General features: G+C 65.7%; 96 protein-coding genes, 2 tRNA genes and 3 pseudogenes (2 of these 101 running past the window's edge). 55 read left to right on the top strand and 46 right to left on the bottom strand.

Annotated elements, in window-relative coordinates:
- Positions 1–560, bottom strand: partial view of a TackOD1 domain-containing metal-binding protein gene (locus AC0ZJQ_RS01285; protein ID WP_476477792.1) — the 5' portion only. Its footprint begins 823 nt before the window's first position; 560 of the gene's 1,383 nt are visible here — the first part of the coding sequence; it begins with the start codon at positions 558–560; its stop codon lies beyond the left edge, outside the window.
- Positions 561–694: 134 nt separating this feature from the next.
- The gene (locus AC0ZJQ_RS01280) at positions 695–1,363 is read right to left on the bottom strand and encodes a TetR/AcrR family transcriptional regulator (protein ID WP_476477237.1); all 669 of its coding nucleotides are present in this window, start codon (positions 1,361–1,363) and stop codon (positions 695–697) included.
- 128 nt (positions 1,364–1,491) lie between these two features.
- Between AC0ZJQ_RS01280 and AC0ZJQ_RS01275 the strand changes: the two genes are divergently transcribed.
- The 6 genes from AC0ZJQ_RS01275 to ggt all read left to right on the top strand — a co-directional run bounded on the left by AC0ZJQ_RS01275 (position 1,492) and on the right by ggt (position 7,718).
- On the top strand, positions 1,492–2,919 hold the full coding sequence (locus AC0ZJQ_RS01275; RefSeq protein ID WP_167136609.1) for a coniferyl aldehyde dehydrogenase: 1,428 nt from the start codon (positions 1,492–1,494) through the stop codon (positions 2,917–2,919).
- On the top strand, positions 2,919–3,449 hold the full coding sequence (locus AC0ZJQ_RS01270; RefSeq protein WP_077682794.1) for a twin-arginine translocation pathway signal protein: 531 nt from the start codon (positions 2,919–2,921) through the stop codon (positions 3,447–3,449). Before AC0ZJQ_RS01275 ends, AC0ZJQ_RS01270 begins: the two co-directional genes overlap by 1 nt.
- A 16-nt stretch (positions 3,450–3,465) precedes the next feature.
- On the top strand, positions 3,466–5,061 hold the full coding sequence (locus tag AC0ZJQ_RS01265; protein ID WP_102829119.1) for a GMC family oxidoreductase: 1,596 nt from the start codon (positions 3,466–3,468) through the stop codon (positions 5,059–5,061).
- Positions 5,062–5,167: 106 nt separating this feature from the next.
- A complete protein-coding gene (gene coaD / locus AC0ZJQ_RS01260) occupies positions 5,168–5,650 on the top strand; it encodes a pantetheine-phosphate adenylyltransferase (RefSeq protein ID WP_008568546.1) in 483 nt (160 codons plus the stop codon).
- Positions 5,651–5,745: 95 nt separating this feature from the next.
- A complete protein-coding gene (locus AC0ZJQ_RS01255; protein ID WP_008568547.1) occupies positions 5,746–5,997 on the top strand; it encodes a YfhL family 4Fe-4S dicluster ferredoxin in 252 nt (83 codons plus the stop codon).
- Positions 5,997–7,718, top strand: a complete 1,722-nt coding sequence (ggt, locus tag AC0ZJQ_RS01250) for a gamma-glutamyltransferase (RefSeq protein WP_476477236.1) — start codon at positions 5,997–5,999, stop codon at positions 7,716–7,718. Before AC0ZJQ_RS01255 ends, ggt begins: the two co-directional genes overlap by 1 nt.
- Here the strand turns inward: ggt and AC0ZJQ_RS01245 are convergent.
- From AC0ZJQ_RS01245 to mutM, 3 genes are all read right to left on the bottom strand, one after another.
- Positions 7,702–9,552 carry a Na/Pi cotransporter family protein gene (locus AC0ZJQ_RS01245; protein ID WP_476477235.1) on the bottom strand — a complete coding sequence of 617 codons (1,851 nt, stop codon included), beginning with the start codon at positions 9,550–9,552 and terminating at the stop codon, positions 7,702–7,704. The two genes, ggt and AC0ZJQ_RS01245, sit on opposite strands and share 17 nt — an antisense overlap.
- A 257-nt stretch (positions 9,553–9,809) precedes the next feature.
- On the bottom strand, positions 9,810–10,145 hold the full coding sequence (locus AC0ZJQ_RS01240) for a multidrug transporter (protein WP_102829192.1): 336 nt from the start codon (positions 10,143–10,145) through the stop codon (positions 9,810–9,812).
- Positions 10,146–10,254: 109 nt separating this feature from the next.
- On the bottom strand, positions 10,255–11,067 hold the full coding sequence (mutM, locus tag AC0ZJQ_RS01235) for a bifunctional DNA-formamidopyrimidine glycosylase/DNA-(apurinic or apyrimidinic site) lyase (protein WP_476477234.1): 813 nt from the start codon (positions 11,065–11,067) through the stop codon (positions 10,255–10,257).
- A 145-nt stretch (positions 11,068–11,212) separates the two neighbouring features.
- On the opposite strand from mutM, the gene AC0ZJQ_RS01230 reads away from it, so the two are divergent.
- From AC0ZJQ_RS01230 to ilvD, 3 genes are all read left to right on the top strand, one after another.
- Positions 11,213–11,755, top strand: a complete 543-nt coding sequence (locus tag AC0ZJQ_RS01230) for a type 1 glutamine amidotransferase domain-containing protein (RefSeq protein WP_476477233.1) — start codon at positions 11,213–11,215, stop codon at positions 11,753–11,755.
- A 79-nt stretch (positions 11,756–11,834) separates the two neighbouring features.
- Complete coding sequence (locus tag AC0ZJQ_RS01225) at positions 11,835–13,031, top strand: class I SAM-dependent rRNA methyltransferase (RefSeq protein ID WP_476477232.1); 1,197 nt, start codon at positions 11,835–11,837, stop codon at positions 13,029–13,031.
- A 318-nt stretch (positions 13,032–13,349) separates the two neighbouring features.
- Positions 13,350–15,188: a dihydroxy-acid dehydratase gene (gene ilvD / locus AC0ZJQ_RS01220; RefSeq protein WP_167136593.1), complete on the top strand. Its 1,839-nt coding sequence runs from the start codon at positions 13,350–13,352 to the stop codon at positions 15,186–15,188.
- A 75-nt stretch (positions 15,189–15,263) separates the two neighbouring features.
- Here the strand turns inward: ilvD and AC0ZJQ_RS01215 are convergent, their stop codons facing one another.
- Positions 15,264–15,974, bottom strand: a complete 711-nt coding sequence (locus AC0ZJQ_RS01215; RefSeq protein ID WP_043299466.1) for a murein L,D-transpeptidase catalytic domain family protein — start codon at positions 15,972–15,974, stop codon at positions 15,264–15,266.
- 215 nt (positions 15,975–16,189) lie between these two features.
- On the opposite strand from AC0ZJQ_RS01215, the gene AC0ZJQ_RS01210 reads away from it, so the two are divergent.
- From AC0ZJQ_RS01210 to AC0ZJQ_RS01195, 4 genes are all read left to right on the top strand, one after another.
- Positions 16,190–17,788 (top strand): L,D-transpeptidase family protein, encoded by a 1,599-nt coding sequence (locus AC0ZJQ_RS01210; protein ID WP_476477231.1) that lies wholly within the window; start codon positions 16,190–16,192, stop codon positions 17,786–17,788.
- Positions 17,789–17,952: 164 nt separating this feature from the next.
- The gene (locus tag AC0ZJQ_RS01205; protein WP_476477230.1) at positions 17,953–22,656 is read left to right on the top strand and encodes a PAS domain S-box protein; all 4,704 of its coding nucleotides are present in this window, start codon (positions 17,953–17,955) and stop codon (positions 22,654–22,656) included.
- A 68-nt stretch (positions 22,657–22,724) separates the two neighbouring features.
- Positions 22,725–23,033, top strand: a complete 309-nt coding sequence (locus AC0ZJQ_RS01200; protein ID WP_008567572.1) for a DUF2388 domain-containing protein — start codon at positions 22,725–22,727, stop codon at positions 23,031–23,033.
- Between the two features lie 69 nt (positions 23,034–23,102).
- The gene (locus tag AC0ZJQ_RS01195) at positions 23,103–23,528 is read left to right on the top strand and encodes an OsmC family protein (protein WP_008567573.1); all 426 of its coding nucleotides are present in this window, start codon (positions 23,103–23,105) and stop codon (positions 23,526–23,528) included.
- A 72-nt stretch (positions 23,529–23,600) separates the two neighbouring features.
- On the opposite strand, the gene AC0ZJQ_RS01190 is transcribed toward AC0ZJQ_RS01195, so the two are convergent.
- Entirely contained in the window at positions 23,601–24,704 is a 1,104-nt protein-coding gene (locus AC0ZJQ_RS01190) for a TRAP transporter substrate-binding protein (protein ID WP_476477229.1), read from the bottom strand.
- Between the two features lie 253 nt (positions 24,705–24,957).
- On the opposite strand from AC0ZJQ_RS01190, the gene AC0ZJQ_RS01185 reads away from it, so the two are divergent.
- The 4 genes from AC0ZJQ_RS01185 to AC0ZJQ_RS01170 all read left to right on the top strand — a co-directional run bounded on the left by AC0ZJQ_RS01185 (position 24,958) and on the right by AC0ZJQ_RS01170 (position 28,421).
- Positions 24,958–25,506 (top strand): TRAP transporter small permease subunit, encoded by a 549-nt coding sequence (locus tag AC0ZJQ_RS01185; RefSeq protein WP_043299455.1) that lies wholly within the window; start codon positions 24,958–24,960, stop codon positions 25,504–25,506.
- Positions 25,499–26,875, top strand: coding sequence for a TRAP transporter large permease (locus AC0ZJQ_RS01180; protein ID WP_476477228.1), 1,377 nt, complete (start codon positions 25,499–25,501; stop codon positions 26,873–26,875). The genes AC0ZJQ_RS01185 and AC0ZJQ_RS01180 overlap by 8 nt, the downstream gene beginning before the upstream one ends.
- A gap of 192 nt (positions 26,876–27,067) precedes the next feature.
- Complete coding sequence (locus AC0ZJQ_RS01175) at positions 27,068–28,270, top strand: methyltransferase (protein ID WP_476477227.1); 1,203 nt, start codon at positions 27,068–27,070, stop codon at positions 28,268–28,270.
- A gap of 75 nt (positions 28,271–28,345) precedes the next feature.
- Positions 28,346–28,421, top strand: a tRNA-Thr gene (locus AC0ZJQ_RS01170).
- A 711-nt stretch (positions 28,422–29,132) separates the two neighbouring features.
- Here AC0ZJQ_RS01170 and AC0ZJQ_RS01165 read toward each other — a convergent pair.
- Positions 29,133–29,309: pseudogene (locus tag AC0ZJQ_RS01165) on the bottom strand (phage portal protein); the annotation flags it as partial.
- Positions 29,310–29,329: 20 nt separating this feature from the next.
- On the opposite strand from AC0ZJQ_RS01165, the gene AC0ZJQ_RS01160 reads away from it, so the two are divergent.
- Both AC0ZJQ_RS01160 and AC0ZJQ_RS01155 read left to right on the top strand, forming a co-directional pair.
- A complete protein-coding gene (locus tag AC0ZJQ_RS01160; RefSeq protein WP_476477226.1) occupies positions 29,330–29,506 on the top strand; it encodes a hypothetical protein in 177 nt (58 codons plus the stop codon).
- 81 nt (positions 29,507–29,587) lie between these two features.
- A complete protein-coding gene (locus tag AC0ZJQ_RS01155) occupies positions 29,588–31,465 on the top strand; it encodes an acyltransferase family protein (protein WP_476477225.1) in 1,878 nt (625 codons plus the stop codon).
- Positions 31,466–31,693: 228 nt separating this feature from the next.
- Here the strand turns inward: AC0ZJQ_RS01155 and AC0ZJQ_RS01150 are convergent.
- Positions 31,694–32,236 (bottom strand): annotated as a pseudogene (locus AC0ZJQ_RS01150) (phage portal protein); the annotation flags it as partial.
- 56 nt (positions 32,237–32,292) lie between these two features.
- On the opposite strand from AC0ZJQ_RS01150, the gene AC0ZJQ_RS01145 reads away from it, so the two are divergent.
- The 3 genes and pseudogenes from AC0ZJQ_RS01145 (at position 32,293) to AC0ZJQ_RS01135 (ending at position 35,211) form a co-directional block, all read left to right on the top strand.
- A protein-coding gene (locus tag AC0ZJQ_RS01145) for an IS3 family transposase (RefSeq protein ID WP_253165161.1) occupies positions 32,293–33,446 on the top strand; the annotation gives its coding sequence in 2 pieces (ribosomal slippage) (positions 32,293–32,539 and positions 32,539–33,446; 1,155 coding nt in all).
- Between the two features lie 373 nt (positions 33,447–33,819).
- Positions 33,820–34,608, top strand: a pseudogene (locus tag AC0ZJQ_RS01140) (PAS domain-containing protein); the annotation flags it as partial.
- A gap of 84 nt (positions 34,609–34,692) precedes the next feature.
- Entirely contained in the window at positions 34,693–35,211 is a 519-nt protein-coding gene (locus AC0ZJQ_RS01135; RefSeq protein ID WP_237264004.1) for a methyl-accepting chemotaxis protein, read from the top strand.
- Positions 35,212–35,278: 67 nt separating this feature from the next.
- On the opposite strand, the gene AC0ZJQ_RS01130 is transcribed toward AC0ZJQ_RS01135, so the two are convergent.
- Together AC0ZJQ_RS01130 and AC0ZJQ_RS01125 are read right to left on the bottom strand one after the other, a co-directional pair.
- Positions 35,279–37,048, bottom strand: coding sequence for an acyl-CoA dehydrogenase C-terminal domain-containing protein (locus AC0ZJQ_RS01130; RefSeq protein ID WP_008567580.1), 1,770 nt, complete (start codon positions 37,046–37,048; stop codon positions 35,279–35,281).
- Positions 37,020–37,646: a TetR/AcrR family transcriptional regulator gene (locus tag AC0ZJQ_RS01125; protein WP_102829139.1), complete on the bottom strand. Its 627-nt coding sequence runs from the start codon at positions 37,644–37,646 to the stop codon at positions 37,020–37,022. Before AC0ZJQ_RS01125 ends, AC0ZJQ_RS01130 begins: the two co-directional genes overlap by 29 nt.
- A 168-nt stretch (positions 37,647–37,814) precedes the next feature.
- Between AC0ZJQ_RS01125 and AC0ZJQ_RS01120 the strand changes: the two genes are divergently transcribed.
- Both AC0ZJQ_RS01120 and AC0ZJQ_RS01115 read left to right on the top strand, forming a co-directional pair.
- Positions 37,815–38,834, top strand: a complete 1,020-nt coding sequence (locus AC0ZJQ_RS01120) for a helix-turn-helix domain-containing protein (protein ID WP_008568567.1) — start codon at positions 37,815–37,817, stop codon at positions 38,832–38,834.
- Positions 38,835–38,936: 102 nt separating this feature from the next.
- The gene (locus tag AC0ZJQ_RS01115; protein ID WP_177313807.1) at positions 38,937–40,874 is read left to right on the top strand and encodes a DNA topoisomerase III; all 1,938 of its coding nucleotides are present in this window, start codon (positions 38,937–38,939) and stop codon (positions 40,872–40,874) included.
- Positions 40,875–40,883: 9 nt separating this feature from the next.
- Here AC0ZJQ_RS01115 and AC0ZJQ_RS01110 read toward each other — a convergent pair whose 3' ends face one another.
- A complete protein-coding gene (locus AC0ZJQ_RS01110; protein WP_213662376.1) occupies positions 40,884–41,240 on the bottom strand; it encodes a diacylglycerol kinase in 357 nt (118 codons plus the stop codon).
- A 222-nt stretch (positions 41,241–41,462) separates the two neighbouring features.
- On the opposite strand from AC0ZJQ_RS01110, the gene AC0ZJQ_RS01105 reads away from it, so the two are divergent.
- From AC0ZJQ_RS01105 to AC0ZJQ_RS01095, 3 genes are read left to right on the top strand one after another with little or no spacing between them, the layout of a single operon-like run.
- Entirely contained in the window at positions 41,463–41,729 is a 267-nt protein-coding gene (locus tag AC0ZJQ_RS01105) for a PepSY domain-containing protein (protein WP_008568573.1), read from the top strand.
- Position 41,730: 1 nt separating this feature from the next.
- Positions 41,731–42,258: a cytochrome b/b6 domain-containing protein gene (locus AC0ZJQ_RS01100; protein WP_008568574.1), complete on the top strand. Its 528-nt coding sequence runs from the start codon at positions 41,731–41,733 to the stop codon at positions 42,256–42,258.
- A 29-nt stretch (positions 42,259–42,287) separates the two neighbouring features.
- Positions 42,288–43,295 (top strand): zinc-dependent alcohol dehydrogenase family protein, encoded by a 1,008-nt coding sequence (locus tag AC0ZJQ_RS01095; RefSeq protein ID WP_008568575.1) that lies wholly within the window; start codon positions 42,288–42,290, stop codon positions 43,293–43,295.
- Positions 43,296–43,451: 156 nt separating this feature from the next.
- Here the strand turns inward: AC0ZJQ_RS01095 and AC0ZJQ_RS01090 are convergent, their stop codons facing one another.
- The 5 genes from AC0ZJQ_RS01090 to purE all read right to left on the bottom strand — a co-directional run bounded on the left by AC0ZJQ_RS01090 (position 43,452) and on the right by purE (position 46,678).
- Positions 43,452–44,129 (bottom strand): uracil-DNA glycosylase family protein, encoded by a 678-nt coding sequence (locus AC0ZJQ_RS01090; protein ID WP_476477224.1) that lies wholly within the window; start codon positions 44,127–44,129, stop codon positions 43,452–43,454.
- Positions 44,130–44,660: a DUF3299 domain-containing protein gene (locus AC0ZJQ_RS01085; RefSeq protein WP_476477223.1), complete on the bottom strand. Its 531-nt coding sequence runs from the start codon at positions 44,658–44,660 to the stop codon at positions 44,130–44,132.
- 49 nt (positions 44,661–44,709) lie between these two features.
- Entirely contained in the window at positions 44,710–44,961 is a 252-nt protein-coding gene (locus tag AC0ZJQ_RS01080) for a GlsB/YeaQ/YmgE family stress response membrane protein (RefSeq protein WP_102829148.1), read from the bottom strand.
- 82 nt (positions 44,962–45,043) lie between these two features.
- Positions 45,044–46,129: a 5-(carboxyamino)imidazole ribonucleotide synthase gene (locus tag AC0ZJQ_RS01075; RefSeq protein ID WP_476477222.1), complete on the bottom strand. Its 1,086-nt coding sequence runs from the start codon at positions 46,127–46,129 to the stop codon at positions 45,044–45,046.
- A gap of 60 nt (positions 46,130–46,189) precedes the next feature.
- Positions 46,190–46,678 carry a 5-(carboxyamino)imidazole ribonucleotide mutase gene (gene purE / locus AC0ZJQ_RS01070; RefSeq protein ID WP_102829150.1) on the bottom strand — a complete coding sequence of 163 codons (489 nt, stop codon included), beginning with the start codon at positions 46,676–46,678 and terminating at the stop codon, positions 46,190–46,192.
- A gap of 253 nt (positions 46,679–46,931) precedes the next feature.
- Here purE and AC0ZJQ_RS01065 point away from each other — a divergent pair, with 253 nt between their 5' ends.
- Positions 46,932–48,317 carry a hypothetical protein gene (locus AC0ZJQ_RS01065; protein WP_476477221.1) on the top strand — a complete coding sequence of 462 codons (1,386 nt, stop codon included), beginning with the start codon at positions 46,932–46,934 and terminating at the stop codon, positions 48,315–48,317.
- 29 nt (positions 48,318–48,346) lie between these two features.
- Here AC0ZJQ_RS01065 and AC0ZJQ_RS01060 read toward each other — a convergent pair whose 3' ends face one another.
- Positions 48,347–49,270 (bottom strand): LysR substrate-binding domain-containing protein, encoded by a 924-nt coding sequence (locus AC0ZJQ_RS01060; RefSeq protein WP_476477220.1) that lies wholly within the window; start codon positions 49,268–49,270, stop codon positions 48,347–48,349.
- 179 nt (positions 49,271–49,449) lie between these two features.
- Between AC0ZJQ_RS01060 and AC0ZJQ_RS01055 the strand changes: the two genes are divergently transcribed.
- A complete protein-coding gene (locus AC0ZJQ_RS01055; protein WP_476477219.1) occupies positions 49,450–50,874 on the top strand; it encodes an aspartate ammonia-lyase in 1,425 nt (474 codons plus the stop codon).
- A gap of 90 nt (positions 50,875–50,964) precedes the next feature.
- Positions 50,965–52,224 (top strand): dicarboxylate/amino acid:cation symporter, encoded by a 1,260-nt coding sequence (locus AC0ZJQ_RS01050; RefSeq protein WP_237263714.1) that lies wholly within the window; start codon positions 50,965–50,967, stop codon positions 52,222–52,224.
- 153 nt (positions 52,225–52,377) lie between these two features.
- Here AC0ZJQ_RS01050 and AC0ZJQ_RS01045 read toward each other — a convergent pair whose 3' ends face one another.
- Complete coding sequence (locus AC0ZJQ_RS01045) at positions 52,378–53,199, bottom strand: helix-turn-helix domain-containing protein (RefSeq protein ID WP_008568586.1); 822 nt, start codon at positions 53,197–53,199, stop codon at positions 52,378–52,380.
- Between the two features lie 150 nt (positions 53,200–53,349).
- Between AC0ZJQ_RS01045 and AC0ZJQ_RS01040 the strand changes: the two genes are divergently transcribed.
- Positions 53,350–54,783 carry an alanine/glycine:cation symporter family protein gene (locus AC0ZJQ_RS01040; RefSeq protein WP_237263712.1) on the top strand — a complete coding sequence of 478 codons (1,434 nt, stop codon included), beginning with the start codon at positions 53,350–53,352 and terminating at the stop codon, positions 54,781–54,783.
- Positions 54,784–55,046: 263 nt separating this feature from the next.
- A complete protein-coding gene (locus AC0ZJQ_RS01035; protein ID WP_476477218.1) occupies positions 55,047–56,039 on the top strand; it encodes an asparaginase in 993 nt (330 codons plus the stop codon).
- A gap of 13 nt (positions 56,040–56,052) precedes the next feature.
- Here AC0ZJQ_RS01035 and AC0ZJQ_RS01030 read toward each other — a convergent pair whose 3' ends face one another.
- The 8 genes from AC0ZJQ_RS01030 to AC0ZJQ_RS00995 form a co-directional block, all read right to left on the bottom strand.
- A complete protein-coding gene (locus AC0ZJQ_RS01030; RefSeq protein WP_476477217.1) occupies positions 56,053–58,545 on the bottom strand; it encodes a sensor histidine kinase in 2,493 nt (830 codons plus the stop codon).
- Positions 58,546–58,672: 127 nt separating this feature from the next.
- Positions 58,673–60,580: a bifunctional sugar phosphate isomerase/epimerase/4-hydroxyphenylpyruvate dioxygenase family protein gene (locus AC0ZJQ_RS01025; protein WP_476477791.1), complete on the bottom strand. Its 1,908-nt coding sequence runs from the start codon at positions 60,578–60,580 to the stop codon at positions 58,673–58,675.
- Positions 60,581–60,662: 82 nt separating this feature from the next.
- Positions 60,663–63,362 carry an AMP-binding protein gene (locus AC0ZJQ_RS01020; protein WP_476477216.1) on the bottom strand — a complete coding sequence of 900 codons (2,700 nt, stop codon included), beginning with the start codon at positions 63,360–63,362 and terminating at the stop codon, positions 60,663–60,665.
- A gap of 165 nt (positions 63,363–63,527) precedes the next feature.
- Entirely contained in the window at positions 63,528–64,226 is a 699-nt protein-coding gene (locus AC0ZJQ_RS01015; RefSeq protein WP_213662362.1) for a carbonic anhydrase, read from the bottom strand.
- A gap of 31 nt (positions 64,227–64,257) precedes the next feature.
- A complete protein-coding gene (locus tag AC0ZJQ_RS01010; protein WP_213662361.1) occupies positions 64,258–64,560 on the bottom strand; it encodes a P-II family nitrogen regulator in 303 nt (100 codons plus the stop codon).
- Between the two features lies 1 nt (position 64,561).
- Positions 64,562–65,503 (bottom strand): sodium-dependent bicarbonate transport family permease, encoded by a 942-nt coding sequence (locus tag AC0ZJQ_RS01005; protein WP_008568595.1) that lies wholly within the window; start codon positions 65,501–65,503, stop codon positions 64,562–64,564.
- A gap of 107 nt (positions 65,504–65,610) precedes the next feature.
- Positions 65,611–67,422 (bottom strand): sodium-extruding oxaloacetate decarboxylase subunit alpha, encoded by a 1,812-nt coding sequence (oadA, locus tag AC0ZJQ_RS01000; RefSeq protein ID WP_102829159.1) that lies wholly within the window; start codon positions 67,420–67,422, stop codon positions 65,611–65,613.
- A gap of 10 nt (positions 67,423–67,432) precedes the next feature.
- The gene (locus tag AC0ZJQ_RS00995) at positions 67,433–68,848 is read right to left on the bottom strand and encodes an acetyl-CoA carboxylase biotin carboxylase subunit (RefSeq protein ID WP_008568597.1); all 1,416 of its coding nucleotides are present in this window, start codon (positions 68,846–68,848) and stop codon (positions 67,433–67,435) included.
- A 248-nt stretch (positions 68,849–69,096) separates the two neighbouring features.
- On the opposite strand from AC0ZJQ_RS00995, the gene AC0ZJQ_RS00990 reads away from it, so the two are divergent.
- Positions 69,097–70,056 (top strand): LysR family transcriptional regulator, encoded by a 960-nt coding sequence (locus AC0ZJQ_RS00990; RefSeq protein WP_314019990.1) that lies wholly within the window; start codon positions 69,097–69,099, stop codon positions 70,054–70,056.
- On the opposite strand, the gene AC0ZJQ_RS00985 is transcribed toward AC0ZJQ_RS00990, so the two are convergent.
- On the bottom strand, positions 70,001–70,210 hold the full coding sequence (locus tag AC0ZJQ_RS00985; RefSeq protein ID WP_008568599.1) for a PA3496 family putative envelope integrity protein: 210 nt from the start codon (positions 70,208–70,210) through the stop codon (positions 70,001–70,003). The two genes, AC0ZJQ_RS00990 and AC0ZJQ_RS00985, sit on opposite strands and share 56 nt — an antisense overlap.
- A gap of 96 nt (positions 70,211–70,306) precedes the next feature.
- Entirely contained in the window at positions 70,307–71,170 is an 864-nt protein-coding gene (gene hexR, locus AC0ZJQ_RS00980) for a transcriptional regulator HexR (RefSeq protein ID WP_008568600.1), read from the bottom strand.
- Between the two features lie 138 nt (positions 71,171–71,308).
- On the opposite strand from hexR, the gene zwf reads away from it, so the two are divergent.
- From zwf to trhP, 8 genes are all read left to right on the top strand, one after another.
- Entirely contained in the window at positions 71,309–72,751 is a 1,443-nt protein-coding gene (gene zwf / locus AC0ZJQ_RS00975) for a glucose-6-phosphate dehydrogenase (protein ID WP_476477215.1), read from the top strand.
- 591 nt (positions 72,752–73,342) lie between these two features.
- The gene (ectA, locus tag AC0ZJQ_RS00970; protein WP_273527265.1) at positions 73,343–73,858 is read left to right on the top strand and encodes a diaminobutyrate acetyltransferase; all 516 of its coding nucleotides are present in this window, start codon (positions 73,343–73,345) and stop codon (positions 73,856–73,858) included.
- On the top strand, positions 73,855–75,132 hold the full coding sequence (gene ectB / locus AC0ZJQ_RS00965) for a diaminobutyrate--2-oxoglutarate transaminase (RefSeq protein ID WP_476477214.1): 1,278 nt from the start codon (positions 73,855–73,857) through the stop codon (positions 75,130–75,132). The genes ectA and ectB overlap by 4 nt, the downstream gene beginning before the upstream one ends.
- 11 nt (positions 75,133–75,143) lie before the next feature.
- Entirely contained in the window at positions 75,144–75,545 is a 402-nt protein-coding gene (locus tag AC0ZJQ_RS00960; RefSeq protein WP_165594123.1) for an ectoine synthase, read from the top strand.
- Between the two features lie 61 nt (positions 75,546–75,606).
- A complete protein-coding gene (gene thpD, locus AC0ZJQ_RS00955) occupies positions 75,607–76,515 on the top strand; it encodes an ectoine hydroxylase (protein WP_008568605.1) in 909 nt (302 codons plus the stop codon).
- Positions 76,516–76,655: 140 nt separating this feature from the next.
- On the top strand, positions 76,656–78,086 hold the full coding sequence (locus AC0ZJQ_RS00950; RefSeq protein ID WP_314019989.1) for an aspartate kinase: 1,431 nt from the start codon (positions 76,656–76,658) through the stop codon (positions 78,084–78,086).
- A gap of 201 nt (positions 78,087–78,287) precedes the next feature.
- Positions 78,288–78,506 (top strand): HP1242/YdcH family protein, encoded by a 219-nt coding sequence (locus AC0ZJQ_RS00945; protein ID WP_008568607.1) that lies wholly within the window; start codon positions 78,288–78,290, stop codon positions 78,504–78,506.
- Positions 78,507–78,629: 123 nt separating this feature from the next.
- On the top strand, positions 78,630–80,000 hold the full coding sequence (gene trhP, locus AC0ZJQ_RS00940; RefSeq protein WP_037020100.1) for a prephenate-dependent tRNA uridine(34) hydroxylase TrhP: 1,371 nt from the start codon (positions 78,630–78,632) through the stop codon (positions 79,998–80,000).
- Between the two features lie 105 nt (positions 80,001–80,105).
- Here trhP and AC0ZJQ_RS00935 read toward each other — a convergent pair whose 3' ends face one another.
- The 5 genes from AC0ZJQ_RS00935 to AC0ZJQ_RS00915 form a co-directional block, all read right to left on the bottom strand.
- Positions 80,106–82,250, bottom strand: a complete 2,145-nt coding sequence (locus tag AC0ZJQ_RS00935; RefSeq protein WP_476477213.1) for a lipase family protein — start codon at positions 82,248–82,250, stop codon at positions 80,106–80,108.
- Between the two features lie 6 nt (positions 82,251–82,256).
- Entirely contained in the window at positions 82,257–83,000 is a 744-nt protein-coding gene (locus AC0ZJQ_RS00930; RefSeq protein WP_476477212.1) for a hypothetical protein, read from the bottom strand.
- On the bottom strand, positions 82,997–83,851 hold the full coding sequence (locus AC0ZJQ_RS00925) for a DUF4123 domain-containing protein (protein WP_476477211.1): 855 nt from the start codon (positions 83,849–83,851) through the stop codon (positions 82,997–82,999). Before AC0ZJQ_RS00925 ends, AC0ZJQ_RS00930 begins: the two co-directional genes overlap by 4 nt.
- On the bottom strand, positions 83,848–85,923 hold the full coding sequence (locus tag AC0ZJQ_RS00920) for a type VI secretion system Vgr family protein (RefSeq protein ID WP_476477210.1): 2,076 nt from the start codon (positions 85,921–85,923) through the stop codon (positions 83,848–83,850). Before AC0ZJQ_RS00920 ends, AC0ZJQ_RS00925 begins: the two co-directional genes overlap by 4 nt.
- Before the next feature lie 137 nt (positions 85,924–86,060).
- Entirely contained in the window at positions 86,061–88,922 is a 2,862-nt protein-coding gene (locus AC0ZJQ_RS00915) for a putative bifunctional diguanylate cyclase/phosphodiesterase (RefSeq protein WP_008567282.1), read from the bottom strand.
- A 242-nt stretch (positions 88,923–89,164) separates the two neighbouring features.
- On the opposite strand from AC0ZJQ_RS00915, the gene uvrD reads away from it, so the two are divergent.
- The 3 genes from uvrD (at position 89,165) to AC0ZJQ_RS00900 (ending at position 93,481) form a co-directional block, all read left to right on the top strand.
- The gene (uvrD, locus tag AC0ZJQ_RS00910; RefSeq protein WP_155551251.1) at positions 89,165–91,354 is read left to right on the top strand and encodes a DNA helicase II; all 2,190 of its coding nucleotides are present in this window, start codon (positions 89,165–89,167) and stop codon (positions 91,352–91,354) included.
- 37 nt (positions 91,355–91,391) lie between these two features.
- Positions 91,392–92,486 (top strand): TRAP transporter substrate-binding protein, encoded by a 1,095-nt coding sequence (locus tag AC0ZJQ_RS00905; RefSeq protein ID WP_476477209.1) that lies wholly within the window; start codon positions 91,392–91,394, stop codon positions 92,484–92,486.
- Between the two features lie 155 nt (positions 92,487–92,641).
- Positions 92,642–93,481 (top strand): Tim44 domain-containing protein, encoded by an 840-nt coding sequence (locus AC0ZJQ_RS00900; RefSeq protein WP_008567278.1) that lies wholly within the window; start codon positions 92,642–92,644, stop codon positions 93,479–93,481.
- Positions 93,482–93,650: 169 nt separating this feature from the next.
- On the opposite strand, the gene AC0ZJQ_RS00895 is transcribed toward AC0ZJQ_RS00900, so the two are convergent.
- Both AC0ZJQ_RS00895 and AC0ZJQ_RS00890 read right to left on the bottom strand, forming a co-directional pair.
- The gene (locus tag AC0ZJQ_RS00895; RefSeq protein ID WP_476477208.1) at positions 93,651–94,601 is read right to left on the bottom strand and encodes an alpha/beta fold hydrolase; all 951 of its coding nucleotides are present in this window, start codon (positions 94,599–94,601) and stop codon (positions 93,651–93,653) included.
- A 38-nt stretch (positions 94,602–94,639) separates the two neighbouring features.
- Entirely contained in the window at positions 94,640–95,068 is a 429-nt protein-coding gene (locus tag AC0ZJQ_RS00890) for an organic hydroperoxide resistance protein (RefSeq protein WP_476477207.1), read from the bottom strand.
- 118 nt (positions 95,069–95,186) lie between these two features.
- Between AC0ZJQ_RS00890 and AC0ZJQ_RS00885 the strand changes: the two genes are divergently transcribed.
- The 9 genes from AC0ZJQ_RS00885 (at position 95,187) to AC0ZJQ_RS00845 (ending at position 105,702) form a co-directional block, all read left to right on the top strand.
- Positions 95,187–96,023: an AraC family transcriptional regulator gene (locus AC0ZJQ_RS00885; protein ID WP_008567274.1), complete on the top strand. Its 837-nt coding sequence runs from the start codon at positions 95,187–95,189 to the stop codon at positions 96,021–96,023.
- Between the two features lie 177 nt (positions 96,024–96,200).
- Entirely contained in the window at positions 96,201–99,275 is a 3,075-nt protein-coding gene (fdnG, locus tag AC0ZJQ_RS00880; RefSeq protein ID WP_165594134.1) for a formate dehydrogenase-N subunit alpha, read from the top strand.
- Positions 99,275–100,210 carry a formate dehydrogenase subunit beta gene (gene fdxH, locus AC0ZJQ_RS00875; RefSeq protein WP_476477790.1) on the top strand — a complete coding sequence of 312 codons (936 nt, stop codon included), beginning with the start codon at positions 99,275–99,277 and terminating at the stop codon, positions 100,208–100,210. The genes fdnG and fdxH overlap by 1 nt, the downstream gene beginning before the upstream one ends.
- 63 nt (positions 100,211–100,273) lie before the next feature.
- On the top strand, positions 100,274–100,894 hold the full coding sequence (locus AC0ZJQ_RS00870; protein ID WP_008567270.1) for a formate dehydrogenase subunit gamma: 621 nt from the start codon (positions 100,274–100,276) through the stop codon (positions 100,892–100,894).
- Between the two features lie 122 nt (positions 100,895–101,016).
- Positions 101,017–101,934, top strand: a complete 918-nt coding sequence (fdhE, locus tag AC0ZJQ_RS00865) for a formate dehydrogenase accessory protein FdhE (protein ID WP_043298743.1) — start codon at positions 101,017–101,019, stop codon at positions 101,932–101,934.
- Positions 101,931–103,340 carry an L-seryl-tRNA(Sec) selenium transferase gene (gene selA, locus AC0ZJQ_RS00860; RefSeq protein WP_476477206.1) on the top strand — a complete coding sequence of 470 codons (1,410 nt, stop codon included), beginning with the start codon at positions 101,931–101,933 and terminating at the stop codon, positions 103,338–103,340. Before fdhE ends, selA begins: the two co-directional genes overlap by 4 nt.
- The gene (gene selB, locus AC0ZJQ_RS00855) at positions 103,337–105,253 is read left to right on the top strand and encodes a selenocysteine-specific translation elongation factor (protein ID WP_314019979.1); all 1,917 of its coding nucleotides are present in this window, start codon (positions 103,337–103,339) and stop codon (positions 105,251–105,253) included. The genes selA and selB overlap by 4 nt, the downstream gene beginning before the upstream one ends.
- A gap of 44 nt (positions 105,254–105,297) precedes the next feature.
- Positions 105,298–105,393 (top strand) — tRNA-Sec (locus tag AC0ZJQ_RS00850).
- Positions 105,394–105,567: 174 nt separating this feature from the next.
- Complete coding sequence (locus tag AC0ZJQ_RS00845) at positions 105,568–105,702, top strand: YHYH domain-containing protein (RefSeq protein ID WP_102829181.1); 135 nt, start codon at positions 105,568–105,570, stop codon at positions 105,700–105,702.
- Positions 105,703–105,735: 33 nt separating this feature from the next.
- Here AC0ZJQ_RS00845 and AC0ZJQ_RS00840 read toward each other — a convergent pair whose 3' ends face one another.
- The 8 genes from AC0ZJQ_RS00840 to AC0ZJQ_RS00805 form a co-directional block, all read right to left on the bottom strand.
- A complete protein-coding gene (locus AC0ZJQ_RS00840; protein WP_476477205.1) occupies positions 105,736–106,758 on the bottom strand; it encodes a phage integrase in 1,023 nt (340 codons plus the stop codon).
- Entirely contained in the window at positions 106,758–108,038 is a 1,281-nt protein-coding gene (locus AC0ZJQ_RS00835; protein WP_476477204.1) for a hypothetical protein, read from the bottom strand. Before AC0ZJQ_RS00835 ends, AC0ZJQ_RS00840 begins: the two co-directional genes overlap by 1 nt.
- 68 nt (positions 108,039–108,106) lie before the next feature.
- The gene (locus tag AC0ZJQ_RS00830) at positions 108,107–108,385 is read right to left on the bottom strand and encodes a hypothetical protein (protein ID WP_476477789.1); all 279 of its coding nucleotides are present in this window, start codon (positions 108,383–108,385) and stop codon (positions 108,107–108,109) included.
- 108 nt (positions 108,386–108,493) lie between these two features.
- Positions 108,494–108,883, bottom strand: coding sequence for a hypothetical protein (locus tag AC0ZJQ_RS00825; protein ID WP_332822382.1), 390 nt, complete (start codon positions 108,881–108,883; stop codon positions 108,494–108,496).
- A complete protein-coding gene (locus tag AC0ZJQ_RS00820) occupies positions 108,876–109,091 on the bottom strand; it encodes a hypothetical protein (RefSeq protein ID WP_045666264.1) in 216 nt (71 codons plus the stop codon). Before AC0ZJQ_RS00820 ends, AC0ZJQ_RS00825 begins: the two co-directional genes overlap by 8 nt.
- Positions 109,088–109,306, bottom strand: a complete 219-nt coding sequence (locus tag AC0ZJQ_RS00815; protein WP_014852368.1) for a hypothetical protein — start codon at positions 109,304–109,306, stop codon at positions 109,088–109,090. The genes AC0ZJQ_RS00820 and AC0ZJQ_RS00815 overlap by 4 nt, the downstream gene beginning before the upstream one ends.
- A gap of 505 nt (positions 109,307–109,811) precedes the next feature.
- Positions 109,812–110,558, bottom strand: coding sequence for a hypothetical protein (locus tag AC0ZJQ_RS00810; RefSeq protein ID WP_476477203.1), 747 nt, complete (start codon positions 110,556–110,558; stop codon positions 109,812–109,814).
- Positions 110,559–110,639: 81 nt separating this feature from the next.
- On the bottom strand, positions 110,640–111,311 hold the full coding sequence (locus AC0ZJQ_RS00805; RefSeq protein WP_476477202.1) for a HEPN domain-containing protein: 672 nt from the start codon (positions 111,309–111,311) through the stop codon (positions 110,640–110,642).
- Between the two features lie 410 nt (positions 111,312–111,721).
- Between AC0ZJQ_RS00805 and AC0ZJQ_RS00800 the strand changes: the two genes are divergently transcribed.
- A complete protein-coding gene (locus AC0ZJQ_RS00800; RefSeq protein WP_167133609.1) occupies positions 111,722–112,039 on the top strand; it encodes a hypothetical protein in 318 nt (105 codons plus the stop codon).
- Between the two features lie 27 nt (positions 112,040–112,066).
- Here the strand turns inward: AC0ZJQ_RS00800 and AC0ZJQ_RS00795 are convergent, their stop codons facing one another.
- Both AC0ZJQ_RS00795 and AC0ZJQ_RS00790 read right to left on the bottom strand, forming a co-directional pair.
- On the bottom strand, positions 112,067–112,531 hold the full coding sequence (locus AC0ZJQ_RS00795; RefSeq protein ID WP_008567251.1) for a glycine cleavage system protein H: 465 nt from the start codon (positions 112,529–112,531) through the stop codon (positions 112,067–112,069).
- Positions 112,528–112,902: a DsrE family protein gene (locus AC0ZJQ_RS00790; RefSeq protein ID WP_167133611.1), complete on the bottom strand. Its 375-nt coding sequence runs from the start codon at positions 112,900–112,902 to the stop codon at positions 112,528–112,530. The genes AC0ZJQ_RS00795 and AC0ZJQ_RS00790 overlap by 4 nt, the downstream gene beginning before the upstream one ends.
- A gap of 130 nt (positions 112,903–113,032) precedes the next feature.
- Here AC0ZJQ_RS00790 and cfaB point away from each other — a divergent pair, with 130 nt between their 5' ends.
- Positions 113,033–113,685 carry the 5' portion of a C17 cyclopropane fatty acid synthase CfaB gene (gene cfaB / locus AC0ZJQ_RS00785; RefSeq protein WP_301619552.1) on the top strand. It continues 529 nt past the right edge of the window, so only the first 653 of its 1,182 coding nucleotides appear in the window; the start codon lies at positions 113,033–113,035; its stop codon lies off the right edge, out of view.

Here is a 113,685-nt window from a genome sequence, read left to right as displayed (position 1 = left end):
CCGGAGCCACAACCGACGCACAGGCGCACCCGATCGACCAGCTCACCCTCTTCCAGCCAGCCTTGCTGGGTCATCAGCTGCAGCCAGGCGAAGGCGTTCGGCGTTTCGTCGTCTTCCAGCGCCTCCAGCAGCGGGTAGTGATAGTGCTGCGCCACACCGGCATCGCGCACCGCATGGATGGCACCGTGCGGCCGCAACCACAGCCAGGCAAGCACGCGCGACTCGAAACGCTCCGGCGCCACCCCACGATTGAATAGCGCGAAGCGCTCCTGCCACAGCCGCCAGAGCGGCACCAGCGCACTCAGATCAGCCGGCGGCGCACCGTCGCCCAGCGCCTTGCAGGACGCATCCTGCTCCTGGCAGCAGTAGATCAGGCTGAAGCGATAACGCTTGTCCATACGCAGGCTGCGCAAGGCTTCGCCGGCGCGCACCGCCGGCAGATCGAGCAGAACGATGTCATACGCCGGCAGCGCCGCGAGCGCGGACCACTCGGGGTGCCGCTCGTATTCGATACCGACAATAGGGGAAGAAGACGCACCAAGGACGGCGACGCGTGGCATGGGGGACATGGGAAGGAAAACCGGATAATGGCGATGTGATACTTGATCGCCATCATTCTACGGGTTCTTCTAGGGTTATTCGCCAGCTATTCGTCGCCTCGACGCATGAATACTGATCAGGCTCAGCGTGAGCGTCATAAATCCGACGAAATACCTCGACAGCCATCCGACAGATACTTGCGCAGCAACTCGGAAACCTCCGCTGAAGCGCCCGGCGACACGAAGCCCACCTCCAATGCCAGCAGCTGATAGATACCGCAGCGCAACTGCTCCGGACCGAGCTGCACGGACGGTTCACCGACGGTGCCGAGAAAGCGCACCCAGGAGGTGAGGATGATCCAGGCATTGAGCGCCAGCGCTTCGACCTCGGCGGGGCCCATCTGGAGGATGCCGGCGTCGACGAATCCCTGATAGATCGCCCTGGCGTTGTCCAGGCAACGCGCCGCAAAGGCGCGGTAGCGCTGCGCCAGCGCTTCATCGGCAGCGAGCAGCGCTTCCAGGTCGCGGTGCAGAAAACGGAAGTCCCACATCGCCGCCAGCAACGCCTCGAGATAGACGACCTTGTCCGCCACCGTCAGCGCGCGTTGCGGCGGGCGCAGGAAGTCGTCGATGCGGGCCTCGTAACGCCTGAACAGCTCGGCAACGATCGCCTGCTTGTTGGCGAAGTGGTAGTACAGGTTGCCCGGCGATATGCCCAGGTGCGCAGCGATGTGATTGGTACTGACGCCGCGCTCACCCTGGGCATTGAACAGCTCGAGGCTGGCATCGAGGATGCGGTCGCGGGTCTTTGCTCGGGGCGCCATGGGCGGGTCGGTCTCGTGGGGTCTGCAAGGGTGCAACGGTACAGCCCCGCACCGGCGCAGGCGAGTCGCATTGACACTTTAGAGCAATTACTCTAGAAAACACTCTCTCGCCGCCCTCAGGAGCCGCCATGCCTGTCGAAACGCCCGCCGCGCACGTGCCGCTCACCGCTGAGCACTTGCAGCAGATCCTCGCCGCGCAACGCAGCGCCTGCGCCACCGCACCGCTGCCCGATGCGCAGACCCGGCGGCAATGGCTGGACGCGCTACGCGACGTGCTGACGGGCAACCAGCAGGCGCTGATCGAGGCCATCTCGGCGGACTTCGGCAACCGCTCGGCCGACGAGACGCTACTGGCCGAAATCATGCCGAGCCTGCATGGCATCCGGTACGCTCGCCGCCATCTGCGTGGCTGGATGAAACCGTCGCGGCGCCGCGTCGGGATGGCGTTCCAGCCGGCCAGCGCGCGGGTGATCTACCAGCCGCTGGGCGTGGTCGGGATCATCGTGCCGTGGAACTACCCGCTGTATCTGGCCATCGGCCCGCTGGTCGGCGCACTGGCCGCCGGCAACCGGGTAATGCTGAAGATGAGCGAATCGACCCCGGCCACCGGCGCGCTGCTCCAGCGGCTGCTGGCGCAGGTCTTCCCGGAGAATCAGGTGGCCGTGGTGCTCGGCGATGTCGAGGTCGGCAAGGCCTTCGCGCGGCTGCCGTTCGATCACCTGCTGTTCACCGGATCGACGCAGATCGGCCGCGACGTGATGCGCGCCGCTGCGGACAATCTGACGCCGGTGACGCTGGAGCTGGGCGGCAAATCGCCGGCCATCGTCTCGCCCACGGTGCCGCTGGCCGACGCCGCCGAGCGCATCGCCTTCGGCAAGACGCTCAACGCCGGGCAGACCTGCGTCGCACCCGACTACGTGCTGGTGCCGCGCGCACGTCTGGACGCCTTCGCCGAGGCCTACCGCGCGGCGGTGCGCCGCCTGCTGCCGAAGCTGGCGGACAATCCGGACTACACCACGATCATCAACGCCCGCCAGCTCGCCCGCCTGCAGGACTATCTGGACGATGCACGCAGCAAGGGCGCCCGCGTGCTGCCGCTGTTCGACGACAGCGCGCCGGGCCGCCTCGCGCACCACCTGCTGCTCGACGTCAACGAGCACATGCGCGTGATGCACGAGGAAATCTTCGGCCCGTTGCTGCCGCTGGTGCCCTACGACGATCTCGACGCGGCCATCGCCTACGTCAACGCACGGCCGCGACCGCTGGCGCTGTACTTCTTCGGCTACGACCGCGCCGAGCAGCAGCGCGTGCTGCAGGGCACGCTGTCCGGTGGCGTATGCCTGAACGACACCCTGCTGCACGTCGCTCAGGACGACCTGCCGTTCGGCGGCGTCGGCGCCTCGGGCATGGGCCATTACCACGGGCACGAGGGCTTCCTGACCTTCAGCAAGGCGCGCGGGGTGTTCAGCAAGCCGCGCCTGAACGCGGCACGCCTGATCTATCCGCCCTACGGCAAGTGGTGGCAGAAGCTGCTCTACCGCCTGCTGGTACGCTGATGAGCGGCCTGCCGCTGAATCGCCGCGGGCTGCTGCGCATCGGCTTGCTCGGCGGCGCGCTGCTGGCCACCTCGGGCCTGGCCGCCAGCCTGAGCGGCTGCAGTCGCGAGCTGGCGGCGGCGAACTTCAGCCTGTTGCGGCCCAGTGACCTGCCGCTGCTGCGGCGGCTGATTCCCGTGCTGCTGACCGGTGCGGTGGCAGCGCCGGACGCGCCGGCGGTGGTCGAGGGCACGCTGAGCAGCCTCGACCGCAACCTGCAACAGCTGTCGCCGGCGCTGGCCGCACAGGTGCTGCAGCTGTTCGACCTGCTCAGCCTGCCATTGACCCGCGGCCCGCTGACCGGCATCTGGGGCAGCTGGGAAGCGGCGAGCGATCAGGCCATGCAGGATTTCCTGCAGCGCTGGCAGAACGCTCCGCTGGCGCTGCTGCGCCAGGGTCACGCCGTCCTGCTGCAGCTGGTGCTGATGGCCTGGTACGGCCGGCCCGAAGCCTGGGCGCATTGCGGCTACCCCGGCCCGCCCACGGTCTGACCCTCTGGAGCTAACGATGCCCGTCCCCGACATCTTCGCTGCCGGCCTCGCCCGTGGCTGGCAGACCCACGATGGCTCGCGCCTCGCCGGCGATCTCACGCTGGAGGCAGATACCGCCATCATCGGCAGCGGCGCCGGCGGCGCCACCAGCGCGGAAATCCTCAGCGCGGCCGGCTTCAAGGTGCTGCTGATCGAAGAAGGCCCGCTGCGCACCAGCAGCGACTTCGATCTGCAGGAACCGCGCGCCTATCGGTCGCTGTACCAGGAAGGCGTCGGACGAATGAGCAAGGACGGCGCCATCACCATCCTGCAGGGCCGCGCGGTGGGTGGCACCACGCTGGTGAACTGGACCTCGAGCTTCCGCACTCCGCCGCAGACACTCGAGCACTGGGCGCGCGAGCACGCCGTCAGCGGCCTCTCCACGGAGCAGCTGGCGCCCTGGTTCGCGCGCATGGAAGAGCGCCTGGGCATCGCGCCGTGGGCCATGCCGCCGAATGCCAACAACGCGGTGCTGCAACGCGGCTGCGAGCGCCTCGGCTATCGCTGGGCGGTGATTCCGCGCAACGTGCGCGGCTGCTGGAATCTCGGCTACTGCGGCATGGGCTGCCCGACCAACGCCAAGCAGTCGATGCTGGTCACCAGCATTCCGGCACTGCTCGATCACGGTGGCGAACTGCTCTACCTGGCGCGCGCGGAGCGCCTGCAGATCCGCGCCGGGCGCATCGAAGGGCTCGACTGCGTCGGCATGGATGCGCGCGGCGTGGCGCCCAGCGGCCGGCGGATTCACGTCAGGGCGCGGCACTACGTGCTGGCCGGCGGCGGCATCAACAGCCCGGCGCTGCTGCTGCGCTCCGCCGCGCCGGACCCGCACGGGCGCGTCGGCAAACGCACCTTCCTGCACCTCACCAACTTCTGCGCGGCGCAGTTCGACGAAGTCATCAACCCGTTCTACGGTGCGCCGCAGTCGATCTATTCGGATCACTTCCAGTGGCGCGACGGCGCGCGTGGTCGCATGTCCTACAAGCTCGAAGTGCCGCCGCTGCATCCGGCACTGGCCGCGACCCTGTTCGGTCGCTTCGGCGTCGACAACGCCCTGCGCATGGCGCAGCTGCCGCACACCCACGCGATGATCGCGCTGCAGCGCGACGGCTTTCACCCGGACAGCGCCGAAGGCCAAGTCGAACTGCGCAGCGATGGCACGCCGGTGCTCGACTACCACATGACCGCCTACAGCTGGGACGGCATCCGCCGCGCCTTCCACAGCATGGCCGAGATCCAGTTCGCCGCCGGCGCGCGCGCCGTGCTGCCGCTGCATGCCGATGCGGACTATGTGCACACGCCGCGCGCGGCGCGCGAACTGATCGATCGACTCGATCTCGCGCTCTACCGCACGCGGCTCGGCAGCGCGCACGTGATGGGCGGCTGCGCGATGGGTGACGATCCGCGCCAGGCGGTGGTCGACAGCCGCGGACGCCATCATCAGCTGGAGAACCTGTCGGTTCACGACGGCTCGCTGTTCCCCACCAGCATCGGTGCCAACCCGCAGCTGTCGATCTACGCGCTGTGCGCGAAATTCGCCAGCCAGCTCGGCGAAGACTTGCAGAACGCCTGAGATCGGCAGGTTATCCGCGCAGATCGCCACACGACCATTGAGACTTTACGCTGCCGACATGCAGCCGCTACCATCCACACCCCCACGCCTGCGTCAGGACGCCGCGATGAATCGAGTGTTGTATCCGGGAACCTTCGATCCCATCACCATGGGCCACGCCGATCTGGTGGAGCGCGCTTCCCGGCTGTTCGATCATGTGATCATCGCCGTGGCAGCCAACCCGAAGAAGAACCCGCTGTTCCCGCTGGAACAACGCGTCGAGCTGGCCCGCGAAGTCACCAAGCACCTGCCGAACGTCGAGGTCATGGGCTTCTCCACGTTGCTGGCGCATTTCGTCCGCGAGCAGAACGCCAACGTGCTGCTGCGCGGCCTGCGCGCGGTATCCGACTTCGAGTACGAGTTCCAGCTGGCCAACATGAACCGCCAGCTGGCGCCGGAGGTCGAGAGCCTGTTCCTCACGCCGTCGGAGAAGTACTCCTATATTTCCTCCACACTGGTGCGCGAGATCGCCTCGCTCGAGGGCGACGTCTCCAAGTTCGTCCATCCGGCGGTGATGGACGCGCTCAAGGCGCGCTTCGGCCAGCGCTGAGGGATCCGCCGGTGGGCAGCAGGCCCACCGATGCGGCACAATTGCGCGTCGTTATCTGCTGTGCCGCGGCCTGAGCCGCGGCAGGAGTTCGCTGGATGTCCCTGAAAATCACCGATGACTGCATCAACTGCGACGTGTGCGAGCCCGAGTGCCCGAACGGCGCGATTTCCCAGGGCGAGGAAATCTACGTCATCGATCCCAACCTCTGCACCGAATGCGTCGGTCACTATGACGAGCCGCAGTGCCAGCAGGTCTGCCCGGTCGACTGCATCCCGCTCGACGAAAACAACGTCGAGAGCAAGGACGAGCTGATGCAGAAGTACCTGATCATCACCGGCAAGGCCTGATGCCCGCGGTGCGGCCGGCTCGCCGACGCGCACTGCGCGAGGGCGAGCGGGCCTATCTCGCCGCCTTCCTGCTGTTCTCCTTCTGCGCCCAGGCGCAACCGCCGGCTCAGGGCGCCGTTGCCACCGCGCACCCGCTCGCCAGCGCAGTCGGCCGGGAAATTCTCCAGGCCGGCGGTAATGCCTTCGATGCCGCCGTGGCGGTCAGTGCCGCGCTGGCGGTGGTCGAGCCCTATGGCTCGGGCCTCGGCGGCGGTGGTTTTTTCCTCCTGCGCGAAGCCGGCGAACCGGCTCGTTTCAGCTTCCTCGACGCCCGCGAGCGCGCACCGCTGGCGGCCACTCCCGATCTGTATCTGCGCGACGGCGAGGTGCAGCGCAAGCTGTCGCTGGATGGTGCGCTGGCGGCGGCGATTCCCGGCACCCCGGCGGCGCTGACGGAACTGTCGCAGCAGCGCGGCCGGCTACCGCTGGCGCAAACCCTGGCGCCGGCCATCGCCTTGGCGCGCGACGGCTTCAGCGTCGATGCGGTCTACCGCCAGCGCGCCAGCTGGCGTCTCGATGCGCTACGCGCCGATGCCGAAAGCGCACGGCTGTTCCTCCGCGACGGCGGGTTGCCGGCCGAAGGCCAGCGCCTGCGTCAGCCGGAGCTGGCCGCCAGCCTCGAACGCCTGGCACGCGAAGGTCGTGACGGCTTCTATCGCGGCGAGCTGGCCGAGCGTCTGGTGCAGGGCGTGCGCGCCGCCGGCGGCATCTGGACGCTGCGGGATCTAGCCGAATACCAGACTGTCGAGCGCGCGCCACTGCGTTTCCCGCTGGCCGAAGGCCGCGAGCTGATCGGCGCACCGCCGCCCTCGGCCGGCGGCGTGATCCTCGCGCAGAGCCTGGGCATGCTCGAACGCCTGTCCTGGCGCGAAGCTGCGCCGGTGCAGCGCAGCCATCTGGTGGTCGAAGCGCTGCGCCGCGCCTATCGCGACCGCAGCCTGCTGGGCGATCCCGACTTCGTCCGCGCGCCTCTGCAGCGGCTGCTGTCGGCGGACTACCTGCAGACGCTGGCGGCCGGCATCGATCCGGCGCGCGCCACGCCGAGCAGCGCCCTGCCGCCGGCGCCACGCTGGCGCGAGGGCGAGCACACCACCCACTTCGCGGTGATCGATACCGAAGGCAACGCGGTGGCGGCCACCCTCTCGCTGAACATGATGTTCGGCGCCGCGTTCACCGTGCCCGGCACCGGCGTGCTGCTCAACGACGAAATGGACGACTTCGCCGCCGACATCGCCGGCAGCAATGCCTATCAGCTCAAGGGCAGCAGCGCCAACGCGATTTCCGGCGGCAAGCGCCCGCTGTCGAGCATGAGCCCGACCTTCATCGAGAGCGCCAGCGAGTTCACCAGCTTCGGCACGCCCGGCGGCAGCCGCATCCCGAGCATGGTGCTGCTGTCGGTGCTGGCCTACCTGGACGGCGAGCCGGTATCCGCCTGGCCGGCAGCACCGCGTTATCACCATCAGTACCTGCCCGACGTGCTGCAGTACGAGGCCGCCACCTTCAGCCCAGCACAGCTGCAGGCGCTGCGCGCGCTCGGCCACCAGCCGCAGCTGATCGAGCGCGATTACGGTAACCAGCAGGTGCTCTATTGGAACAAACACAGCGGCGCAATCGACGCCGCCAGCGATCCGCGCGGCATCGGCCGGGCGCTCCTGGTGTCGCCGCTCAGGGCCGCTGAATGATCGGACCGTCGTCGTCGGTCGACAGCTGGCGCAGCTGGCGGATTGGCTCCTGCCCGTCGGCCAGCAACAGCGCGTTGCGCAGGCTCTGGATGATGCGACTGGCGTAGCCCAGGTCGTTCATCAGCGAGCTGGTCTGCAGACCGTCCAGGTCGTGATTGCGCACGGCGACGAACAGGCGCTTGCGAAACGCACCGTCGAATTCGGCGGCCCGCTCGTCGAGCCACTGCAGCCGCTCGCGCCAGCGCTCCTCCGGCAGCTCCGAATGGGTCAGCGCACGAATCTCGCGCAGTGCCTCAAGCAGATGCCGGCGCAGCTCGACGTACGAGCGGCGCACCGTCGAGGCCTCCTGGCGCAGGTAGTGACCGAGGTTTTTCTGCAGGTGCTTGGCGTCCTTGACCGCATCCACCAGCTGCAGCGCGGCGATCTGGCCGCTCAGCCAGAACGTCTGGTGCTGCTCGTCCAGCGGCACCTCGAGGCGGCCCATGAAGCTCAGCAGGTCGGCGTACACACCCTTGATGTGGCGCTGGTAGAGCTGCTCGGCATCCAGCGCACCGGGCTCCGGCGGCGCGGCCATCAGGGCGTCATCGATGCGTCCCTGGCGCATCAGCTGGTCCACCGGCAGGAACAGCGCATGGCAGATCACTTCCAGGCTCAGCCGGGTCATGTGCTGCAGCTCCTGCGCCACCGCACAGGTGGCGGCATCCGCCGAATCCAGCGCGCGGGCGTTGAGGTAACGCGCGCGGGTGCGCTGCTGCGGTTCGTCCGGCTGCGCCAGCTCGGTAATCAGCACCGTCGGCTCGACCCGATCGGGCAAGAGGCGAATCAGCAGCGCTGCCAGGCGCGCCTGCCACGGCCAGAACAGCAGCACGCCCAACCCGTTGAACAGCGAGTGGAACAGCGCCAGCTGCAGCAGCACGTTGTCGCCCAGGCCCACCGCCTCCACCAGCCAGCGCACCAGCGCGGTCAATGGCAGCAGCAGGACCAGCGCCACCAGCGCCGTGAGCGCATTGAACAGCACGTGCGCCAGCGCCAGACGCTGCCCGCTGCGGTTGCCGCCGAGCGAACCGACGAAGGCGGTGGTGACGCTGCTGCCGACGTTGGCGCCGATGGCGATGGCCAGTGCCGGGCCGAGCGTCAGCTGGCCGGCACCAAGCGCGGCGAGCGTCAGCATCAGCGTTGCGTGACTGGACTGCAGCACCACCGTGGCCGCCAGGCCGATGCCGACGAACAGCAGCTGGCCGATCAGCCCCTCGGCCTGGTAGGCCGACATGTCCACGTCGCTGCCGAAGCTGGAGAAGCCGTCCTTGATCTGATCGATGCCGAGGAAGACGAAGGCGATCCCCAACACGATGCGCCCGGCCGCCTTGCCCTTGTCACCGAGGAAACTCGCCAGCACGCCGAACACCAGCAGCGGCAGCGCCAGCGGCGCCAGACTGAGATTGTGCCCGGCCAGCGCCAGCAGCCAGATGCCGCTGGTGGCGCCGAGATTGGCGCCGAACAGGATTGGGATGCCGCCGGCCAGCTTGATCAGTCCGGTACTGATGAAGGCGATGGTCAGCAGCGACACCAGCGTGCTCGACTGCAGCAGCATGGTGCCGCCGACGCCGAACAGCAGCCCCTTGAACGGCGTCGCGGTGGTCCGCGCCAGCAGCTGTTCGAGCTTGCCACCGGCCAGCTGGCGCAGACCTTCCTCCAGGCACTGCATGCCGAACAGGAACAGCGCCAGACCGGCGCACAGCTCCAGCCAGGGCTGGCTGCTCCAGAACGCTGCTCCGAGCAGAAGGCTCCCCGCCACGATCAGGAATGTCCTGACGTGCTTCTTGAACGTGCCCATGTGTACTTTTCGTTACCTGCCGCGTGCCATAAGGAAAGAACCGGCTGAGCCGGTCACATAGCGAGGGTCGCCGCTGCAGCACTGGCGCACGACCGCCGGGCATTCTAGGGGATTCGCCATGCGGCGACGATGCCTCGCCGAGGTGGCAGGCCGGACGTGGACAATTGAGGAGGGGTATTTAGGAGAATGCAGCCTGCGGGGCAGGCTGCGCGATGCGGATTCGGATTACGCGGAGCGAGCGCCCCGCGCCACCGGCATCAGTAAGGTTTTTGCGAAGTGGTGCAACCCAGGCAGCGCACGAAGGCCTCACGCGCCGGATCGCCGACCAGTGCCTGGCCGGCTTCCTTGACGTTGCCGCCGAGCGCGGTGAACGGCAGGCTGACGACGAACGCGACGGCGCCGACCAGCGTCGCGCCGATCAGCAGCGGACGAGCGACGACCAGGTCGCCGATCATGGCGAACGCCGGCGGTGCCTCGACCGTGTAGGTCGGATCGCCACTGGCATTCTGCGTGACTGTTTCCGCCTGTGCCGGCATTGCCAGCAGGCCGGTGGTCAGAGCCAAGACAACAGCGGTGGAGCGGAACAGATTCATGGTGTGGTCCTTCAGCTGTGCGAAACGCGGCATTTTCAAGTTGTGCCGGCCACTATAGCAGTGGCCGCTACCTCGCGAGCGTGAACGCCGTCAACGCGCCGCGCAGCGATCAGCGCTGGCAACGACTGCAATAGACGCTGGCGCGCTGGCCGAGGCGAACCTCGCGCAGCGTCGTGCCGCAGTGCTTGCAGAACTCGCCGCCGCGCCCGTAGACGAACAGCTCCTGCTGGAAGTAACCCGGCTTGCCGTCGCCGCCGACGAAATCGCGCAGCGTGGTGCCACCGCGCTCGATGGCCAGCGCCAGGATGCGCTTGATCTCGTCCGCCAGCTTCAGATAGCGCGCCCGTGAGATGCCGCCGGCCGGGCGGCGCGGATCGATGCCGGCGGCGAACAGCGCCTCGCTCGCATAGATGTTGCCGACGCCGACCACTACCGCGTTGTCCATGATGAACGGCTTGACCGCCATGCTGCGCCCACGCGACAGCTGGAACAGCCGTTCGCCGTCGAACGCCTCGCTCAGCGGTTCCGGGCCGAGGCTGGCGAGCAATACGTGGTTGAGCGGATCGTCGCTCCACAGCAGCGCGCCGAAGCGCCGCGGATCGGTATAGCGCAGCGCCTGGCCGGATTCGAGTAGCAGATCGACATGCTCGTGCTTGGCCGGCGGCAACGCGCCCTCGACCAGCCGCAGGCTGCCGGACATTCCCAGGTGCGCGATCAGCGTGCCGGCCTCGAAGCGGATCAGCAGGTACTTGGCGCGGCGTTCGACCGCCTCGATGCGCTGCCCCGAAAGGCGCACATCCAGGTCCTCAGGAATCGGCCAGCGCAGCCGCCGCTCGCGCACGATCACCCGACTGACGCGCTGACCGACAAGATACGGGGCGATACCGCGACGAGTGGTTTCGACTTCGGGAAGTTCGGGCATGACGGCGGAGCGGGAGCAACGGAAGGGGAACGCATCCTAGCACGGGCCGCCGGCGCCGCCCGGCCGGGACTGGCGAACTTTCGTGCACGTGCGTGTCCGAAATCAGGTGTCCCGCACATCGCGGGCGAATCGACGGAGGCAGCCCATGAGCCAACCCCTCACAGGCAAACGCGTGGCAATTCTGGTGGCCGATGGCTTCGAGCAGGCGGAACTGACCGGCCCGCGCGAGGCGCTGGAAAACGCCGGCGCGCGCGCCGACATCGTCGCGCCGAAGAACGGCGAAGTGACCGGCTGGAACCACACCACGCCGGCCACCAAGTTCCATGTCGACCAGACTTTCGACGCCATCCGCATCGCCGATTACGACGCCGTGCTGCTGCCCGGCGGCGTGGTCAATTCCGACACCATCCGCACCGAGGCCACGGCCCAGCGGCTGGTGCGCGAGGCGGCGCAGGCGGGCAAGCCGATCGCGGTGATCTGCCACGGCAGCTGGCTGCTGATCTCCGCCGGGCTGGTCAAAGACCGGCGCATGACCAGCTGGCCCTCGCTCGCTGACGACCTGCGCAACGCCGGCGCCGAGTGGGTCGACGAGCCGGTGGTGGTCGATGGCGGACTGATCAGCAGCCGCAAGCCCGACGACATCCCAGCCTTCAGCAGCGCACTGATCGAGGCGCTGCAGACAGCCTGAAGCGCACGGCTGGCGCGCTTTTCATGTCGCCGGAGCACGGCTCGTTTAGAATGCCCGTCTTTTTCCGGGAGCCCCGCCAATGACCCTGCCCAGCCTGCGCCTCAAAGCCAATGCCGATCGCCGCCTGCGCGCCGGCCATCTGTGGGTCTACAGCAACGAGGTGGACACCGCAGCCACGCCGCTGTCGGGGTTCGTCGCCGGCGACCAGGCGATTCTCGAAGCGGCCGGCGGCAAGCCGCTGGGCATCGTCGGCGTGTCGCCGAACAACCTGATCTGCGCCCGCCTGCTGTCGCGCGACCTCAAGCACAGTCTGGACAAGTCGCTGCTGGTGCACCGCCTCCAGGTCGCGCTGAGCCTGCGCGAGCGGCTGTTCGAGCAGCCCTGCTACCGCCTGGTCTATGGCGACTCCGATCTGCTGCCGGGGCTGGTGGTCGACCGCTTCTTCGACGTCCTCGTCGTACAGCTCGCCTCGGCGACCATGGAGCGCAACAAGGACGCCGTGCTCGAGGCGCTGGTGCAGGTACTCAAGCCCAGCGGCGTGCTGTGGAAGAACGACTCCAGTGCGCGTGACGCCGAAGGTCTGGAACGCTACGTCGACACCGCCTTCGGCGTGGTGCCCGAATGGGTTGCGCTGGAAGAGAACGGCGTGAAGTTCGAGGCGCCGGTGATCGCCGGACAGAAAACCGGCTGGTTCTACGACCACCGCATGAACCGCGCGCGCCTGGCGCCCTACGTGAAGGGCAAGCGCGTGCTCGACCTGTTCAGCTACATCGGCGGCTGGGGCGTGCAGGCCGCGGCCTTCGGTGCCAGCGAGGTGTTCTGCGTCGACGCCTCGGCGTTCGCCCTCGATGGTGTGGAGCGCAACGCGGCGCTCAACGGTGTGGCGGACAGGATGACCTGTGTCGAGGGCGATGCCTTCGAGGCGATGAAGGAACTGAAGAACGCCGAAGAGCGCTTCGACGTGGTGATCACCGATCCGCCGGCGTTCATCAAGCGCAAGAAGGACCTGAAGAACGGCGAGGCGGCCTACCGCCGGCTCAACGAACAGGCCATGCGCCTGCTCAACAAGGACGGCATCCTGGTCAGCGCCAGCTGCTCGATGCACCTGCCCGAGGACGATCTGCAGAACATCCTGCTCGGCAGCGCCCGCCATCTGGACCGCAATATCCAGCTGCTCGAACGCGGCGCGCAGGGGCCGGACCATCCGGTACACCCGGCGATCCCGGAGACCCGCTACATCAAGAGCCTGACCTGCCGCATCCTGCCCAACAGCTGACCGGCACGGGTGGACAGCGCGCCGTCTGTCCACCCGTCGGCACCCGCCGCGATCGCTTTCCTCGCACCCTCTTCGCGGTTTGAGGCTTGAAGCGTCCGGCAACCAAAGCCCCGACCATCAGCCTTTCCCGCCCCCGCCACCGCGCGTAGAATCGGGGACTCCTCGCCACCATCCCCCGGCGGGCGTGAGCCCTGGCCGTCCGAGCGGTGACCCCGCTTCGACCCCGGCCCCTGTGCGGCAACGGCATCTTCCGTTGCAAGCGGCGCAGGCGATGCTCACCATTACACTTCGCACAGCTGATCAGCCGCAGGAACCGTCATGCCCGATTACCGCTCGAAAACCTCCACCCACGGCCGCAACATGGCTGGTGCCCGCGCCCTGTGGCGTGCCACCGGGATGAAGGACGAGGACTTCAAGAAGCCGATCATCGCCATTGCCAACTCCTTCACCCAGTTCGTGCCCGGCCACGTCCACCTGAAGGACATGGGCCAGCTGGTCGCCCGCGAGATCGAGAAGGCCGGCGGCGTGGCCAAGGAATTCAATACTATCGCGGTCGACGACGGCATCGCCATGGGCCACGACGGCATGCTTTATTCGCTGCCTTCGCGCGAGATCATCGCCGACTCGGTGGAGTACATGGTCAACGCGCACTGCGCCGACGCCATCGTCTGCATTTCCAACTGCGACAAGATCACCCCCGGCATGCTGATGGCCGCGCTGCGTCTGAACATCCCGGTGGTGTTCGTCTCCGGCGGGCCGATGGAAGCCGGCAAGACCAAGCTGGCCGCGCACGGCCTGGATCTGGTCGACGCCATGGTCGCCGCCGCCGACGACTCCTGCTCCGACGAAACCGTCGCCGAATACGAGCGCAGCGCCTGCCCGACCTGCGGCAGCTGCTCCGGCATGTTCACCGCCAACTCGATGAACTGCCTGACCGAAGCCCTCGGCCTTTCGCTGCCGGGCAACGGCACCACGCTGGCCACCCACTCCGACCGCGAGCAGCTGTTCCTGCGTGCCGGGCGCATCGCCGTCGAGCTGTGCAAGCGCTACTACGCGGACGGCGACGCCTCCGTGCTGCCACGCAACATCGCCAATCGCCAGGCCTTCGAGAACGCCATGACCCTGGACATTGCCATGGGCGGCTCGACCAACACCATCCTGCACCTGCTGGCCGCGGCCCAGGAGGCCGAGGTCGACTTCGACCTGCGCGCCATCGACGCGCTGTCGCGCAAAGTGCCGCAGCTGTGCAAGGTGGCGCCGAACATCCAGAAGTACCACATGGAAGACGTGCACCGCGCTGGCGGCATCATGTCGATCCTCGGCGAGCTGGCGCGTGGCGGCCTGCTGCACACCGACGTCTCCACCGTGCACAGCAAGACCATGGCCGAGGCCATCGCGCAGTGGGACATCACCCAGACCAATGACGAAGCGGTGCATACCTTCTTCAAGGCCGGCCCGGCCGGCATCCCGACGCAGACTGCGTTCAGCCAGGCAACCCGCTGGCCGAGCCTGGACCTGGATCGCGCCGAAGGCTGCATCCGTTCGGTCGAACACGCCTACTCGGCGGAAGGCGGCCTGGCCGTGCTCTACGGCAACATCGCGCTGGACGGCTGCGTGGTGAAGACCGCCGGCGTGGACGAATCGATTCACGTCTTCGAAGGCACGGCGAAGATCTACGAAAGCCAGGACAGCGCCGTGAAGGGCATCCTCGCCGACGAGGTGAAGCCGGGCGACATCGTCATCATCCGCTACGAAGGGCCGAAAGGCGGTCCGGGCATGCAGGAAATGCTCTACCCGACCTCGTACTTGAAGTCCAAAGGCCTGGGCAAGGAATGCGCGCTGCTCACCGACGGTCGCTTCTCCGGCGGCACCTCGGGCCTGTCCATCGGCCACGCCTCGCCGGAAGCCGCCGCGGGCGGTGCCATCGGCCTGGTACGCGAAGGCGACCGCATCCACATCGACATCCACAACCGCAGCATCCAGCTGCTGGTCAGCGATGAGGAGCTGGCCCACCGCCGCATCGAGCAGGACAAGCTCGGCTGGAAGCCGGCCCAACCGCGCGCGCGCAAGGTCTCGACCGCGCTTAAGGCCTACGCCCTGCTCGCCACCAGCGCCGACAAGGGCGCGGTGCGCAACAAGGCGCTGCTCGGCGACTGATCCGGCGGCAAAGAAAAAGCCCGGCCATGTGCCGGGCTTTTTCGTTCTAGCCAACCCGCCAGGGCGGGCGACAACTCAGCCGCGACGGGCCGCGAGGATGCTCGCCACCTGGTTCGGCTTGCAGTTCAGGTAGGCCGAGGATTGCAGCCACTGCTGGTCGGGATACCAGGAAAACATGAATTGCCCGCCCTTGAGACTATCGACCACCATCCGCGCGACTTCCGGACGCACCGCCGGACAACCCTGGCTGCGGCCGATGCGGCCCTGGGTGGCGATCCAGTCGGGATTCACGTAAGCCGCCGGGTGGATGACGATGGCGCGCTCGCGGGCGCGATCGTTGATGCCCGGCTCCAGGCCGTCCATGCGCAGCGAATAGCCATGCTTGCCGCTGTAGCTCTCGGCGGTGCGGAACAGGCCGATGCTCGACTGGTGGCTGCCCACCGCGTTGGAGAAGCGCGTGGCGTGGTTGTCGCCGGACTTCTGCCCGTGGGCGACCAGATCGCGCAGCAACAAAGTGCTGCGCTGCAGGTCGAAGATCCACAGACGCCGCTCGGACGAGGGCAGCGAGAAATCGATGACTGCAAGGCGCTGGGCCGGCGCGGCGCCGTTGTTCACCGCGCACTGCATGGCGGCAACGGCATGGGTCAGGACCTGGCGATCCAGCGTCGGCGCCACGCGAGCGAGGCTGTCGACCAGCGGTTGATAGACGGGAACGGTCGCCCAGACGGGCGCCGACAGGACAGACAGGCCTGCCAACAGGCAGAGTCGTCGCAGCAACGGACGCATGTAGAAAACCTCATCGGGCACGACCTTGCGACTTCCTGTCCGGCCGGCGCCTTATACTCGCTACCCCAAAGTGTAGCGACACAACTCGGGCCAGGCTGTCATCGGCCTGGCCCGACACGGTATGTTCTAGTGATCGGATCGACCTGCACCGCCGCCGCGGCTGGGGTCGAATGCCGCGCAGTCTAGCAGTCGAACGGTAGGTGGGGAGCGCAACGTTGTACAAAAAACACGCATTTCGTCTGGCTGCCGGACTGTTGCTGCTGCCGCTGGCGGCCCTCGCCGCGCCGACTGACGAGCCCGCCACCCCGCTGCGCACCGCCCTCGAACAGCTGCCGGCGTACTGCAGCGGCTATCTCCCACCGCTGCAACCGGCCGCCCGCGAGCGCCTTCAAGGATTCTACGCGCGGCAGGATTTCGCGCCGGTGTGGCGCTCCTACCGGCAGATCGACGGCCTGCTGCGACAGCTCGAACAGCTGGCCGACGACGGCCTGGCCCCGGCCAGCTACCACCTCGAACGCATCCGCCAACTCACGCATAGCGCCAGCGCCGCGCCGCAGCACCGGATCTGCAGCGATCTGCTGGCCAGCCACGCCTACCTCAGCGCCCTGCACGACCTGGCCCACGGCCGCCTGCCGCGCGAGCAGGTCGAACCGCTGTGGCGCAGTCCCGACTGGCCGGTCGAGGACGATCGCCAGGCCGCGCTGGAACTCGCCAGCAGCGGGCTGGACGACCTGGCCGATGCCTTCGCCCGAGCGCGCCCGGGTCTACCGCAATACCTTGCTCTGCGCGCCGCCTACGCGCGGCTGCGCAGCCAACCGCTGGCGCAGTGGCCGATCATTCCCGCCGGACCGACGCTGCGCCCGCAGATGCTCGACGCCCGCGTGCCGCTGCTGCGCGAGCGCCTGCTCGGCCACGCCGGCCTGGGCCTGGTCGGCGACGAGAGCCGGCGCTACGACCCGGTGCTGGTCGCTGCGGTCGAAGCGTTCCAGCGCCAGCACGGCCTGGAGCCCGACGGGCTGGTCGGTCGCGGCACGCTGGCGGCGCTCAACGTCAGCCCGGCCAGCCGCCTGGATCAGCTGCGCATCAACCTCGAACGCCTGCGCTGGATCGCCCGCGAAATCGAGCCGCGCTCGCTGCTGGTGGACATCGCCGGCGCCCGGCTGATCCTGCTCGAGAAATGCGAAGTGCAATGGCAGACGCGCACCCAGGTCGGCCGCGAGGCGCGACGCACGCCGCCGCTCAAATCCACGGTCACCCGGCTGACGCTGAATCCGACCTGGACCGTGCCGCCAACCATCCTGCGCGAGGACAAGCTGCCGCTGATCCGCGAGGACCTCGGCTACCTGGAGCGCAGCCGCCTGCGCGTGCTCGACGCCCAGGGCAACCGCCTCGATCCGCAGCACGTCGACTGGAGCAGCCCGCACGGCATCTACCTGCGCCAGGACGCCGGGCCGGAAAATCCGCTCGGACGGGTGGCGATCCGCTTCGCCAACCCCTTCTCGGTGTACCTGCACGACACCCCCAGCCAGCGCCTGTTCACCCAGGCGGCGCGCACCACCAGCTCGGGCTGCGTGCGTGTCGAGGGCGCGCTGCAAGTCGTCGACCTGCTGCTCGACGACCGCGAGCGTGCCGAAGTCGCGCGCCTGCTGGAAACCGGCGTCACCCACGAGTATCGGCTGGCGCGACCGATGCCGATCCTCATGGCGTACTGGACGGCCGAGGCGGACGAACAGGGCGAGCCGCAGTACCGCCCGGATATCTACCGCCAGGACGCCGCCCTGCTGGCCGCACTGAACCGCGCACAGCGCGACTGAACGGGCGTCGGCCGGCGGCTTTTGCCGGCTGCGCTTGAACCAAAGCGCTCGCGCGATAGTCTCTTGCTGACTGCCGCGAGGGCTGCGTGGCCCATGCGGACCGATCTACCGTCCGGCCACCCGATGGCTGGCTCAGCGCCATGGACAGCCGAGCAGAACACTTCTTGAACACCGATCACAGCACGCACGCCAGGGAATGGACCGAAACCCAGCGCCTGACCGCACTGGCGCGTTACTTCGTGCCGGGCAGCCTGTGCGAGACGGATTTTCACGATCTGCTCGCGCTCGCCGCCGAGCTTTGCGCGGCACCGGCGGCTGCGCTGCACCTCATCACCGCCGAACAGCAGCATTGCCCGACCGCCGTCGGCGCCGACCGCGCGACCGTGCCACGCAACGGAACGGCGAGCGCCTGGGCCATCGAACAAGCCGAGTCGCTGGTACTCCTGCAGGCCGACTGCCTGCCGGACGGCGTCGAGCTGCCACGTCTGGCCGACGGCACGCCGGCTGCCTCCTACGCGGCGGCCGTCCTGCGCACCGCCGACGGCCTGCCGCTGGGCACGCTGTGCGTGCTCGACCGCGAGCCGCGCGTGCTAGATGCGGCCGCAGGGCGGCGCCTGGAGTCGCTGGGCCGTCAGACGATGGCGCAGCTGGAGCTGCTGCGCGACCGCCACATCATCGACAGCGTAATCGACCACGCGGTCATCACGCTGGACCTGCAAGGCCGCATCACCAGCTGGAACGAGGGCGCCCATCGCATCCTCCACTGGGATGCCGAACAGATGCTCGGCCATTGCTTCAGCGAACTGCTTGCCGACCAGAACAGCCAGGACGAAACCAGCAAGGCGCTGCAGAATGCGCTGGCGCAGGGCTCCGCCGTACATCAGCGCTGGTATCGGCGACGCGACGGCAGCCGCTTCTGGGGCAGCGGCACGCTCACCGTACTGCGGGAGGGATCGCAACCGCACGGTTTCATCAAGATCATGCGCGACCTCACCGCGCTGCAGGCCGAGCAGGCCGCCACCCGCGCCGCCGAGGAGCGTTACCGCACGCTGGTCAACCTCAGCCCGCAGGTGGTCTGGCAGTGCGACGCGGACGGCGCGCTGACGTTCTGCAACAGCTACTGGAGCGACTTCACCGGGCTCGACGAGCAGCCCTCGCGCGGCGACGGCTGGCTCGCGGCGGTGGCCGAGGCGGAACGCACGGCGCTGGCGCAGCAGTGGCGGGAGGCGGTACAGGGCCGTCTGCCGTTCAGCCTCGACCTGCCGCTGACCGCCGCCGACGCCAGCACGCGCTGGTTCCAGCTGAGCGGCGCGCCGGTCTATGACAGCACCGGCTCGGTGCAGCACTGGCTCTGCGTCGCCCACGACATCGACAACCGCCGCCGCGCCCAGGCGCAGCAGCTGGAAAGCGAAGCCTTCACCCGCCTGCTGCTCGACTCGGCCAGCGAAGGCTTCTACTCCATCGACCGCAGCGGCGCCGTGACCCTGTGCAACCAGGCGTTCCTCACCCTGCTCGGCTTCGAAAGCCGCGATCAGGTGCTCGGGCGCCACCTGCACCGGATCATTCATCACAGCCACCCGGACGGCAGCGACTACGCGGTGCGCGACTGTCCGATCCAGCACACTGCCGTCACCGGCGAGCCGCGCGAAGTCGATTACGAGCTGTTCTTCCGCCAGGACGGCAGCAGCCTGCCGGTGGCCTACCGAGTCGCGCCGATCTACCGCGACGGCGAGCTGCAAGGCGCGATCTGCACCTTCACCGACATCAGCGAACGCACCCACGGCGACGCGTTGCAGGCCTTCCTGCTGGACATCAGCGACCGGCTGCAGGAGGACGACACCCAGGTCGACATCGGCTGCGTGCTGGATGAACGCCTCGGCCGGCTAACGCGCACCGACTGCATCGCCTACGGCCATCTGGAAGATGCCACCACGCTGGTGGTGAGCCGGCAATGGCGGGCCCTGAACAGTCCCGACCGGCTCGGTCGCCACCCGCTCGGCAGCAGCGCCGAGATGCTGACCCAGCACCTCGCGCAAGGCAGCATCCTAGTGCTGGAAAACCTGCTCGACGCCGCCGACGACCCGCAGCCGCGGCAGCTGCACGCCAGCCTGGCCAGCCAGAGCCTGCTGTTCGCCCCGCTACCGATTTCCGCGCAGGAGCCCAACCGACTGTTCCTGCTGTTCGCCAGCCGCCTGCCGCGTCACTGGAACCAGGCCGACGTCGCGCTGGTGCGCGAAGTGGTCGACCGCATCCGCAATGCCAGCCAGCGCGCCAGTGCCAACCGTGCGCTGCGCGAAGCAGAACAGCGCGTCAGCCTGGCCAACGAAATCGCCTCGATCGGCGTCTGGGAATACAACGACACCCATCACAGCATGCACTGGGATGCCCAGCTCAAGGCGCTGGCCGGGTTGTCGCCGGAGCAGCCGCCGCCGCGCGTCGACGAGGTGCTGGCGCGCGTACACCCGGACGACCGCGCCGAGCTGCTGGCCGCACTCGGCCGCGCACTGCAGGGCAAGGACGGCGGCGAATTCCAGCTCGACTACCGCGTGCTGGACACCCGGACCGCGCAGTTCCGCTGGCTGACCAACCGCGGCCGCCGCGTGCTGGATGCCAACGGCGAAGTGCGAATTCTCGGCACCGCGCGCGACATCACCGCCGAGCGCAATGCCGCCGAGCACATGCTGCGCATGAACGCGCTGCTCGAACAGCAGATCAGCGAACGCCGCCTGGCCGAACAGCGCCAGACCGCGCTGATCGAGCTGGGCGACCTGCTGCGCGAGCAGCACGACAGCCAGACCATCGCCCACGCCGCGGTCAGCGTCATCGGCGGCACGCTGGGTGTGGCACGGGTGCTGTTCGCCAGCATCGAGCCCGGCAGCCTCTACGCCACCATCGAGCGCTACTGGAGCGACGGTGCCTCGCGCGACAGCAGCGAGCGGGTGCATTTCCCCGACTTCGGCGACCTCTACTACGACCTGCAGAACAACGATCTGGTGGTGATCGACGATGTGCTGCACGACGCGCGCACCGTCGCCCAGACCGACCTGTACAGCGAACGGCAGATCCGCAGTCTGGTCTGCGTGCCGCTGTTCGAGCAGGGCCAGCTGGCCGCCGCGCTGATGTTGCTGCATGGCGAGCCACGCATCTGGCTCGACGACGACATCTCGTTCATCCGCGAGGTCGCCGATCGCGCCTGGAACGCCGACGAACGCATGCGCGCCGAGCGTGCGCTGCGCGAGAGCGAGGAACAGTTCCGCACGCTGGCCGACAACATCAGCCAGTTCGCCTGGATGGCCGACCCGAGCGGGCGCATCTACTGGTACAACAAGCGCTGGTACGACTACACCGGCACCACCTTCGAGGCGATGCGCGCGCTCGGCTGGCGCGCGGTCAACCACCCCGACCACCACGAGCGGGTCAGCGCCTCGCTCAGGCGCGCCTTCGCCATCGGCTCGGTCTGGGAGGAGACCTTCCCGCTGCGTGGCAAGGACGGCATCTACCGCTGGTTCCTCTCCCGCGCGCTGCCGATTCGCGACGATTTCGGCCAGGTCACCCAGTGGTTCGGCACCAACACCGACATCACCGCCCAGGTCGCCGCCGAGGAGGCCCTGCGCGAACTCAACGAAAGCCTGGAGCGCCGCGTCGCCGAGCGCACCCGCGAGCTGGCGGCGATCAACAGCCGCCTGCATATCGAGATGGCCGAGCGCGAGCGCGCCGAAGAGGCGCTGCGCCACGCGCAGAAGATGGAAGCCATCGGCCAGCTCACCGGCGGCCTGGCGCACGACTTCAACAACATGCTCACCGGCGTACTCGGCGCGCTGGATCTGATCCAGCGGCGGGTCAACAACGGCAACAGCGCAGACCTGCACCGCTACATCGACGCCGCGATGACCTCCGCCAACCGCGCCGCGGCGCTGACCCATCGCCTGCTCGCCTTCGCGCGTCGCCAGTCGCTCGATCCCAAGCCGGTGGATGTCAATCAGCTGGTGGTATCGATGGAGGACATGCTGCGGCGCACCATCGGCGAACACATCCGCCTGCACACCCAGCTGCAGGCGGACGCCTGGCTGGCGTATACCGATGCCCACCAGCTGGAAAACGCCCTGCTCAACCTGGTGATCAATGCCCGCGACGCCATGCCGAGCGGCGGCGACCTGCAGGTGCGCACCCGCTGCGTGCAGATCGACAGCGCACAGCCGAACGGCCCGGAACCCGGCGACTACGTGGTGCTCAGCATCGCCGACAGCGGCGCCGGAATGTCCGCGGAGGTGATCGCCAAGGCCTTCGATCCGTTCTTCACCACCAAGCCCATCGGCCAGGGCACCGGCCTTGGCCTGTCGATGGTCTACGGCTTCGCCAAGCAGACCGGCGGCCACGTGCACATCGACAGCACGCCGGGCGAAGGCACGCGGATCACTCTCTACCTGCCGCGTAACCACAGCGCGCTGGCGGAAGCGGCGGGCGCGCCCGAACCCACCGAGGTGCCGCAGGCGCAGCATGGCGAGACGGTGCTGGTGGTCGAGGACGAAGCCGCCGTGCGCATGCTGGTGATCGAGGTGCTGCACGAGCTGGGCTATGTCGCGCTCGAAGCCTGCGACGCCGCCACCGCCCTGCCCTACCTGCAGAGCGAGCAGCGCATCGATCTGCTGGTCAGCGACTTCGGCCTGCCCGGCCTCAACGGCCGCCAGCTCGCCGACCTCGCGCGCCAGCAACGTCCGCAGCTGAAGGTGCTGTTCATCACCGGCTATGCGGCGGACGCCACGGTACGCGGGGATTTCCTCGGCCCGGGCATGGACATGCTGGCCAAGCCGTTCAGCATCGATGCCCTCGGCCAGCGCATCCGCCAGCTGATCGAGCGCGACGGCTAGGCCAGCGAAGCGGAACTCGGCCGGGGCGGGCGGACTCTTAACAGCACGCACACTCGGAGGTGTCGATCATGCGACATACATCACTGGCGATACTGGCGTTCGCCGCACTGCCTCTCGGCAACGCCCTGGCTGACGGTCTGGTCCGCGACCTGCTGTCCTCGGGCGCGACAACCGCCTCCACCTACCTGACCTTCAAGGACAACAAGCTGGTCCTGCCGGCGCGCGAGGATGCCAGCAGCTTCGTCGCCAGCGATGGCGCTATCCGCGGCCCGCATCTGGAAGCGCTGCTGCGCCAGCTGCGCACCGAGCAGCCACAGCTGCAGGCCAGCGACATGGAACTGGCAAGCGCGATTCTCGCCGCCGAGCCGACCCACTGAGCCACGCACCGCCCGGCGCCCGTTGCCCGGCGCCTGCATTTTCGTCCACCCATCGTAGGAGGATTGCACGTGAAGAAGAGCGCATCGGCCGTCTGGCAAGGCGGCCTGAAGGACGGCAAGGGCACCATCAGCACCCAGAGCGGCGCGCTGAAGGACAACCCCTATGGCTTCAATACCCGCTTCGAGGACGCCCCGGGCACCAATCCGGAAGAGCTGATCGGCGCCGCGCATGCCGGCTGCTTCTCGATGGCGCTGTCGTTGATGCTCGGCCAGGCCGGGCTCACCGCCGAGCGTATCGAGACCCACGCCGAGGTAACGCTGGACAAGGATGGCGATAGCTTCAGCATCACCGCCGTCGACCTGACGCTGAAGGCGAAGATTCCGGGGGCCAGCGACGCGCAGTTCCAGCAGATCGCCGAGCAGGCCAAGCAGGGCTGCCCGGTCTCCAAGGTGCTCAACGCGCGCATCAGCCTGAACGCCACCCTGCTCGGCTGAATGCGGCGGTCCCGGTTGCACAAATGAAAACGCCACGGCGCAGGCCGTGGCGTTTTTCGTTGCGGTCCGCAATCAGCCGCGGATGTTGTAGATGTCCTTCTCGTTCAGCTCGGCGTAGGCGTACAGCCGCTTGAGATAGGCGCGCTGCTGCTCCCAGACCTTGCTCGCCGCCGGATCGGCCGCGGCGGAAGCATCGACCACTTCGGCAGCGACCTCCTTGAGCCGCGCCAGCACTTCGTCGGGCAGCCGACGCACTTCCACGCCCTGCTCGCGCAGTTGCTCCAGCGCCTCCATGTTCTTGGCGTTGTAGTCGTCGAGCATGTCGCCGTTGACGTCGCGCGCGGCGGCGCGAACGATGGCCTTCAGATCATCCGGCAGGGTTTCCCAGGCCTTGAGATTGACGTCCAGCTCGAAGGTGACGTTCGGCTCCTGCCAGCCCGGCGTGTAGTAGTACTTGGACGCCTTGTGCAGGCCGAGGGCCAGGTCGTTGTACGGGCCGATCCACTCGGTGGCGTCGATCGCGCCGGTCTGCAGCGCGGTGAAGATCTCGCCGGCCGGCATGTTGACCACGGTGCCGCCCATCTTGGTCAGCACTTCGCCGCCCAGGCCGGGAGTCCGCATCTTCAGGCCCTGGAAATCCTCGACCGAGTTGATTTCCTTGTTGAACCAGCCAGCAGTCTGCACGCCAGTCGCGCCGCAGGCCATCGGCAGCACACCGAACGGCTTGTACACCTCTTCCCACAGCTGCATGCCGCCGCCACGGTGCAACCAGGCATTCATTTCCTGCGCATTCGGGCCGAACGGCAGCGCGCAGAAGAACTGCGCGGCCGGCACCTTGCCCTTCCAGTAGTACGGCGCGCCGTGTCCCATCTCGGCGGTGCCGCGCGAGACCGCATCGAATACTTCCAGCGCGGGAACCAGTTCGCCCGCCGCATAGACCTTGACCTTCAGCCGGCCGCCGCTCATTTCGTTGACCAGCGTGGCGAAGCGCTCGGCACCGACGCCGACGCCGGGGAAGTTCTTCGGCCAGGAGGTGACCATCTTCCAGTTGAAGGTCTGCTGCTCGGTGGCGGGGGCGCCGGCGGCTGCGGTCTTTTCGCTCTTGTCATTGCAGCCGGCCAGAGCGGTGGCGGCCAGGCCGACGCCCGCGGCGGCGAGAATGTCACGACGTTTCATGTGGTGCTCCTTGTTGTTTGTCTTATTTGCACAACGACTTGGCTGAACACGACCGACCAGGCAGGACCGCGCGGGGCAACGCCCCGGCGCCAGGACCGGCAACCGTGCAAGCAAGGTGAAGAAAACTAGCGATATCTGCGGCTCAAGCCTAGTCCATCCCGCTAAAAGTCGTATGCCGATTGCTGCAAAGCGCCACTACTGCAAGAATCCTTCTGCGCAACATTCCTTGCGACCCCACAAGAAGGACTCACCAATGTCCCATGACGCCCCGCCGCTACTGCGCGTGGCTGGCTTCATCGATTCGCTGAATCGGCGTTTCGGCCAGCTGTGTGCCTGGTTCACGCTCTTCCTCGTTGCCGGTACCGCGATCGTCGTGGTGCTGCGCTATGGCTTCGGCATCGGCGCTATCGCCCTGCAGGAGGCCGTTATGTATGCCCATGCGCTGGTCTTCATGGGCGCCGCCGCCTGGACGCTGCAGCGCAACGGCCATGTCCGCGTCGACATCTTCTACCAGAAGCTGGTTTCCCGCCGGCAGGCGATCGTCGATGGCCTCGGCCATGTGCTGTTCCTGATCCCGGTCTGCCTGTTCCTGGCCTGGAATAGCTGGGATTACGTCGCCAACTCCTGGGCCACGCACGAAGGTTCCAACGAATCCGGCGGCCTGAAGTTCGTCTACCTGCAGAAGAGCATCATCCTGGTGATGGTCATTAGCCTCGCGCTGCAAGCCGTCGCCGATCTGATCAAGCTCGGTTACCGCCTCGCCGGCCGCCTGCCGCAGGATGAGGAGGTGCAGCATGGCTGAGATCATGGCAATCGCACTGTTCGTCGCCATCTGCATCGCGCTGATGTCGGGCTATCCGGTGGCCTTCACCCTCGGCGGCATGGCACTGCTGTTCGCCGGCGTCGGCGTGGTCACCGGCACGTTCGACGTCGGCTTCCTGCATGCGCTGCCCAACCGCATCTTCGGCATCATGAACAACCAGACGATGCTGGCGGTACCGCTGTTCGTCTTCATGGGGGTGATGCTGGAGAAATCCCGCGTCGCCGAAGACCTGCTGGAATCCATGTCGCGGCTGTTCGGCACCCTGCGCGGCGGTCTGGCGATCTCGGTGTGCGTGGTCGGCACGCTGCTCGCGGCCTCGACCGGCATCGTCGGCGCCACCGTGGTGACGATGGGTCTGCTGGCCCTGCCGACCATGCTGCGCCGCGGCTACGACCCGGCGATCGCAACCGGCACGCTGGCGGCCACCGGCACGCTCGGGCAGATCATCCCGCCGTCGATCATCCTGGTCCTGCTCGGCGACGTGATGTCCAGCGCGTTCCAGCAGGCGCAGCTGAAGATGGGCATCTTCTCACCGAAGACCGTCTCGGTCGGCGACCTGTTCGTCGGCGCGCTGCTGCCGGGGCTGGCGCTGGTCGGCCTGTACATCGTCTACCTGATCATCATCGCCATCTTCCAGCCGAAGAAGCTGCCCGCGCTGCCGCAGGAAGAGCTCGGCCCGATCGAATGGGGACGGCTGATCAAGGCGCTGCTGCCGCCGCTGGTGCTGATCGCCGCCGTGCTCGGCTCGATCCTCGCCGGCTATGCGACGCCCACCGAAGCCGCCGCCATCGGCGCGCTGGGCGCGACGGCGCTGTCACTGGTCAAGCGTCAGCTGAGCTTCAGCCAGTTGAAGGAAGTCGCCTTCGGCACCACCGAGATCACCTCGATGGTGTTCCTGATCCTGATCGGCGCCTCGCTGTTCTCCCTGGTGTTCCGCGGCTTCGGCGGCGAGGTGCTGATCGAGGACGCCCTGCATTCGCTGCCCGGCGGCGTGCTCGGTGCGTTCCTGGTGGTGATGCTGGTGATCTTCCTGCTCGGCTTCATCCTCGACTTCATCGAGATCATCTTCGTCGTCGTACCGATCGTCGGCCCCATCCTGCTGGCGATGGGGCTCGATCCGATCTGGCTCGGCGTGATGCTCGCGCTCAACCTGCAGACCTCGTTCCTCACTCCGCCGTTCGGCTTCTCGCTGTTCTACCTGCGGGGCGTCACTCCGCGCAGTGTGCCGACGAGCACCATCTACAAGGGTGTGGTGCCGTTCATCGGCATCCAGTTGCTGATGCTGGTGATCGCCTATCTGTGGCCGGATCTGATCACCTGGCTGCCCGAGCAGGTGTATGGCCGCTAGTGGTCTGTGCGGTTAGTTGGTGCCAAGTGCGGATGCAACGCCGTATCGGGGCCATGGGCGCCGAATTGATTAACTGAATCAACCAACCGCTCACTAGCCCCCAGCAACGCCCGTCGACGACGGGCGTTGTGCCTTGCACGCGTCGATCGCCGTTACAATCGGCGCCCGCCCGACCGACCGACACTCACACCGATGCGCGCTCACGCCAGCTTCACCGATCATTTCCTCGCGCTCGATCGCTTCCTCACCGAGCACCAGCCATTGTGGCGGCCTCGGCCTTTCGTGCAGCACCGGTTGGAATGGGAAGCCACGCATCCGCAATTGGCCGCCTGGCTGCGCGCACGCTCGCTGGCCGACGCCGAAGCCGCACACAACCAGCCGAGCGAACTCGATGCACCGGCGCCCTTCCCCCAGCTGGCGGCCGAGGCACGGGCGTTCAGCGACCTGGCGGAACTGCCGGCCCACCCGCTGCCGGCGCCGGACAGCCGCCTGCAGGTCGACGTTCCCGGGCGCAAATGGCAGCAGATCCGCGCGTTCGCCGCGCACCTGCAATTTCGCCAACCCACGCACCACTGGCTGGATTGGTGCGCTGGCAAGGGCCATCTGGGCCGCCAGCTGGCGCAGGACGGCAGCGCCCTGACCTGCCTGGAATGGGACGCCGCGCTGGTCGAAGACGGCGCCCGTCTCAGCCGACGCCTGGGTATCGATGCCCGTCATCTCCAGCAGGACGTGCTCGGCGCGGACTGCGCCGCGCACCTGCATGCCGACCACACGCCGGTCGCCCTGCACGCCTGCGGCGACCTGCACGTACGTCTGCTGCAGCTGGCCATCGCCGCCGGCGTGCGCCAGCTCGCCATCGCACCCTGCTGCTACAACCGGACCCAGGCCGAGCGCTATCAGCCGCTGTCACGGGTCGCGCAGGACTCCAGCCTGCGGTTATCGCGCGACGACCTCGGCCTGCCGCTGACCGAGACCGTCACCGCCGGCGCCCGCGAACGCCGCAACCGCGACCAGTCGATGGCCTGGCGGCTCGGCTTCGACCTGTTGCAGCGCCGTCTGCGCGGGCAGGACGACTACATGCCCACCCCCTCGCTGCCCAGCGCCTGGCTGCAGAAAGACTTCGAACGCTACTGCCGCGACCTCGCCGCACTCAAGCAGCTGCCCGAGCCAGGCACCGAAGACTGGCCGGCACTGGAACGGGCCGGCTGGCAGCGCCTGGCCGAAGTGCGCAACCTCGAACTGCTGCGCGGCCTGTTCCGCCGCCCGCTGGAAGTCTGGCTGCTGCTCGACCGCGCGCTGCTGCTGGAAGAAAACGGCTACGCGGTACGCCTCGGCCGCTTCTGCACCGGCGAACTCACCCCGCGCAACCTGCTGCTGCTCGCCGAACGCCACTGATCTCCGAAGCCACGCAAGTGCTTGGCAGAGAACGGTTTACTCGCCGCGCGCAATCGCTATAATGGCGCCCGGTTTGCCGGTATAGCTCAGCTGGTAGAGCAACTGACTTGTAATCAGTAGGTCCCGGGTTCGACTCCTGGTGCCGGCACCACGAATACCAAGGCTTCCAGCCCTATAAAGGCTGATGCCGACGCAGGCTAGCGTAACAAGCCACGTAACAAGCAGAACCGTCGCGTACATGCGCACGCGCCCCACACGTGAGGCTGTTTTCTCAGGTAGTGGGGGGTCTGCAAAAAGAGTAATTTCCGTAACATCCGCCGAGAAACGGGCGCAAAGCCCTGATTTGCAAGGCTTTTCCGGCGATGGCAAAAGGTAACTTACAAGTAACATAAAGGTAATCTGGTTACTCTTTTATAGGGTGATATCGGGCCTCTAAAAAAGCCTTCAAAATCAGCACCTTAGAAAAAATTACCTTTTTGATTACCTCTAGGTTACCTCCCTTTGTAATCTCAGAAGCCCCGAACGACGCGGCCTCCAGGGTCGGTCCACAGCCAGATTGCAGAAATTACTCTTTCTGAAAATCGCCCCCCATAAGCCCATAGCCCGGACACAGCATGGGAGCGTCCAGAACCGCTCTTCCTGCAGGGAAACGCAGGGTTTTGCTCTACCTCATACCCATCCACCAGCCCACTGCCTGAGCCGCGTAGAGCTGTCCGCAGGCGCGCAGAAAAAACGACACATTTAGCCCGGGGGCGTGGCGGGGGGACGAGTGCGCGCGCCAGGTGCTGACCGGGGCTCCTGGCCTGGCGAGCAGGCACAAAAAAGCCGCCTCGAGGGCGGCGTGGGTGGTGCGAGTGAAGGGTCAGCTGGCGGTGGCCGGTAGCTCATACGACCGGAAATGGACCACCTCCTCCCCCAGCCAGTCATTGATCTGAGCCAGCCTGGCCTGCACCGGCTCCAGCTCATTGATCGCCCACACCTGGGCAGCGTCACGGATCTAGCCGATGCCCCCCCCCGCATTCTTCGGCACGATGCCCAATCGCCGACATCTAACACCGAATGCCCATCATTCTGGCCACCGAGCAATTCGGCCGCTGGTTGTCACCCAGTACCTGCACCGAGCAGGTCCACAGAGCGACCGCGCTCAGCCGCCAAGCCTTCCGCCGCCCACCCAGTAACACCGGACGTCAGGAACACCTCAACGACTACCCCGAACCGGTGCTGGCGATTGAGTAGCCTTCAGCTTTTTTATATAATTTTCATTTTTTTGCGCCAAATACATGGCGGAATCAGGAAGCAATAAAACAGGGGAAGCTGGTGAAACTAGAGTACCGCGCGGACATTGATGGTCTGAGAGCGATAGCCGTACTGGCTGTTGTTCTGTTCCATGCGAACTATGGACTGTTCAAAGGAGGGTTTGTCGGGGTTGACGTGTTCTTCGTCATTTCCGGCTTCCTCATCACAAGCATCATCCTCAAGAGCAATGAGTCCCCCAGGCAGTTCCTGAAACGCTTCTATGAAGGCAGGATTCGCAGACTGCTGCCGCCGGCAATTCCTGTGATAGTGCTCACCACCATCGCTGGTTACCAGCTGTTGTCCGCAGAAACCATGGAGGAATACTCCAAGAGCCTCATTTCCTTCATTGGCTTCGTATCCAACTGGTTCTTCTGGGATATCGCTGGCTACTTCGACGGCCCCTCCCACGCAAAACCGCTGCTGCATACCTGGTCGCTGTCCGTCGAGGAGCAGTTCTACCTGTTCTTCCCAATCCTCGCCCTGCTGCTGATGAAGAAAGGTCGGCAGTTAGTGCTTGGTGTCACGCTGCTGATCATCGCAGTATCCTTCCTGATCAACCTCTACTTCGTCCTGACCAACGACCTGAACTCCGCCTTCTTCAACTCCCTGGGGCGCTTCTGGGAGATGGGTATCGGTGCAGCGCTGGCCTGCGGGATGTTGCCCCCCCCCAAGAGCTATGCCGCCAAGAGCGTGATCGGTGTCATCGGCCTGGCCGGCATCCTCGGCAGCATCTTGTTCCTTGACTCCAAAATCGCGTTTCCCGGGGCCTGGGCATTGATCCCCACCATCAGCACCGCAATGGTCATCTACGCCCAGGGCGGTATCGCTGCACGGGTCCTTTCCCTGAAGCTGATCGTCGGTGTGGGCCTAATCAGCTATGCCCTGTACCTGTGGCACTGGCCGATCTTCGCCTACCTGAACATCTACCTCATCAAGCCAACCCCGGAGCAATTCGCCCTCGGCATTGCGGCAGCCATCGCGCTGGCCACCCTTTCCTACTTCGTCATCGAAAAACCCATCCGGGGACGCAAAGTACTGCCTTCGCGGACTCAGGCGTTCGCCGGATTCGCAGTCAGCATGTGCGTGTTCGGGGTGGTGGGCTTCGGTGGCACGTTGACTGAAGGCTATCCGTCGCGACTCTCAAACACTGCAAACCAATATGTACAGCACAAAAAGATCCAGCTGGCCACGCAGAGAAGATCCGCTCTGATATCAAAATGCTGGGTTAACCAAAATGCGGATATTTCGGAGACTGCAAAAAAATGCATCACAGAGAGCTCCAAGCCTCAATTACTATTAATTGGAGACTCCCATGCAGCGCAGTTCTACGCACCGATCAAAAAATCCTTTCCCAACTACAATGTGAACCTTCTTGCATCCAATAGTTGCACACTAGCCCACCATAAAATTGATCTAAAAAGAAAATCCTGTCTTGCCCTGATCGACTACTTAGATAATATAGAAGACAAGAAATTCGACGTTGTAATAATGACCACTAGAGCGCTGCTTAGGGGGGCAGTACTAGAAGAATTCGAAAACAGAGCAATGCGTGTTGCAAAACATGCAAGTGTCTATGTTCTTGGTCCGGTGCAATTCTACCAACCAAATATGCCGACAATTTTCGAGAAGGCATCGGGAAGCAAGCCCCCGCTGCTTATAGCTGCTGAATTTGACGCTGCCGTACAAGACGCCCAATTTGAAAGCGACTCTCGTTATAGAGATCTATTCATGGGGCAAAAGGGCATAAAATACATTTCTTTGCTAAGCAGCATGTGCCCCAATGGCAAATGCAAGCACTTCGACAAAGATGGCTGGCCTATTCTAATCGACAACAGTCACATGAGCTTGGAAGCAGCAACTGAACTGATTGATCGAATCAAACCTCAGTTCAACCTGTAATGAGCTGAAAAGCCCCGCAGTTGCGGGGCTTTTACTTTCTACTGGCACGCCTGCTGCACCGCCACCAGCTTGCCACGGCACGGCCCCTCCACCTCCACGCGCACATTGCGCTGTTCCGGCTCGATCGCCTGGTCGAGCGCGCGCCAGGTGCTGGCCGGGGGTCCTGGCCATGGCGTGCAGACACAAAAAAGCCACCTCGTGAGCGGCTTGGGTGGTGCTCCTGGTAGATCAGCTGGCAGTAGCCGGCATCTCATACGGCCGGAAGCGCACCACCTCCTCCCCCAGCCAATCGTTGATCTGCAGCAGCCGAGCCTGTTCTGGCTCCAGCTCGTTGACCGCCCACACCTCGGATGCGTCGCGGATCGAACCGAAGCCACCCGCGTTCTGCGGCACCACCCCCATGAGCTGGGGCGGGATGCGCAGCATCGCCAGCTGGTCGTCGCGGCTGATGTTCTTGATCGCGCCGAAGTCATCCTTCGCCGCCACCTCGCTGATCGGGATCAGCTGCAGGCCGTCCTTCTTGCCGTTCGGCGCGTACATGAACAGGTTCCGGAAGTTGCCCGGGCCCTTGCTGTTCTTCATCGCGTTGCGCAGGTCGGTGACGAAGTCCTCGTTCTGCGCCGCGTCGGTCATGTACAGGATGAAGCCGGCATGGCTGCCGTTCTGGTAATACTTGCGGCGGAACAGCGTGGCGCTCTCGTTCAGCAGCGCGCTCTGCAGCGCCGGCAGCCACTCAGGCAGGCCGTAGACCTCCTGGTTGATATCGGGTTCTACCCCGTTAGCACGGACACTTTCAAGTAAGCTCACACCGAGCTGAAGGAGTGTTCATGAAGCGCAAGAAATACAGTCCCGAGTTCAAGCGGGAAGCCATCGAGCTGGTTCGTCGTTCAGGGGCCAGCTGCCGACAGGTGGCCCTAGAGATTGGTGTGGCTCCCAACCTGCTCACCCGCTGGGTTCGGGAGGCGCAACCAGGCACTGAGAAAGTCTTCCCTGGAACGGGAAGTCCGCGGGATGAGGAGCTTGCCCGTCTCAAGCGCGAGTTGGCCCGAGTAACCAAGGAACGTGATTTTTTAAGAGACGCGGCAGCGTACTTTGCCAAGGAGTCATCGAGCGGTACACGGTGATCCAGCGCTGCCGCAACGAGTACCCGGTACGATTGATGTGCCGTTGCCTGAAGGTTTCTGCCAGCGGCTATTACGCCTGGCAGGATCGTGAACCAAGTGCGCGAGCTCAGGAGAATGCGCGCTTGGTGAAGCGCATTCGGGAGATTCACGAGGACAGCCGGGGCGTGATTGGAGCGCCACGAATGCACGAGGATTTGCTCGACGAGGGCGAAGTCGTCAGCCTGAACCGAGTTGCTCGCCTGATGGCGGCTGAGCGAATTCAAGGCTGGCCACGCCGGAAACGACGTGGCTTTGGAAGAGCCGTCAGTGGCCGCCCAGCAGGCGTGAAAAACCTGCTGGAGCGCGATTTCACCGCGCAGGAGCCGGAGCGCAAGTGGGTCACGGACATCACGGAAATAGCCACACTGGAAGGCAAGCTTTTCCTATGTGTGGTGCTCGACTTGTACAGCAAGCTGGTGATCGGTTGGTCGATGCATCACCGCCAGGATCGGCAGATGGTGATTCGAGCAGTGGAGATGGCGATTTGGCAGCGCCAGGGTGACTGGTCAGTAATCCTGCATTCGGATCGCGGTAGCCAATTCACCAGCACCGACTACCAGCGCTTTCTGAATCGCAACACGCTGGTCTGCAGCATGAGTGCCGTCGGGCATTGCGGCGACAACGCAGCCTGTGAAGGCTTCTTCGGTCAGCTCAAACGGGAGCGGGTTGCCCATCAGTCGTATCGAACTCGTGATGAAGCACGGGCGGATTTATTCGACTACATCGAGCGGTTTCATAACCCACGAATGCGTCGTAGAGTCGCCAGGCAAGATCTGAAGTTTTCAGCCCTTTTCAAACCGTCCGTGGAAACGGGGTAGAACCCACCGAAATATATGCACACGACGATTCTGTGGGCCCTAGATGCCCACTGTTCGACTCCTGGTGCCACCACGAACACAAAGGCTCGCAGAAATGCGGGCCTTTTTCGTTTCTGCCGGAAGTCGAGCGACCCTTTCGCCGGTTCGAGGCGTCGTTCCGCGCATACCCGAGCAACAGCTTCCGCCGGTTTCCGCCGTCTCCCTCTCCCAGGCAGCCCCCGCTTTGCCTTTTCCCTATCGCATGCCCGATAGCCCGATATCCGCGTGCCGAGTTCTACGCTGTACGAAGTTCTATCATTTCTATACACGAAATCAATTTGTATAGGATTTGTAAAGGATGTAGCCTGCCCATCCATCAGACCCGGAGCCAGCCATGCCTGTCAGCTTCGGGTGGTTGCATCGACCAAGACAGGCCATCGGAGTACTTACTCGCATGTTCATGCGCACTCGCACATTCAAAGACACCCTGCGTGAATGCCAGGCGCAGCGGGCGGTATTCGAGGCCGAGTACGTGGCGCTGCGCAGTGCCGTGGCGACCATCGAATTCAGTCCCGAGGGGCTGGTGCTGCAGGCCAACCCGCTGTTCCTGAACCTGCTGGGTTTTACCCTGGAGGAGGTCAGCGGACGCCAGCACCGCACGTTCTGCGATCCCGCCTACGCACAAAGCCGCGACTACAGCGCCTTCTGGCAGGGCATGCAGCAGGGTCGCAGCGCGACCAATCTCATGCAGTGGATGGCGAAACAGGGTCGGCAGGTGTGGCTGCAGGCCAGTTACGTTCCGGTCCGTGAAGCCGGCGGCAATGTGCAACGCATCGTCATGCTCGCTACCGATGTGACCGAGCAAACGCTGCGTGCGCAGGCGGACGCCAGCCGCATGCAGGCGGTCGAGCGCTCCTCGGCGGTGATCGAATTCGATCTGCAGGGGTTGGTCGTCAATGCCAACGCGAATTTCCTGCAGGTCATGGGCTATCGCCTGGACGATATCCGGGGCAAGCACCACCGCCTGTTCTGCGACCCCGAGGAAGTGCAGAGCGACACCTATCGCGACTTCTGGGCCCGGTTGAACCGGGGTGAGTTCAGTACCGGCCTGTTCCGGCGCCTGACCAAACAGGGCCGAGGCGTCTGGCTCCAGGCCACCTACAACCCGCTCTACGATGCCCAGGGCCGGCTGTATGGCGTGGCCAAGTTCGCCTCCGACATCACCGCCAGGGTCGAGCAGCGGGACGCCGAAACCCGCGCGGCGCAGATGGCCTTCGAGACCTCGCGGCAGACCGACGAGTCCGCGCGGCAAGGCGCCGCGGTGGTCCAGCAGTCGGTCAACGTGGTGCAGAGCATCGCCGACGAACTTGCGCAGGTCGCGCAGGCCATCGGCGCGCTGAGCGCCCAGTCGGAGGAGATCGGCAGCATCGTCGGCGCGATTCGCGGCATTGCCGAGCAGACCAACCTGCTGGCGCTCAACGCGGCCATCGAGGCGGCCCGCGCCGGCGAGCAGGGCCGCGGCTTCGCGGTGGTCGCCGATGAGGTACGTAACCTGGCGCAGCGCACCAGCCAGGCGACCGTGGCCATTACCGAGGTGGTCGGCAAGAACCGCGAACTGGCCCGGGTGGCGACGGAGAACATGCAGGCCAGCACGCGCAAGGCGGAACAAGGCGTCGCCCTGGCCAACCAGGCCGGCACGGTCATCCTCGACATACAGCACGGCGCGCAGCAGGTCGTGGAAGCCATCGGTGAGTTCGCCCAGACCCTGGCCTCTCCGGGACACTGAGCAAAACCACGACTCCCGTGCCCCGGGCTGCCTGCGGCTCGCGCTCGGCAGGCGAGCCGCCAGTTGCTCAGAACAGCTCGGCTTCCAGGCTGTAGAGCGAGGTGCTGCCGGCGCGGATGCTGCCTTCCAGCCCCAGCGTGCGCGGCAGCAGGCGCTCGAAATAGAACGCCGCGCTGCCCAGCTTGGCGCGGTAGAACGCGTCGTCGGCTGCGCCGCGGGCAGCGCTGGCCGCCATGCGCGCCCACATGTAGGCATAGGCGGTGTAGCCGAACAGCTGCAGGTATTCCACCGACGCCGCGCCGACGGCGTTGGCATCGCCGCGGGCCTGTTCCTGCAGCCAGGCGCTGACGCGCTCCAGACGCTCGACCGCCTCGTGCAGCGCGGCGTTGAACGGTGTGTCATGGGTCGTGGCGAAGGCACGGATTTCATCGGTGAACAGCCGCAGCGATGCACCGCCGTTGGCGACCACCTTGCGTCCGAGCAGGTCGAGCGCCTGGATGCCGTTGGTGCCTTCGTAGATCTGCGCGATGCGCACGTCACGCACCAGCTGCTCCTGTCCCCATTCGCGGATGTAGCCGTGGCCGCCGAACACCTGCTGGCCAAGGACGCAGCTCTCGAACCCGGCATCGGTGAAGAACGCCTTGGCCACCGGGGTCAGCAGCGCCACCAGCGCCTCGGCCCGTTCCTTCTGCGCCGGGTCGTCAGCGTACTTGGCCAGGTCCAGCTGCTGGCCGACGTAACAGGCGAAGGCGCGCCCGCCCTCGGTCATGGTCTTCATGGTCAGCAGCATGCGCCGCACATCGGCGTGGACGATGATCGGGTCGGCGCTTCGCTCGGGCGCGACCGGCCCCGTGGCCGCACGGCTCTGCAGGCGTTCGCGGGCGTAATCGCGCGCCGCTTGGTAGGAAGCCTCGGCGCAGCCGATGCCCTGGATGCCGATGGACAGCCGCTCGTAGTTCATCATGGTGAACATCGCCGCCAGGCCCTTGTTCAGCTCGCCGACCAGATAGCCGCAGGCACCGTCGAAGTTCATCACGCAGGTGGCCGAAGCCTTGATGCCCATCTTGTGCTCGATGGAGCCGCAGGACACCGCGTTCGCCGCCCCGAGGCTGCCGTCCTCGCCGACCAGCACCTTCGGTACGAGGAACAGCGAGATGCCCTTCGGCCCCGCCGGGGCGTCGGGCAGCTTGGCCAGCACCAGATGGATGATGTTCTCGGTCAGGTCCTGCTCGCCGCCGGTGATGAATATCTTGGTGCCGCTGATGCGGTAGCTGCCGTCGGCCTGCGGCTCGGCACGGGTGCGGATGATGCCCAGGTCGGTGCCGGCGTGCGGCTCGGTCAGGCACATGGAGCCGGCCCAGCGGCCCTCGTACAGCGGCGGCAGGTAGCGCTGCCTGAGGGCTTCGCTGGCATGCGCGTCGATGGCCAGGCAGGCGCCGGAACTCAGCGCCGAATACAGCGCGAAGCTCGAATTGGCCGCGTAGAGCATTTCCTCGAAGGCCACCGCGAGCATCTTCGGCATGCCCATGCCGCCGTATTCGGGATTACCGGCCAGGCCCACCCAGCCGCCTTCGGCGTAGGTGGCATAGGCCTCGCGAAAGCCCGCCGGGGTGCGCACCCGGCCTTCGAGCCACTGCGCGCCCTCCTCGTCGCCGCTGCGGTTCAGCGGTGCCAGCAGCTCGCCGGTGACCTTGGCCGCCTCATCGAGTATGGCGTTGGCGGTCTCGGCATCGATCCGCTCGGCCAGCGCCGGCAGGCGCGCCCACAGCGCAGGCGCATCGAAGACTTCGTGGAGGATGAAGCGGGCGTCACGCAGATCGGCCTTGTAACTGGGCATGGTGAATTACCTCGGTCGGCAGGATGGGTTCTGGGGAGGGCAGCTGGCGCAGGCCGGGAAGGCTGCCGAGCAGCAGCGCATCGACCAGCCGGGTCTGCTGCTCGGCCGTGAGGCCATGCGCGGCCAGCCAGAGCGGCAGGTGTTCGATGAGTTCGAGCAGCACGCGACCTGCCGTCGGCGCCTCGCCGCCCTGCAGCCAGGTAGCGAGCTGCTCGACGATGCGTCGGCGCAGGCTGTCGATGCGTCGCCGGTGGCCATCGCGCAGGCAGTGCCGCTCGCGCGTGGCCAGCAGGAAGCGCGACGGACAGTGTCGATACAGCTCGACCAGCGCCCGGCTCAGCCGCTGCACGCGCGGGCGCACGGCCGGTTCGCCGCGCACACCGCGCTCGGCGAGCAGCAGCAGATGCTCGTAATGCTCCTCCAGCGCGTCGAACAGCAGCTCCTCCTTGCCGGCCACATGCGTGTACAGGGTCGCGGTGGAAATGCCCATGTGGCTGGCCAGCCGGCGCAGGCTGACCTGACCGAAGCCCTCGTCGGCGAACAGCTGCAGCGCACGCTCGCGGCTGATTTCAAAGGTTGCGGCGGATCGGGCGTGCATGGCAGCCTCCACGGAGATGGTCGGGCCTGCACGCAGGCGACGGTGTGAGCCAGTCTAGGCAGGCGCCGAGTGCACTTGCTATGCCCAAAACCGTCGTTGCAGCGGCATAGATTCGGCCACCCGACGCCACCGCGGGCGCACGCCCGACCCCAGCAAACGGATAACGCCATGCGTGAACAGGATTCGGTGGCGGCCTACCTCGTCCAGGCCGCGCTTCATCGTCTGCGCGACAACCCGGCGCGCCTGCAGCAGGTGCTCGCCGCCGCGGGCATCGACGCCGCCGCGCTGACCGCGCCGCACGCCCAGGTGCCGGCCGTCGCGGTCAGCCGCTTCTGGCTGGCGATGAGCGCCGAGCTGGGCGACGAATTCTTCGGCTTCGACTCCCATGGCCTGCCCAACGGCAGCTTCGCCCTGATCTGTCGCGGGCTGATCCAGGAAACCAGCCTGGGCAAGGCGCTGCCGCGCTGCCTGCAGTACCTCGGCCTGTTCATCCACGACATCCGCGCGACGCTGGAGGTGCGCAATGGCCAGGCCGTCGTCAGGCTGAGCAGCGAGCTGGCCGACCCAACGCTCAAGGGCCCGGCCGAGGAAATCTTCCTCAGCATCGTGCTGGGCGTGATGTGCTGGCTGGTGGGCCGGCGCATTCCACTCAATCGCAGCCAATTCAGCACCCCCGCGCCGGCCGGCGAGACCACGCCGTGGCACTGGGGGCCGCTGGTGGAATATGACGGCGCGCAGACCGAGGTGGCCTTCGAGGCCAGCTACCTGCGCTTGCCGGTGATCCAGGATGGCGCCTCGCTGCGCGCCTTCCTGCGCAGCTGTCCGCAATGGCTGGTGGTGCGTTTTCGCAACGACAGCGGCCTCGCCTCGCAGATCTTCCGCGCGCTGCGCAGCCAGCCCAGCGATCAGTGGCCGACGCTCGCCGCCATCGCCCGCGCGCGCGGGCTTGGCGAGCAGGTGCTGCGGCGGCAACTGGCCAAGGAAGGTTTCACCTATCAGGAGATCAAGCACGAGGTGCGCCGCGCCCTGGTGTTCAACCTGCTGCGCGACCGCCAGCTGAGCATCAGCGAAATCGCCGTGCGCGCCGGCTTCCAGGAGCCCAGCGCGTTTCATCGACTGTTCCGCCGCTGGACCGGCCAGAGTCCGGGGCAATTTCGCAGCCAGCTGCACCCGCCGCCGCGGAGTTGAGCGACACGGCACGAATAAACTGTATGCATATACAGATTTTCGGTTGCCGGCGCCGCGCTTTCTGCCCATGCTTGGCGCTCGTTGCAGCCATCGATGACCAGCATGCGGCTCTTTCTCTGCGAAAAACCCTCCCAGGCCAAAGACATCGCCAAGGTGCTCGGCGCCAACCGGCGCGGCGACGGCTGCTGGCAGGGTGCCGGCGTGAGCGTGACCTGGTGCATCGGCCACCTGCTGGAGACCGCGCCGCCGGATGCCTATGACGCCCGCTACAAGCGCTGGAACCTGGCCGACCTGCCGATCGTGCCGCAGCAGTGGAAGATGCAGGTCAAGCCGAAGACCGCCAGCCAGTTCAAGGCGGTCAAGCGCCTGCTCGGCGAGTGCGCGGAGCTGGTGATCGCCACCGACGCCGACCGCGAGGGCGAGATGATCGCCCGCGAGCTGGTCGAGCACTGCCGCTATCGCGGGCCGATCCAGCGGTTGTGGCTGTCGGCGCTGGACGAGGCGTCGATCCGCAAGGCACTCGGCGCGCTCAAACCGGGCGGCGAGACCTTCAACCTCTACCAGGCCGCGCTGGGCCGCTCGCGCGCCGACTGGCTGATCGGCATGAACATGAGCCGGCTGTTCACCCTGCTCGGCCGCCAGTCCGGCTACCAGGGCGTGCTCCCGGTAGGTCGCGTGCAGACGCCGACGCTGCGCCTGGTGGTCGACCGCGACCGCAGCATCGCCGACTTCGTGCCGGTGCCGTTCTGGGCCATCGACGTGCAGCTGCTGGCTGATGGCACGCCGTTCACCGCGCAGTGGCGCGCCCCGGAAGATGCCTGCGACGAGCAGGGCCGCTGCCTCAACCCCGAGCTGGCGCGCGACGCCGCCGAGGCCATGCGCCGCGCCGGCAGCGCGCGGCTCGTCGAGCTGAACACCGAACGGATGCGCGAGGCGGCGCCGCTGCCGTTCGATCTCGGCACATTGCAGGAGGTCTGCTCGAAGAAGCTCGGCCTCGGCGCCCAGGAAACCCTCGACATCGCCCAGGCGCTGTACGAAACGCACAAACTCATCACCTACCCGCGCAGCGACTGCGGCTACCTGCCGCTCAGCCAGCACGCCGAAGCCCCGGCGATCCTCGCCGCACTGGGTACTGCCGATCCGGCGCTGGCTGCCCTGGCGCCGCACCTCGACGCCCGGCGCCGTTCGCGGGCCTGGAACGACGCCAAGGTGAGCGCGCACCACGGCATCATCCCCACCGTCGCCGCGCAGGCCTCGGCGCGCCTGAGCGGCAAGCCGCGCGCCGTCTACGGGCTGATCCGCGCGCGCTATCTGGCGCAGTTTCTGCCCCACCACGAGTACGACCGCACCCAGGCCGACTTCACCTGCGCCGGCCAGACGCTGCGCGCGGTGGGCAAGTGCATCGTCGAGCCGGGCTGGCGTCGCGCGCTGCCCGAGGCACTGACGCCGGCCAAAGGCCGCGAAGCGCACGAGCCGCAGGCACTGCCGGCACTCGCCGCGAACCAGGACTACGCCGTGGCCGAGGTGAAGCTCAAGGACCAGCACACCCAGCCGCCCAAGCCATTCACCGAGGGCGAACTGATCAAGGCGATGAAGAACGTCGCCAAGCTGGTCAACGACCCGCGCCTGAAGCAGAAGCTCAAGGACACCACCGGCATCGGCACCGAGGCGACGCGCGCCGGGATCATCCAGGGCCTGCTCGAACGCGGCTACCTGAGCAAGCAGGGCAAGGCGCTGGCCGCGACCCCGGCGGCGTTCGGCCTGATCGACGCGGTGCCGCGGCCGATCGCTGACCCCGGCACCACGGCGATCTGGGAGCAGGCGCTGGATATGGTGCAGAACGGCGAGATGCCGCTGGAGGAATTCGTCGTCAAGCAGTCAGCGTGGATGAGCAAGCTGGTCGAACGCTGCGCCGGATTACGCCTCACCATCAGCGGGCCACCTGCGCGCGGCGGCACGCCCTGGAAGAACAAGCGCAAGGCCGCCGCAAACAAAGGCACCACCGGCAGGCGCCGCAAGGCCGCGGCCGACCCGCGTTGAGAGGCCACCTCAGCCGCCGAGCAGGCTGAACAGAAACGCCGCGCCGACGCCGAGCGCCACCAGGCTAGCGATCAGCACCGCCGCGGCGGCGATGTCCTTGGCCACGCCGATCTCCGGGTGCTGCTGCGGATGCAGGTAATCCATCAGGGTTTCCAGCGCGCTGTTGAGCAACTCGGCGATCACCACCAGACCCACCGTCAGCGTCAGCGCCGCCCACCAGATGGCCGCCGGGCGCGTCAGCAGCAACACCAGCAGCACCAGCGTCGCGGCGAGCAGGTGCGTGCGCACGCTGCGCTCGCGGCGCCAGGCCTGCGCCAGCCCGTGGCGGGCGAACCGCAGGCGGCGGTAGAACGGTTGTCCTTTCATGACAGCTCCTTGACTGGCGGGCCTCCCATGCTCCCAGCAGATCGGCGGCAATTCCAGCGGCACGCGCGGCGCCGGTGACGGCTGCGGAACATGCCGGCGCCGCCGCGCTCTGAATGCTGACGGTACCGCGCGCCTGCGCCGGACACCGCCATGCGCCGCGGCCTGCGCCATTCGACGGCCTCGCCGGGGCATGTGCCGATTCTTTCGCAAGAGGACACTCCCATGCGCAAGCTGCTTCTGCTTTCTCTCGCCCTCGCCAGCCCGCTGGCCCTGGCCGAACCCGAGTGCACCAGCGCCGACAAGGCGCAGTGGCAGGATCAGGAAAAATTCCAGGCCGACCTCAAGGCCCAGGGCTACGAGATCAAGAAGTTCAAGGTCACCGACGGCAACTGCTACGAGATCTACGGCTGGAACAAGGACAAGCAGAAGGTCGAGATCTATTTCGATCCGGTGAGCGGCGAGACGGTCAAGACCGATATCGACGACTGACATGAAACCCGACCGCGTCACGCTCTGGGACCCGCTGGTACGCCTGTTCCACTGGTCGCTGGCCGGCGCCTTCATCGCCAACTACTTCTTCACCGAGGAAGGCGAGGCGTGGCACCGCTGGCTGGGCTACTACGCCGTGGCCTGGCTGGCGATCCGCCTGGTGTGGGGGTTCGTCGGCACGCCGGCGGCGCGCTGGGCCGACTTCTGGCCCAGCCGTGCTCGCCTGGCCGAACATCTGGGCGCGCTGCTGCACGGCCGGCCCTACCATCGCCTCGGGCATTCGCCGATCGGCGCGCTGGTGATGATCCTGATGATGCTGCTGATGCTCGGTCTGGGCGTCACCGGATTTCTCATGGAGGAAGTCGACTACTTCTGGGGGCTGGACGGCCCCCTGATCGTGCACGATGCTTTCGCCAACGCGCTGCTCGGACTGGTCGGCCTGCACCTGCTGGCCGCGCTGGTGGAAAGCCTGCGGCTGCGCGAAAACCTGTTTCTCTCGATGGTGACCGGACGCCGACGCCGGCTGTGAAGGTCACCATCCGTAATTCTGGAGCGACCATGAGCAAAGCGATCTACGTTCAACCCGGCGGCGGCTACGACAAGGTCATCGTCGGCAGCTGCCCGGCGCGCGAACCAGCGGCCGGCGAAATCACCGTGCGTCTGCGCGCCAACTCGCTCAACTACCACGATTTCGCGGTGGTCAGCGGCATGTGGGGCCCGACCGAGCCGCGCATCCCGATGGCCGACGGCGCCGGTGAGGTGATCGCGGTGGGTACCGGAGTCAGCGAGTTCGCTGTCGGCGATCAGGTGGTCAGCACCTTCTTCCCCGACTGGCTGGACGGCGAGCCGCTGGTGGAAGGCTTCGCCACGGTGCCGGGCGACGGCATCGACGGCTACGCGCGCGAGACGGTGACCGCCCGCGCCACTTCGTTCACCCGCGCGCCGAAGGGCTGGAGCCATGCCGAGGCGGCGACCCTGACCACCGCCGGACTGACCGCCTGGCGCGCGCTGATGGTCGACGGCGCGCTCAAGCCCGGCGAGACGGTGCTGGTGCAGGGCACCGGCGGCGTGTCGATCTTCGCCCTGCAGTTCGCCAAGCTGGCCGGCGCCACGGTGATCGCCACCTCTTCCAGCGACGACAAGCTCGAACGCCTGCGCGGCCTCGGTGCCGATCAGCTGATCAACTACCGCAGCACCCCGGAGTGGGGCCAGCGCGTGCTCGAACTCACCGATGGCCGTGGCGTCGATCATGTGATCGAGGTCGGCGGGCCGTCGACGCTGGTGCAGTCGATGACCGCCACCCGCATCGGCGGGCACATTGCGGTGATCGGCATCCTCACCGGGGTGGCCGGCGAACTGCCGCTGGTCACCGCGCTGGTGCGCCAGCTGCGCCTGCAGGGCGTGCTGGTCGGCAGCCGCACCCAGCAGCAGGAGATGATCCGCGCCATCGACGCCAACGGCCTGCGCCCGGTGATCGACCGGCATTTCCCGCTGGAGCAGATCTGCGACGCCTTCCGCTATCAGGAGAGCAACCGCCACTTCGGCAAGATCTGCCTGGATATCTGAGCCTCAGGCCACTGGCGGCGCGCCGACGGGCACCTCTAAAAACGTAGCCGAGGCAGCCAGCGCAAGGCGAAAACAGGCGAAAAAGCGCAGTTTACGAGTTGTAAATGAGCATTTTGAGCCTGTTTTCAACACAGCGATGGCAACGCAGGTAGTTTTTTAGAGGTGCCCAATTGCGAGCGCCGCCAGGCGTGCCTGCAGCAGCGCGGGAAAGCGCTTGAACCAGAGCTGATTGAGCGGCGAAGGATGCGGCAGCGGATGCAGGACGAACTCCCGCAGCGCGCCGTGTTCGTCGTGCAGCTGCACGTCGATGCTCGCGCTGAAGCGGTCGTCGCGCCGCCAGAACGCCTCCAGCCGCGCGCGCACCGCGCGCGGCTGGTCGATGCCGAACCAGAGAAACGCCTCGCGACCGAAGGTGACGATGTGCCGGCCGTGCCATTCGCTCAGCAGCAGCTCGCGCAGCAACGGCTGGAAGCGCCGCTTCACTGCCATCGACCAGGCGCGGTTGCCCTGCGGCTTGTACGGCACCGTGCCGAGCCAGAAGAACCCCCGCCCCACCGCCAGCGCCGCGTCGAAGTCCGCCGGCTCCGTGCCGTACAGCTGGCGATGCAGCGCACGGCGCACGCTCTGCCCGCTGGCACCAACGAACGGCGCGCCGTGGCGCACCTCCTCACGGCCCGGATCGCGACCGAAGAAGCAGATCGGCGCGGCCGCCTCGCCGAGGCCGAGGATCGGCTCCAGCGGGTCCTTGCCAAACTGGCGGTAGACCTCGACGTCGATGCCCGCGGTGTCGGCCGCGAGCTGGCGAAACGCCTCGCGGCGTCGTGCGTCGAGCACTCAGAAGTCCGCTTCGTCGACTGGCTCCACCGCATCGGCCGGAATGACGTAGGCGGCGTCGGCGAGTTCGTTGCTCACCGTCTCGATCTTCAGCGGGCCGTCGACCCACAGCGGCGTGTAGATGTCGTCGAGCTGAATGCCACGCGGGTAGCGCACCAGCACGATCTGATTCGGTGGTGGCGGCGGCACGTGGATGCAGGCGCCCGGATAGGGCACCAGGAAGAACAGCGTGCTGCGGCCCTGCTCGTCGCTTTCCAGCGGCACCGGGTAGCCACCGAGGCGCACCGGTTTGCCGTCGAGGGCCGGCACTGTCTTGGCCGAATACATCACCGCCGGCAGTCCGGCACCCTGCTTGAGCGCGCCCTGGGCACTGAAGCCCGGGTCCTCGTTGCCGCCGTGGTCGATTTCCGGCATGTCTTCCAGCGCCTGGCGATCCTCGGGCGGCATCAGTTCCAGCCAGTCGAGTTCCGGCGGGGCGGCGTGGGCGAGCAGGGAACAGCAGAGCAACAGCGGCAGCAGCAATCGGGGCATGGCGGGCGGTTCGGTGGCGGGATGGGCCGCCGCGGCGGCCCGCGGCGGATCAGTGGTTGCGGCGGGTCAGCGCGCCGTAGATGACCAGCAGGATGATCGCACCGACCACCGCGCCGATAAAGCCCGCGCCCTCGCCGGCTTGGTACAGGCCCAGCGCCTGGCCGCCGTAGCTGGCCAGCAGCGAGCCGCCGATACCGAGCAGGATGGTCATGATCCAGCCCATGCTGTCGTTGCCCGGCTTGAGGAAGCGCGCGACGAGGCCGACGATCAGGCCGATGAGGATGGTGCCGATGATGCCCATGTGGTTCTCCCGGGTCCGTAGGTGGTAACCGATGGACCCGGGCGGCGGCGGTTGCGTTCGCCGCCGCCGGACGACCGGAGCGTCAGGCGTGGCTGATCAGCGTCTCGACGGCGGTGATCTGCCGGTCCAGCGTGGCGCGATCGGGGCAGCGCAGCGTGGCGTGACCGACCTTGCGGCCTGCCTTGAACGCCTTGCCGTAGTGGTGCAGGTGGCAATCCTCGACGGCGATGACCTTGGCCACCTCCGGCACTTCGCCGATGAAGTTGAGCATGGCGCTCTCGCCCAGCTTGGCAGTCGAACCCAGCGGCAGGCCGGCAACGGCGCGCAGGTGGTTCTCGAACTGGCTGCACTCGGCGCCCTCGATAGTCCAGTGCCCGGAGTTGTGCACGCGCGGGGCGATCTCGTTGGCCTTCAGCCCGCCGTCCACCTCGAAGAACTCGAAGGCCAGCACGCCGACGTAGTCCAGGCGCTTGAGCACGCGGCCGACATAGTCCTCGGCCAGCGCCTGCAGCGGATGGTTGCTGCTGGCCACCGACAACCGCAGGATGCCGCTCTCGTGGGTGTTGTGCACCAGCGGATAGAAGCAGGTTTCGCCGTCACGGCCGCGCACGGCGATCAGCGAGACTTCGCCGGTGAACGGCACGAAGCCTTCGAGGATGCACGGCACGCTGCCCAGTTCGGCGAATGCGCCGGCGACGTCGGCGGGCTTGCGCAGCAGCTTCTGACCCTTGCCGTCATAACCCAGGGTGCGCGTCTTGAGCACCGCCGGCAGGCCGATGGTGGCCACCGCGGCGTCGAGATCGGCCTGCGACTGGATGTCGGCGAATTCCGGAGTGGGAATGCCGAGGTCCTTGAACATGGATTTCTCGAACCAGCGGTCGCGGGCGATGCGCAGCGACTCGGCGCTCGGGTAGACCGGCACGAACTGCGAAAGGAACGCCACGGTCTCGGCCGGCACGCTCTCGAACTCGAACGTCACCAGATCGACCTCGTCGGCCAGCCGGCGCAGGTGCTCCTTGTCGTCGTAGTCGGCGCGGATGTGCTCGCCGAGCGCCTGGGCGCAGGCGTCCGGCGCCGGGTCGAGGAAGGCGAAGCTCATGCCCAGCGGAGTGCCCGCCAGCGCCAGCATGCGGCCCAGCTGGCCGCCACCGATCACACCAATTTTCATAACTCACGGCCCTTCGTTAGGCGGCCATCCGCGCGCGCCGATGGCAAGTGTAGAACCCGCTCAGCCACGCGGGTCGGGGTTGTCCAGCACGCTCTGGGTCTGCTCGTCGCGGAATTTCTTCAGCGCGGCGTGATATTCCGGGTACTCGTGGCCGAGGATGCTCGCCGACAGCAGCGCCGCGTTGATCGCCCCGGCCTTGCCGATGGCGAGGGTGGCGACCGGCACGCCCGCCGGCATCTGCACGATCGACAGCAGCGAATCGACACCCGAGAGCATCGACGACTGCACCGGCACGCCGAGCACCGGCAGGTGCGTCTTGGCCGCGCACATGCCCGGCAGATGCGCCGCGCCGCCGGCACCGGCGATGATCACGCGCAGCCCGCGGGCTTCGGCCTGTTCGGCATACTGGAAGAGCAGATCCGGGGTGCGATGGGCGGAAACCACCGTCACTTCATGGGGAATGCCCAGCTTTTCCAGCATCTCGGCGGTGTGGCTGAGGGTGGACCAATCGGACTTCGAGCCCATGATCACGCCTACCAGTGCGGTCATCGTCGTGCCTCTTTCTCGCGCCTGCCGGCGCATCAGGAACAACGGCCGCGCTGGGGGCAGCGCGGCCGTTAGGAAAAAGGGCCGGAACCAGTCCGACCGAGGGCCGCGCAGTATATCGCAAGCCCCGCCGCACCGGCACCCGCGCTTGTCCGCCCGGCGCAGGCCGCGCGGGTTTGGCCGGCCGCCGGTTCTCGCAGCGCCGGCAGGTGCCTCAGGCTTGCTATGCTCGCCGCGTACTGTGAGCGGAGGTGCCGTGTTCTCGTTGAAGCGCCAGGGCGATTTTCGCCTGCAACTGACCCGAACCCTGACCCAGCCGGGCCGGCATCTGGTCGAGCTGTACCTGTTCACGCCCCACGAGACCACCCTGTCCGGCCGCACCCTGAGCGAGGAGCAGTTCTTCCACGGCGCGCTGATGCACCGTTTCCGCCTGCTCGGTCTGCCGGTCCAGGACCGCGCCGGCAAGCTGGACACCGCCTTCTCGCTGCTCTCGCCGCACTACGAGATCATGCACGGCGCCTGGTTCTTCCGTTATCAGGCGTCGCTGGACCGCCTGCGCCAGCAACTGCAGGGCAAGGCATCCGCCGAGCCGCTGGCGCGCGCGTTGCGCCTGAGCCAGAACTTCGCCCAGCGCCTGCGCAAGGGCGAGCCGCAGCAGAGCAAGCAATCGCGCTATTTTCGCCAGCTGGACGTCTACTTTTCCTGGCTGGCCGAGCAGTTCCTGCTGGAAAGCATGACGCTGGAAGGCTACGACGCACTGGACGACGAGCTGAAACAGGCGACGCTGCAGTTCATCCAGCAGGAACGCCGCTATCGCGCCGAGCGTGACTATCTGGGCGACTTCAAGGGTCCGCCGACCCGCGTGTGGAACCGTATGGGCCTCTACCAGCGGCTGCTGGAGTACCCGGTGGTGCTGCGCCAGCAGCTGATCGAGCTGGGCGCCGGCACCCGCAAGCTGGTGAAGGCGGCGTCCACCATGCTGATCATGTCGCTGTTCACCTACTTCCTGTTCAACGTGCGCGACGCCAGCCAGAAGCTCTCCTTCGCCCTGCTGATGGGCATCGCGCTGATCTACGCGATTCGCGACCTGCTGCGCGACGACCTGATCGACACCGCCACCCGCTGGCTGCGCAAGGGCAAGCCGCGCTGGAAGCTGCGCCTGCTGATGCCCTATACGCAGAAGGTGATGGCCCAGCAGTTGCTCTGGCTCGACTACCGCAAGCTGGGCGAGCTTCAGCGTGCGGTGCGCGAACATTCCGGCAAGTGGGCCACCAACGAGGAGCGGCAGATCGTCTGCTACCGTTCGCGGCTGCTGCTGGACAAGGCGGCGCTGACCCAGAACCAGATCCAGGAGCGCCTGACCCTGGATTTCGAGCCGCTCTGCGCGTTGATCCAGGCCAGCCACCAGCAGCTCTACGAATGGCAGGAGGAAGACGGCCAGCCGCCGGTCGTCCAGGCGCATGCCATCGAAAAGCAGCACGACTACAACCTGCTGCTGGTCTGCCGGCAACCCGGCGAGCCAGGCGAGATCGCCCAGCGCTGGACCCTGCGCCTGAGCGCCGGCGGCATCGTGCGCTGCGAGAACAAGGCGATACCCTGGCCGGAAGTCGCGTCGCGCTCACGCTGGTGGCGCCGGGGCTGAAGGCACGGTTGCCACCGGACCTTCAACGATCAGTCAGCGCCTGCACCGTCCCCGCGTCCCGCACCGCTCTCCAGCTTGCGCCAGAGCAGCCGCACCGGCGCCTTGCGCACCAGCGCGCAGCGGTACAGGCGAATTTCCAGCGGCACGCGCCAATGCTCGCCGCCGCAGATCACCAGTTCGCCGCGCGCCAGTTCGGCAGTCACGCTCAGCCGCGGCACCCAGGCCAGGCCGAGCTTCTGCATCGCCATGCTCTTCAGGCTGTCGGCCATGGCCGTCTCGTACACCGTGGTCGAACGCAGCCCGCGCTGGCGCAGCAGAGCATTCACCGAACGGCCCAGCGAGGCGCCGGCACTGTATGCCAGCAGCGGCACGCTCTGCCCGCTGTCCGGATCGAACAGCGGCGCGCCGGCCTCATCCACCGCACACACCGGGACGATCTCGGTGCGCCCCAGCGCCAGCGAGGGGAACAGCTCCGGGTCCATCTGCAGGGTCGCTTCCGGATCGTGGTAGGCGAGGATCAGGTCGCAGGCGCCCTCGCGCAGCGAATGCACCGCCTCACCGACGTTGGTCGCCACCAGCCGGCTGTTGACCGGCACGCCGTCACGCCGCAGCTGCGCCAGCCACGCCGGGAAAAAGCCCAGCGCTAGCGAATGCGCGGCGGCAATGCGCAGCACCTCGCCGCGCTGCCCCTCGAGATTGTGCAGGTAGCGCACCACCTCGCCGACCTGCTCGACCAGGTTGCGCGCGGTGATCAGGAACAGCTGGCCGGCCTCGGTCAGCTCCACCGGCGTGCGCGAGCGGTTCACCAAGGTCAGCCCGAGCGTGCTCTCCAGGCTGCGGATACGCCGGCTGAACGCCGGCTGGGTAACGAAACGCCGCTCGGCAGCCTGCGAGAAGCTGCGGGTGGCCGCCAGCGCGACCAGATCCTCCAGCCATTTGGTTTCGATGTTCATGCCATCTCCGAAGCGCCGTCTGCTGACAGGATAACGCTCGCCAGCGAGCGAACGTCACAGCCGCATTATGCCGATCCGGCATGGGACAGCGGATAACGGCATTGGCCGACGAACGGCCGCAGACCTTATGGTAGCTGGCATCGCGGTCACAGCCGCTTTCCTACCGGATGAGAACTCTCATGTCCTGCGCTGCATCCTTTCGCCTCGAAAAAGACCTGCTCGGCCCACTGGAAGTACCCGCCGATGCCTACTACGGCATCCAGACCCTGCGCGCGGTGAACAACTTCCGCCTGTCCGGCGTGCCGCTGTCGCACTACCCCAAGCTGGTGGTCGCGCTGGCGATGGTCAAGCAGGCCGCCGCCGACGCCAACCGCGAGCTGGGCCAGCTGAACGAGGCCAAGCACCAGGCGATCAGCCAGGCCTGCGCGCGACTGATCCGCGGCGAGTTCCACGAACAGTTCGTGGTCGACATGATCCAGGGCGGCGCCGGCACCTCGACCAACATGAACGCCAACGAGGTGATCGCCAACCTCGCGCTGGAATACATGGGCCACGCCAAGGGCGAATACCGCTACCTGCACCCGAACAACGACGTGAACATGGCGCAGTCGACCAACGACGCCTACCCGACAGCCATCCGCCTGGGCCTGCTGCTCGGCCATGACACCCTGCTGGCCAGCCTCGACAGCCTGATCCAGGCCTTCGCCGGCAAGGGCGAGGAATTCGCCCACGTGCTGAAGATGGGCCGCACCCAGCTGCAGGACGCAGTGCCGATGACCCTCGGCCAGGAATTCCACGCCTTCGCCACCACCCTCGGCGAAGACCTCGGCCACCTGCGCCGCATCGCCCCGCAATTGCTGGTCGAGGTAAACCTCGGCGGCACCGCGATCGGCACCGGCATCAACGCCGACCCGCGTTATCAGGCCATCGCCGTGCAGCGCCTGGCCGAGATCAGCGGCCAGCCGCTGCAGCCGGCCGCCGACCTGATCGAGGCCACCTCGGACATGGGCGCCTTCGTGCTGTTCTCCGGACTGCTCAAGCGCACCGCGGTCAAGCTGTCGAAGATCTGCAACGACCTGCGCCTGCTCTCCAGCGGCCCGCGCACCGGCATCAACGAGATCAACCTGCCGCCGCGCCAGCCGGGCAGCTCGATCATGCCGGGCAAGGTCAACCCGGTGATTCCCGAGGCAGTCAATCAGGTCGCCTTCGAGGTCATCGGCAACGACCTGGCGCTGACCATGGCTGCCGAGGCCGGGCAGCTGCAGCTCAACGTCATGGAGCCGCTGATCGCCTACAAGCTGTTCGATTCGATCCGCCTGCTGCAGCGGGCCATCGACATGCTGCGCGAGCACTGCATTGTCGGCATCACCGCCAACGAAGGGCGCTGCCGCGAGCTGATGGAAAACTCCATCGGCCTGATCACCGCGCTCAACCCCTACATCGGCTACGAAAACGCCACGCGCATCGCCGGCCAGGCCCTGCTCGGCGGCCGCGGCGTGCTGGAGCTGGTGCGCGAGGAGCAGCTGCTCGACGACGCCACGCTGGCCGACATCCTGCGCCCGGAAAACATGATCGCACCGCGGCTGGTGCCGCTCGCGGTGTGATCGCCCCCTGCGCCCGGCAACCCTGCCGGGCGTTTGCTTTACGGGCCGCCAGCCCGGCTCGTTCGCATAATAAAAACAACAGGAAGACCCATGACTCAGAGTACGACCCTCTCCGCCCCCCTGCGCCTGCTCGTTCGCCTGCCGCTCTGGCAGCAGATTCTCATCGGCCTGGCGCTCGGCGTTGCCACCGGTCTGGCCTTTGGTGCAGACGCGCAATTGCTGGCACCGATCGGCACGCTGTTTCTCAACGCGATCAAGATGCTCATCGTGCCGCTGGTATTCGTCTCGCTGGTGGCCGGCATCACCTCGATGCAGGACAGCGCCAAGCTCGGCCGCATCAGCTTCAAGACCATCGTCATCTACCTGGTGACCACCGCGTTCGCGGTCAGCATCGGCATGCTGTTCGGCGCGCTGTTCAGTCCCGGCGAGGGCATGAACATGGTCGCCAGTGGCAGTGAGCAGGCCAAGCAGGCGCCCTCGCTGGTGTCGATCCTGGTCGGTCTGGTGCCGGCCAACCCGGTGGCCGCCTTCGCCGAAGGCAACATCCTGCAGATCATCGTCTTCGCCATCGCTCTGGGCGTGAGCATCAACCTGATCGGTGAACGCGGCGCGCCGGTGGTGCGCCTGTTCGATGCGCTGGCCGAAACCTTCTACAAACTCACCGACCTGGTGATGCGCGCGGCGCCGCTCGGCGTGTTCGCCCTGACCGCCGGCGTGGTCGGCAGCCATGGCGCCGAAGTGCTGCTGCCGCTGGCCGGAGTGATCGGCGTGATCTACCTGGCCAGCATCGCCCATGTGCTGCTGGTCTACGGCGGACTGCTCGGCGGACTGGCGCGCCTCAACCCGCTGCGTTTCTTCCAGGGCATCGCCCCGGCGCTGGCGGTGGCCTTCAGCACCTCGAGCAGCTCCGGCACGCTGCCGGTTTCCATCGAATGTGCGCGCAAGAACCTCGGCGTGTCCGAGGGCGTTGCCGGCTTCGTGCTACCGGTGGGCGCGACCATCAATATGGACGGCACGGCGATCTATCAGGGCGTGCTGGCGCTGTTCATCGCCCAGGCGTTCGGCATCGACCTCAGCGCCGGGCAGTACGCGATGATCATCCTTACCGCAACGCTGGCCTCCATCGGCACCGCCGGCATCCCCGGCGCCGGGCTGATCATGCTCGGCCTGGTGCTCACTGCCGCTGGCCTGCCGCTGGAAGGCGTCGCGCTGATCGCCGGCATCGACCGCATCCTCGACATGGCGCGCACCACGGTGAATGTCGCCGGCGACCTGATGACCACCACGCTGGTCGGCCGCAGCGAGCAGGAACTCGACCGCGCGATCTACGACAGCAGAAACAAGGAGTAAGCGCCGCCCTGCGACCTGTCGCTAGTTCGGCAGGTCCCAGGCACGCCGCAGTCGCTGCAGCGCGGCGACGATCTCCGCTTCCGGAAACGCTGCGAAACCCAGCACCAGTCCGCCCGCTCTTTGCATCGTCACGGTCCCCCGACGATCCAACCGCTACTCGATCTCAAACAATCCATCACGAATCTGCGCGCCGGCCAGGCGCTGGCGAATGTCGTCGTCGATGCGCGGATCGTCGGGGGCGTAGAGCATCACCTGGCGGTAGGCGTTGACGCGGTTGATCTCGCTGCCGAGGTAATCCCACACCACGCGGGTGCAGGCCGGGGTGCGGCGGTCGCCGCTGGAGACGCCGGTCTTCAGGCCGTTGAGGCGGCCGATGCGGCTCTTGAAGCTGGGGATGAGGATGGTCTGGCTCATCTCGTTGTCGGTCAGCGACTCGTAGTCGATGAGAAACAGCCGGTCCTGCAGGTAGAACGCCGCGCCCAGGTAGCGGCAGCGCACCACCCACTCCTCAGACGTCTGCCCGGCGCGTGAGCGCTCCTGACGTTCCTGACGCTCGAAGACGAAGCTGCCGCGATCCTCGCGCAGGTGCACCAGCGACAGCAGGATCTGCCCCGGCACCGACATGCAGTTGGCGTACTCGAAGTAGTAGCCGCAATAGCGCGACAGCAGGCTGCTGGCGTTGTCGCGCAGCGGCTGGAACAGCTCCAGCAGCGGATCGCCGACGCCGCTGCGCTCCTGGTCGTGGCGGCGCAGGCCGATCAGCTGGGCGAACTGCTCGCCAGGCAGGCCCAGTTCGTAGGCCTCGACGCCGAAGAAATCGCAGATGCGCTTGAGGTTGTGCGCGGTCGGTCGACTCTGACCACCGAGGTAGCGGTTGAACTGCGCGCGGTTGATGCCGAGCTTGCGGCAAACCTCGGCGATCGAGCGGTAGTGGCTGCAGAGCAGTTTGAGGTTGTCACCCAGGTGTTCGTACATGGCGGCGGCTCTGATGCGGGTGACGCGAGTCTAGCATCAACTCGCATCAGGTTGCCGCGACCTGCGCAATTGCGCGGCCAGGGCACGCGGCCGAATCATTTCCGCCCTGCACGTTGTCTACTCGCAAAACAACAAGAGAGACCTTCCCCCATGCTCGATATTCTCAACGACCTTATCTGGAGCAAGCTGCTGATCGTCATGCTGATCGGCCTGGGCTTGTACTTCACGATTGCCTCGCGTTTCGTCCAGTTTCGCTATTTCGGCAGCATGTTCCGCATCTTCGGCGAGGCGTTCACCCGCCAGCCGGGCCAGCTCAGTTCGTTCCAGGCGCTGATGCTCTCGGTCGCCGGCCGCGTCGGTGCCGGCAATATCGCCGGGGTTTCGGTGGCGATCATGCTCGGCGGGCCGGGCGCGGTGTTCTGGATGTGGATGGTGGCGCTGGTCGGCATGGCCACCAGCTATTTCGAGTGCTCGCTGGCGCAGCTGTACAAGCGCCGTGAACCGGACGGCGGCTATCGCGGCGGCCCGGCGTTCTACATCGAGCACGGCCTCGGCCAGCGCTGGCTGGGCATCCTGGTGTCGCTGCTGCTGCTGGTCACCTTCGGCTTCGGCTTCAACGCGGTGCAGTCCTACACCGTGGCCAGCTCGCTGCACGACACCTTCGGCGTGCCGACGCTGGTCAGCGGTATCGCGCTGATGGTGGTGATGGGCCTGATCATCTTCGGCGGCATCCGCCGCATCGCCAGCTTCGCCGACGTGATGGTGCCGATCATGGCCGGGTCCTACATCGCGATGGCGATCTACGTGATCGGCAGCAACGCCGGGGCGATTCCCGAAACCTTCAGTCTGATCGTGCGCAGCGCATTCGGCCTGGAACCGGCGTTCGCCGGCGGCATCGGCGCGGCGATCATCATGGGCGTCAAGCGCGGCCTGTTCTCCAACGAGGCCGGCCTGGGCAGCGCGCCGAACGTGGCGGCGGTGGCCGAGGTCAAGCATCCGGCGGCGCAGGGCATCGTGCAGTCGCTCAGCGTGTTCATCGACACCATCGTGATCTGCAGCTGCACCGCGCTGATCATCCTGCTGTCGGGCGTCTACCAGCCGGGCATGGAACAGGCCGGTGTGGTGCTGACGCAAACCGCCGTGGCCGCGGTGGTCGGCGAGTGGGGTCGGGTGTTCGTCAGCCTCGCGCTGCTGCTGTTCGTGTTCACCACGCTGATCTACAACTACTACCTCGGCGAGAACGCGCTGGGCTTCTTCACCGCCAAGCGCTGGCCGGTGCAGCTGTACCGCCTGCTGGTGGTGGCGCTGGTGCTGTGGGGCTCGATCCAGGACCTGGGCACGGTGTTCGCCTTCGCCGACCTCACCATGGGCCTGCTGGCGATCTGCAACCTGGTCGCCCTGGCGCTGCTGTTCAAGGTCGGCCTGCGCCTGATGCGCGACTACGACAGCCAGCTCAAGGCCGGTGTAGAGTCGCCGGTGCTCGACCCACGCGACTACGCCGATCTGGATCTCGATCCTGCCGTCTGGCCGGCCAAGACCGGCGAAGAGGCCCGTATCATCGGCAGCGCCGCCGTCCAGCACTGAGCACCCGCTCGCGTCGGGGCACCTCTAAAAACGTAGGCGAGGCAGCCAGCGCAAGGCGAAAACAGGCGAAAAAGCGCAGTTTACGAATGGTAAACGAGCATTTGATTCGCTTCGCTCACCCCTTCGGGGCCGCGCTAAAGCGCGTTCAGCCTTACGGCTGTGAGCCTGTTTTCAACACAGCGATGGCAACGCAGATAGTTTTTAGCGGTGCCTAATGATCGACAGGGGGCTTGCAGGCCCCCTGTTTCGTTTGAGGAGATCCCATGCCGGCTTCCAGAAAGACCCTGGTGCTGTACACCGGCGGCACCATTGGCATGCAGCAGAGCGCCGACGGGCTGATGCCCGCCTCCGGCTTCGCCGAGCGGCTGCGGGCGCAACAGGCGCTGCAACCCGGGCGGGCGCTGCCGGACTGGCAGTTCCGCGAGCTGCTGCCACTGATCGACAGCGCCAACATGACCCCGCGCCACTGGCTGGCGATTGCCGCGGCGATCCGCCAGGGCGTCGAGCAGGACGGCTGCGACGCCGTGCTGGTGCTGCATGGCACCGACACCCTGGCCTACAGCGCGGCGGCGCTGAGTTTCCTGTTGCTCGGGCTGGAGGCGCCGGTGCTGCTGACCGGCTCCATGCTGCCGGCCGGCGTGCCGGGCAGCGACGCCTGGGACAACCTGTTCGGCGCCCTGCAGGCCCTGCACGACGGCGCGGTAGCCGGCGTCCAGCTGTATTTCCACGACCGCCTGCTGCACGGCGCCCGTGCCAGCAAGCTGGGCACCGCCAGCCTCGATGCGTTCGCCACGCTGCCGCGCCAGCGTCACGAGCCGCGCGGCAGCGGCATCCCGCCGCTTCTCGACTACCGCCAGCCGCGCCAGCCGGTCGAGCTGGCGGTGCTGCCGCTGTATCCGGGTATCCAGGCGGCGCAGCTGCGCGCCGCGCTCGCCGGCAACGTGCGCGGGCTGGTGCTCGAATGCTACGGCAGCGGCACCGGACCGTCCGACGATGCCGAGCTGCTGGCCGCGCTGGCCGAGGCCCATGCGCGCGGCGTGGTGCTGGTGGCGATCAGTCAGTGTCCGCAGGGCCATGTGGATTTCGGCCTGTACGCCGCCGGCAGCCGTCTGGCCGCCTGCGGCCTGCTCGATGGCGGCGGCATGACGCGCGAGGCGGCGCTGGGCAAGCTGTTCGCCCTGCTCGGCGCCGGGCTGTCGCCCGCCGAGGTGGCGCGCTGGTTCGCCGTCGACCTGTGCGGCGAGCGCGCCGACTGACGCGCCGCCCGGCTCAATCGGCGACCGGCGCCTGCTCCAGTTCAATCCAGAAGCGACTGCCGACACCCGGCTCGCTGTGCAGGCCCATCTGCCCGTTCATCTGCCGGGCGAACTCCAGGCACAGCGACAGGCCGATGCCGGTGCCCTGGATCATGCTGTTCTCGCGCCCCAGGCGCTGGAACGGCTCGAACACCTGATCCTGCTGCTGCGGGTCGATGCCCAGCCCGGTGTCCTCGACGATCAGCCGCACGCGGTTGCCGGCGCTCTCCGTGCGCAGCACCACGCAGCCATCGGGCACGTTGTACTTCAGCGCATTGGACAGCAGGTTGAGCAGCACCTGACGCAGCCGACGCGGCTCGGCCAGCACCTGTAACGTGTCCGGCGGCAATTGCACGTCCAGGCGCAGGTTGCGCTGGCGCACCTCCAGCGACACCAGCTCGGCGCATTCGCGCAACAGCCCGGCGACCGCTACCGGCCGCAGTTCGAGCGTCTGCCGCTCGCTCTGCAGGCCGGACCACTCCAGCACGTCGCCGAGCATCTGGTTCAGATGGCGGCTGGCCAGGAGGATTTCGTCGAGGTACTCGGCAGCCTCGGACTGGCTTTCGTCGTTGCAGTCCATGCGCATCAGCTGGGCGAAGCCGAGAATGGCGTTGAGCGGCGTGCGCAGCTCGTGGCTGATACCCGACAGCAGGCGCGTCTTCGCCTCGTTGGCGGCCTGCGCCTGCGCCGTCGCGGCGCGCAGCTCGGCGTCCGCCTGCTTGAGCGCATCGATGTCGACATGCGTGCCGGCCAGCACGCGCGGCAGCCCGGTCTGCGCATCGTGCTCCAGCACCCGGCCGCGGCTGAGCAGCCAGTGGTACTGGCCGAGCGCGTCGGCAAAGCGGTATTCGACGTCGTAGCGCTGTGACAGCCCCTGCTGGACCAGTTTGAGCTGGGCCATCGCCCGCGGCAGGTCCTCGGGATGAATGCGCTGGCGGAACTGCTCGCCGGTCAGCTGCCCCTCAGGCAGGCCGAAGCGCGCGGGCAGGCGCCCGCGCAGCTGCAGCACGCCGCTCTGCAGATCGAACTCCCAGAGGCTCTCGGTGGCGCTTTCCAGCACCAGCTCCAGTCGGCGCTGGGTCTGCCAGCGCCGCGTCTCGCTGGACTGCAGCTGACTGCCGATCGACAGCGTGTGCCGGGCCATGTCGTCCAGTTCGCGGATGCTCGAGGTCACCGGTGCCGGCTGCCAGCGGCCCTGGCCGATCTCGTCGAGCATCTGCGAGACGCCGGCGATCGGCGCGCGCAGCGAATCGCTGAGGCGCCGCGCGCGCCGCCACATGAAGGCGAAGAAGCCGAGGTAGAACAGCAGCAGCCCGGCAATCAGCAGGTAGCCAATCTGCTGGTAGCGGCTGGCCAGGGCGTTGGTCTGGGCGAACATCTGCGCCTCGTCGACCACCGCCAGCAGGTGCCAGCCGGTCTGGTCGATGGTGGTCCAGGCCACCAGCTGCGGCCGGCCGCCGAGCACCAGGCGGCGCACACCGACCGGCTCACCTTTGATGGCCGCGGCCAGTTCGCGGGTTTCGGCGCGCTGCTGCAGCTTGAAGTCCTCGGGCTTGAAGATCTCGCGGCGCACCGCCTCCTCATAGGAGTGCTCGGTCAGTTCGGCGAGGCCGAAGTCGCGCTCGCCGGGGCCGGGCAGCGCCATGATGCCCAGGTCGCGGCTGACCAGCATCGCGTAGCCGTCCCACGGCACATGCAGCTGGGCGATCTGCTGCAGGATGCCGCTGACGGTGATGTCGATGCCGTTGACACCCTCGAGGAAATCGCCGCGATAGACCGGCGCGATCGCCGACATCATCCAGCCGTGGCCGGCGGGGTCGAGGTAGACGTCGGTCCACACCACGCCGCGCTTGGGATTGTGCTCGGCGTCGGCGAGGTAATAGAAGTTGTAGTCGGGAATGACCATGTCATTCGGGTACTGGTCCGGCGTGGAGAACCAGGGGTAGATGTGGTTGTAGCTGTCCCAGCTGTTGAAATACAGGCTGGCGATCAGCGGAAAACGCGCCTTAAGTTCCATCATCAGCGGATCGAGGCTGCGCAGGCGATTGACCTTGTCCAGGTCCTGGCGCGCCGGCGGCGTGGAACCGGAATAGAACGCCGCCGCGCCGCCCTCGTCACGCGGGCTGTAGCGCACTCCGGCAGCGTTCAGCGCCAGCGCCGGCGGGCAGGCGCATGCCGACGGCTGGTCGAGCAGCGCGCGGCCGGTCAGGCTGCGAAACAGCTCGGTGGCTGCGGTGATCTGCCCCAGCTGCGCATCGATGATGCGCGCCTCCAGGCCGACCGAGGCCTGCAGGTCGGTCAGGGCAGTCTGGCGCAGGTAGTCGATATGCGCATCGCGGATGGCATTGTTGGTCAGCAGATAGACTGCGATGAGCACCGCCTCCACCAGCACCAGCGGAATCAGGGCACTCTGAACGAAGGCGCGCCAGATCCATTGGCGCAGACCGATCGGGCTTCTCGACGGCACGGGAGCTCCAGCGCACGGCGCGCAAACGGCTGATGGGCGAAAGCGGCGGGATCATATCACCGCCTCCGGCAAAACCCAGTTTCGCCGATAGGCGTAGAGCGGGCCGTGCGCTGGCGCTTATCCAGCGTTAGCCGCGCTGGCGCGCCAGTGCCGCCAGACGCACCGCCGCGTTGGCCTCGCCGTGGCCGGCGTAGCCGTTGCGCCGCTGCAGGATCTCGACGCAGAAGCGCCCCTCGAACGGCGCAGTACACACCTGCAGCAGCTCGCCGCCCTGCGCATCGCGGTCGTACAGCACATTGCCGCGGGCCAGGCGCTGCAAGGTGGCGTCGTCGAGCGCGAAGCGCGCGGCGAGGTCATCGTAGTAGTTCTGCGGGATGTTCAGCAGCGCCACGCCGGCCTGCTGGAGGCGCTCCACCTCGGCGAGCAGGTCGTCGCAGGTAAAGGCGATGCGCTGCAATCCCGCGCCACGGTAGCGCGCCAGCGTGTGGGCGACCGCCGTATCGTGGTCCGGCGAAATCTCCAGCGGCAGGCGTACCCGGCCGCAGCGGCTGTGCACGGCGCGGCTGCGGATCAGCCCGCGCGGGTCGAACACCACCGCCTCGTCGGCCACCTCGAAATCGAACAGGCTGCGATAGAACAGCAGCCAGCTGGCCAGCCGTTCGGCCGGCAGCGCGCTGGCCAGCTGATCGATGCCGCACAGGCCGCCGCTCGGCTGCGCCTGCGGGTCGATGCGAAAGTCGGTGTCATAGACGCTGTGCCCCGGCGCGCCCGGTTCGACCAGATAGATCAGGCTGCCGTCCGGCGCGCGCACGGCCGGAATCTCCCGTTCGTCGGGGCCGACCAGACCGCAGTAGGGCTGGGCGCGGAAGGCACAGGCGCGCTCCAGCGCCGGCGCCTCGCGCTCGACCCGCAGCGCCATCGCGCAGAGCGAGGTGCCGTGCGCGGCGAAGAAATCCGCGGCGAACGACTGCGGCTGGGCATTGAGCACGATGTTCGCCTCGCCCTGGCGATACAGCCACACCGCCTTGGAACGGTGCTCGCCGACGCGGGCGAAACCCAGGCGTTCGAGCCAGCCGCCGAGGCGTTCGGCCTGCACGGCATCGACGGCGAATTCGAGGAAATCGAGCCCCGCATGGCTGGCGGCCGGCGGTGCGGCGAACAGGTTGCCGCGCGGCGTCGCGCCCTGCTGCTCCAGCCGCTGGCGGGTCTGCTCCTCCAGATAGAGCAGCGCGCGCAGGCCGTCGGCGGCACTGGCCAGAGCGGGCGCGGCACGCAGGCCATCGTTGAAGATTTCCAGCGACAGCGGCCCGCGATATCCGCTGCGCAGCACCGGCGCGAGAAAGCCGGCCAGATCGAACGCGCCCTGCCCTGGAAAGCAGCGGTGGTGGCGGCTCCACGGCAGCACATCGAGCGTGAGCAGCGGCGCATCGGCCAGCTGCACGAAGAAGATCTTCTCGGCGGGCAACGCGGCGATGCCCGCCGGATCGTCACGCAGCGCCAGGGTGTGGAAGCTGTCGAGGACGATGCCGAGCGCCGGGTGGGCGGCCCGCGCCACCAGTTCCCAGGCCTGGCCCCAGGTCTGCACATGACGGCCCCAGGCGAGCGCCTCGTAGCCGATGCGCAGGCCGCGTGCCTGCGCGCGCTCGGCCAGCCGCGCGAGGTCGGCGGCGAGGATTTCCGGCTCGTCCAGCGCCTCGGCCTGGGTGTTGCTGCAGACCAGCAGCAGTTCGGTGCCCAGCTCCTGCATCACGTCGAACTTGCGCTCGGCACGGTCGAGGTTGCGCTGCACGAGCTCGCGCGGGCAGCCCTCGAAGTCGCGGAACGGCTCGAACAGCGCGATGCCGATGCCCAGCTCCTCGCACAGCCGCCGCACTTCGGCCGGGCTGCCCGGGTGATGCAGCAGATCGGTCTCGAACAGCTCGACGGCGTCGAAGCCGGCCGCGGCGATGGCGCGCAGCTTGTCCGGCAGGCTGCCGCTCAGCGAAACCGTGGAGATCGCCCGCGGCCAGCGCCAGCCGCGCTCGCCGGGACGCATCCGGACAGGCGCAGCGACCGGCTGGGCGCCGTTCACGCGCGGAAACGCCGCCAGATTGGCGGCCAGCGGCACGATGGCCGACTCAGTGCACGGTACGATCATGGTCGGGGGACTCGGTAAGGGAAACCAGCGGGCCGGGCTCGGCCTGCTCCAGCAGGGCACGCAGCGGCGTGGCGATCGAGGCGGTGTAGTCCTTCACGCAGCGGTGATGGCCGCCCAGTACGTCGTAACTCTCGAAGCGGATGCCCATGTTGCGCCACGCGTGGCTGGTGTAATCGGCGGAGAAATACACCACCGGCGCCGCCAGCCGCCCGGGCAGGTAGCGCGCCATCGCCAGCGAGTAACGCTGGAAGCGCTCGCGCACTTCCAGGTCGCGCGCCGTCGGCGCGGCCTCCGTGCTGGCGCGGCGCAGCAGGCGCCCGCCGAGCTTGTGCAGCAGGTTGGCGATGCGCTTGGGATAGGGCCATTTGCTGGTCTCGCCGAAGCGGCTCAGCGCCTCGTAGGTGCGCGCCAGCAAGGTTTCCGACAGCAATGCGTCGGCGCTGCGCAGGATCACGCGCGACCAGGGCCGCACGTTGGCGGTCGGCGGGTCGATCAGCGCGACGATCTCCACCTCCTCGCCGGCCTCGATCAGCAGGCGTGCGGTTTCGAACGCCACCAGCGCGCCGTTGCAGTAGCCGCCGATGCGGTACGGACCGCGCGTCTGCCGTTCGAGAATCAGCGGCAGTCGCGCGCGGGCCATCTGCTCGACCGATGCCGGAATCGGCTCGTTATCCAGGCCATGCGGGGCGATGGCGATCAGCGGTTGCCGCGAACCGAGCAGCTTGGCCAGACGGCGGATGTAGTAGCCGCCCTGGGCGAAGTCGCCGTGGAACCAGAACAGCGGCGTGCGCTGCGGGTCCTGGTTGAACTCGATCACCGGGATCACCTGCCCGGCGAGGTCCTGCAGGCGCGCGGCGAGCTTGCGCGCGCTCTCCTCGACCAGCACCGTCTCGGGAATCATGCGCCCGAGCAGCTGTTCGAGTTCGGCGAGCATCTCGGTGGCGAGCAGCGAATCGCCGCCGCAGTCGAAGAAGTTGTCGTCCGGGCCGACCGCGTCGGTCTTCAGCAGGCGCCGCCAGACGCTCAGCACGTCGCGCTCCAACGGCGTCAGCTGGGCATCCTCGGAGGTGATGCCGGCGCGCGCCTGGGCGGCACGCATCGCCAGCAGCGCATCGCTCAGGCGGTGGCGCAGCACCTTGCCGGTCAACCCGCGCGGCAGTTCATCGAGCAGCTGGATGCGCCGCGGCACCTTGAAATACACCAGTTCACCACGCAGAAACTCACGCAGCGCCTCCGCCTCCACCTGCATGCCCGGGCGCAGCACCACCGCGGCGGCGACGTCCTCGCCGAGGCGCGGATGCGGCACAGCGAACGCTGCGGCCTCGGCCACGGCCGGGTGGCGCAGCAGTGCATCGTCGACTTCCTGCAGGCTGACCTTCTCGCCGCCGCGGTTGATCACCTCGCGCAGGCGGCCGTGCAGGCGCAGAAAGCCGTCGGCGTCGAAGCTGCCGAGATCGCCGGTGTGGAACCAGCCATCGTGAAAGGCCGCCTGGTTCAGCGCCGGATCGCCGAGATAGCCAGCCATCAGTGTCGGCCCGCGGAGCAGCACCTCGCCGCGCTCGCCGACAGCGACCGATGCGCCGACGTCGTCGACGATGCGCACGCTGCCCGGCAGCGGCCGGCCGACCGTGCCGGCCTTGTGCTCACCGGGAAACGGCGTGTTCACCGCGATCTGCGCAGCCTCGCTGGAACCGTAGTGTTCGAGCAGCGGCATGCCCAGTGCCGCCTGCAGGCCATCGACGATCTCCTGCTGCAACGGCGCCCCGCCCGAAGAGGCGAAGCGCAGGCGATGCCGGGCGAACGCCTCGGGGCGGCTGTGGGTGGCTTCGAGCACCGCGCGGTGCAGCGCCGGGCCGGCGGAATACCAGCTCGGCTGGAGCGTCTCGAACCACTCGTGCAGGTCCACGGTCGCCGGGCTGAGCGGGAACGCCACGCTGCCGCCACCGAGCAGCGGGGTGAGGATGGTCACCTTGAGCCCGTGCGAGTAGTACGGCGCCGAGACGCACAGGCAGCGGTCTTCGGCGTTCAGGCGGAACCAGCGCTGCCAGTTCTGCGCGGCGGCGAGCATGTTGCGATGGCTGAACGGGATCAGTTTGGGCCGCGCGGTGGTGCCGGAGCTACGCAGGATGAATGCCGGCGCGTCCGCTTCCGGCTCGGCATCGGGCGCCGGAACCGCCGCCGCCGTGACGCGCAGCAGCAGACCGGCGCTGCCGTCTTCGGCGGGCTCGGCGATGATCAGCGGCAGGTCGTGCCGGTGCGCGGCGCGATAGCCGGCATCGGGGCCGCCGTCGATGATCAGCAGCGCATCGAGCGGCAGCTGTTCGAGGAACTGGTCCAGTTCGGCCGGCCCGAGGCGCGGATCGAGCGGCACGGCGACCGCCGAACAGGCGACGCCGAGGATGCCGACGGCGGCCTGGGCGGCGTCGGGGATCATCACGCCGATCTTCGCCTCGCGACCGAGGCCGGCCCGGCGCAGCTGATGGCGGATGCCGTCGAGCTGATCGCACAGGGCGCCGCGATCCAGCGGGGCGAAGCGCGTGGCGAGCAGTGCCGGCCGCCGCGGAGCGGCAGCGGCCAGACGTGCCAGTGCACGATAGAGCGTCGGCGCCGTGGCGGCCGAGTCGCGCACGGGCGCTGCCGGGTCCAGCACGGACCCGGTCGATTCGAGGGAGTGTGTCACGCTGTCTGTCCTTGGCCGAGGGGCGACCGGAGCCGCTTTCCTCACTGGCCTCTAAGACAGCGTGCGTCGAAAAAGTTGCCTGAACTGCGCCGTGTTATCGGCAACTGCAATGAAAAACACGCTAACCGCTGCGCTTTCCCAGCAAATTTCTCGATCGGATCGGGCTCACTCCGCCAGGTAGCGCGCCCGCGGCGTAGCCATCGGCAGCGGGCCGTCGCCGATCAGGCGGAACTCGCCCGTCTGCGCGTCGTAGGCGCGGATCTCGCTGCTGCCGATGTTGTAAACCCAGCCGTGGATGAACAGCTGGCCGCTGGCCAGGCGCGCGGCGACCGAGGGGTGGGTGCGCAGGTGGTCGAGCTGGGCGACCACGTTTTCCTCGGTGAGGATGCCTAGGGTGTGCTCGTTGGCACAGCCGCAGTTTTCCTCCACCACGTGCCGGGCAACCTCGGCGTGGCTCAGCCAGGCCTTGACCGTGGGCATGCGCTGCAGCGACGCCGGGTCGAGCACCGCCTTCATCGCGCCGCAGTCCGAATGGCCGCAGATGATGATGTGCTGCACGCCGAGCGCCACCACGGCGAACTCGATCGCGGTGGAGACGCCGCCGAGCATCTGCCCGTACGGCGGCACCACGTTGCCGACGTTGCGGGTGACGAACAGATCGCCCGGCGAGCTCTGGGTGATCAGCTCGGGAATGATCCGCGAGTCGGCGCAGGTGATGAACATCGCTCGCGGCTTCTGCTCGAAGGCGAGCTTCTCGAACAGCTCGCGCTGCTGGGGATAGATCTCCTCGCGAAAGCGCTTGACCCCACCGATGATGTGATCGAGCGCCTCCTGGGCACTTTCGTTGCGTTGCTGATTGCTCATGTTCGACTCTCGCAAGGTGTGTTGGCGCGCTTCAGAATTTCTCCGGGCGCAGCACTTGTACTTCGGCGAGGTAGCAGACCATCGCGAAGTGTTCGTAGTAACGGGCCTGCAGGTGCGCGGCGATGCGCTCGGCGATCTCGCGACTGCAGATGACTTCCAGGCGGATGTTGCCGTCGGTGTTCCACTCGGCGCTGCGCACGCCGCGGCTGCCGCTGCCACGGGCGTCGGACAGGGTCCAGCCGGGTGCGCCGAGCGCCTGCAGGTCGGCTTCCAGCTTGTGCTCCAGCGCGGCTTCGCAGATCACCGTGAGCAGGGTGCGGGTGTGTGCGTTCATCTCAGAGTCCCCAGGCGATCAGTCGCTCGGCCAGCGCCAGATAGAGCGGTATGCCGATCAGGATGTTGAAGGGAAAGGTGATGCCCAGCGAGGCGGTCAGCGACAGCGACGGGTTGGCCTCCGGCACCGCCAGACGCATCGCCGCCGGCACCGCGATGTACGAGGCGCTGGCAGAGAGCGTGGCGAGCATCGCCGTGCCGCCCAGCGACAGCCCCATGAAGCGCGCCAGCAACGCGCCGACCAGCGCACCGAGTAGCGGCATCACCAGCGCGAAGGCCGCAAGCTTGATGCCGTAGCGCTTGAGCGAAGCGAGCTGACCGGAGGCGATCAGGCCCATCTCCAGCAGGAAGAACGCCAGCACCGGCTTGAACATGCTGGTGTACAGCGGCTCCAGCGGTTTGATCGCTTCCTTGCCGGCGATCGCACCGATCAGCAGGCCGCCGAGCAGCAGCATGATGCTCTTGCCGAGGAAGATCTCGCGGCCCAGCGCCTTCCAGTGGGTATCGCGCGACACGCCCTTGGCCAGCAGGATGCCGACCAGGATCGCCGGAATCTCGAGGATCGCCACGAACAGCGGCATGTAGCTCTCGAACGCCACCTGGCGCGCCGCCAGATAGGCCACCACCACGGCGAAGGTACCGGCACTGACCGAGCCGTAGTGCGCGGCGACCGCTGCGGCGTTGATGCGGTCGAAGCGCAGGCCGCGCAACAGACCGAACGCCAGCACCGGCAGCAGCATGCCCAACGCCAGCACCAGCAGCGACTGGCCAAGCAGCGCGGCACTGGCCTGCTCGGCCAGCTCGACGCCGCCGTGCAAGCCGATGGCCAACAGCAGCACGATGGACAGCGTGTCGTACAGCGCCGGCGGCAGCTTCAGTTCGCTCTTGAGCAGCCCGGCGCACAGGCCGAAGACGAAGAACAATACGACGGGGTCGATACCCATTTGTTTCTCCTGGCAGAGGATTGGAATCCGAGCCCGTCCCTGGTCGACATCCGCGGCTGAAAAAAAGGGAGCCGCGCGGGCTCCCTGATTCGTTACGACACGCGCTATCAGGCCTCGATTTCAATCAAGACTTCGCCCGGGTTGACGCGGTCACCTTTCCCGACGTGTACCGCCTTCACGGTGCCGGCGATCGGCGCCTGGATTTCGGTTTCCATCTTCATCGCCTCACTGACCAGTACCGGCTGGCCGGCCTTGACCGTATCGCCGACCTTGACCAGCACGTCGACCACGTTGCCCGGCATGGTCGTGCTGACGTCGCCCGGCGCGCTGGCCTGCTTGCGTCCGCTGCTGCCACCGCCGACGAACTCGTTGAGCGCCTCGAACACCACTTCTTCCGGCATGCCGTCGATGGACAGATAGAAGTGGCGCTTGCCTTCGGCCTTGACGCCGACGCCGGTGATGTCGACGCGGTAGGTTTCACCGTGCACGTCGATGACGAACTCGGTCGGCACGCCTTCCTGGGCGACGCTGGTGGTGGTGCCCGGGATCGGCAGCAGCGCTTCGGGCTGCAGGGTGCCGGCTTCGCGCTCTTCGAGGAACTTGCGGCCGATGTCCGGGAACATGGCGTAGGTCAGCACGTCCTCTTCGCTCTTGGCCAGCGCGCCGACTTCCTTGCGCAGCTTGTCCAGCTCCGGCGCGATCAGATCGGCCGGACGGCATTCGATGACTTCCTCGCTGCCGATGGCCATGAAGCGCAGGCGCTCGCACACCGGTGCCGGGGCCTGACCGTAGCGGCCCTGCAGGTAGAGCTTCACCTCGTTGGTGATGGTCTTGTAGCGTTCGCCGGCGAGCACGTTGAAGAACGCCTGGGTGCCGACGATCTGCGAGGTCGGGGTGACCAGCGGCGGGAAGCCGAGGTCCTGGCGCACCTTGGGAATCTCCGCCAGCACTTCGTCCATGCGGTGCAGCGCGCCCTGCTCCTTGAGCTGGTTGGCGAGGTTGGAAATCATCCCGCCGGGCACCTGGTTTACCTGCACGCGGGTGTCGACGCCGGTGAATTCGCTCTCGAACTGGTGGTACTTCTTGCGCACCGCGTAGAAGTACAGGCCGATCTCCTGCAGCAGTTCCAGATCGAGGCCGGTGTCGTACGGCGTGTCACGCAGCGCGGCGACCATCGACTCGGTGCCCGGATGGCTGGTGCCCCAGGCCATCGACGAGATGGCGGTGTCGATGCGGTCGGCACCGTTTTCCACGGCCTTGAGCTGACACATGCTGGCCACGCCGGCGGTGTCGTGCGAGTGCACCACCACGTCCAGCTGCGGCAGCGCCTCCTTCAGCGCCTTGACCAGTGCGCCGGTGGCGTACGGCGTGAGCAGGCCGGCCATGTCCTTGATGGCGATCGAGTCGATGCCCATCGCCGCCATCTTCCGCGCCTGCTCGACGAAGGCGTCGATGGTGTGCACCGGGCTGGTGGTGTAGGCGATGGTGCCCTGGGCGTGCTTGCCGGCCTTCTTCACCGCGCGGATGGCGGTTTCCAGGTTACGTACGTCGTTCATCGCATCGAAGATGCGGAACACGTCGATGCCGTTCTCCGCGGCCTTGGCGACGAAGGCCTCGACCACGTCGTCGCTGTAGTGGCGGTAGCCGAGCAGGTTCTGCCCGCGCAGCAGCATCTGCAGGCGGGTGTTGGGCAGTGCGGCCTTGAGCTGGCGCAGGCGCTGCCACGGGTCTTCCTTGAGGAAGCGCACGCAGGCGTCGAAGGTGGCGCCGCCCCAGACTTCCAGCGACCAGTAGCCGACGCGGTCGAGCTTGTCGCAGATCGGCAGCATGTCTTCGGTGCGCATGCGGGTCGCCAGCAGCGACTGGTGCGCGTCACGCAGGATGGTGTCGGTAACACTGATTTTCTTCTGAGCAGTCATGGGTCGTTCCTCACAGGCCTGCGTGGGCGGCAATGGCAGCGGCGATGGCCAGGGCCAGTTCGCCCGGCTTGCGTTTGATCGAGTAGTGCAGCAGCTCCGGGTGGTTGTCGACGAAGCTGGTGTTGAACTGGCCGCTGCGGAAATCCGGGTTGGCAAGAATCTGCTGGTAGTAGGTGGCGGTGGTCTTCACGCCCTGCACGCGCATGTCGTCCAGCGCGCGCGAGCCACGCGCCAGCGCCTCTTCCCAGGTCAGCGCCCAGACCACCAGCTTCAGGCACATGGAGTCGTAGTACGGCGGGATGGTGTAGCCGGTGTAGATCGCCGTGTCGGTGCGCACGCCGGGGCCACCGGGCGCGTAGTAGCGGGTGATCTTGCCGAAGCACGGCAGGAAGTTGTTGCGCGGGTCCTCGGCGTTGATGCGGAACTGCAGCGCATAGCCGCGGTACTGGATGTCTTCCTGCTTGACCGACAGCGGCTGGCCCGCGGCGATGCGGATCTGCTCGCGGACGATGTCGATGCCGGTGATTTCCTCGGTGATGGTGTGCTCCACCTGCACGCGGGTGTTCATCTCCATGAAGTACACCTCACCATCGGCGAGCAGGAACTCCACGGTGCCGGCGTTCTCGTAGCCCACCGCCTTGGCCGCCTTGACCGCGAGGTCGCCGATGTAGGCGCGTTGCTCGGGAGTCAGCTGCGGGCTGGGGGCGATCTCGATGAGTTTCTGGTTGCGCCGCTGGATCGAGCAGTCGCGCTCGAACAGGTGCACGGTGTTGCCGAACGAGTCGGCCAGCACCTGAGCCTCGATGTGCTTGGGCTCGACGATGCATTTCTCGAGGAACACCTCGGCGCTGCCGAAGGCCTTGGTCGCCTCGGAAATCACCCGCGGGTAGGCCGATTCCAGCTCTGCCTGCGAGTTGCAGCGACGAATGCCGCGGCCGCCGCCGCCGGAGGTGGCCTTGAGCATCACCGGGTAGCCGATACGCTCGGCTTCGCGCAGCGCCTCGGCGAGGTCGGCGACGTTGCCTTCGGTGCCCGGCGTGACCGGCACACCGGCCTTGATCATGCTGCGCCGCGCTTCGGTCTTGTCGCCCATGCGGCGGATGACTTCGGCGCTCGGACCGACGAAACGGATGCCGCGCTCGGCGCAGATTTCTGCCAGTTCGGCATTCTCGGAGAGGAAGCCGTAGCCCGGGTGCAGCGCATCGCAGCCGGTTTCCACCGCCAGGTTCACCAGCTTGCGCGGGTTCAGGTAGCCGGCCAGCGGGTCTTCACCAATGGAATACGCCTCGTCGGCGCGCTTGACGTGCAGCGCATGGCGGTCGGCCTCGGAGAACACCGCCACCGAGCGAACGCCCATTTCGGCACAGGCACGCACGATGCGCACCGCAATTTCCCCGCGGTTGGCGATCAGCAGCTTCTTGATCACGCTGTCTTCCTCGGATCGATGAGCAGGCGACCCGCAGCACGGGTCGGGAAGCGCCCGCCTCGGCGAGCGTTTTTACCCTACGCCTCGCTTATCGATTACCGAAAATAAATAATTGTTTGCTTATGGATAAGTGAAAACTTATACATGCGTGCAGATACCGGCGTTACCGGGCTGCGGCGCGCTGAGCTGACCGCTCGAACAGTAAAAATTCGTTTGTTTGCCAGGCGCCCGGGCGCCGGAGAACCCTCATGCGAAAGTCCCTGATGCGCATGACGCTGCGCCAGCTGCAGGTGTTCGGCGCCGTCTGCGAAAGTCGCTCCTACAGCCGTGCGGCCGAGGAAATGGCGCTGACCCAGCCGGCGGTGAGCCTGCAGATTCGCCAGCTCGAAGAGCTGGTCGGTCAGCCGCTGTTCGAGTACGTCGGCAAGAAGCTCTACCTGACCGAAGCCGCCGAGGCGCTCAAGCGCGCCAGCAGCGACATCTTCGCCCGTCTCGACAGCCTCGACATGCAGCTGACCGACCTGCAGGGCTCGCTGCAGGGCCAGCTCAATCTGGCGGTGGAATCCAGCGCCAAATACTTCGTACCGCACCTGTTCGCCGCATTTCGCCGCCAGCACCCGGACGTCAGCCTGCAGCTGAGCGTGGTCAACCGTGCGCAGGTGATCAAGCGGCTGTCGGACAACCGCGACGATCTGGTGATCATGTCGCTGATGCCTTCGGAGGTCGCGCTGGAATTCCTGCCGTTCCTCAACAACCCGATCGTCGCCGTGGCGCCGCCGGAACACCCGCTGTGCCAGGCCAGCCGGCTGTCGCTGCAGGACCTGGCAGCCTATCCGCTGCTAGTGCGCGAACCCGGCTCGGGCACGCGCAAGGCGTGCGAGGAATACTTCCAGCAGAAGCGTGCGCACTTCGCCCAGACCGTGCAGATCGCTTCGCTCGATGCGCTGCGCGAAGCGGTGATCGCCGGCCTCGGCGTGGCGCTGCTGCCGCGCCATGCGGTGACGCTGGAACTGACCCACGGCCTGCTGCGCGAGCTGCCGGTGGATGAGCTACCGCTCTACCGCAGCTGGTGCGTCGCGCATGCCCGCGGCAAACGCCTGAGCCCGGTGGCCCAGGCGTTCTTCGCCTTCATCCGTGACCAGCGCGCGCAGGTCAGTGCGCTGGCCGCGCGCTTCGGCGGTTCTCCGCCCAAGCCCGCTGCGCGGTGAATGCGGCCGGCTCGGCGAACGGGTCCAGCAGCGCGTGCAGACGGCGCTCCTCGGCGTAACTCTCGATGGCGCGACGGAACTGCATACGCCGCACGTCCTGCTCCTTGCGGCGGGCCTTGGAGTCGGACGGCGGAAGGTCGGTATACGGGTACATGGGCGGTCTCCCAGGACGGGTATCGGGAAACCCAGCATCGGACCGTCAGATGACGCCTTGAAGACAGTGCGTTGAACGAGCGATGAACGCGCCCGTTCAGTCGTCGTGCTTCACCGATTTGGGCGACAGCCGCAGGCTGCGCAGGCTGCGCTTGACGCTCTTGAGGTGGTTGACCAGGCTCGGGCCGCGCGCCATCGCCACGCCCATCGCCAGCACGTCGATCACCACCAGATGGGCGATGCGCGAGGTCAGCGGGGTGTAGATCTCGGTGTCTTCCTGCACGTCGATGGCCAGGTTGATGGTCGCCAGCTCGGCGAGCGGCGTCTGGCTCGGGCACAGGGTGATCAGCGTGGCGCCGGATTCGCGCACCACGTTGGCGGTGATCAGCAGGTCCTTGGAGCGTCCCGACTGCGAGATACAGATCGCCACGTCGGTGGGCTTGAGCGTCACCGCCGACATCGCCTGCATGTGCGGGTCGGAATACGCTGCCGCCGACAGCAGCAGCCGGAAGAACTTGTGCTGGGCATCGGTGGCCACCGCGCCGGACGCGCCGAAGCCGTAGAACTCCACCCGCTCGGCCTTGGCGCAGGCCTCGATGGCGCGTTCCAGCGCCTGCGGATCGAGGCGCTCGCGCACCTCCATCAGGGTGTGCAGAGTGGTGTCGAAAATCTTCAGGCTGACATCCATCACCGAGTCGTTCTCGCTGATGGCGAACTGGCCGAAGCTGGCGCCGGCGGCCAGGCTCTGCGCCAGTTTCAGCTTGAGGTCCTGGAAGCCCTGGCAGCCGATGGCGCGGCAGAAACGCACGATGGTCGGCTCGCTGACACCCACCGCATGGGCCAGATCGGCCATCGAACTGTGCATCACCGACGCCGGATCGAGCAGGACGTGGTCGGCCACCTTCAGTTCCGACTTCCTCAACAGACTTCTCGATTGGGCGATGTGTTGCAGCAGATTCACGTGGCGGACTCGCTTATGCTCGCGGGCGATGGCCCGGGCGCCGCAGCGCCGCTCGACCATCAGCGGGTTGTAGTGGGGCGGTAGTTATACTACAAGCCTCGCCGCGACGCCCCCTTTTTGGCCTCCAGGAGTGCTCCCGTGTCGATTTCCTGTGACATGCTCGTGTTCGGCGGAACCGGCGACCTGACCCTGCACAAGCTGCTGCCGGCGCTCTATCACCTGCACCGCGACGGCCGCCTGCACAGCGACGTGCGGATTCTCGCGCTGGCGCGCAAGAAGCTCGACCGCGCCGGCTATCTGGCCCTGGCCGAACGCCACTGCCGCGCGCAGGTCGCGCGCAGCGACTTCAGCGTCGACACCTGGCAGGCCTTCGCCCAGCGGCTGGACTATTTCGCCATGGACGCCAGCCAGCGCGGCGAATTCGTCCGCCTGGCGCACCACCTGGGCAGCGGTGACAGGCGCGTGCGGGTCTACTACCTGGCCACCGCGCCGGACCTGTTCGAGCCCATCGCCAGCCATCTGGAAAGCGCCGGACTGGCCGGGGAAAACGCGCGCATCGTGCTGGAGAAACCCATCGGCCACTCGCTGGAATCGGCGCGCGCGATCAATGCGGCGATCGGCGCGGTGTTCGCCGAGTCGCGCATCTACCGGATCGACCACTACTTGGGCAAGGAAACCGTGCAGAACCTCATGGCGCTGCGCTTCGCCAACGCGCTGTTCGAGCCGATCTGGCGCGCCGGGCATATCGATCATGTGCAGATCACCGTGGCGGAAACGCTCGGCGTGGAGAACCGCGGCGGCTACTACGACCACGCTGGCGCCATGCGCGACATGCTGCAGAACCACCTGCTGCAGCTGCTCTGCCTGGTGGCGATGGAGGCGCCGGTGCGCTTCGACGCCGAGTCGGTGCGCAACGAGAAGGTCAAGGTGCTGCAGGCGCTCAAGCCGATCACTGGCATGGACGTGCTCGACAAGACCGTGCGCGGCCAATACGGCGCCGGCCAGATCGGCGGCCACGACGTACCGGCCTACTACTTCGAGCCCAGCATCGACAACGACAGCGATACCGAAACCTTCGTCGCCGTGCAGGCCGAAATCGACAACTGGCGCTGGGCCGGCGTGCCGTTCTACCTGCGCACCGGCAAGCGCATGGCGCGCAAGCGCTCGGAAATCATCATCACCTTCAAACCGGTGCCGCACCTGCTGTTCAAGAAGGGCGAAGCCAACCGCTTGGTGATCCGCCTGCAGCCGGAGGAATGCATCGGCCTGCAGCTAATGGCCAAGGCGCCGGGCAAGGGCATGCAGCTCGAACCAGTGGAACTGGATCTGAACCTGGCGCACGCCTTCAGCAGCAGCCGCCGCTGGGACGCCTACGAGCGCCTGCTGCTCGACGTGATCGAGGGCGATTCCACGCTGTTCATGCGGCGCGACGAGGTGGAAGCGGCCTGGCAGTGGGTCGATCCCATCCTGCGCGGCTGGCAGGGCCATTACCGCAAACCGCGCCCCTACCCCGCCGGCAGCGACGGCCCGGAACAGGCCCACCAGTTCATCGAACGCCAGGGTCGCGGCTGGTCGCATTGAGGCGCTCCGCGCGCACTGGGTGAACTGCGCGCGCGAATCACGCCATACTGCGCGGCATATATGGCCGATATGCCGCCAGATGATTCGCAGGAACTTCCCGCATCCTACGTCACATCACACAAGATCAACTTTCCGGCAACGCCCCAGATGAGGGCGCTCGCTAGCCAGTGAACCACGCCAAGTTCATCCAGCAGTTGCTTCGCGATATTCAACCGCATGCTATGCCATATCGGCCAGATAGTTCTGCGGCAACTTTCCGCCGTTCTCGAGACTGCCAGCACTGCAATTGAATCCGCTGCAAAGCCACGCCGTACGCGGCCTTTAGCCTACATTCCCGCCATTCGCATGGAACTTTGCGCGAACGCCAAGTTCAACTTCGACATCGACCTCCGTATCTCGTTCAAATTGGCGCCGTGAAACACGTTGAATCACCTTCGGTAACTTACCGTTATCCGTGGATATTCTACGAGTTCATATCCGCCGACTCGCGGCCAATATCGGCGCAGCGGGTTGAGATAATCTTTTCGATGTGTTTACCCTGAAAAAGGACTGAATCAACCGAAAGGAGTTGTTTTGAGTTTTGCCACCGTAATGCTCCGTCGTCCAACCGACAGCGACGGTTACAACCTCCATCAGCTGGTAGCGCGCTGCCAGCCCCTCGACAGGAACTCGGTCTACTGCAACCTGCTGCAGTGCTCCGACTTCGCCGACACCGCCATCGCCGCCGAAACCGCCGACGGCCGCCTGGTCGGCTTCATCTCCGGTTATCGCCCGCCCTCACGGCCGGACACGCTGTTCGTCTGGCAGGTCGCCGTCGACGCCTCGATGCGTGGCCAGGGGCTGGCCCTGCGCATGCTGCTGGCCTTGACCGCCCGCGTCGCTGGCGAACACGGCGTACGTTTCATGGAAACCACCATCTCGCCGGACAACGCGGCGTCGCAGGCGCTGTTCAAGCGCGCCTTCGACCGCCTCGACGCCAATTGCACGACGCGCACGCTGTTCGCCCGCGACACGCATTTCGCCGGACAGCACGAGGACGAGGTGCTCTACCGCGCCGGTCCGTTCACCGTTTCCCACCTAGAAGAAGAGCTCAAGGAGCACGCATGAACACCTTTGAACTGAACGAATCCCAGGTTCGCAGCTACTGCCGTTCCTTCCCCGTGGTTTTCAACCAGGCGCTCGGTGCCGAGCTGATTACTCAGGACGGCACGCACTACATCGATTTCCTCGCCGGCGCCGGCACACTCAACTACGGGCACAACCACCCGGTGCTCAAGCAGGCGCTGCTCGACTACATCGAGCGCGACGGCATCACCCACGGCCTGGACATGTACACCGCGGCCAAGGCGCGCTTTCTCGACACCTTCAACCGGCTGATTCTCGAGCCGCGCGGCATGGGCAGCTACCGCATGCAGTTCACCGGCCCGACCGGCACCAATGCGGTCGAGGCGGCATTGAAGCTGGCGCGCAAGGTCACCGGGCGCAACAACATCATCAGCTTCACCAACGGCTTCCACGGCTGCAGCATCGGCGCGCTGGCCGCGACCGGTAACCAGCACCACCGCGGCGGCGCCGGCACCGGCCTCAGCGATGTCAGTCGCATGCCCTACGCCAACTACTTCGGCGACAAGACCAACACCATCGGCATGATGGACAAGCTGCTGTCCGACCCCTCCAGCGGCATCGACAAGCCGGCCGCGGTGATCGTCGAGACGGTGCAGGGCGAAGGCGGCCTGAACGTCGCCTCGGCCGAGTGGATGCGCAAGCTGGAAAAGCTCTGCCGCAAGCACGAGATGCTGCTGATCGTCGACGACATCCAGGCCGGCTGCGGCCGCACCGGCAGCTTCTTCAGCTTCGAGGAGATGGGCATCCAGCCGGACATCGTCACCCTGTCCAAGTCGCTGTCCGGCTACGGCCTGCCGTTCGCCATGGTGCTGCTGCGCCAGGAGCTGGACCAGTGGCAGCCGGGCGAACACAACGGCACCTTCCGCGGCAACAACCACGCCTTCGTCACCGCCGCCGCGGCGCTGGAGCACTTCTGGCAGAACGACACGTTCGCCAGCAGCGTGAAGGCCAAGGGCAAGCGCATCGCCGACGGCATGCAGCGCATCATCCGCCGCCACGGCCCGGATTCGCTGTTCCTCAAGGGCCGCGGAATGATGCTCGGCATCAGCTGCCCGGATGGCGAGATCGCTGCCGCCGTCTGCCGTCACGCCTTCGATAACGGTCTGGTGATCGAGACCAGCGGCGCCCACAGCGAAGTGGTCAAGTGCCTCTGCCCGCTGGTGATCGGCGACGACCAGATCGACAAGGCGCTCGCCATCCTCGACAAGGCGTTCGCCGCCGTGATGAGCGAACAGACCGCGAACCAGGCTTCCTGAGGTATTTGCAGATGATCGTCAGAACCCTCGCCGAATGCGAAAAGACCGAGCGCAAGGTCCACAGCCAGACCGGCACCTGGGACAGCACCCGCATGCTGCTCAAGGAGGACAACGTCGGTTTCTCCTTCCACATCACCACCATCTACGCCGGCAGCGAGACACACATCCACTACCGGAACCACTTCGAGTCGGTGTACTGCATCAGCGGCAACGGCGAGATCGAAACCCTCGCCGACGGCAAGATCTACAAGATCGAGCCGGGCACGCTGTACGTGCTGGATCAGCATGACGAGCACCTGCTGCGTGGCGGCAGCGAGGACATGAAGCTGGCCTGCGTGTTCAACCCGCCGCTCAACGGCCGCGAAGTGCACGACGCCAGCGGCGTCTATCCGCTGGAGGCCGAAACCGTCTGATTCACCGGGGCGGCGAGCATGCCGCCCCGCCACTACAAGAAAGGAGGCAAGCGTGCAGCCTATGCAAGCCGACCTGTATCCCTCGCGCCACGAGGACCAGCCGCGTTGGCAGGACCGTCTGGACCCGGTCGTCTACCGCAGCGACCTGGAGAACGCGCCGATCGCCGCCGAGCTGATCGAACGCTTCGAGCGCGACGGCTACCTGGTCATCCCCAATCTGTTCAGTGCCGCGGAAGTGGCGCTGTTTCGCGCCGAACTCGAGCGCATGCGCCGGGATCCGGCCGTCGCCGACTCCGGCAAGACCATCCAGGAACCCGACAGCGGCGCGATCCGCTCGGTGTTCGCCATCCACAAGGACAACGCGCTGTTCGCCCGCGTCGCCGCCGATGAGCGCATCGCCGGCATCGCCCGCTTCATCCTCGGCGGCGACGTCTACGTGCATCAGTCGCGGATGAACTTCAAACCCGGCTTCAGCGGCAAGGAGTTCTACTGGCATTCGGATTTCGAGACCTGGCACGTCGAGGACGGCATGCCGCGCATGCGCTGCCTGTCCTGCTCGATCCTGTTGACCGACAACGAGCCGCACAATGGCCCGCTGATGCTGATGCCCGGTTCGCACCGCCACTACGTGCGCTGCGTCGGCGCCACGCCGGAGAATCACTACGAGAAATCCCTGCGCAAGCAGGAGATCGGCGTGCCCGACCAGAACAGCCTGAGCGAGCTGGCCAGCCGTTTCGGCATCGACTGCGCCACCGGCCCGGCCGGCAGCGTGGTGTTCTTCGACTGCAACACCATGCACGGCTCCAACGGCAATATCACGCCCAGTGCGCGGAGCAATCTGTTCTACGTCTACAACCATGTGGATAATGCGCTGCTGGCTCCGTTCTGCGCGCACAAGCCGCGCCCGGCGTTCGTCGCCGAGCGCGAGACATTCAAGCCGCTCGACATTCAGCCGCAACAGTATCCTTGAGGCGTTCGGGTGCGTCTGATGACGACCCGACCCCGGCGGTGCCACACGGCCGGGGGATGAATCCATTTCCAGCTCGTTGACCGCCGGCGCTCCCGCGCGCGGCCTGCCAGCGGCCTGCCAGATGCGGACGTAATAAATAGATGCATACCGTGGAAAAGATCGGCGGCACGTCGATGAGCCGCTTCGACGAACTGCTCGACAACATCTTCATCGGCTCGCGCCAGGGTGACGCGCTGTACCAGCGCGTGTTCGTCGTCTCGGCCTACAGCGGCATGACCAACCTGCTGCTCGAGCACAAGAAGACCGGCGAGCCGGGCGTCTACCAGCGCTTCGCCGAGGCGCACAACGACGAAGCCTGGCGCGAAGCGCTGGAGACCGTGCGCCAGCGCATGCTGGAGAAGAACGCCGAGCTGTTCACCGGCACGCCCGAGCTGCAAGCCGCCGACCGCTTCGTCAACGAGCGCATCAACGACGCCCGCGATTGCATGGACAGCCTGCACAAGCTGTGCAGCTACGGCCATTTCCAGCTCAGCGAGAACCTGATGAAGGTGCGCGAGATGCTTGCCTCGCTCGGCGAGGCGCACAGTGCCTTCAACAGTGTGCTGGCGCTCCGCCAGCGCGACATCAATGCACGGCTGGTCGACCTCAGCGGCTGGCAGATGGACAAGCCACTGCCGTTCGAGACGATGATCGCGCAGAGCTTCGCCGGCCTCGACCTCAGCCGCGAACTGATCATCGCCACCGGCTACGCGCATTGCGCCGAAGGCCTGATGAACACCTTCGACCGCGGCTACAGCGAGATCACCTTCGCCCAGATCGCCGCCGCCACCGGCGCGCGCGAGGCGATCATCCACAAGGAATTCCACCTCAGCAGCGCCGACCCGAACCTGGTCGGCGTCGACAAGGTAGTCACCATCGGCCGCACCAATTACGACGTCGCCGACCAGCTGTCGAACCTCGGCATGGAAGCGATCCACCCGCGCGCCGCGCGCACGCTGCGTCGCGCCGGCATCGAACTGCGCATCAAGAACGCCTTCGAGCCCGAGCACGGCGGCACGCTGATCAGCCAGGGCTACTGCAGCGCGCGGCCCTGCGTGGAGATCATCGCCGGGCGCAAGGATGTCTTCGGCATCGAAGTGTTCGACCAGGAAATGCTCGGCGACCCCGAGCACGACATCGAGATCAGCAAGCTGCTCAAGCAGCTCAAGCTGTACGTGATCAACAAGGGCTGCGATGCCAACAGCATCACCTACTACGTCAGCGGCTCGCGCAAGGCGATCAACCGCGCCGCGCGGCTGATCGAGGAGCGCTTCCCGGCGGCCGAGGTGACCATGCACAACGTCGCCGTGGTGTCGGCGATCGGCTCCAACCTCAAGGTCAAGGGCATCCTCGCGCGTACCGCCACGGCACTGGCCGAGGCCGGTATCAGCATCCAGGCGCTGCACCAGTCGATCCGCCAGGTGGAGATGCAGTGCGTGGTCAATGAGGAAGACTATGCCGCCGCCATCGCCGCGCTGCACCGTGCGCTGATCGAGCCGGAGAACCATGGCGATGTGATCGCCGCCGCCTGAGCCTTCGAGGCACTCGCCAAAACGCCGGGCATTGTCCGGCGTTTTGCTTTGCGGCGGCTTTCACGGCAGCGGCTGACGCCGGTCAATACCCCCCGCGGGCGCCGGGCAGAGCATGGAGTCAGGAAGCCGGTCACGGTTCACGTGTGCACCTTGCGTGGCGTGGCCGACCGCGCGCAGCTCACCCACCACGCAGGAGTTTCCATGTTTCCCGAATACCGCGATCTGATCACCCGCCTGAAGGCTGAGAACCGGGCGTTCGCCCGCCTGTTCGACGAGCACAACGAGCTGGACCAGCGCGTCAAGAACATCGAGGCGCGCATCATCCCCGGCACCGACAGCGAAGTCGAAACCCTGAAGAAGGAAAAACTGCAGCTCAAGGACCGCCTCTACGAGATGCTCAAGGAGGCATCGCCCACCTGAGGCCAGCGGGCGCTCCGCCAGACGGGGCGCCCTGCACGACCGCCGATCCGCCCATTGGCCGCGCACTCCGGGCACGAGCGCAGTAGAATGCCGCGCTTCGATGCCCCTGCGAGTCCCGCCCCCATGAGTACCACCCGCCGTACCGAGCTGCTGTCACCCGCCGGCACGCTGAAATCCATGCGCTACGCCTTCGCCTACGGCGCCGACGCGGTCTACGCGGGGCAGCCACGCTACAGCCTGCGCGTACGCAACAACGAGTTCGACCACGCCAACCTCAAGCTGGGCATCGACGAGGCCCATGCGCTGGGCAAGCAGTTCTACGTGGTGGTCAACATCGCCCCGCACAACGCCAAGCTGAAGACCTTCATCAGGGATCTGGAGCCGGTGGTGGCGATGGGTCCGGATGCGCTGATCATGTCCGACCCCGGCCTGATCATGCTGGTGCGCCAGCACTTCCCGCAGCAGACCATCCACCTCTCGGTGCAGGCGAACGCGGTGAACTGGGCCACGGTGAAGTTCTGGGAAAGCCAGGGCGTCAGCCGGGTGATTCTCTCGCGCGAACTGTCGTTGGAGGAGATCGGCGAGATCCGCGAACAGGCGCCGGACATGGAGCTGGAAGTCTTCGTTCACGGCGCGCTGTGCATGGCCTATTCCGGCCGCTGCCTGCTGTCGGGCTACATCAACAAGCGCGACCCCAACCAAGGCACCTGCACCAACGCCTGCCGCTGGGAATACAAAACCCACGAGGCCAAGGAGGATGAACTGGGCAACTCGGTCCACCTCTACGAGCCCATCGCCGTGCAGCAGGTCGAGGCACAGGACAACCCGACCCTGGGTGTCGGCGCGCCGACGGACAAGGTATTCCTGCTCGAAGACGTCTCGCGCCCCGGCGAATTCATGGAGGCCACCGAGGACGAGCACGGCACCTACATCATGAATTCCAAGGACCTGCGCGCCGTGCAGCACGTCGAGCGGCTGGTGCAGATGGGCGTGCACTCGCTGAAGATCGAGGGTCGCACCAAGAGCCACTACTACGTGGCGCGCACCGCGCAGGTCTACCGCAAGGCCATCGACGACGCCCTGGCCGGCCGGCCGTTCGACAGGTCGTTGATGGACACCCTCGAATCGCTGGCCCACCGCGGCTACACCGAGGGTTTCCTGCGCCGCCACGTGCACGACGAATACCAGAACTACGAGCGCGGCTTCTCGCTCTCCGAACGCCAGCAGTTCGTCGGCGAACTGACCGGCGAGCGCCGCAACGGCCTGGCCGAGGTGAAGGTGAAGAACCGTTTCGCCGTCGGCGACCGACTTGAGCTGATGACCCCACAGGGCAATCTCAACCTGCGCCTGGAAAAACTGGAGAACAGCCGCGGCGAGTCCATCGACGTCGCGCCGGGCGATGGCCACACCGTCTACCTGCCGGTGCCCGAGAATGTCGAGCTGGCCTACGGGCTGCTGATGCGCGAACTGGAGGGCGGCACAACGAGAGGGTAAGTCGGCACGTACTGCCATCGGCAGGCGAACCGATAATTCAGGCCCTGTGTTCGGCGCGCCCGGCTTCAGCGAGCGCGCCGGCAGTCGACCAACCGCGTCGAGCCGCTAGGCGTAGCTGGGTGTCGGTCTGGCAGCGAGTCCCGCCAGCTTCTGCGCCGCCTGGTGCTCTTTCAGGGTCTGCCACTGGGCGAACAGCTCGACCACATCCGCCCGCCCGGCAAATTCACCCAGGACGCTGCGCGGCGTAACCACCCGCGCGGCTTGAGCCAACAGACGCTGCTGCGCCCGCGACAAAGCCTGTTCCTGCTCGTTGCGAAGCTGCTCGCCTTTCTGCAGCGCGTCGGCGTAGATGGCGCGCAGCTCCAGATCGCTCTTGCCATAGAAGCGCATGTCGCCGCTGCGCCGGACCTTCCAGCGGAACTCATTGAAGGAGCGCGGCTGCCAACTCTCGAGAAGCTGTCGGACATTCTTCACCTGGGCGTGGATATCGCGGACTTCACTGTCGGTGAACAATGCGCCCTGGCGTTTTTCGACGCTGTCATGCCAGCGCAGCAGCGTCGTCAACGCTGCGCGGGCGTAGCCGCTATCGCTCGAGTGATGCGCCCCGGACAGCGGCACGCGCTCCGGCATATCCCCGTCGAGGGCAATCTCGCCCATGTAGTGCGCACAGGTCTGCTCGTCGATCAGCGCACAGCCCGGCTGCCAGAGAATGGCTGCCTCGCTTCCGCCGCCCGGCTTGCGCGGCATGAAGTGCCGCTGCTCTCCATGATGCTCGTAGGGATCGCCGTGCAGATTCACCAGTCCTGCGAGCAACAGCACGATGCCCGCCACCGGCGAGCTGAACAGTAGCGCGGTACCGGGCAACGCCAGCCTCCACTCCGCATCCATCCACGGCAGCGGCAAGGCCGGGATGGGATCGTCGTGATTGACGATGCGATGGTGGGTCAACGGCTGGGCGGCCCGGACGAACGCACGGTCGCCGGCGCGAGGTGCGCCGAAGGTATAGAGCTGAACGTCATCGGACCACTTTCGACGAAGCCACTCCGCAAGCAGCAGCGCGATAGCACCACCGAGGCTGTGGCCGCAGACGATGATCGTATGTTCAGCGGTGTAGAACGCTTCCAAGTAACGCTCGACAAAAGACTTTGCCGCCAGAAAGCCGCCATGGAAGCCGCGGTGTGCTTGGCCTACGCCCTCGTAGGGTACTTGGCGCGCATCCAAGTCGCGCCCGGTGTCGGCAAGCATCTCTTGGGTGCCGCGTACCGAAATCAGCACGATCTTGTCGTTGTGGGTGATGAATGCCTGGGTACTGGAGTCCTTGTCGTAGAGAAAGTGCACGTCCTCAGGGTTCTTCCAGCCCTTCTCCGCCTCCTTCGCATAGCGCTCGGGATCGTACGGCATGATTTCCAGGCGTTTGGAATAAGGCACTTCCTCACAGAGCAAATGGTATGGCCCGGCGGCGTTAAATTGTGTCGGCTTGACCAGACGCCCCAGCTGATTCTGCAATACATGACCAATGCTACCGAGCGTTGTGTAGGGTGGCGGCGACGATTCATAACGCTCGAACGATCCCGGCTCCTTGCTGAACGGCGCGTAGACGAACGCACTCATCACCGCCAGGTGATAGGCGTTCAACGCACAGAACTCCTTATCCCTAGAAAACAGTGGGCTATAGGCGCGCAGGGCTTTGACTTCGAGTACGTAATGCGCGCTTTCTGCCATTAACACGATTCCCGGTTGCTCTTCCGGCAAACCAACATTTCGTTTGGGAATGGCTGGAGGGCGCGGCTGCCAAGCCTCGTCTGCCTCGGGTAGATGACCGGTAGCCTCGGTAAAATCACTCACTTCCACTCGAAAAAAACGAGCACTTTCTTGTGATGCGCGTGCTTCCGCTAGATATGTCTGCCCATCGGGGCAGCGAGGTCCGGAAGTCGATTGTTCAGCTGCGATTTGCAAATTCGTTACAGGAATACTGAACTCATCTCTAATCGAGATTTCTTCGTACCACGGATCAGAGTATTTTAGGGGCGACATCGATAAATCGAGAATCAAAGGACCACATAACAAATGTTCGATTCTCGCAAAACCTTCGCCATTCAAAACTCCATCCAAAATCTGGCCTTGGTTACCATGTAGCTTATATAACAATCCAGCATAGGGGCTTCCATTCCCATGCTCATCCACCAAGCGAAAACTGATCCAATTATTCCTTAATGGGCACTCAAGGGTAGCTGCGGCTGTTTTATTCATCCTTGATTATTCCGTGCAATTTGGATACACGCTGCATTCTTGGTCGTTCATTTCAAACGTTTTGAATACAGGCGGATTTTGACACTGCTGCCAACCGTCCTTGGGCAAGCAAGGCTTCCATCCCTTTGAAGTTTTTATCCAAGTATTGTCCCGATACGGCTTCTCTTCGGGATTAGCCTGAAATATTAATCTAACCGTTCTGCTCGGTAACTCTGCGCTGACTAAGTACGCCCCGCCCCCCCGGCAGTTGAGCAATTTACTGATTTGCCCCTGTCGTGATTTAGCCTTACTAAGCTGGAACCGCCAAGAACACACCGCCGTCTTGGCAAGGACCCCATCACCTCCAAACGCCGGAGCACCCTCTGGAAGTTTATCGACTATGACCAATCCCCCGTTGTCATAGGTTTGCTGCCAGTCTTTTTCGCCATAACGTCCGTTTATAGACAGTTTCACCTTTGCCAATTGCATTTCGCATAATCCGGAGCGGTAGTTGACCGGTATTTTGAAACGGTATTGTTGTGGAGTACCTTCGAAATTCGTTTGGAACGTCTTGATCTGCCAACTGCCGTTACATTCGTTGGCAACGTCATATTCCGCTTGCGCCTTGAGCGAGAAATCGGCCGGTAACTCGCCTTCAAAGATAAAGGTTTCACCGCCGAACGATCCCAATGCGCTGCAGGAACTCAGGGACAGACCCAGCAGCAACGGTGAAAGCACATGAATGCGGGATGCTTTGAGGTAATGATTCATAACTGTTGATCCCGAGCAGTAGAAGCGGCGTGCAGCACTTGGTTGAGCCGAGCGAAATGCGCCTCAGGAGATTCCCGCTCTTCGGGAATCCAGGCGGGATGGTCCGCGAGTTCCGGGTCGAGCTGATAACGCAGCAGGAACTGCAGGTGTTCCAGCGACCGCCATCCCCAGACGCCGGCCTTATCCAGTTGCTCACTCAGCCAATCGCTGAGCACGCGGGTTTCGGCGAGGCGCGCGGTGGCCGCCGCATGGTTCTGCCACAGCCAAAGCGTCAGGTTATGGCGGTGGACTTCCCGCACGACGCTGTCAGGTTCGGGCTGGGCCAACCAAGCGGCTTCGAACGGTGCCGCGTACTGTCCTGGCCGTGGGTTATCGAAACACCGCCAGCGCTCACCATCCCAGCACAGGGCGCTCGCCAGAGGCCCCAGCAACAACGGTTGCTGGTGCGCTGCAAGCTCGGCAAGGTGACGGGCGATGACCCGGTTGTCCTGGAATCGGTACAGCGAGCGCTGTCCCTGTTCATCTACCTGCATGCGTTCGCGCCAATGCTGCGCGAGGACAGGCAGCTCGACGCGGTCGGCGCTGGCCAACCAGCCCCAGTTGCGTTCGGGCGCATCGAGCAACGGCTGGATCTGCCCGATATCGAACTCGCTCAAGGCGACCAGCCACGGACCGATATCCGCCAGGTCGGCAAACTCGGTTGCATGGTAGAGATTGACGTAATCGTGCATCAGGTCGCGGGCAAACAGCTCCTGAACGGGATTGGGTTCGGCCAGGGCGTCGATGACGAGTAGCAGCTGTCGCTGTTGCGCCCGCTGATCATCGAGCCACTGGTACAGGGGATCGCTCATGCGCTCGGCCCCGTGTCGCAGATGCCGTCCCTGCAGGCCTCGCAGATCGGGCAGCGGCTGGCGCCGATCTGCTGCGCCTTGCGTGCCATCATCAGCTGGGTGTTGGCCAGCGCCAGCTTCGGCTTGGCGCCGGCGCGGGCCTTGTCCGCCGCATTGGGCAGGGCGGACGCAAGCACCTTCAGCCCCGAGCCGCTACCGGGTGCGCCACCGGAATTCATTTTGATCGTCGCGCCGCTCACCGTAACGCCACTGGGGTCGAGCTTGAGGAAGCTGCCGCCACCGCTGGCGGTAAGTTCCATGCCGGCGTCGATGACGACCTTGCTGCCGGCGTAGTAGTGGATCTCATCGCCGGCTTCGATGAATTGCCCGCTGCCGATCCGGACGTGCTGGGTGTCGCCGACGATGAGGTGATCGCTGGTTCTGATTTCGGTCTTGCGGTCGCCGTGAGTCGTGCGGTGTTCCTCGGCCCTGAACTCGCTGTAGCTGTTGGCTTCCACCGTGTCGTGGCGCTCGTGGCCGACGCGGATCTTCTGGTCGTGCTCGATGTTCTCGTCCCAGTCGCGCTGGGCGTGGAGGTAGATCTGCTCGGCGCCCTTGCGGTCTTCGATGCGCAGTTCGTTGTAGCCGCCACCGCCGGGCGAGCTGAGCGTCTTGAACACCGTGCGGGTCTTGTTCGCCGGCAGGTCGTAGGGGACTTGGTGTTCCTTGTGGTACAGACAGCCGGTGACCAGCGGTTGGTCGGGGTCGCCTTCGAGGAAGGTCACCAGCACTTCCATGCCGACCCGCGGGATGGCGATGCCGCCGTAGCAGTCGCCGGCCCAGCTGGAGCTGACGCGCAGCCAGCAGCTGGTCTTGTCGTCGGCTTGGCCCTGACGATCCCAGTGGAACTGGACCTTCACGCGGCCGTACTCGTCGCAGTGGATTTCTTCTCCAGCGGGCCCAGTGACCACGGCGGTCTGACTGCCGAGAACCTTGGGTTTGGGATGTTCGCGCGGCGGGCGGTAGAAGACATCCCACGGCGTGGCGGCAAAGTGGTTGCGATAGCCCTGATGGAAGCCGGCGTCGCCACCTTCCGCTGTGGCGGTGCTGATCGACTCTTCCAGCACCTGTGGCTGTCGGCCCTGATGGTGCACTTCGGTGAGCAGCCAGAGATCGTTCCACGACGGACGCGGATGGTCGGTGAGGGCGAGGAAGTGACCGCTCGCCAGATAGGCGTCGCTGGCGCCCTCGGCCAGCTCGTAGTCCGCGCGCAGGCGCTGCAAATTGCGTTTGGCCAGGTGCTTGCCGCGCTCGCGGGTGGTGAAGCGGCCGGGATAGTCATAGGCCTCCAGTATCGGCGCGAACTCGCTGCCATGGCCGGCCTCCAGCCGCAGTCTGGGCTGTTCGAAGTCGTAGTCGCGCAGGCTGGCGTGGCTGCTGCGGGTTCCCAGGCGTACGCCGAAGCGCTTGACGACCGCGCGGTCGGCGACCAGCCCGGAATCCTGCTGGTAGGCCAGCGGCGCCAGCTTCGCGAACACCGTCTGATCGTCGCCGAACACCAGCACATGGCCGGCCTCGCTGTGCTGGAAGTGGAAGCTGATGCCCTCCTCCTCGCACAGTCGCTGGATGAAGTGCAGGTCGCTCTCGTCGTACTGCACGCAATAGTCGCGCTGGGGATACGCGTGATCGAGCTGGAAGCGATAGGCATCGGCCTGGATGCCATGAGCCTCCAGCACCTGCGCGATGACTTGCGGCACGCCGAGGTGCTGGAAGATGCGCTGGTCGTAGCTGTGCGCCAGGTAGGCCAGCTGCGGGCGCAGGCTGAGGCTATAGCGCGTCAGCCGCTTGCCCGATTCTCCATGGCGGACGCGCTGCAGCACCCCGTGCACGCCCTTGCCGGCCGGGCCGAAGGCGAGGTACGCCGGGCGATGTAGCAGGGTTTCGAGATCGAGATCGGGGCGCTCGCTGACCACCTCGATGTCGAAGCGGTAGGGCTGGTTGAGTTTTTCGTGGCCGTCGAAACTGAGCACTTGCAGGTCGGTTTCAACGCCGGCAACGGCGAGGGTGATATGCGCTTGATTGGCATCCAGCATGCCTTGGCCTCCATCCTTGAGTCAGGCGAAGGCCGAAGGTTGAACGACCTCGATGCCCGATTCAATGATGGCGGGACGACCGCATGACCGGAATCACGCTTCTTGCCGCGCAAAACCTAGGCGATTTTCGCCGTCGGCTAACCCAGCAGTTCGGCAAGCTGGGCGGCGGGCACCGGGCGACTGACGAGGTAGCCCTGGATTTCATCGCAGCGCTGGTCCTTGAGAAAATCCATCTGCGCCTGGGTTTCCACGCCCTCGGCCACCACCTGCAGTTCCAGGTTGTGCGCCATCGCGATGATTGCGCGCACGATCGCGGCGTCCTCGGCCGAATGCTCCAGCTCACAAATGAAAGTGCGATCGATCTTCACGTAATCCACCGGGAAGCGCTTGAGGTAGCTGAGTGAGGAATAGCCTGTGCCGAAATCGTCGATCGCCAACTTGATGCCCAGCGCACGCAGCTGCCGGCTGATGTTGATGGCATTGTCGATATCGTCGAGCAGCTGGCTCTCGGTCAGCTCCAGCTCGAGCATCGACGCCGGCAGCCCGGTTTCTTCCAGCACCTGGCGCACCAGACTGACGAAGTTGCCCTGGCGCAGCTGCTTGACGGAGAGGTTGACCGAGATGCGAATGTCCGCCAGGCCGGAGCGCTGCCATTCGCGCGCCTGCCGGCAGGCCTCACGCAGCACGAACTCGCCGAGCGGGATGATCAGCCCGGTTTCCTCCGCCAGCGGGATGAACTGCGCCGGCGCCACCAGCCCCTGCTGGGGATGGCGCCAGCGCACCAGCGCCTCGGCGGCTTCCAGACGATCGTCGAGCAGGGTCAGTCGCGGCTGATAGAACACCTCCAGCTGACCCTCGACGAGCGCCTTGCGCAGTTGATTCTCCATTTGCAGGTAATCGATGGTCGCTCGCTGTGCACGCTCGGTGAAGAACTGCAGCGTGTTGCCGCCCAGATGCTTGGCCTGCTGCATCGCACGGCTGGCCTGGCGCAGCAGGGTCACAGCATCGCGGCTGTTGTCCGGCATCAGGCTGACGCCGATGGAGGCGCTGATCACCAGCTCCTCCCCCGCGACCGTCACCGGTTTGCGCACGCGTGTCAGCAGGCGGCTGCCCAGATGGGCGAGGCTCGACAGGCTGCCGTAGCCCTCCAGCAGCACGACGAATTCGTCACCGGAGAGCCGCGCAATGGTATCGGCCTCGGCCAGGGTCTGACTGATGCGCCGCGACATCTCGCCGAGCAGGCGATCCGCCGCCTCGTGGCCGAGGCTTTCGTTGAGGTTCTTGAAGCGATCCAGATCGATGTACAGCACCGCCAGCGTGCGACCGCTCTGCTGCGCGCGCAGACAGGCGGCGCGCAGGCGCTCCTTGAGCAGGCTGCGGTTGGCCAGCCCGGTCAGGTTGTCGTAATGCATCAGGTAGCGCAGGCGCTCTTCGGCCTGGCGGCGCACGGTCAGGTCGGAAAGGAAACCGACCACATGAGAGGTACCGCCCAGCGCATCGCGCACCTCGCGCAGCTGGAGCCACTGCGGGTAGACCTCGCCGTTCTTGCGCACCTCCAGCAGCTCGCCCTGCCAGCTGCCGTCGCGCTGCAGGGCCTCGCGCATCGCCGCGTAGCGCCGTTGCGATTCCGCCGAACCGGCCAGCCGTGCGGCACTGCGTCCGAGCAGCTCCTCGCGGCTGAAGCCGGACAGCGCGCAGCAGGCATCGTTGATCGCCAGGATGCGGAAGCGCGAATCCATGATCACCATGCCCTCGCCTGCCGCCTCGAATACCGTGGCCGCCAGTCGCTGCTGTTCGGCCTGGCGACGCAGATCGCTGACATCGCGTCGCGTGCCGAGCATGCGCAGCGCGCGTCCGTCGGCGTCGCGACTGATTACCCTCCCGCGATCCTCGACCCACAGGTGGCTGCCATCGGCGCGCAGCGCGCGGTATTCGACGGCGTACAGCTCGGTCTCGCCCTTGAGGTGCGCGATCAGCTTGGCGCGCACGCCGGGCAGATCGTCCGGATGCAGATCGGGCAGCGGTCGCCCCTCGGCGTCCGGCCGCTGGCGGGCGTCCAGCTCGAAGGACACCTCAAGGCGCGAGTAATGCACCTTGCCCTGCGTCAGGTCCCAGTCCCACAGGCCCAGCTCGCTGGCTTCCAGCGCCAGGCTCAGGCGCGCTTCGCTCTGCCGCAGTTCGTCAGCCACCCGGGCGAGTTCGGCGGTGCGCTCGGCGACCCGTTGCTCCAGGCCGTCGTAGGCACGCCGTAGCTGCCGCTCGGCGGCGCGGCGCTGTTCCACTTCGCGCGCCAGCTCGGCGTTCAGCTGCTCGGCACGGCGTGCCGCGCTGCCCAGTCGCTCGATCAGCACCAGTTTGTGCAGACGTTGCGCCAGACCGTCGCCGACAATCCGGCTGATCTGCCAGGCGATCAGGCTGAGGGTCGCCAGCACGATCAGCGCCAGCAGACCCCAACCCTGTTGCTGCGGATCCGCGGTGGTGAGCATGTACAGCCCGGAGGGCAGCAGGCAGGGCACGGCGAAACTGAGAAAGGCCGGCAGGCTGACGCCGTAGGCGACGCTGGCGACCACCACCACCGAACCGATCAGACCGTAGAGCAGCGCCTGCTGGAGAAAGTCGGCCGGAGGCACCAGCGCGACCATCGCATAACCCAGGCTGAGCGCCGAAGCCGCGCTGCCGAGCAGGAAGCAGCGATACCACGACGGCGCCGCCTGCTCGCTGCCGGTGGCCTGGCTGAAGGCGTTGACGTGCCGCAGCCACAGCAACCCGAGCACGACCATCCAGATGAACCAGGCGCCCAGCTCGATACCGCCACGTTCGGGCCACAGCAGCAGCACGCACGCCACGCTCGCGACCAGCGAGAGCAGCGCGGGAATGCGCGAGCCGCGATACAGCAAGCGAGTGCGTTCGACGCCCTCGTGGCGAACGGGCAGTCTGAGGTCAGCGCTGGTGACATCGCTGGCAGAGAAGGCGTCAAGGGCGCGAACGGAATCGGTCATGGCTGTTGTTCTTGTAATGATCCCCGAAGTGGTCGACGGCGGTTGGAAGCGACCGATAATGGCACGTTGCTATCGCGAAGACCTATCCGAATTGGCAAATTTATGACGATCGGAACGCTGGCTGACCGACGGTAAGGCTGTCAATCAGCCATTAGCGCGAAGCGGGGCCTCCGCTCGATGCCCGACTGCCGGCCAGGACCGCCGGGCGAGCGCAGCGCGGGCATTTCCCATAGAATGCCGCGATGCATGACGATCTCTCTCTCCTCCTGAATTCCCTCAACGATGCCCAGCGCCAGGCCGTGGCCGCGCCGCTGGGGCGTCAACTGGTACTGGCCGGCGCCGGCTCGGGCAAGACCCGCGTCCTGGTGCACCGTATCGCCTGGCTGCACCAGGTCGAACACGCCTCGCTGCACTCGATCCTCTCGGTGACCTTCACCAACAAGGCCGCCGCGGAGATGCGCCAGCGCATCGAGCAGCTGCTGCACGTCAACCCGCAGGGCCTGTGGGTCGGCACCTTCCACGGCCTGGCGCACCGCCTGCTGCGCGCCCACTGGCAGGAAGCGAACCTGCAGCAGAATTTCCAGATTCTCGACTCCGACGATCAGCAACGGCTGGTCAAGCGGGTGATCCGCGAGCTGGGCCTGGACGAACAGCGCTGGCCGGCGCGCCAGGCGCAGTGGTGGATCAACGCGCAGAAGGACGAAGGCCTGCGCCCGCAGAACATCCAGGCCGGCGGCGACCTGTTCCTCGCCACCCAGCTGAAGATCTACGAAGCCTACGAGCAGGCCTGCGCCCGCGCCGGGGTGATCGACTTCTCCGAGCTGCTGCTGCGTGCCCTCGACCTCTGGCGCAATCATCCGGGCCTGCTGGAGCACTACCAGCGGCGCTTCCGTCACGTGCTGGTGGACGAGTTCCAGGACACCAACGCCGTGCAGTACGCCTGGTTGCGCCTCCTGGCCCGCGGCGGCGAGAGCCTGATGGTGGTCGGCGACGACGACCAGTCGATCTACGGCTGGCGCGGCGCGCGGATCGAGAACCTGCAGCAGTTCAGCCAGGATTTCCCCGACGCCGAGACCATCCGCCTGGAGCAGAACTACCGCTCTACAGCCTGCATTCTCAAGGCCGCCAACGCACTCATCGCCAACAACCAGGGCCGTCTGGGCAAGGAGCTGTGGACCGAGGGTTGCGAAGGCGAGCCGATCAGCCTGTACGCCGCCTTCAACGAGCACGACGAAGCGCGCTACGTGGTCGAGAGCATCGAAAAGGCCATCCGCGACGGCCTGAGCCGCAGCGAGATCGCCATCCTCTACCGCTCCAACGCCCAGTCGCGCGTGCTGGAAGAGGCGTTGCTGCGCGAGAAGATTCCCTACCGCATCTACGGCGGTCAGCGCTTCTTCGAGCGCGCCGAGATCAAGAACGCGATGGCTTACCTGCGCCTGATCCAGACACGCCACAACGACGCGGCACTGGAGCGGGTGATCAACCTGCCGGCGCGCGGCATCGGCGAGAAGACCGTCGAGGCGCTGCGTCAGCTGGCGCGCGAGCAGGAACTGTCGCTGTGGGCCGCGCTGCATCAGGCGGTCGGTACCAAGCTCGTCTCGGGCCGCGCCGCCAGTGCGCTGAACGGCTTCGTCGAGCTGATCGACACCCTGGCGCTGAAGGTCGAGGGCATGCAGCTGCACAGCATGGCGCAGCTGGTCATCGAACAGTCCGGGTTGCTCGCCTATCACCGTGACGAAAAGGGCGAGAAGGCCCAGGCGCGGGTGGAAAACCTCGAGGAACTGGTCTCCGCCGCGCGCGCTTTCGACAACTACAGCGAAGAAGAGGACGACGTCCAGTCACCGCTGGCCGCCTTCCTCGACCACGCCTCGCTGGAAGCCGGCGAACAGCAGGCCGGCGAGCATGAGGACAGTGTGCAGCTGATGACGCTGCACAGCGCCAAGGGCCTGGAGTTCCCGCTGGTGTTCCTGGTCGGCATGGAGGAAGGGCTGTTCCCGCACAAGATGAGCCTGGAAGAAGCTGGCCGTCTGGAAGAGGAACGCCGCCTGGCCTATGTCGGCATCACCCGCGCCATGCAGCAGCTGGTCATCACCTACGCCGAGACCCGTCGGCTGTACGGCAGCGAGACCTACAACAAGATCTCGCGCTTCGTCCGCGAGATTCCACCGGCGCTGATTCAGGAAGTGCGCCTGAGCAACACCGTGACGCGCTCGTTCAGCGGCAAGAGCATGGGCGGCGGCTCGCTGTTCGACGGTGCCGGTGTACCGGACACTCCGTTCAACCTCGGTCAGCGCGTGCGCCATGCACTGTTCGGCGAGGGCACCATCCTCAACTTCGAGGGCTCCGGCGCCCAGGCGCGGGTGCAGGTGAATTTCGAGGATGAAGGCAGCAAGTGGCTGATGCTCAGCTACGCCAAGCTCGAAGCGCTCTGAGCCAGATTTCCACCAGAACCAAGGACCTCCACACCCCATGAAACGCCGCCATCTGTTCGGTGCCGCCGCCCTGCTCGCCGGCCTGTTCCTTACCGGCTGCAAGGACGAGCAGGCGCCGGCCACGGGCCAGTCCGCCAGCGAACCGGCCAAGACCTATCAGTGGAAGATGGTCACCGCCTGGCCGAAGAACTACCCGGGCCTGGGCACCTCGGCCGAGCGCCTGGCCGAACGCGTCACCACCATGAGCGGCGGCCGCCTGACCATCAAGGTCTATGCCGCCGGTGAGCTGGTACCGGCGCTGGAGGTCTTCGACGCCGTCTCGCGGGGCACCGCCGCGCTGGGTCACGGCGCCTCCTACTACTGGAAAGGCAAGGTGCCGACGGCGCAGTTCTTCACCTCGGTGCCGTTCGGCCTTTCCGCCATCGAGATGAACGCCTGGCTCAGCAAGGGTGGTGGACAGGCGCTCTGGGAAGAAGCCTACGCACCGTTCGGCGTGCTGCCGATGGTGGTTGGCAACAGCGGGATGCAGATGGGTGGCTGGTTCAACAAGGAAATCAACACGCTGGACGACCTGCGCGGTCTGAAGATCCGCATGCCGGGCCTCGGCGGCGAAGTCCTTACGCGCCTCGGCGCGACCAGCGTCAACCTGCCCGGCGGCGAGGTGTTCACCGCGCTGCAGACCGGCGCCATCGACGCCACCGACTGGGTCAGCCCCTACAACGACCTGGCCTTCGGCCTGCACAAGGCGGCGCGCTACTACTATTACCCCGGCTGGCAGGAGCCGCAGGCGGTGCTGGAACTGCTGGTCAACCAGAAAGCCTTCGACGAGCTGCCAGCGGACCTGCAGGCGATCCTCACCGAAGCGACCCGCGCCGCCAGCCGCGACATGCTCGACGACTACACCTATCACAACGCGCTGGCGCTCGATCAGCTCAAGCAGCAGGGCGTGATACTCAAGCGCTTCCCGGACGAGGTGCTGCAAGCCATGCGCAACGAGTCCGAGCAGGTGCTCGGCGAGCTGGCGGCGCAGAGCGAGCTGAACGGCCGCATCTGGGCCTCGATGAAAGCCTTCCAGGCGCAGGCCGAAGCGATGCACGCGATTTCCGAAAAGGAACTCTACGACTGGCGCTGAGCCAACCCCGCCGGCCGGCCGCACCTGCGGCGCGGCACGGCACGGCGCGACGAACCGCCGCACGCAAAAGCCGGTAACATTCTACCCCTCGCCAACACCTGCCCAGCTCGGCAGGATGGCGCGCGTACCTCCTCATTTCATAGCGGGAACACTCAATGCAACGTGTGCTTAGCATTTTCATGGCGCTGTGTATCAGCCTGACCTTCGCGCTCGACGCCACGGCGGCCAAGCGCTTCGGCGGCGGCAAGAGCTTCGGCTCGGCGCCCAGCCATCAGACGCGCCAGGCGCCCCAGCAGACCCAGGCGGCGCCGACCCAGGCCGGCAAGACCGCCGCGGCACCCAGCGGTGCTTCGCGCTGGCTCGGCCCGCTGGCCGGTCTCGCCGCCGGCGGTCTGCTCGCCTCGATGTTCATGGGCGACGGCTTCGAGGGCATCCAGTTCATGGATATCCTGATCTTCGGCGTGATCGCGTTCCTGCTGTTCCGCTTCCTCGCCGCCCGTCGCCGCCAGCAGCAGCCGGCCATGGCTGGTCATGCGCCGATGCAGCGCGAGATGCCGCAGCAGCCGGCCTCGATCTTCGGTGGCAGTGCGGCTCCGGTTGCCGCCGCGCCGGTGATCAACGCGCCGGCCTGGTTCAACGAGCAGAACTTCGTCGCCGCGGCCCGCGAGCACTTCCTGGCGCTGCAGCAGCACTGGGATGCCAACGAGATGGACAAGATCGCCGAGTTCGTCACCCCGCAACTGCTGGGCTTCCTCAAGCAGGAGCGCGCCGAGATCGGTGATGCCTATCAGTCGACCTACATCGACGATCTGCAGATCCAGCTCGACGGTGTCGACGACAATGCCGAGAAGACCACCGCGACCCTGACCTTCAGCGGTGTGGCCAAGACCTCGCGTTTCGACCAGGGCGAAGCGTTCAGCGAAAGCTGGCGCATGGAACGTGCCCAGGGTGAAAACCAGCCCTGGCTGGTGGCCGGTATCCGCCAGAACGCCTGATCGGCACCCTTCCGGAATCCACACCGGCCTGCCTCCGGACAGGCCACGAACGACCCCGCCCGCTGGCGGGGTTTTTCGTTTCTGCCTCGCCATCGGCACGACCACTTTTGCAGCAGCATAAAAAACCGGCCGCGGAGCGAACCGCGGCCGGCGCAACGACACATTCCGATCATTTCCGGAGGAAGTTCAGCAGGTCCTGGTTGAAGCGCTCCTTGTGAGTGTCGGTCAGGCCATGTGGCGCGCCGGGATAGACGATCAGCTGCGCGTCCTTTATCAGCGCGGCGGACGCCTTGCCGGAGCTCTCCAGCGGCACGATCTGGTCATCATCGCCGTGGATCACCAGCGTTGGCACATCGAACTTCTTCAGGTCGCCGCGAAAATCGGTGGCCGAAAACGCCGCGATGGAGTCGTAGGTGTTCTTGTGCCCGGCCTGCATGCCCTGCGCCCGCCAGTTGTCGATCAGCCCCTGGGAAACCTTGGCGCCCGGACGGTTGAAGCCGTAGAACGGACCGGAGGCGAGATCGAGGTACAGCTGCGCACGATCTTCCAGCGAGGCCTTGCGGATGCCGTCGAAGACGTCCAGCGGCAGCCCGCCCGGGTTATCCGCCGTCTTCAGCATCATCGGCGGCACGGCGCTGACCAGCACGGCCTTCTTCACCCGCCCGGTGCCGTGGCGGCCAATGTAGCGCGCCACCTCGCCGCCACCGGTGGAAAAGCCCACCAGGGTGACATCCTTCAGGTCGAGCGCTTCGATCACCGCGGCCAGGTCGTCGGCGTAGTGGTCCATGTCGTTGCCTTCCCACGGCTGGCTGGAACGCCCGTGACCGCGGCGGTCATGGGCGACCACGCGATAGCCCTGCGAGGCAAGAAACAGCATCTGCGACTCCCAGCTATCCGAGCTGAGTGGCCAGCCGTGGCTGAAGGTGACCACCGGGCCGTCCTTCGGCCCCCAGTCCTTGTAGTAGAGCTGCACGCCATCGGCGGTGGTGATGGTGCTGGCGGCCTGCGCGGCGACGGCGGTGTCGGCGGGCTTCGCCGGTTGTGCGGCCTGGGCCGCAAAGGCAGGTTGCAGCGCGAGGGCCAGCAGACTGGTGGCGAAGGTGCGGCTGATGAGGTTCATGGCATGGGTCTCCGGTTCGAAAGGGTGGTCGGTCAGGCTCAGTCGGCGATGATCAGCGACACATCGATATTTCCGCGGGTAGCGTTGGAGTAGGGGCAGACCACGTGAGCCTGCTCGACCAGGGTCTGCAGCACGTCACGGGCGATGCCGGGCGCGCTGATGGTCAGCTCGACCTCGATGCCGAAGCCGGTGGGAATCTGGCCGATGCCGACCTTGCCGGTGACGCGGGTGTCGACCGGCAGGCTGACCTTCTGCTTGCCGGCAACGAACTTCAGCGCGCCGAGAAAGCAGGCCGAGTAACCGGCGGCGAACAGCTGCTCCGGATTGGTCCCGGCACCACCGGCGCCGCCCAGCTCACGCGGCGTCGACAGCTGCACGTCGAGCGCCTGGTCGGACGAAGTGGCGCGGCCTTCGCGGCCGCCGGTGGCGGTGGCAGTAGCGGTATAGAGGATCTTCTCGATGGACATGGCTTCGGTTCCTGTTTGCGGGTTGGCTAGGGCGTTGTTGCCCGGTGAGAACTATTCTGCTCACCACGAAGAACTATTGGTGACGTAAAATCCGTATAACTTGATCAGGAGTACGAAGATGGCCGATCGGCTAGCCGCGCTGATGACGCACTTCCCGATGCGCGCCCAGGTGTTCAACACCGGTCCGCTGTGCGGCATCAACTCGCTGCAGAGCGATGGCGTACACGGTCAGCTGCATTTGGTGCGCCACGGCGAGGTGGAGGTCCGCTACGGCCGGGAGACGCTGCACGTCACGCAATCGAGCCTGCTGTTGTTCCCGCGGCCGCTGACCCACCGTTTCATCACCGCGCCCGGCTGTGAGGTGGACATGGTCTGCGCGAACCTGGCGTTCGAGGGCGGCACCAGTAACCCGATTGCCTCGGCGCTGGCCGATCTGGTCTGCCTGCCGCTGGACCAGGTATGGGGTGCCGAGCCGGTGCTTTCGCTGCTGTTCGAGGAAGCCTTCGAACAGCGCTGCGGACGGGTGGCGCTGGTCGAGCGCCTGCTCGAGGTGGTGATGATTCAGGTCCTGCGCCAGTTGATGGAAAGCGGCGAAGTGAACGGCGGGCTGCTGTCCGGGCTGGCGCATCCCCGCCTGCGCAATGCACTGGTGGCGATGCATGAGACGCCGGCGAAGGAATGGACGCTTGAAGAGCTTGCCGGCGTGGCCGGGATGTCGCGCAGCGTGTTCGCCACAAACTTCCGCGAGACGGTCGGTGTCACGCCGGGACAGTACCTGCAGGGCTGGCGCGTGCGGCTGACGCAGAAAGCCCTACGCCGCGGACGCCCTCTGAAGATGATCGCCACCGAGGTTGGCTACGGCAGCGAAGCCGCGCTCTCCCGCGCGTTCAGAGCGCAAACCGGGCTCTCGCCGCGGGGGTGGAAAAAGCAGCTCGCCGAAGCGGACGAGAGCTGAACGGCCAGGCCCGAGGGTCGCCCGTCCGTCGCCGAGAGCACCACGAGCGGGGCGCCCGTTGCCCAAGTCGCGCAACGAAACGCTGCATTAACCCCCATTTTTTTTAAGTTTGGCTAAGATGCTTAACAGACGCTGGCAATGCATCAGCGTTCCAGCCTGATGAGAAGGAGAACCACGATGGATATGAATCGTCGACAGTTCTTCAAGGTCTGCGGTGTAGGCCTTGGGGCGTCGAGCTTGGCGGCGTTGGGGATGGCGCCACCAACGGCTTATGCCGAGTCGATTCGGCATTTCAAGCTGACCAACACTCGGGAAACCCGTAACACCTGTCCTTACTGCTCGGTCGGCTGCGGCCTGATCATGTACAGCCAGGGCAGCGGCGGCAAGAACGTCTCCCAGAACATCATCCACATCGAGGGCGACGCGGACCATCCGGTCAACCGCGGCACGCTCTGCCCGAAAGGCGCCGGCCTGCTGGACTTCGTCCACAGCCCGAACCGTCTGCAATACCCGGAAGTACGCGAAGCCGGCAGCAACGAGTGGAAGCGCATCGAGTGGGACGAAGCCCTCGACCGCATCGCCAAGCTGGTGAAGGAAGATCGCGACGCCAACTTCGTCGAACGCAACGACAAAGGCCAGACCGTCAACCGCTGGCTGACCACCGGATTCCTCGCCGCCTCGGCATCGTCCAACGAGGCCGGCTACATCACCCACAAGGTAGTTCGCTCACTCGGCATTCTGGCATTCGACAACCAAGCACGTGTCTGACACGGCCCGACGGTGGCAAGTCTTGCCCCGACGTTTGGCCGTGGCGCCATGACCAACCACTGGTCCGACATCAAGAATGCGGACCTGGTCCTGATCATGGGCGGCAATGCCGCCGAAGCGCATCCGTGCGGGTTCAAATGGGTGACCGAAGCCAAGGCCCACAACAAGGCCCGGCTGGTGGTGGTCGATCCGCGCTTCACCCGTTCGGCCTCGGTGGCCGATTTCTATGCGCCGATCCGTACCGGTACCGACATCGCCTTCCTCGGCGGCCTGATCAACTACCTGCTGGAGAACGACAAGATCCAGCACGAGTACGTGCGCAACTACACGGACGTCTCGTTCATCGTCAAAGAAGGCTTCGGCTTCGAGAACGGTCTGTTCAACGGCTATGACGCCGACAAGCGCAGCTACCCGGACAAATCGTCTTGGGGCTACGAGCTGGACGAACAAGGCTTCGCCAAGGTCGATCCGACGCTGCAGCACCCGCGTTGCGTGTTCCAGCTGCTCAAGCAGCACTACAGCCGCTACACGCCGGACGTGGTCAGCAACATCTGTGGCACGCCGCAGGACAAGATGCTGAAGGTCTGGGAAACCATTGCCGAGACATCCGCACCCGGCAAGGCGATGACCATCATGTACGCCCTGGGCTGGACGCAGCACTCGATCGGCTCGCAGATGATCCGTACCGGTGCGATGGTGCAGCTGCTGCTGGGCAACATCGGCATGCCGGGCGGCGGCATGAACGCCCTGCGCGGTCACTCCAACATCCAGGGCCTGACCGACCTCGGCCTGCTGTCCAACCTGCTGCCGGGCTACCTCACCCTGCCCCAGGATGCGGAGCAGGACTACGCGGCGTACATCACCAAGCGCACCGCCAAGCCGATCCGCCCCGGCCAGCTGTCGTACTGGCAGAACTACGAGAAGTTCCACGTCAGCCTGATGAAGTCCTGGTACGGCGACAACGCCACGGCCGAGAACAACTGGGGCTACGACTGGCTGCCGAAGCTGGATATCCCCGGCTACGACGTGCTCAAGTACTTCGACATGATGTACCAGGGCCAGGTCAACGGTTACTTCTGCCAGGGCTTCAACCCGATCGCCTCGTTCCCCAACAAGGCCAAGGTCAGCGCGGCGCTGGCGAAGCTGAAGTTCCTCGTGATCATGGACCCGCTGGTCACCGAGACCAGCGAATTCTGGCGCAATGCCGGCGAGTTCAACGACGTCGACACCGCCAGCATCCAGACCACGGTATTCCGTCTGCCGACCACCTGCTTCGCCGAGGAAGACGGCTCGCTGGTCAACAGCGGGCGCTGGCTGCAATGGCACTGGAAAGCGGCCGAGCCGCCGGCACAGGCCAGAACCGACGTGATGATCATGGGCGGCCTGTTCCATCGTCTGCGCGAGATGTATCGCAAGGAAGGCGGCGCCTACGCCGAACCGCTGCTCAACATCGACTGGCCATATCTGCGCCCCGACGAGCCGAGCAGCGAGGAAATCGCCCGCGAGTTCAGCGGCAAGGCGCTGGCCGACGTGACCGATCCGGCGACCGGCGCGGTGCTGGCCAAGGCCGGCGAACAACTGGCCGGTTTCGGTCAGCTGCGCGCCGACGGCTCGACCGCCAGCGGCTGCTGGATCTGGTGCGGCGCCTGGACCCAGGCCGGCAACCAGATGGCCCGCCGCGACAACGCCGACCCGTATGGCATGGGCCAGACCCTCGGCTGGGCCTGGGCGTGGCCGGCCAACCGGCGCATCCTCTACAACCGCGCCTCGGCCGACGTTTCCGGCAAGCCGTGGGATCCGGAGAAGAAGCGCCTGGTGTGGTGGAACGGCAAGAGCTGGGGCGGCACCGACGTGCCCGACTTCAAGGTCGACTCGCCGCCGGAAGCCGGCATGAACCCGTTCATCATGAACCCGGAAGGCGTGGCACGACTGTTCGCCGTGGACAAGATGAACGAGGGGCCATTCCCCGAGCACTACGAGCCGTTCGAAACACCGATCGGGCGCAACCCCATGCACCCGGACAATGCGCAGGCCATCAGCAACCCGGCCGCGCGGGTGTTCAAGAACGACATGGAGCTGTTCGGCACCGCGGAGGAATTCCCCTATGCGGCGACCACCTATCGTCTGACCGAGCACTTCCACTTCTGGACCAAGCATTGCCGACTCAATGCGATCACCCAGCCCGAGCAGTTCGTCGAGATTGGCGAAGTGCTGGCCAAGGAACTGGGCATCGCCGCCGGCGAGCGGGTCAAGGTGTCGTCCAACCGCGGCTACATCAAGGCGGTTGCGGTGGTGACCAAGCGCATCAAGCCGCTGACCGTGGACGGCAAGACCGTGCACCACATCGGCATCCCGCTGCACTGGGGCTTCGCCGGGCTGGCGCGCAACGGCTACCTGACCAATACGCTCACGCCGTTCGTCGGTGACGCGAACACCCAGACGCCGGAGTTCAAGTCGTTCCTGGTCAACGTGGAGAAGGCATGATGGCTACTCAAGACGTGATTGCCCGCTCCGCCACGACCACCGAGCGGCCGTCGATCCGCGAGATCGGCGAAGTGGCCAAGCTGATCGACACCTCCAAGTGCATTGGCTGCAAGGCCTGCCAGGTTGCCTGTTCGGAGTGGAACGACCTGCGTGACGAGGTCGGCACCAGCGCCGGGACCTACGACAACCCGATCGACCTCACCGCCGAATCCTGGACGGTGATGAAGTTCGCCGAGTACGAGAACCCGGACAGCGGCAACCTCGAATGGCTGATCCGCAAGGACGGCTGCATGCACTGTGCCGAGCCGGGCTGCCTCAAGGCATGCCCGAGTCCCGGCGCGATCGTGCAGTACGCCAACGGCATCGTCGACTTCAACCAGGAGAAGTGCATCGGCTGCGGCTACTGCATCACTGGCTGTCCGTTCAACATCCCGCGCATCTCCGAGAAGGACAAGAAGGCCTACAAGTGCACGCTGTGCTCCGACCGGGTTTCGGTCGGGCTGGAGCCGGCCTGCGTGAAGACCTGTCCGACCGGCGCCATCGTCTTCGGCAGCAAGGAAGATATGAAGGAACATGCCGCCGGACGAATCGCCGACCTGAAGGAGCGTGGCTTCGACCAGGCCGGCCTGTACGACCCGGACGGCGTGGGCGGTACGCACGTGATGTACGTGCTGCACCACGCCGACCAGCCGTCGTTGTACAGCGCCCTGCCCAACGAGCCGACCATCAGTCCGCTGGTCAGCCTGTGGAAAGGCATCACCAAGCCGCTGGCCTTGCTCGGCATGGGCGCGGCGGTGCTGGCCGGATTCTTCCATTACACGCGTGTCGGTCCGGTGCGCGTCGAGGAGGACTCCGAGGGCGAACTCAGCGAACCGGTCGTGCACAAGGTCGATCCGACGGTGCATGTGGTCGATCCGAAGGAGCCTCGTCCCTGACGAATGCGGCCCTGTGCGCAGGGCCGTCTTTCCCGGGGCTGCCGAATGCTCAAGGAGCCAGCTATGAATAACCAAATCGAACGCTACACACCGTCCCAGCGATCCAATCACTGGGCCGTCGCCATCCTCTTCGTGCTCGCCGCACTGTCGGGGCTGGCGCTGTTCCATCCGGCGCTGTTCGGCCTTTCCGGGCTGTTCGGCGGCGGCACCTGGACACGCATCCTGCATCCGTTCATCGGCGTGGCGATGTTCGTGCTGTTCCTGGTGCTGGCGCTGCGCTTTGCCGGGCACAACCGCATCGAGCCGCGCGATCGCCAGTGGCTGCGGCAGATCGGCGACGTGGTGAACAACCGCGAAGACCGGCTGCCAGAAGTGGGGCGCTACAACGCCGGGCAGAAGCTGCTGTTCTGGACGCTGATCGTCTGCATGCTGGTGCTGCTGCTCAGCGGCATCGTCATCTGGCGGGAGTACTTTGCCGGCGCGTTCGGCATCGTCACGCTGCGCTGGGCGAGCCTGCTGCACGCCGCAGCCGCGTTCGTGCTGATCGTCAGCATCATCGTGCACATCTACGCCGCGATCTGGCTGAAGGGCTCGATGGGCGCCATGCTCTACGGCACGGTCAGCCGTGCCTGGGCGCGCAAGCATCATCGGGCCTGGTACCGCGAGATCAACGAGCGCAAGTAAGGCCCCCGCCGCACCGCTGCGGCCGCCGGCGAATAGCGTCGGCGGCCGCAGTGCGCTTAACGCATGCAGCAACCCGTCACGGGCTATGCTGTCCCGCAACGCCATAAGAAAAGGAGTCCTGCGTGGCAGGCACCATTCTCGAACCCGGGCAGATCGAAGCCGCTGCCAGCAAACCCCCTTTCCTCAACCTGCCGCCGCGCGAGCTGTTCATCCTGCGTGCCGAGCGCCTGGACAAACTGGCCGTCGACCATCCGCTGGGCGATTACCTGCGACTGCTGGCCGACGTCTGCCGCGCGCAGCAGCAGGTGCTCGACAACCCTCCCACACTGCCGGTGCTGGACGCCCACCGCACCCGCGAATGCCTGACGCACGGCGTGCCGCCGCTGGCAGCCGACACCCTGGTCCGCGAGGATGCCTGGCTTGCGGTGCTCGACGCCTGGCTCGATGCGTTCGGCACGCCGGACAACCCGGCCGTTGCCGCCGCGCTGGAACAGCTGCGCGATGCCGATGCCGGCCAACGCAAGGCCTGGGCCGTGGCGCTGATCAGCGGCCAGTACGACAGCCTGCCGGCGGCGCTGGTGCCGTTCCTCGGTGCCGCGTTGCAAGTCGCCTGGACTCACCAGGCGCTGTCGCTCGATCCATCCGCCGTGCGCGAGCGCGAAGACCAGACGCATTGCCCCTGCTGTGGCGCACTGCCGATGGCCGGCGTGATCCGCCACCGTGGCCAGCTCAACGGCTTGCGCTACCTGGTCTGCTCGCTGTGCTCCAGTGAGTGGCACTACGTGCGCCTGAAGTGCAGCCACTGCCGCAGCACCAAGAAGCTCGACTACCTGCATTTCGAGGGCTCGCCGCACGGCGTCAAGGCCGAGGTCTGCCCGTCCTGCAACGGCTATCTAAAACAGCTCTATCTGGAGCTGGCGGCGGATGGCGAAACGCTGTCGGCCGATCTCGCCACGCTGGATCTCGACATGCTGCTGGCCGAGCAGGGCTTCCAGCGCATGGCGCCCAACCTGCTGCTGGCACCGGGCGGCGAAGGATGAGCAGCGCGCACCTGCCTTCGGTTGACCGGCTGCTGCGCGCTTCGGCCTGCCAGCCGCTGCAGCAGCGCTATGGCCGTCAGGCGCTGCTCAGCACCCTGCGCGACCTGCTCGACGAGCTGCGCGAGCCGGCCCGCAACGGCCAGCTCGCCGCGCTGGAGCTGTCCGAGGCAGTGCTCGCCGGGCGCGCCGGTGAACGCCTGGCCAGCCAGCACCGCAGCCGCGTGCGCCGCGTGTTCAACCTCACCGGCACGGTGCTGCACACCAACCTCGGCCGCGCGCTGCTACCGGACGAGGCCATCGAGGCGATCACCCTCGCCGCGCGCTATCCGCTCAACCTGGAATTCGACCTGTCGACCGGCAAGCGCGGCGATCGCGATGACCTGATCGAAGGCTTGATCCGCGAGCTGACCGGCGCCGAGGCCGTCACCGTGGTCAACAACAACGCCGCCGCCGTGCTGCTGGCGCTCAACAGCCTGGGCGCGCGCAAGGAAGGCATCATCTCCCGCGGCGAGCTGATCGAGATCGGCGGCGCCTTCCGCATCCCCGACATCATGGCGCGCGCCGGCGTGAAGCTGGTCGAAGTCGGCACCACCAACCGCACCCACGCCAAGGATTACGAAGCAGCGATCACCCCGCGCTCGGGCCTGCTGATGCGCGTGCACACCAGCAATTACAGCGTGCAGGGCTTCACCGCCAGCGTCGCCACCCGCGCGCTGGCCGACATCGCCCACGCCCACGACCTGCCGCTGCTGGAAGACCTGGGCAGCGGCAGCCTGGTCGACCTCTCGCGCTGGGGCCTGCCGAAGGAGCCCACCGTGCAGGAAGCGCTGCGCGACGGGGCCGACATCGTCACCTTCAGCGGCGACAAGCTGCTCGGCGGCCCGCAGGCCGGGCTGATTGTCGGCAGCAAGGCGCTGATCCAGAAGATCAAGAAGAACCCGCTCAAGCGCGCCCTGCGCGTCGACAAGCTGACCCTCGCCGCGCTGGAAGCGGTGCTCAACCTCTATCGCGACCCCGACCGCCTGGCCGAGCGCCTAACCAGCCTGCGCCTGCTCAGCCGTCCGCAGGCTGAGATCCGCGTCCAGGCCGAACGCATCGCCCCGGCGCTGGCCACCGTGCTCGGTGAAACCTGGCAGGTCGCGGTAACCGACGCGCTCGGCATGATCGGCAGCGGCGCGCAGCCGGTGGCACGCCTGTCCAGCACCGCGCTGTGCATCCGCCCGCAGCAACCCAAGCGCCTGCGCGGCCGCAGCCTGCGCCAGCTGGAAGAAGCCCTGCGCTGCCTGCCGATTCCCGTGCTCGGACGCATCGACGACGACGCGCTCTGGCTCGACCTGCGCCAGCTCGACGACGAACCGGCGTTTCTCCAGCAGCTGGCGCACCTGCAAGAGGAGCTGGCGATTTGATCGTCGGTACCGCCGGCCATATCGACCATGGCAAGACCGCGCTGCTCAAGGCCCTGACCGGCCAGCAGGGCGACCGCCGTCGCGAGGAACGCGAGCGCGGCATCACCATCGACCTCGGCTATGCCTATGCCGACCTCGGTGAAGGCACGCTGACTGGCTTCATCGACGTACCCGGCCACGAGCGCTTCATCCACAACATGCTCGCCGGCGCCAGCGGCATCGACTGCCTGCTGCTGGTGGTCGCCGCCGATGACGGCGTAATGCCGCAGACCCGCGAACACCTGGCCATCGTCGAACTGCTCGGTATTCGCCGCGCGCTGGTCGCGCTGACCAAGATCGACCGTGTCGAGCCCGAACGCATCGCCACGGTACGCCGGCAGATCGATGACCTGCTGGCCAGCGGGCCGCTGGCTGGCGCGCCAGTCTTTCCAGTTTCCAGCGCCAGTGGCGAGGGGATTGACGCCCTGCGCCAGGCGCTGGTCGCAGAGGCTGCGCGCGCCGAAGCGCGTGGCACCGACGGCCATTTCCGCCTTGCCATCGATCGCGCCTTCAGCGTCAGCGGCACCGGCGTAGTGGTCACCGGTACCGCCTTCGCCGGACGCGTGCAGGTCGGCGACGAGCTGCAACTCAGCCCGAGCGGCCGCAGCGTGCGCGTGCGCGGCCTGCATGCGCAGAACCGCGAAGCCGGGCAGGCCCACGCCGGCCAGCGCGTGGCCCTGAACCTGGCCGGCGAGCGGCTGGCGGTCGAACAGATTCATCGCGGCGACTGGCTGCTGCAACCGCTGCTGCATGCGCCGACCCAGCGCATCGATATCCAGTTCCAGCTGCTGCCCGGCGAGACCCACGAACTCAAGCACTGGACCCCGGTGCACGCCCACCTCGGCGCGCAGGACGTCACCGCACGCATCGCCCTGCTCGAAGGCGAAAGCCTTGCGCCCGGTGCATGGATGTTCGCCCAGCTGCTGCTCAACGCACCGATCCACGCCGTACACGGCGACCGCATCGTGCTGCGTGACCAATCCGCCCAGCGCACCCTCGGCGGCGGTCGCGTGCTCGACCCGTTCGCGCCGCCACGCAACCGCCGGCGCGAGGCACGTCTGGCGCAACTGCGCGCACTCGATGCCTCCTCGCTGGAACAGGGCTTGCCTGGCCTGCTGGCCGAAGCCCACAACGGCCTCGAACCACAGGCTCTGGAGCGCCAGTTCAACCGCCCGCGTGATGGCTGGCAGCTGCCGGCCAGCGCAGTGGAGATCGCCACGCGCCAGGGGCCGCGACTGTTCGATCAACAACGCTGGCAAACCCTCGGCGCGCTGCTGCTCGCCGCCCTGCAGCGCTTTCATGAGGAACAGCCCGACGAACTCGGACCGGACCGCGACCGCCTGCGCCGCTTCGCCCTGCCGCAGCTGGAGCGACCGGTATTCATCGCCCTGCTCGAGCAGGCCCTGGCCGCTGGCGAGATCACCAGCAGCGGCCCCTGGCTGCATCGCCCCAACCACCAGGTCCGTCTGACCGCACAGGAAGAAGCACTGAAGGCGCGACTCTGGCCGCTGCTGGAAGCCGGCCGGTTCGACCCGCCCTGGGTCCGCGACCTCGCCAGCGCGCTTGGCGCCGAAGAAATGCAGACGCGCCAGCTGCTGCGCAAGCTCGCCCGCCTGGGCCTGCTGCAGCAGGTGGTCAAGGACCTGTTCTACCCCGAGCTCACCATCCGCCAGCTCGCCGGGCACGCCTTGCAGCTCGAAGCACAAAGCGGCGTGATCCGCGCCGCCGCTTTCCGCGACCAGATCCAACTCGGACGCAAACGCAGCATCCAGCTGCTCGAACACTTCGACCGCATCGGCTTCACCCGCCGCTTCGGCAACGAACGCAAGATCCGCCCCGACAACGCCCTGGCGACAGAGGCACCGCTCGGGTAGTCTGGCAGCCGCGCTGACCTATCGGTCAGCATGACCCTTCTCAAGGAAGGCAATCGCAGCCGGTGCTGCGGCCGGGCTTCAAACCCGGTTGGGGGCGGCAGCCGTTCCCGGGTGGGTTCGACTCCCACTGCCTTCCGCCAATTTCCCCTCTGAAAGCCCCGAATGACGCGGCCTCCAGCTACTCGACCGGAGCGGCTTCGGCTTGGGTGTCGAAGAAGTGTCGAAAACCCAAGACTTCCGTTTGTTATCGGCAGCATGATGCCTATGATGTCATTACGACATCACTCCATCGTGCAACCAAGAAGGAAGTTCGAATGAAACAGATTTCCGCCGTAATGATTGCCGCTTTGATCGCAATAACTTCGGTCTCAGCCCTCGCGCACAGCGGCGGCACGGACTCGAAAGGTTGCCATCGCAACCACAAAACCGGCGACTACCACTGCCACTAAACGGCCGTACATTCGCCCCGCCACGGCGAGGTTCTACGTTCTGTCGCAAGTTTGTGCAGCGTAGAAGTGGCGAAAACCTCGAATTGGGCCGAGGGTAATCACGTCCTTGAGATAGTCCGGCGCGAGATGCGCATAACGCATCGTCATGTTCAGGGAGGCGTGGCCCAGGACCTTTTGCAGCGTGAGGATGTTGCCGCCGTTCATCATGAAATGCGAAGCGAAGGTGTGTCGCAGCACGTGGCTTTTCTGTCCGGCCGGGAGCTTGAGTCCTGACATGTTGACGGCATAGTCGAAACTGTCGCGGCAGTTGGTGAACAGGCCGTGTTCCTGGAAGTGCTGGTGGATGCGGTCATGCAATGCCTGATCGATCGGCACGGAGCGTCGGCGCTTGCCCTTGGTATTCACGAACAGCACGTGTCCGTCTCGCACCCGTTCCGGTCGGAGCGCTTGCCCCTCTCCCCAGCGACAGCCGGTTGCAAGGCAGATCGTTGCAACCATGTAGGTATGCGGCGTTCGGCAATGGTCCTGGATCGCTCGAAACAGTTGGTCGATATGCGCGTCGCTCAGGTACGTCAGTTCGCGTTCCTGGAGCTTGAGCGGCTTTACCGAGGCCAACGGGTTTTCATAGTCGATCTCGCCGAGCTGGCGGAGCACGTTGAACACCGAGCACAGGTAGCCGAGCTGGTTGTTCACTGTCTTGCCGCTTGTCCCCGAGGCGAGACGAGCCGCCCGGTAGGCCGTATAGGTCGCGCCAGTCAGTTGGCTGGCTACCGGATTGCCCATTTCGCGGGCCATGCGGTTCAGTACCAGCTCCGTGCGGTGAATGTCGCTCAGCGCATGGCCGTGCAGCAGCCGCCAGCGTCCAATCAGTTCCAGCAGTCTGCGTCGGTCCCTGGGCTTGGGCGTCCAGTCTGGCTTGTCGATCACCTTCGCCCGACACGTCGCCTCGAACCGCTGGGCCTCGCCCTTGGTCTTGAAGGTCTTGCGGAAGCGCTTGCCCTTGATCGGCTCTACATCGACTTTCCAGCGGCCATCGTCGGTTTGCTGGATCGCCATCAGATCGCCCTGCCCCACCTCACATGACGCTCTTGCAGCAGGTCTTTAATGTGCTTGTACAGGTCACGCTCGCTCATATCCTTGGCGGCGTAGTGGTCACGAATGACCGGCCAGCATTCCCATTCCTTCAGCCGATCAAATGCGGTCTTAGCGCCCACTCGCTCCCGTGCCAGCAGGCTTACGAAGTTTCCCAGGAACAGTTCCACGTTCTTGCCCGAGAACCCCCGGCTCGTCTTGTAATAGCGCTTGTACTCGGTTTCATCGACCAGCGAATCGACCGGCAGATCGACCCGCGCGTCATCGCGCATGAGCGTCCAGATCGGATCGAAGTAGCCGGGCCGGGCGAGCAACTTGAACTGGCTCAGACCATAGCGCCACAGGCCGTCGAGGTGTGCCGAGAACGCTGCGAAGGAGTCCGTGTCGATGGCTTGGCCGGTTTTCACGTCAGTCGAGCCACTGGCGAATTGCTGGATGATCGAATGGTGATAGCGCAGCTCGACGCGCCATACGTCCTGGGCCGGATTGTAGTTCTCGGGGTCCTTGGCATCGAACGAATCACGCCGACGCCAGACGCTTTCCCAGTAGTCGAGCTTGTCCGTTGCGCGGGCCTGTTCGGTCTTGTTGTAGATACACAGCTGGACGCCGCCAGCCGAACCGAACATGGACGTTTCCCCGCGCCCGTAGACGCTGGACTTCGTCGCCCACTCCACCTGATTGATGCCCGAGATATCCCGGTGTGTTCTGGCCCGGCAATGCAGGCGTGCCACCAGATCCACCGGCGGTTTCCAGCCTTGCAGATCCAACGCCAGATGGACGGCACACTGGTTGCGCTCGCGGTGCGTCATCACGGCGGCAGCGTAGTAGTCCATTCGCTCTTGCAGACGCTCAGGCGACAGCGCGTCGATGGCGTGCGGCGACACCTCGATTTTCAGGTGCGGGCCGATCTGCTCTAGCTTGGCGTTGAAGTTTTTGATCAGCAGGACGAAGCCCAGGTCGGCGTTCTGCAGCTTGTACTGGTAGCCCGAGTCCCGGCCCACTCGCCCCGAGTGCCAGACCTCCCCGGCGAACTCGACCATCGCGCCCGGTTTCTCGAATAGCGCCATGACTTCGGGCCGAATCAGCCCGCGGTACAGCTGGCGGACCGTATCGACGCCGCAGCGCAGCAACCGGACCTTGGACAGATCGACGATTGCCGCCGTGCCCGGATCGACGAACAGACGTCCGTTGCGATCTTCACGGGCGAGCATATCGAGACGGAGGAAATCTTTTGGTTTAGCCATTTCGTTCACTTCCTAATGCTGATTAATGCGGTTCTCAACCTTCGTTTATCTGACGTGTTACAGGGACGTCAGCGCGGGGGCGCGCGCACGCCGGCACAGGCGACGCGCTCGCTACGCTCGGCGTAGAACTGTGCCGTGCGCGCGCTCATTAGCTGCCATGCAGTAACGGCGTCGATGAAGAACTCGATTGGATCTTCCACACAGGGTTGTTCCTGGGTGAAGGGCGGGAGGTAGGGACGATCAGGCGGCGGCGTGCCGGCCACGGCGATGCAGAGCACGAGGCTGGCCAGCCCGAGAAGCAGGTGTGGAAGGCAGGGATAGGCGCGGCGCGCGAGGACGAATAACACCAAGGGCGCTGCCCTTGTCATCCCGCTCTTGCCGCCGAGGGCTCGGGAGCGTGGGGTGGAAAAGCTACCCCACACTCCCCGCGTTAGGCTGTTCATAGGCATGCAGGGTCAAGGGTGCGCTGCGCCCGTGCTTCCGTTCGACGGGACGGTGAAGCTGTCCCGACGAGCCGGGAGCGCGGCCCCTGACCTCCCGGCATTAGGGAGGGCAATGCGGTCCAGTACGTTGCCGGAACCATGCCGGTCGCGGTGCCGCATCACCCTGATGGTGAGAATGTCCATGAACGGGATTTCGCTCGGCGTGCGCCCATCACTGGTGAAGCTCATGGCCATGAAGTAGGGATAATCCCAGACGCCTTCCTTCTCCAGCACCACGCCAACGATGTGCACGCAGCACCAGTAAGGCGGCTCATCTTCATCCATGTACAGCTCCATCAGCACGGATTCGCCGATGTAGCCCATGGCGGCTTGGGTATCCAGGGTGATGCCGGGCTTACGCATGGCTGTAGTCTCCTTCCTTGAACTCCTTTTTGCCTTTCTTCAGGTCGGCCCGCAGGCGCGCGAGGTTGACCATGCGGAAGTCCGCGAGGCGCATCGTCGGGATAGTGCCGGTGGCAGCCCAGTCGGCGGCTTCCTCGACGGATACCCCACTCATTTCGGCGAAGGTCTTGAGGCTGCACAGGTCGAGGCTGTCGTCTGCCTTGCTCATAGCGTCCACTCCTGTTCGAGAAGCTGCTGATGCAGCAGGGCCACGTTGACCATCGTGCGCTTGCCTACCTTCTGCGACGGCAGGTAGCCACGTTCCAACCAGGTGCGCACCACGATGGGTTCGTCGCCCATGCCGATCCACTCGGCGAACTTCGGCCACGGCATCAGAGGCGGGGCGCCGTGCAGCTTTTGCGGGTCAAAACCTTCCGTATCCATCCGCTTTACTCCACTATGCTCTGCTGTATCTCCCCAGCGGCAACTGGGAAACTATTAACCACGGAGGAATTATTTACCATCTATTGGTGATGGTCAATAATTTCCCAATGATGATCGTCTATCGAATGACAGCGGCTGATAGGGCTAGGCTTCTTCTCAAGAAGCTAGGGCCGAAAAAAACGAGCGAGCACGGCGGGGACTACGAGCGCTGGAGAAGCGTTAGCAAGGGAGTGGTGCGAGTAAGCACAGAGGAGATAGACGTACTGGTGAAGATCTTCCCTCAGTACGCTCTTTGGTTGGCAAGTGGGCAGATCGCCCCAGAAGTAGGCCAGACCAGCCCCGATTACGACGAAGCCAACCGAAACTTGAGCCAACCCAGCGCGGGATAGCAATCACACGGAAAGCAGCTAGGCGATGGTATGCCCGAGCGCAGGGTGCCAAGTAAACATATACTCTTGCAAGCGAGGTTTTTCTTCAGAAAAACACTAACCGATAACCAAACAACTCAAAACACGGATAATTTTAATCTCATATTCATAACAAAAAGCTCAATTGAATCTAATGCATCGACCACGAAGGGGTAAGTTACTTCCAGGGTATTTCCATCTTTGTCTTTGCCATTGCGATGGACGATATCGTGGCGAATTCTCGTGACACGACAGACATCTTTTATCGACAAATCAATATCTCTTCCAATCACACCCTTCAATACATTCACCACCTTAGGTATGTCGTGATAAAGATTATCTGAAAGCTTACCAACGACAAACTTTTTGATGCCATCCTTTTCAATAGAAATTTCGCTTAGCCTGAATGAGGTGTCGCAGAATGGCTTGACATTTTTAATGGTGTTCGCCAAGTACGAATCATTGGAAAGTATCAAAGATTTTACAACATCCTCCAAGTAAACCTCTAGAACTGTAACGGCGTGAGCAAAAACCATCTTTAAGTATGTATGGCCAGATTTAGCGCCATCCTTTTCTAGCATCGATTTAAGCTCTGAGAAATCTCTTTTGAAAATGTCGTCCACATCTTTCAATGTAAGAAATATATAATAATCAAATTCATCTTGCCAATGAGCTTCTTCTTCCGCCCGATGACGCTCCTGGCAGTACTCTTCAAATGCATCCATTGCTTCTTTCCAAGTTTCAGACCCTTCTTCGCCGGCATCTTCCCCGAAGTTTTCCTCAATCCATTCGTGCATAGGCTCCAGCTCTTCCCGCGCCATCCATTCTTCTTTTGCTCTTCCCATATAAACCTCAGCGAAAAAATTCTCCGGCAGAGAAAACGACAAAGCTGTTTAAATTTACTACCGAGCTAGGCAGGTCAGCGGCTACCCCATGCTCCACGGGGCCATCCCAGTGATTGATTTTAATTCGCCAAATACGTCCCTCTCCATACAGAAAACCAGATTCTCTATATGCTTAAGATAGCCTGTCCCCCAACTCTTATGCACAACAGAGTTATGCGCGGTCCGGTGTGCAATATTCCCCCTAACTGTAACGTACTCATCAAGCTTATCTTTGGCCCTTTGATTTGGCATCCGCTGCCAATGCCAACCAGAGCTTATACTATTTATACCAAGAAGTTCTCTAAATAGCGTTTCAACCTGAGCGGATTTTGGAGTATTAAAGTTCCCCAACCACTTAGTAAGCGCTACCTCCTTATGAGCAATAAGTATTGCCTTCCAGCCATTATCAGCGATATCCCAGACTTTAGTATTGTCCTTCTGCTCAAATATTGCTTTTGTGGATAAACTTCGAACCTTAACGGGAACGTCCCGAGCCAATGAAACATTATTTATCATAAACTCAAAAGACTCTCTCGCAAGGTCTTCCACATATGACTCCCAGCACGCCGTAATAAAAACCATCGCAGTTCTATTTAGAACTTCAACATCTCGCTTTCTGCCCGCGCCAGCACCAGCAAAGCCTTCGTGAATTTCCCATAACTGATTTATATCTGCCTTATTCTTATCAAACGCATTTTTTGCCATAGAACCCATGGTTTACCCTTAACATTTCAGACCATCAAACATTACAGTGCATGATATTTTTTCCGCAATCACTCTAATACCTTATCCAGAGTCTCTACACCTTTAAACAAGACCTAAATGCGCCTAGCGCGCGAGAACCTGAAGTGTCGAGAAACTGTCGAAATCAATGCTGATTAGAGCGAAGCAAAGCAATCAAGCTACACCGCCTAGCCTAGAAAAGCCGAACACTGCCGGTTACTGCAAGCAAAAAAAACGAGTTCGACTCCCACTGCCTTCCGCCATTCTCCTGTCCCGCCAATTCCGCCTAGCCAAGTGCGATGCGGCAGTTTGTCGCATATGCGATATCAAAACGCCATCGCAGGCGAATGCGAAATTCATCACAATCGCCTTTTTATCTTTCCAGGGACAGGAGAGACGCCGTGAGCAACCCACCCGACGAACGCCGCACGCTGCATGCGCTGCGCGACCATATCGATTGCCTGCTGGCGGCCGGGGCTTCACTCAAGGGCCGGGATCCGGTGCAGCTGAGTCTGCAGGGCCGTACCCTCACGGTCCGGCACGGCATGCTGGTCAACGAGAACGGTCATCAGGATCTGATCGAGATGCTGGCCGGGCAGGAATGGACGAATACGCGCACACGGGATCTGGCGATCGATATCTGCATCCGGCAGCTCGACCACACCATCCAGCAGAACAGCCTCAGGGTTCGCGACCAATCGAAACTAGACGAAGCCTGATACAAGCAGCCGCCGCCCACGCGGGTTTCACTTCCACTGCAACGCCTGAACGTGGACGTTGGCCGGGTCGAAATTGTCCAGGCGCATGCGCTCGGCGATAGCCGCCAGCGCCGCCTCGCCTTGCGGAAACTGGTCGCGTATCGCCGGCCAATCCACCGGTTGCAGGCGCGCCATCCAGCCTTCGCCATAGCAGTCCCGATTGATCAGGCTGGGACGCTCGCGCAGTGCTTCATTCACGGCCAGCAGCTCGCCAGTCAGTGGACTGCGCGCCGAGGCGGCGGCCTTGGCGAATTCCACCACGCCGAAACCGCGATCGCGCTCGATGCGCATGCCGACGCGCTTGGGGGTGAAGGCGAAGATCTGTCCGTAGAGCGCACAGCCGTATGCCGTGAGGCCGAGCGTCACGCTGCCGTCGTCTTCCTCGCGCAGCCACAGGCTGTGCTCGGGGGCGTAACGCAGGGTGTCGGGGAACTCCAGGCCGTGCAGGTTCATAGGGTCAGGACTCTTTCGTATTCAAGGATCATCTGCGCCAGCTCGCCGCCGCTGGAGATCTCGTCCAGCTCGTCGATCATCGCGATACCCGTCAGGTCGACGCCCGGCTGGCGGCACATCAGCAGGCGCGCACCGGCCAGCCGGGCGTTGCGGATAAAGTGCAGCAGCGGCTCACCATCGGCCACCGCGCGCAGCGACTCGGCCACGTCACGGCGAGCCAGCTGCGTTCCTTCACCTGTGAGGTAGAGCGTCACCTCGGCATCCATGCACGCCAGCAGCGTGGCGATATGGAACGGCGCGGCGCAACGTGCCGGCGTGCTCGGGCCGCTGGCCACCAGGATCAGGACCCGCTGATTTGCAGGTGCGTGCATAACACCGCTCCTCGTCCAGACAATGAGGCCGGATCGCCATCCGACACATAGACGGAAACTATCACGACCCTGACCTATAGTTTCAAGTTGTTGGACTACGATTGTTCGGTGATGAAAAGGAGATCCCGGCATGATCGCTTCATTGCTTCCGACCTTGAAAGACCTTCAGCTGCCGCTGCGCCTGCGCCTGTGGGACGGCAGCGATATCGACATCGGACCGTCCCCGTCCGTCACCCTGGTGATCCGCGATCCGGAACTGGTGGCGCAACTGGCGCGGCCAAGCCTCGATCTGCTCGGCACCGCCTATGTCGAGGGACTGATCGATCTGCTGGGCCCGGTCGCTGAGGTGATCCGCATCGGCGACACCATCACCCGCTTGCTGGGCGAGGACAATGTGCCGCTGCCGACGCGCGAGGCTCACGACAAGGCCACCGACGCCGAAGCCATTTCCTATCACTACGACCTGTCCAATGCGTTCTACCAGCTCTGGCTGGACCGCGACATGGTCTACTCCTGCGCCTACTTCGAAACCGGCGACGAGGATCTCGAACAGGCGCAGCAGGCCAAGCTGCGCCATCTGTGCCGCAAGCTGCGGCTCAAGCCCGGCGAGCGGCTGCTGGATGTAGGCTGCGGCTGGGGCGGACTGGCGCGCTATGCCGCCCGCGAGTTCGGCGTTCAGGTACACGGCATCACCCTCAGCCAGCAGCAGCTGGAACTGGGGCGCGAGCGGGTGGCGGCCGAGGGCCTCGCCGGGCAGGTGACGCTGGAGCTGATGGACTATCG

This window comes from Stutzerimonas sp. 21-1 (assembly GCF_056336065.1).
This window is presented reverse-complemented; position numbering and strand designations above follow the sequence as displayed.

Bases quoted from the DNA above. Each gene is read 5' to 3' on its own strand.
- AC0ZJQ_RS00835 (WP_476477204.1), bottom strand. From the start codon at position 108,038: ATGGCTAAACCAAAAGATTTCCTCCGTCTCGATATGCTCGCCCGTGAA.
- AC0ZJQ_RS01245 (WP_476477235.1), bottom strand. From the start codon at position 9,552: ATGGGCACGTTCAAGAAGCACGTCAGGACATTCCTGATCGTGGCGGGG.
- AC0ZJQ_RS01100 (WP_008568574.1), top strand. From the start codon at position 41,731: ATGAAACCCGACCGCGTCACGCTCTGGGACCCGCTGGTACGCCTGTTC.
- AC0ZJQ_RS01050 (WP_237263714.1), top strand. From the start codon at position 50,965: ATGACTCAGAGTACGACCCTCTCCGCCCCCCTGCGCCTGCTCGTTCGC.
- trhP (WP_037020100.1), top strand. From the start codon at position 78,630: ATGAGTACCACCCGCCGTACCGAGCTGCTGTCACCCGCCGGCACGCTG.
- AC0ZJQ_RS01160 (WP_476477226.1), top strand. From the start codon at position 29,330: ATGCCCATCATTCTGGCCACCGAGCAATTCGGCCGCTGGTTGTCACCC.
- AC0ZJQ_RS00845 (WP_102829181.1), top strand. From the start codon at position 105,568: ATGAAACAGATTTCCGCCGTAATGATTGCCGCTTTGATCGCAATAACT.
- AC0ZJQ_RS01215 (WP_043299466.1), bottom strand. From the start codon at position 15,974: ATGCGTCCGTTGCTGCGACGACTCTGCCTGTTGGCAGGCCTGTCTGTC.
- AC0ZJQ_RS00985 (WP_008568599.1), bottom strand. From the start codon at position 70,210: ATGTACCCGTATACCGACCTTCCGCCGTCCGACTCCAAGGCCCGCCGC.
- AC0ZJQ_RS00815 (WP_014852368.1), bottom strand. From the start codon at position 109,306: ATGGATACGGAAGGTTTTGACCCGCAAAAGCTGCACGGCGCCCCGCCT.
- AC0ZJQ_RS00810 (WP_476477203.1), bottom strand. From the start codon at position 110,558: ATGGGAAGAGCAAAAGAAGAATGGATGGCGCGGGAAGAGCTGGAGCCT.
- AC0ZJQ_RS01060 (WP_476477220.1), bottom strand. From the start codon at position 49,270: ATGAACATCGAAACCAAATGGCTGGAGGATCTGGTCGCGCTGGCGGCC.
- selA (WP_476477206.1), top strand. From the start codon at position 101,931: ATGAGCAGCGCGCACCTGCCTTCGGTTGACCGGCTGCTGCGCGCTTCG.
- AC0ZJQ_RS01135 (WP_237264004.1), top strand. From the start codon at position 34,693: ATGGCCTTCGAGACCTCGCGGCAGACCGACGAGTCCGCGCGGCAAGGC.
- AC0ZJQ_RS01045 (WP_008568586.1), bottom strand. From the start codon at position 53,199: ATGTACGAACACCTGGGTGACAACCTCAAACTGCTCTGCAGCCACTAC.
- AC0ZJQ_RS01280 (WP_476477237.1), bottom strand. From the start codon at position 1,363: ATGGCGCCCCGAGCAAAGACCCGCGACCGCATCCTCGATGCCAGCCTC.
- uvrD (WP_155551251.1), top strand. From the start codon at position 89,165: ATGCATGACGATCTCTCTCTCCTCCTGAATTCCCTCAACGATGCCCAG.
- AC0ZJQ_RS00925 (WP_476477211.1), bottom strand. From the start codon at position 83,851: ATGAGCGATCCCCTGTACCAGTGGCTCGATGATCAGCGGGCGCAACAG.
- AC0ZJQ_RS01110 (WP_213662376.1), bottom strand. From the start codon at position 41,240: ATGAAAGGACAACCGTTCTACCGCCGCCTGCGGTTCGCCCGCCACGGG.
- fdxH (WP_476477790.1), top strand. From the start codon at position 99,275: ATGGCTACTCAAGACGTGATTGCCCGCTCCGCCACGACCACCGAGCGG.
- AC0ZJQ_RS00790 (WP_167133611.1), bottom strand. From the start codon at position 112,902: ATGCACGCACCTGCAAATCAGCGGGTCCTGATCCTGGTGGCCAGCGGC.
- AC0ZJQ_RS00920 (WP_476477210.1), bottom strand. From the start codon at position 85,923: ATGCTGGATGCCAATCAAGCGCATATCACCCTCGCCGTTGCCGGCGTT.
- AC0ZJQ_RS00915 (WP_008567282.1), bottom strand. From the start codon at position 88,922: ATGACCGATTCCGTTCGCGCCCTTGACGCCTTCTCTGCCAGCGATGTC.
- AC0ZJQ_RS01180 (WP_476477228.1), top strand. From the start codon at position 25,499: ATGGCTGAGATCATGGCAATCGCACTGTTCGTCGCCATCTGCATCGCG.
- AC0ZJQ_RS01275 (WP_167136609.1), top strand. From the start codon at position 1,492: ATGCCTGTCGAAACGCCCGCCGCGCACGTGCCGCTCACCGCTGAGCAC.
- AC0ZJQ_RS01055 (WP_476477219.1), top strand. From the start codon at position 49,450: ATGTCCTGCGCTGCATCCTTTCGCCTCGAAAAAGACCTGCTCGGCCCA.
- AC0ZJQ_RS01240 (WP_102829192.1), bottom strand. From the start codon at position 10,145: ATGAATCTGTTCCGCTCCACCGCTGTTGTCTTGGCTCTGACCACCGGC.
- AC0ZJQ_RS01230 (WP_476477233.1), top strand. From the start codon at position 11,213: ATGAGCCAACCCCTCACAGGCAAACGCGTGGCAATTCTGGTGGCCGAT.
- AC0ZJQ_RS01120 (WP_008568567.1), top strand. From the start codon at position 37,815: ATGCGTGAACAGGATTCGGTGGCGGCCTACCTCGTCCAGGCCGCGCTT.
- AC0ZJQ_RS01225 (WP_476477232.1), top strand. From the start codon at position 11,835: ATGACCCTGCCCAGCCTGCGCCTCAAAGCCAATGCCGATCGCCGCCTG.
- AC0ZJQ_RS01200 (WP_008567572.1), top strand. From the start codon at position 22,725: ATGCGACATACATCACTGGCGATACTGGCGTTCGCCGCACTGCCTCTC.
- purE (WP_102829150.1), bottom strand. From the start codon at position 46,678: ATGACCGCACTGGTAGGCGTGATCATGGGCTCGAAGTCCGATTGGTCC.
- AC0ZJQ_RS01010 (WP_213662361.1), bottom strand. From the start codon at position 64,560: ATGAACGCACACACCCGCACCCTGCTCACGGTGATCTGCGAAGCCGCG.
- AC0ZJQ_RS01095 (WP_008568575.1), top strand. From the start codon at position 42,288: ATGAGCAAAGCGATCTACGTTCAACCCGGCGGCGGCTACGACAAGGTC.
- AC0ZJQ_RS00805 (WP_476477202.1), bottom strand. From the start codon at position 111,311: ATGGGTTCTATGGCAAAAAATGCGTTTGATAAGAATAAGGCAGATATA.
- coaD (WP_008568546.1), top strand. From the start codon at position 5,168: ATGAATCGAGTGTTGTATCCGGGAACCTTCGATCCCATCACCATGGGC.
- AC0ZJQ_RS00870 (WP_008567270.1), top strand. From the start codon at position 100,274: ATGAATAACCAAATCGAACGCTACACACCGTCCCAGCGATCCAATCAC.
- AC0ZJQ_RS01255 (WP_008568547.1), top strand. From the start codon at position 5,746: ATGTCCCTGAAAATCACCGATGACTGCATCAACTGCGACGTGTGCGAG.
- AC0ZJQ_RS01130 (WP_008567580.1), bottom strand. From the start codon at position 37,048: ATGCCCAGTTACAAGGCCGATCTGCGTGACGCCCGCTTCATCCTCCAC.
- ilvD (WP_167136593.1), top strand. From the start codon at position 13,350: ATGCCCGATTACCGCTCGAAAACCTCCACCCACGGCCGCAACATGGCT.
- AC0ZJQ_RS00945 (WP_008568607.1), top strand. From the start codon at position 78,288: ATGTTTCCCGAATACCGCGATCTGATCACCCGCCTGAAGGCTGAGAAC.
- AC0ZJQ_RS01270 (WP_077682794.1), top strand. From the start codon at position 2,919: ATGAGCGGCCTGCCGCTGAATCGCCGCGGGCTGCTGCGCATCGGCTTG.
- AC0ZJQ_RS01015 (WP_213662362.1), bottom strand. From the start codon at position 64,226: ATGAGCAATCAGCAACGCAACGAAAGTGCCCAGGAGGCGCTCGATCAC.
- oadA (WP_102829159.1), bottom strand. From the start codon at position 67,422: ATGACTGCTCAGAAGAAAATCAGTGTTACCGACACCATCCTGCGTGAC.
- AC0ZJQ_RS01085 (WP_476477223.1), bottom strand. From the start codon at position 44,660: ATGCCCCGATTGCTGCTGCCGCTGTTGCTCTGCTGTTCCCTGCTCGCC.
- AC0ZJQ_RS01005 (WP_008568595.1), bottom strand. From the start codon at position 65,503: ATGGGTATCGACCCCGTCGTATTGTTCTTCGTCTTCGGCCTGTGCGCC.
- AC0ZJQ_RS00825 (WP_332822382.1), bottom strand. From the start codon at position 108,883: ATGCGTAAGCCCGGCATCACCCTGGATACCCAAGCCGCCATGGGCTAC.
- AC0ZJQ_RS01075 (WP_476477222.1), bottom strand. From the start codon at position 46,129: ATGAAAATTGGTGTGATCGGTGGCGGCCAGCTGGGCCGCATGCTGGCG.
- AC0ZJQ_RS01185 (WP_043299455.1), top strand. From the start codon at position 24,958: ATGTCCCATGACGCCCCGCCGCTACTGCGCGTGGCTGGCTTCATCGAT.
- AC0ZJQ_RS00795 (WP_008567251.1), bottom strand. From the start codon at position 112,531: ATGAACCTGCACGGCCTGGAGTTCCCCGACACCCTGCGTTACGCCCCC.
- AC0ZJQ_RS01080 (WP_102829148.1), bottom strand. From the start codon at position 44,961: ATGGGCATCATCGGCACCATCCTCATCGGCCTGATCGTCGGCCTCGTC.
- AC0ZJQ_RS00840 (WP_476477205.1), bottom strand. From the start codon at position 106,758: ATGGCGATCCAGCAAACCGACGATGGCCGCTGGAAAGTCGATGTAGAG.
- AC0ZJQ_RS01265 (WP_102829119.1), top strand. From the start codon at position 3,466: ATGCCCGTCCCCGACATCTTCGCTGCCGGCCTCGCCCGTGGCTGGCAG.
- AC0ZJQ_RS00930 (WP_476477212.1), bottom strand. From the start codon at position 83,000: ATGAATCATTACCTCAAAGCATCCCGCATTCATGTGCTTTCACCGTTG.
- AC0ZJQ_RS01035 (WP_476477218.1), top strand. From the start codon at position 55,047: ATGCCGGCTTCCAGAAAGACCCTGGTGCTGTACACCGGCGGCACCATT.
- AC0ZJQ_RS01175 (WP_476477227.1), top strand. From the start codon at position 27,068: ATGCGCGCTCACGCCAGCTTCACCGATCATTTCCTCGCGCTCGATCGC.
- ectB (WP_476477214.1), top strand. From the start codon at position 73,855: ATGAACACCTTTGAACTGAACGAATCCCAGGTTCGCAGCTACTGCCGT.
- AC0ZJQ_RS00820 (WP_045666264.1), bottom strand. From the start codon at position 109,091: ATGAGCAAGGCAGACGACAGCCTCGACCTGTGCAGCCTCAAGACCTTC.
- ectA (WP_273527265.1), top strand. From the start codon at position 73,343: ATGCTCCGTCGTCCAACCGACAGCGACGGTTACAACCTCCATCAGCTG.
- ggt (WP_476477236.1), top strand. From the start codon at position 5,997: ATGCCCGCGGTGCGGCCGGCTCGCCGACGCGCACTGCGCGAGGGCGAG.
- AC0ZJQ_RS01115 (WP_177313807.1), top strand. From the start codon at position 38,937: ATGCGGCTCTTTCTCTGCGAAAAACCCTCCCAGGCCAAAGACATCGCC.
- AC0ZJQ_RS00990 (WP_314019990.1), top strand. From the start codon at position 69,097: ATGCGAAAGTCCCTGATGCGCATGACGCTGCGCCAGCTGCAGGTGTTC.
- AC0ZJQ_RS01025 (WP_476477791.1), bottom strand. From the start codon at position 60,580: ATGCGTCCCGGCGAGCGCGGCTGGCGCTGGCCGCGGGCGATCTCCACG.
- AC0ZJQ_RS01125 (WP_102829139.1), bottom strand. From the start codon at position 37,646: ATGCACGCCCGATCCGCCGCAACCTTTGAAATCAGCCGCGAGCGTGCG.
- mutM (WP_476477234.1), bottom strand. From the start codon at position 11,067: ATGCCCGAACTTCCCGAAGTCGAAACCACTCGTCGCGGTATCGCCCCG.
- AC0ZJQ_RS00895 (WP_476477208.1), bottom strand. From the start codon at position 94,601: ATGAACCTCATCAGCCGCACCTTCGCCACCAGTCTGCTGGCCCTCGCG.
- AC0ZJQ_RS00885 (WP_008567274.1), top strand. From the start codon at position 95,187: ATGGCCGATCGGCTAGCCGCGCTGATGACGCACTTCCCGATGCGCGCC.
- AC0ZJQ_RS00950 (WP_314019989.1), top strand. From the start codon at position 76,656: ATGCATACCGTGGAAAAGATCGGCGGCACGTCGATGAGCCGCTTCGAC.
- AC0ZJQ_RS00890 (WP_476477207.1), bottom strand. From the start codon at position 95,068: ATGTCCATCGAGAAGATCCTCTATACCGCTACTGCCACCGCCACCGGC.
- AC0ZJQ_RS00900 (WP_008567278.1), top strand. From the start codon at position 92,642: ATGCAACGTGTGCTTAGCATTTTCATGGCGCTGTGTATCAGCCTGACC.
- AC0ZJQ_RS00960 (WP_165594123.1), top strand. From the start codon at position 75,144: ATGATCGTCAGAACCCTCGCCGAATGCGAAAAGACCGAGCGCAAGGTC.
- AC0ZJQ_RS01105 (WP_008568573.1), top strand. From the start codon at position 41,463: ATGCGCAAGCTGCTTCTGCTTTCTCTCGCCCTCGCCAGCCCGCTGGCC.
- AC0ZJQ_RS01040 (WP_237263712.1), top strand. From the start codon at position 53,350: ATGCTCGATATTCTCAACGACCTTATCTGGAGCAAGCTGCTGATCGTC.
- AC0ZJQ_RS01190 (WP_476477229.1), bottom strand. From the start codon at position 24,704: ATGAAACGTCGTGACATTCTCGCCGCCGCGGGCGTCGGCCTGGCCGCC.
- AC0ZJQ_RS00905 (WP_476477209.1), top strand. From the start codon at position 91,392: ATGAAACGCCGCCATCTGTTCGGTGCCGCCGCCCTGCTCGCCGGCCTG.
- thpD (WP_008568605.1), top strand. From the start codon at position 75,607: ATGCAAGCCGACCTGTATCCCTCGCGCCACGAGGACCAGCCGCGTTGG.
- AC0ZJQ_RS00935 (WP_476477213.1), bottom strand. From the start codon at position 82,250: ATGAATAAAACAGCCGCAGCTACCCTTGAGTGCCCATTAAGGAATAAT.